The sequence below is a fragment of the Vibrio sp. 10N.261.46.A3 genome (genome assembly GCF_041472995.1).
Classification (GTDB): Bacteria; Pseudomonadota; Gammaproteobacteria; order Enterobacterales; family Vibrionaceae; genus Vibrio; species Vibrio coralliirubri.
On record NZ_JBFRRH010000046.1, the window covers coordinates 1 to 115,343 of the forward strand.

The window sequence follows — 115,343 nt, forward strand, 5'->3', positions numbered from 1 at the left end:
AACGGGTTGGAGTCACCACCCTATTTTCCAGCTTAGTTGACGTTGTTGGTTCATTTTTCGTTCCTGATTTTAATATAAACTCCTTCTTCCCAACGGCTTTATAGGAAGTCTATATGCAACACGCTAATGCCATGTGTTGCGAATCAAGATTGGAAGAGCATTTCAGCTTATGACAAGTTTTTTAGGGAGATTAAATTTTAGAGTATGTAATTCAAAGTTTACAAAAATTCTCATTGACCAAATTGTTTTTATAAAATCTAATTTTATTATTTATCGTAAACATATGAAGGGTAGGGGGTTATTAAAATCCGGTTTGTTTGAATCTATAGAATAAATTTATCTACGTTAATGTCGCTATTTGTCTGTTTTTATCTTAATTACAAATGAGTGAATAAGCGATTTTTTGGAAGTGGGGTATTATTTTTATTATCAATAGTAAACTTGTTTTAACAAAACCTTCCAGAGAAGTTATCAAGTTTTCTTCATTTGGCTTTGTTAGGCAGAACTAAACTCTAAATTTACTTGTTCAATCACCAATCAAGAGTAATAAGTTATTGTTATAAGTAAAGTAAGTCGATTAAAATAAGCGCCATAAGAACTCAACAGAAAACTCTGTATTTAAATACAGAGTTTTCTGTTTAATAGCTGTTATGTTTATTTGTTGTACATCATTCTGTATGGTGGTAAAGTTTTCAAAGTCTAGATTTTAATGGTGATGTCATGGTTTTTAGTGAAAGCGTATTTATCACGCAGTTTAATTTTAAAAAAATTATACCAAAACAGTTTCCAGATGGTATGTATAAAAGTGTTGAGGACTTAATCCAGTACACAAAGATTAAGAAGATATTTAATGATGATGAATTGCATCAATTCGTCAGATTATGGTCAATACTTGAGAACCCAGAATTTCTCGTACAGCATTATGTCAACTCAGTCGATAAGAGTCGCCCTGAGGCTTATAACAGTTATCATTCAGACAAGAGTTGTATTGAGCTCAGCAAGAGTTATCTCGACTACACGATTAACCATACTAACCGGAATGTTAGGGAGTCTGTTAGCTCAAAAATAAGGTATGCGTTTCGTGACTACACATATGGTAGTAACAGCTCTACACGGTTACGATTTGATTTTAAAGAGCAAAGAATAGTTCGCATTGATGAAGATGGTGTCGAATATACCCAAGGTTTTATTCCAACTGATTTATATAATGAAGTAACCCGTATAAATAATCAGCATGGGAATATTTTAGGGCACCTATTTGATATAATTCGTAATAGTGGGATGTTCTCCTATCAAAACCTTTCATTGGATAGCGTCGAGGCTACCATTGATGAGTTATTGGAAAGTAGTGAAAAGTTTAGAAATTCTGACGAATTCATCCAACGGAAGATAGAGAATATTACATATGCGGATATAAATACTTTGAAGCGTAAAGTGGGTGAAAAGGAAAAGGTATGGGTAGGAAGTTATAAAGAACCTCTATCTAATCTTATCCAGAATTATTATTGGATTAAGTTTAATCCTAGTTTGTCGGTCGAAAAGTCAGTGCTCGATAGCTTAGGTTTTAAATCTTGTCGCCGATGCATGCAAAACGTTGGAGCCAAAGCATAACAAGCGACTTTGGCGTCAATGACTAATTTTTGGCTGTGTTTTCATCGAACATGGAAGGGGCACGTTTCACGGAGGAAACATGACAAGCGACCAACTATTAGAAAAGGCACTTTATAGTAGTGCCAGCATCCATCAACCTCATTCTTTAAAAGCCTATTTGGCTTCGAATCACCTTAATGATTATTTCGGCATAACAGACAATGTGTGGCTTAAAACGTGTGAGCTGATAGACCAAACTGAGATTGAAGTTTTAGGTGAGTACTCTGCAACGCTGCAAGCGCCAAAGTTTACGGATTTTCGTATTCACAGGATATTGGATAATGGGGTATACCCGGCGGCGTATGCTGCTTTAATGCAGTGGCATGAGAATAAGGGCTTTCAAGATATATTCTCGCATTACGTTTCGCAGGCTTCTCAAACAAGCGAATACCTTTCCCACAATGTGACTATCTTATTGGCGCTGAATCGTGTTTACCGTGAGTTAGAGCCATCTCAAGTTCCAGCATTCCTTAACCGTTTCACTGAATTTGTCACATCGACTCGTTCTGACGGCGAACGAAGCACTGACATAAGCCAAGTCGTAGAGCTCAATAGCGTATTACAAGCATGCTTCAAACAGTTTGGTTTCTTTGGGCATAACCTAATTACGCTTACGTGGATAATGCGTTGCAAGGAAGAGTTGCCGAAAGAGCACTATGACGCAATGCTTTCTAATCTTTATCGACAGGCCAATAGCCCTTTGGAAGATCCTGACGATGAGATTGATCAAGCTATCTTAGCGCAGTGCCAAAGCTCAGATAATTCAGATGAGCTCTATGACAATATCCACCGATTGGTTTTTGGGTATACATTGAATCTACACCAGATAACGTTAGCGGATGCATTGTGTTTTCTTCACGAACGATTCCCTGAACATGCAGCAAAACTAAAATGTGTCGCAGAGTATCAGTGTCGTTTGTTAGAACAGTAAATCTAGAGATAGAGCTACTCCGTTTCGTGGGGTTCTTAGTCGATACGACAAGTTTCAGGCAACCCTAACCCAGTGAGCTTGTTCTACGTTTTTATCAGAGGTGGCCCTCAATTTATGGACATGACTAGAAACGTAGAAACCACTCTCCTGAATTTAATTTCAACAGTAAATGACACACAAACGTAGAGGTAGCGCACAGAATCGAAAACGGGGATATCGCGATTACGTAATCATTGATCTAGCCGATAGTGAGATAGTGATAAGAGGTCGATAATTCGTTGTCGGATCTAAATTAGAGCTGTAAATCTAATTTCTAAGTAGTTGTTATCTCAGGAAGAGTTTTTGTGCTATGCGCCCCTATATTAAATACATTATCCCAATTTTAATTCCTTTCATTATCCTCGTAATGCCGCTATCAGCGTTTCCATTTGAAGGCCTTACGATCATTCAACAACGCGTTATTGCGATCTTTTTATTAGCGGCATTGTGCTGGGTGTTCGAGCCTATCCCGATTTACGCGACGTCTGTTGTTATTATCGTTCTGCAATTGTTGATGTTGTCGGATAAAGGGCTGATCTTTTTAAGGTTTGAGCATGGGGAGGAACATTTTGGTGAGTTGTTAAAATACAGCGATATCATGGCGACATTCGCCAGCCCAATCATCATGCTGTTTTTGGGTGGTTTTTTCTTAGCGATGGCCGCCACTAAATATCGATTAGACGTAAACTTAGCGCGCGTGTTGTTGAAGCCGTTTGGACAAGACCCAAAGTTTGTGATGCTCGGCTTAATGTTGATCACTGGTATCTTTTCGATGTTTATGTCTAACACGGCAACAACGGCAATGATGCTCTCTATTTTAACGCCGGTATTGGCTGTGTTTGGTCCGAAAGACCCCGGTCGTGTAGCGTTTGCGCTTTGTATCCCTGTTGCCGCTAACATCGGTGGCATTGGTACCCCGATCGGCACCCCCCCGAACGCTATCGCACTTAAATATTTAGTTGGCGATAACCTCATTACGTTCGGCGAATGGATGGCATTTGGTGTGCCGTTTGTCGTTATTATGATGGCGTTAGCGTGGTTTTTAATCGGCTTTATGTACAAAGCTGACCAAAAGAAAATCGAACTAAGTATTAAAGGTAAATTCCTTAAAACGCCAAAAGCCATTGCGGTGTACGTCACTTTTGCGCTGACCATCATTCTTTGGTTAATGGGTTCAAGCCATGGCATGAACTCTTATACCGTCGCTCTGATTCCTGTCGCTGTGTTCTCACTCACAGGGATCATCAATAAAGAAGACCTGAAAAAGATTTCTTGGGACGTACTGTGGCTTGTATCAGGTGGTATCGCGCTTGGTTTAGCTCTCGATAAAACTGGCTTAGCAAGGCTCGTGGTACACAGCATTCCGTTTGATGCTTACTCACCCTATGTGGTGTTGTTCGGAGCGGCGTTCTTGTGTTTGCTAATGGCAAACTTTATGTCTCATACCGCAACGGCCAACTTGTTAATGCCAATTATGGCTGCATTGGGTTCGTCTATGGCTTCACTCACGCCACTAGGCGGTGAGATAACGTTAATTCTGGTTGTGACCTTTGCCGCTTCATTAGGTATGTCGCTGCCAATCAGTACACCACCGAATGCGTTGGCTCATGCCACGGGTCATGTGCAAAGTAATCAAATGGCCAGAATCGGTATTATTTTGGGTGTGGTTGGTGTGCTACTGAGTTTTGTTATGGTGTGGCTGCTACATTCAATTGGTCACATAGGATAACGATACGTGTATCAACATAAGTTAGAAGCACTTATCGAGCGCTATTTTAACCAAACAGAACGTCGGGTGACGTGCCGTGCCGGTAACACCATTATTGAACAATCAGCGTTAAACACACGTTTATATTATGTGTTTAGTGGAGAACTGGAAGGGTTTTATACCGATGCGAATACACCGCAAGTGCGAGTATTTAGCGCGGGTAGTGGGGCTTTTATAGGCGTTCATAGCTTCTTTTCAGGTAATTGGACAGCATCTTCAACGGTTGTTGCTAAAACCGATGTTGAGTTAGCGTGGATCGATAAAGACACGCCAGCAGAAGATGAACGTAAATTTGGTCCTCTTACCGCACAGTTCACACCTGTGATTGTCAATGAGTTGTCGCGTCGTCAACGCCGCGCAACACAAGAAGCGATAGCGAAACAAAAAGCGCTAGAGAAGTTACATACTGCTGAGCAAATGACGACTTTGGGTCAATTAGCTGCAGGGATTGCTCATGAACTTAACAACGCTATTGGTGTAGTAAATAGTAAATCTGGTCGACTTGAAACGGTCATCATGGATCTGCTTGAAGAAGTGCATCCTGAAGCCAGTCAATTTTTCGATTTTGGGTTAATGCATGGTCAGAAAACGTCGTCGTCAGAAGCACGAACACGTGGGCGACAATTTGAAAGAAAATATGGTTTAGACAAAAACATTGCTCGCTCTCTTGCAAAGGCGATTCCAATTGACGCTTTATCTGCAACAGACGTTATTTCAAAACATTGGCTGAAAAACCCAGAAGAAGCGATTCGTTTTTGGCAGATGGGCTGTGATTTACATGATTTACGTTTGGCATCTAGACACACCGTCGGCATCGTAAAATCGGTTAAGCAACTTGGCAGAACGGATATCGACACGGAAGAAGCGGTTGATATTAACGACTCCATTAACCATGCCTTATCCTTGTTACAAAGTGAGTTACGTAGAGTGTCTGTACGATTGAGCCCTGCGGATTTACCGTCTTTTAAAGGCTCGAAAACAGAGCTCGTTCAGATTTGGGTCAACATTGTAAAGAATGCTTGTGATGCAATGTCGAATTCAGACGATGCCACAATAGAAATTCAAACCAGATTAAGTAAGAAAAGAATATTAGTTACGATCACGAATAACGGCCCTGAGATAGACGAGGCGACTCGTAGAAAGATATTTCAGCCCAACTTCACCACTAAAAAAGGTGGTTTATCGTTTGGATTGGGCTTGGGTTTATCAGTAGTTAAGCGGATTGTGGCGGGTTATGGCGGAAGTATCATTGTGAAAAGTGATGCTTCTAAAACTGTATTTAGAATCAAGTTACCAATAGAGGGTGAACATGGAGAAGCTTAATTTAATCTGTGTCGATGACCAGAGAGAAGTACTGAGCGCAGTGATACAAGATTTAGAGCCGTTGGCGAGTTGGCTGAATATTGAAGATTGTGAATCAGCGCAAGAAGTGCTTGATCTCATTGATGAACTTGACGCAGAAGGTGAACACATTACCGTCATCGTGTCTGATCATGTGATGCCAGGGAAAACGGGTGTGGAGTTACTCACTGAAGTGTTCCATGACAGCCGCTTTCCGAATACAAAGAAAATTCTTCTTACGGGGCAGGCCACTCATACTGATACCATCAATGCGATTAATGCAGCAGGCATCGACCGTTACTTTGAAAAGCCTTGGCAAGCAAGCACATTGGTTGAGTGCATTCGTACTCTGGTCACTGAGTACATATTTGATCAAGGGCTTGATTACACGGACTATCAGAATGAGCTCGACCAGCAGGTTGTGTTGAGACGCTTACGCTAGTTTCTTATGTTAGCGACTTACATTATTCATTAGTGTAAGTCGCTTGAAATTCTATGCACGAAGGACGCTTTCTGAAGGGTTTTTCTTTGAAAGATGTAATCTTTCGGTGCTTATTTTACCTACCTCTTTTAGTCGTTCAGGTTTTAGTACTCAGTTATTAACACACAGGTTGCTGACTTAAGTCTAAAACTCATACGCCAACGCTAGCGGATGCATTGTGTTTTTTTCACGAACGATTCCCTGAACATGCAGCAGAACTAAAATGTGTCGCAGAGTATCAGTGTCGTTTGTTGGAAAAGTAAGTCGAAAGTATTCAAATGTGATTCCTCACCCGTGGTATGTGGAGTTCTAAGCCAGATCGGTACTTACAACGTAAAGGACTAGGCTTTTCACAGCTTACTGCGTAATAATGCATTCGCCCACAAGTGGGGGGTTATAGTCAGTAGGATTTGAAAATGAGTGAGATTGCTCGCTTTATATCTGGTGAAGCGCCAGATAAATTTGGTCGAAATATAGAACAGTTATTGGCTTACAATCATTTTTGGTTGGAGCATGACCATAAGTACATTCAAGTGTTCTTCCCAATAGGTGAGGGGACTAAGTTTAATCAACATGCCCCGTTGGTTACTCAAGAAGATAGGGCGCTTTTTGCTAATTCAGAAGCGCTTCGCACCGCTCATCTACAAGTGCTTGACCTAATGCTTGAGTTTTGGGGTATGCAGCGGAACGGGAGTGAAATATCTTCATCGTTACCACTTAGTCCGGCTAATCACGTATGGTTAAAGAATCATGACCATAACCAGCTAAGGTTAACGCGAGCCATTCGCAGTTTATACTTGTTGGGGAATGAAGAGGTCGCAGCTCGGTTATGTGAGTTTCTAGTATCAGCGGCGACCGAGACAGGCTCGGTGTCGGAGAAAACCGTTCAGTATTGGCGCAATGCCCTAGAAGGCTAGGCTTTTATGTGCAGAGCTTTCAGCACTGCACACAATTGATTCTCAATGCGCGGCATTTTCGTATGATGCCGCTTTCTCTATATTCAACATTTGAATGCAATTTGTGGAATATATCAAAATTAATTAAATTGATAGTAAGTTATTAATTTTCATTATGTTAGGGTTCTTTTCTTAAGGTCAGCGGATTAGGAAGAGGCTAATGAAAAAGGGATTTGTGATAGCGATATCAATCGGCTTTGTCGTCTTCTTCCTCGTTGGTCGTGAACTCCAGTGGTTCGGGTCCAGTAATTCCGAGTCGTTTCCTAAACTTCCTGATAGTCCCCAATTTGTTCCTTCTACCGATTTCGACGGTGAGTGGCTAGGCCGCCGTATTAACACCACTGGCAATAATATGTGTGAACGCACAACCATCACCGGAACCATTCGTGAGGGTAAGGCTACCCTAAGGCTTACCTACAACGGAACACCGTTAGAGGGCTGGGTGACGGAAAACGGCGACTTACGTTTATATGCTAAACATCGTCAATGGGATTATCGTTTTTCCGCATATGGCAGTGGCAGTAGATTTGATGGCCGATGGCACTTAACCAATGGCCCGTGCCAAGGACGTTGGTTTATAGAAAAGGTCGATGGCAAGTAGGGCTGTTACTACAAGACACCGTTTAAAATTGACCAGCATAAGGTTCTTTTAGGAGAGATAAGTGATCAGATTAATCGCCGTGTTCATTGTGGCTTTCGGGCTAGGCGCATATGCGAGCTTACATGTTTTGACAGACTATGTTGTGAGCATTAAAGACAGTCATAAAGCTGCGGTGCGGCAAGGTTTTGAAACATATAAATATGCAAATACAAAAGACCTTGCCCCATTAATTAAAACATCGAACTTGTTAGCTCGTTATAGTGCTTGTGAATTAGAGGGAGATGAAGGCGATGCGATTGCATTAGCCCTGTCTATTAATGCTATTTCCTTTGGGATGTTATCGAAGCAAGCTTCTGACCTCGATCAAGACACCTTTAGGACTGGTTTGATGATGTACGGAAAACTCAAAGACAACGAGAAAGCGTCTGCTCAGTTAACTGAAATACTTACTGCGTACTGTAAAGATAGTCTTCGCTATCTATACGACTGTGAAAAACTTTCTAATTTGTTAGGCGAAGAATGGGATAAACAATGGGAGGAAGTGAAACCAGAATGTACCTAAAAGTGATTCAACATATGCGGCATTTTGCTATGCCGTATTCAGATGTGATTTGAAAAATGGACAAAATATGGAAGTAAGGCTGGTCAAAGGTTCAGACCCTAAGTTCGCAGAGCAGATCACCAAAACGAATATGGCGAGTTACTACGATGCGCGTGGCATCGCTTGGGGTCATAGCCAGTTTTTACGTAGCTGGGATGAACTGGATAACTATGAAATTTATGTGGGGGATAGCCGTATTGGTGTTGTTCGCTTCAGTTACGCCAGTGGTACAACGTTTCTTAGGGACTTGCAGATATTAGCTGACTATCAAGGTCGAGGTTTTGGCTCTAAGTGTCTCGATTTAGCTATTAAACATGCGAACAATCAAGCATCCACTCAGTTAGTGTTGCGCGTGTTCAGTGAGAATCCCGCGATTAAGCTTTATCAATCAAAAGGTTTTACTGAGTTGTCTGAAGTGAAAGGGCTCGTTGAAATGGAGCTGCCTTTAGGGTCATCATTGAGAGAGTGTCATGGATAACCGTATCCAATTAAATTTTGTTAAATACTTATTTTCAGAGTTACTGTTTATTATTATTGCACTAGGTTTTGTCTATTGGATATCAGGCGGTGATCGTTCATCGCTGCTAACCATAGGGCTGATAATTTGTGTTCCTCCATTAATAAAAATTCTAATGTTGTGTTGGAAGCTTCGAGATAGCTCATTTGAAATCATGAACGGTCATGTACGTTTAAATGGCGTTGCTTGCGATGTGACTTTACAGCGCAGCTTTCTTCCGTTTGACATTGGATCATTCATCAAGCTTTCATACACGAAAGGTGCAATGCAGAAGCATAATATTTACCTTTCTAAAGGCTCTATGAGCCAAGAAGAGTGGCAGCGTGTGTTAGCGTGTCGAACATAGTTCCACTGCTTTAGTTTGTGTTGTGCGTCAGTTTGTATTTCGGATTTGGTTCGTGTGCTAGTATCGCCTTTTTTGTACCGAGCGATCTTATGACCAACGATCATTTCAAAGGCAAATATGAGGTTGAGCTGAAGTATCGACTTAGCTCTAAGTCTGAGTTCTTGAAAACTTTGAACCTAATTCCTCATGAAGTAATGCTGCAAGACAATCAGGAATGTGATTGGTATTTTGATAGCCCTGATAGAAGCTTACAGGCTCAGAACAAAAGCTTGTGTATTCGTACTATGGAGCCGTCGGGCATCAAATTATGGATCGTAAAAGGCCCTGAGTCTGATAGATGTGAAGCGACAAACATCACCGATGCGTCGAATGCTAAGAGCATGCTAGAAAACCTGGGATACGAAGTGATTCTTGAAGCGCAAAAAACTCGCAGTATCTATTTTGTTGGAGAGTTCCATATCACGGTTGATTCTCTTGCAGGTATCGGTGATTTTGCTGAATTTGCAATCATGACGGACGATGAGTCTAAGTTGTCTGTGTATAAAAGTGAGCTTGAGTTGTTAGCCAATAAATTCGGGCTGACTCAATCGGCACTGCAAACTCAGTCTTACAAACAGATGTTCGAGGAAATGAACGCATAGCACAGCGCTCAAGCGTCAGGGAGAGTTATGGACACCATTATCAAACAAGCCATCGAATTGCGAAAAGAAGAAAAGTACCAAGAGTCGCGTGACTTGTTGGCAACGCTACTCACTGATGAAAACTATGCAGCGAAAGCTCATTTACAGATTGCGTGGTCTTACGACAACCAAGGCAAAGAGCAACAGGCAATTGATCACTATGTGCTGTCTCTGTCTGGCGTGCTTTCTTCAGTAGAGCGCTTTGATGCGTTGTTCGGTTTGGCGAGTACTTATCGAAGCCTTGGCCTTTATGCAGAGGCTTTAGGCTATTTCGAACAGACTATGACTGAGTATCCTGACTCGATAGAAGTGAAGCCTTTCTACGCGATGTGTTTGTACAATTTAGGTCGCCATAAAGAGGCGACATCGCTGTTACTTGAGTTGCTAGTTTCTACGACCAATAGTGAGGCGATTAAAGAGTACCAACGAGCGATCTCTTTATATGCTCAAGACCTAGATAAAACCTGGTAAACAGCGCGTAAAGCTCCTTAACTCACATAACAAAAAGCCTAAGCATCGATGTGATACTTAGGCTTCAGGTCATAGTTTTTGTTCGTTAGGGAAGCGTTACGCTGAAAGCTCTTTACGAACGATCTCTGTGCCAGCACTTAGCGCATTCAGCTTAGCTGAAGCAATGTCGCGAGGTAGGGGAGCCATACCGCAATTGGTGCAAGGGTAGAGCTTGTCTGCATCAACGTACTTAAGTGTTTCACGTAGAGTGCTAGCCACTTCTTCCGGTGTTTCAATCGAGTCGGTTGCCACATCGATTGCACCGACCATCACTTTCTTACCTCGTACCAGTTCAAGTAGCTCAAGAGGTACATGAGAGTTGTGACACTCTAAAGAGATAATATCGATATTCGATTGCTGCAGCTTAGGAAATACTTCTTCGTATTGGCGCCATTCAGTGCCTAAGGTCTTTTTCCAATCCGTATTCGCTTTAATGCCGTAGCCATAACAGATATGCACTGCCGTTTCACACTTAAGCCCTTCAATGGCTCTTTCCAAACAAGCGATACCCCAATCATTCACTTCATCAAAGAACACGTTAAATGCGGGCTCATCGAACTGAATAATATCCACGCCTGCCGCTTCAAGTTCTTTGGCTTCTTCGTTGAGGATCTTGGCAAATTCCCACGCCAGTTTTTCACGGCTTTGGTAATGCGCATCGTAAAGTGTATCTATCATCGTCATAGGCCCCGGCAGAGCCCATTTAATCGGTTGATCCGTTTGCTGACGTAAGAACTTTGCATCTTCAACAAACACGGATTTTTGGCGAGAAACAGGGCCAACCACTGTAGGCACACTGGCATCGTAACGGTCGCGAATTTTAACGGTTTCACGCTTTTCAAAATCAACGCCATTCAGATGTTCAATGAAGGTCGTTACAAAGTGCTGACGTGTTTGTTCGCCATCACTCACAATATCAATGCCGGCTTGCTGTTGCTCGTGCAGAGAGACACGCAGCGCATCTTGTTTGCCGTCTGTGAGTTCATCGCCTTGCAGTTTCCATGGCGACCAAAGCGTCTCTGGTTGTGCAAGCCAAGATGGTTTCGGCAAGCTGCCCGCTGTTGAAGTCGGTAATAGTGTTTTCATAATAATACTGCCTATCCTTGGGTGGTTTGAGAGCGCAATAGACGATTAAAGTGCGTAATTTGCCGACCAGTTCTCTAGAACTGATTGGTATGGCTTAATGAACTTCTCTTCTGCGAATTTACCTTGTTCAACAGCTAGCTGGCTTCGTTCTTCACGGTCATACACGATTTGAGTCAGCGAGTGATCCAAGTTTTTCAAGTTTGGTTGGTAACAGTTGCCCGCAACCGCGTTCGCGTTGTAAATCTCAGGTCGGTAGATTTTCTGGAACGTACCCATGGTGCTGATGGTGCTGATAAGCTCTAGGTTAGAGTAATCGTTCAGCAGATCACCAAAGAAATAGAAAGCCAAAGGTGCAACACTGTTTGGCGGCATGAAATAACGAACCTGTAAGCCCATCTTCTTAAAATATTGCTCAGTTAAAGAAGACTCATTCGGTTGGTATTCAAAACCTAATACAGGGTGTTGGTTTTCAGTGCGGTAATAGGTTTTATTATCTGACACGCTTAAGCAAATAACAGGTGGTTTATTAAAGTTCTTTTTGTAAGCGTCAGAGTTAACGAAATATTTAAAAAGCTTACCGTGTAAATCACCAAAATCTTCTGGAATGCTGAATTTATCTTGGCCTTTATTATGATCCAATAGACGTACGCTAAAGTCATAATCTCGAACATAAGAAGAGAAGTTATTTCCGATAATGCCTTCAATACGCTCGTTAGTTTTACGGTCTACAATATTGGTTTTCAGCACTTCAATTGAAGGGAATGCTTCGCCGTTGCTTTCAATGTCCATATCAACAGAAATGATTTCAAGCTCAACAGAGTAACGGTCGCCCTTAGGGTTGTCCCAATGTGCTAAAGCATTGAAACTGTTGTCTATCATTTGTAGTGCATTACGTAAGTTCGCTTGGCGGCTGTCACCGCGAGCCAGGTTAGCAAAGTTGGTTGTGATGCGCGTGCTGTCTGAAGGCTGGTAGTTTTCGTCGAGGCTAATGCTCTTAATCGTAAAATTAAATTCTTTATTCATGCTGATTTGGTATCCCAATTTGTTTTCTGATTCTCTCGGTCTTTAGTATTAAAACGGCTTTTATTTTTTGCTTGTGACCGGATTAAGAATCGAAGGCTATGCTGTCTGAAATTAATTCTTAGTAGAATTAATGTCGTATAAAGTTAATCGCTTAAGGTTTTTATACGTGGATAGGTTGACCATTAACAATGGTATTACTTCACATTCAACATGAGGAATATTCATGATCTATTCTGTTTGAATATTTAAGTCGGTGTCAGTTATATTAATTAGCTTGATGGAAATATAACCACATTAATGGTGTGTTATTTAAGACGATTAATTTAATTAAGAGATGGATGAAATGAGTGAATTGCTGTTGTTGATTTTCTACTGTGCGTTACTGGGCAGTGGTGTTGGGTTTCTAGCCGGTTTGTTAGGTATTGGCGGAGGGCTGATCATTGTTCCTGTGTTAAGCAGCATTTTACTGTATTTAGAAGTTCTACCGTCTGACCAAGTTGTTGTCGCGGCGATTGCAACCTCGTTGGCATCAATACTTTTCACCTCTACTTCTTCTGCACTTGCTCACCATAAGAATGGCAACGTGCCTTGGGATCTGGCGCCTTGGATCATGCTCGGTGTTGCTCTGGGTGCATTGGTTAGTGGTTTTATGGCGGCGTTGTTACCGGAAAAAGTCGTTCGTATTGTGTTTGCCGTGAGTGTGGTTCTTATTGCGATCAAGATGTTCTTAAGCAGCAAAAATGATGCGCCTAAGGAACGAAAACTGCCTAACAAAGGTGTGCTCACTGTGCTGACAACCATTACGGGCGGCTTATCTGCCATGATAGGGATTGGTGGCGGTGCATTGCTGGTTCCGCTATTAACGTTCTTCTCTGTTGATATGAAAAAGGCCATCGGTTGTGCGTCGGCTTGTGGCATTGTGATCGCGTTGTTTGGCTCGATAGGCTACATCAGTTCAGGCAGCAGCCACTTTGCTCTATCAGACGGTTTTGCTGGCTTTGTTTATCTGCCTGCGCTGCTGGGTATTGTGTGCACCTCTTGGTTTACGGCTCCGTTGGGCGCAAAAGCCACCAACCATTTACCGGTTCCAACGATTAAGAAAATCTTCTCAATACTGCTGGTGGTTATCGCAGCAAGCATGGTGGCGCGTTAATTAAAGGCCGCCCTCTGGCCTGTAACTGATTCAGTTTCTTTATCAATTAGACATTTAGGTGCGAGAAAACGCATGTAAGTGTCTAATTGCGATCTGAGTCTATCAATCGCCGTATTAACGCCTTTTAATGCATCATGGCTCATAATAAGATTGTTCGCGTTTTATAAATATTCAAATGTGGTCAAATACTTACCTAAAGGAGCAAGTGATGGCACGAGAAATCTCATTCAAGAACAACGGCACACATTGGAACGTTGTTCTATCAATGACGATAAGTTACGTGATCGTATCTTTAGCGATTAACTTCTTTTATCACACTGAACTCCAGTTTTTCCCTTTCGTTACTTCAATCATCATCATGGTTGCTTTCTACGCTCTCGCCTCAAGATTCACTAAAAGCAATCTATCTTTAGTAGGTGAAGACGTACATCTACATGGTATTAAAGCGGACTTAGTAATCAAAAACTCTGTCTTTGCGCGACAGTATATTCAAGTTAAATCTCTGACTCAAAAGGGCTATTACAAGGTGAATGTTCGCAAAGGCCAGGTAGAGAAGTCTGATTGGGAAATGTTGTTGACCAAGGCTTCTCTGCAAAACGTTTAACGTTAACGCTTAATGGAAAGTACTCATATCAGTATCTTCTATCAACATGATTATATTGATAAAACATTGTTATTTAACCCAATTCACTGCTATAGCTAAATGTATCTTGTTTGATTCAACGGAATGCTATCAATGAGTCGCTTATGGATCCTTTAACGCAGGGCGTGTTAGGCGCTTCTTTGTCACAATCGGCCAGCAAAAAACAACATTTGGTTGTTGCTGGGGTATTAGGGCTGCTCTCTGGGTTAGCGCCAGATTTAGATGCACTGATTAAGTCTCAAAGTGACCCTTTGTTGGCTTTGGAATTTCATCGACAGTTTACCCATTCACTCTTCTTTATTCCCATTGGCAGTTTGATCTGTGCCTTGGTTCTGCATCATCTGATTGCAAAAAGACGTGGGCTTACTTTCAAACAAAGTTGGCTGTTTTGTGCTCTGGGTTATGGCACTCATGCACTGTTAGACGCTTGTACCACTTATGGTACGCAGTTACTTTGGCCTTTCACCAACGCGCGTTTTGCTTGGAACACTATATCAATCATCGATCCTGTTTATACGCTTCCCATCTTAATTTTACTTGTGTGTGCAACGTTGAAACGAGCGCCTTGGCTCGCGCGTGTCGCGTTTGCTTGGGCGCTAATTTATCCAACATTAGGGATGATTCAACGAGACAGGGCAGAGGTGGTTGGGTGGCAATTAGCGCAAGAAAGGCAACACACACCGATTCGATTAGAGGCAAAACCGAGCTTCGCTAATATCTTGGTTTGGAAAGTGGTGTACGAAACAGAGGCTCATTATCATGTAGACGCAGTACGGGTTGGTTCATCGGTAAGCACGTATCCCGGAGAGTCGATCGTTAAGCTGAACGTTGGCAGGGATTTACCTTGGCTTGACCCTGACTCTCAACAAGCCAAAGACATTGAACGTTTCCGCTGGTTTTCAAATGGTTATATTGCTCAGGACCCAACAGACGAGCTGCGTATTATCGATGTCCGATATTCAATTGTACCGAATCAAATGAAAGCACTATGGAGCATCAAGCTATCAAAAGCAGTTGATGCAAACACGCATGTAAGATACGAAACTCATAGAGACAACACACCTGAGTCGAGACAGATCTTCTTCGATATGCTTACTGGCGATAAATGAGCTAGTTTTAAACAGTAAAAAGGCTGAGTCAGATAATCTGCTCAGCCTTTTTTATTCCTTTATTTAACAGGTCGATGTTACATTGATTTACATCGCATATATTAATAAAACCCATAATGATTACATTTATAAATGTGATGTATACCTCCATTAATTTTTTGATTACTTTCTAAGCTTAGTTGGTTTTTACCCAATTAAACAGAAGGTTATATGATAAATAGAATAATAACACTAAGTGGTGTTGCATTACTTTGTTCAGCGAGTGTGCATGCGCAAATGCAAAATGGAAGTTTCGAAAACTGGGAAGGAAACGTACCATCTGGTTGGAGTGTGATTGACTCCGGCATTGCACTTTCGCTCTCTACCGACCCTGTAAATAATGGCAGTTTCTCAGCACAAGTTACAGTGAATACAAGTACTCAAAGTAATACCGACTTTCTTCAAACGATACGTGTTGAACAAGGGAAAACTTATGATTTCTCTGTCGATGTTTACCACACGGAAGGCAACGTGAAAGCTCGACTTTTTGTTGATGGCTATTTAGGTTACTCGAATAATGGTTTAACGAATCAGTGGCAAGCATTGACTCACTCGTACAGCGCTACGAGCACTAAAGATATCGTTGTGGGCGTACGATTTTATGATGATGCAGGTTTTGATGGTTCGGAAGTGGTGTATTTAGATAACTTTCAGCCTACGGAGACTCCACCAACACAAAGCTGCAGTAACACAAGTGCCGCACTCACGCTAGTGACGGATAACTATGGTTCTGAAACCAGTTGGTCTCTCAAAAACTCAGTTTCTCAAACTCTTTATTCTGGTTCAGATTATAAAAATAACACCATCAATGAAGTGGAAATGTGTTTAGCGGATGGTAGCTACACCCTAGAAGTCTCAGACTCTTATGGCGATGGAATGTGCTGCAGTGTGGGGAATGGTTCATATAGTTTGTCGGTAAACGGAACCGTTGTGGCATCTGGTAGTGATTTCCAAGCAAGTCAGAGTACAGAATTTACGATTGGTGACTCAAATACACCACCAACTGAACCACCAGTTTTAGGTGAGTATTACAAAGACGCTGAAGGCAAAGTGGGCTTTGCGTTAAAAACGGCCTTATATCAAATTATTGATAATCATAGTAGTCAGGGTTACACCGCTATTTGGACGTTGGTGTCTGAGGCTGACCTAGACGCATACTATGACACTGATGGGTCGATTCTCGATATGTATTCGGAGAAACCTTCAGGCTTAGATTCAATCCAATTTACTAAGGTGGCCGATCAATGTGGTCAATACAGAAAAGAAGGTGATTGCTACAATCGTGAGCACTCATTCCCGAAAAGCTGGTTTGGTGGGAAAGTCGAACCAATGAACTCTGACGGTCACCATTTATTTGCCACTGATGGCTACGTTAACTCGAAACGTAGTAATTGGCCATTTGGTGAGGTGAGTAGCGCGACATACACATCAAGCAATGGTTCTAAGTTAGGCAGTGCAGCGAACTCTCTTGGTTATGTGGGTACGGTGTTTGAGCCAATTGATGAGTTTAAAGGTGATTTTGCAAGAGCATATTTCTACATGGCAACACGCTATGAAAATGAAATCGCTAATTGGGAAGGGAACTCTACAAGCTCTAATGCCGTTCTGGATGGAACCAATACAACTGTTTTTGAACCTTGGCTACTTACTATGCTAAAGCGTTGGCATTCTCAAGATCCAGTAAGCCAAAAAGAAATCGACCGAAATAAGGCGGTACATGATTTTCAAGGGAATCGTAATCCGTTTATTGACCATCCAGAGTTTGTAAGCCAAATCTGGGGAAATTAATCGGAATATAACCGCCATGACAATGGTTTAATGATTATTGAACTGAGCCCAATCCTTTGTTTGGGCTTTTTTATTGATAGGCATTAGAGAGCATGATTTAAAATATTTGAAAAAGCATATTGTCATGAAGGTCACGTATACTTGTCAGTGATCTGCACCATCAATACTGGACGCTAAGTTAAGCGACTTTCCATACCTTTAGTTATCTCTGAATTGTTGATTTAGGGGAAGCTGTAGCTCATTTATGCCCCATTCCTTGCCAGAGTGTTTCTCCTACTCACTTTAAAGGCCAGATGTTTGGCCTACTTTTCCTCGTGCTTAAAATTCCCAATATATGGTCGAATGTGCTAATCCACTACGGACTAAATGTTTAATTTTTATCGAAAGGACAAATTATCTAAATAGGATGCTCGACTACAAGTCAGATAAGATGTGGTGGCTAAGTAAATTGGGCCGCTTGAACGGAGATTTGCAATATCTGTAATTATTCGTAAGAGGGTTTCGAGACAAGAATCTTCAAGACTGAAGACGACTCCCAATTTGGAAAAAGTTTTTACGAATTTATACACGAAGGCCACAGTGTTGCAACTACTACTGCTTGGGTATGAATGGCGAGTGCTTACTTCAACACCAACGGAGTTTTGGACAATTCTGCTACCACCTTCGTCATGTTTGATTGAATTAACAAATTCTTAGTAAGGGATTGAACGTTCTCAAGGATGGGCGTTCTTAATACGGTTCAAAAACAATGTCCTTGAAAGAATCAATTCTGGCAGTAATCGTTGCAAACTCAGGTGATTAGCCTCTACGGTTAAATGTCACCCACAATTAAAATGCTCATATCCATATCGTTTGATATCAATCAATCTAATATTAGGGTGTTAATGATAGTTTCCGCGTTGATATTTACGGTTGGCTTTTTTCAGGTTGGATGACAAAGGAACCTAAGGTGGAGTTAGCTCAAAAGTGAACTCTAAATTGTAATCGCGCTGTAAGGGGTAAGCCTCTTTCTTTCTAGGCGGTTATGCCAGCAGTTCTCTTATTAATTGTACGCCTGTACTGGGTACATAATCCGACCGATTCTTAACATGTAAGACTTTATTAATGAATATTACAACTCTTCGCAATGACCTAGGTGTAGCTGGCAAAGTTACTCTTTCCAAAACCGCGTACCCAATTGAAGCATTGCTAAAAGTAGCATATGACTTCACTGGCGAATTCTACGTATATATTGGTGAGAACGGTGAGAACTACGAAGTGAACATCGCTTTTGCTGATAACCGTAATCCATCTGCAGATGATGTGGTTTCTGCGTGTGGTCGCTTCATGAATGAGGTTTGCGACCAAGCAGTTCGCCAGATTGTACTAAAAGAAACTGGTGCTATTCGTGAAGCTATCGTATCCGCTGCGTTCGCTGAAGCATCTAAGGGCATCTATAACAAACCAACTCAAGTACCTGGCGTTAATGACAAGTACAAAGATGATCCGCTAAATATCTTGGCTCAGAAAGGTTAGTTATGAGTTTCACACTATCTCTGGCAACTTGCGACATGTCAGCTATCAGCGACGCACGCAAAGCCTTTAAAGAGCACACTAAGGTTGATGTTCTGAAGAACCAAGGCACTGTATCTCTTGATTTCCAAGTGAACCAGGAATACGGCCCTGAAGAAAAGCAACAAGTAATTGGCTCTTTTCTTAACTACATTCTACAAGCTACCGCTATTAAAAAGTTAAGTATCGAACATGAGTAAGTTCTTACCACTATCCGAATTCACCGATGCGGAAAGTTACCGCTTGATGCCTTTCAAGCTATCACGCTTCTCGGAAACAGAGCACCTTATAAGTAATGACTTTGGTGAATGGACGATCCTAAGCAACGAAGCGGTACAAGCATTGGTTAACAACCGACTGGCCCCAACATCAAAGCTTTACCGCGAACTGAAATCGAAGCACTTCATTTACAGCGGTGACATAACGCTAGGTATGGAAATCTTGGCATCTAAGCTAAAGACCAAGAAAGACTTTATTGTCGGTTTCAGCAAACTTCACATCTTCTGTATGACGCTACGTTGTAACCATAGCTGCTCTTACTGCCAGGTTAGCCGTAAGACAGAGAATGCGGACAAAGGTTGCTACGACATGAGTGATGAGGTTCTTGAACGCTCTATCGACATCATGCTGCAGAGTCCATCTATGTCCGTCACTATGGAATTCCAAGGCGGTGAATCTCTACTAGCTTTGAACCAGGTTAAGAAGGCTGTACTACTGGCTAAAGAAAAGAATGAGAACGTAGGTAAAGAAATCGTATTTGTTATCTGCACGAATCTTACGAACGTTACTCACGAAGACCTTGAATTCTTCAAAGAGCATAACGTAGAAATCTCTACTTCCCTTGATGGTCATGCTGCGCTACACAACCTGAACCGTCCTACGTCGGGCGGCAATAGCTACGAAAAAGTGATCCGTAGCTTTGATATGGTTCGTGAGATGTATGGTGAACTTCGCTTGTCTGCACTTATGACGACAACCAAAGAATCACTCAATTACCCGAAAGAGATTATTGACGAGTACGTTCGCCAAGGCCTACACCAAGTCTTTATCCGTGAACTTAACCCGTACGGTTTCGCGGAGAAAGCAGCGCGTAAGATCGGCTACACAACTGATGAATTCCTACAGTTCTACAAGGAAATGTTGGATTATATCATTGAAATAAATAAGAAAGGCATTCCTTTTGAAGAGTGTTTCGCTGGTCTAATTCTGCGCAAGCTTATGACACCTTGGAGCATTGGGTTTGTTGATCTGCAGAGCCCAACAGGAACCGGCTTCAACGTAACGCTGTACAACTACAACGGTAAGGTTTACCCAAGCGATGAATCCCGCATGATGGCCGAAACTGGCGATGATACTTTCTGCTTAGGCAATGTCTTGACAGATAGCTACGAGCAGTTGTTCTTTGGTGAGCCAATGCAACTAATCGCGTCAGCAGCTTTGAACGAAGCATTGCCAGCTTGTAGCGATTGTGCATACGCACCATTTTGTGGTTCGGAGCCGGTTCGTCGCCTGCAGACTCAAGGTGATGTGGTTGGCCACCGTCCAACTGATTCATATTGCTACCGTAACAAAGCTATCATCCAGCACATTATTAACTTGTGGCTGAATGGTGATGCAGAAACAAAAGCAATCATGTTGCGTTGGATGCGAGGTTAATTGTGGAAAAGTTCAAAGTAGCGCTGAAGTCGGAGACGACTGGTATCCAGGGCGAACAACTAGGTTTAGCTGTATGCTCATGGTCTGACGATTATCAGGGCAAAAACGTAATGTACTACTACAAAGGTGGTGAGCTAGAGCAAACGATGTTGGAGAAGGCTTCCCTTATTGTTACCAAACAACCAGTAGGCGAAGTTAGTTTACCAGTGGTCAAGATTGATTACGATTACTTGGTAGAAGGTTCAGTACTGCAGATCGCACCAAGTGGTAAAATCCGCGTAATGTTTAACCCAGAGTCGGACAACAATGCGCTGTTCGTTACGGACGCGTGTAATAACTATTGTGTTATGTGTCCGCAACCACCTAAGCCGGTCTCAATCGAGCACTGTACTGATTACTTGTTAGAGATTATATCTCTGATTCGTGAATGCGATGCACCAGAATCACTTGGGATCACTGGCGGTGAGCCGACAATGATTCGCGAAGGCTTGATCGAGGTGATTAGCAAAGCATCAGAGAAATTTCCTGAAACAGTTATCCAACTGCTATCAAATGGCCGTTTCTTTGCTTACCGCGACTACACGAAAGAGCTGGGCGCTACGACTAAGAAATTGTTCGTAGGTATCCCGCTGTTCGGTGCAACTTCAGATATCCACGATTACATTGTTCAAGCCAAAGGTGCATTTGAGCAAACTATCAATGGTATTTATGAGTGTAAGCGCCAAGGCATCGAAGTAGAATTGCGCGTCGTTCTTCACAAACATACTGTAGAAGAGTTGGACCTATTAGTTGAGTTTATTCATCGCAACTTACCATTCGTGAACCACGTAGCCCTAATGGGGATGGAGAACATGGGTTTTGCGAAGATGAACTACAAAGATTTGTGGATCGATCCGGTTGAGTATAAAGCAAAGCTATCCCGTGTGGTTGGGATGCTAACTCTGTTTGGTATGAACGTGTCTGTCTTCAACCTACCGTTTTGCCTTGTCGATCCATCAATTTGGAATCATTGCCGTCAAAGTATTAGTGATTTCAAAACTGCGTACCACCCATCTTGTGAGTTGTGCAGTATGAAGTCGGAATGTGCCGGTTTCTTCTCATCAACAAACGAAAAGTTCTTGTTAACAGATACCATTAATATCGTGCCAGTGGAGGCATAATGAAACTACCATCTCTGAAGAAAAGTGGTGATAAATCACCTATTCGTAAAATCAAAACTCTAGTTACCGGCGTTCTAGCAGCTACACTATCTTTCGGCGCTGCAGCAGCTCCAGCAAGTGCACCAATCAGTGACGCTAGCTCTATCCTATCTACTCTGCAAGTAGAAGGCCAAGCTCGTGTGATCAACCTAGCTCCAACGGAAGGTGAGAACCTACTAGCGGCACATTACAGCCACCGTTCTCACTCTAGCCATAGCTCACACCGTTCACACAGTTCCCATAGCTCGCACAGCAGTCACTATTCATACGTGTTATAACAACAGGAATACTGGTAGAAGGGGTTGAGGTCCAACGGAGCGGCTCTGTACGCCAAGAAAGTTAATTATCTGATATATAATAGTATTTAGATGGTGAGAATAAGGACTAAAACGGTGTCTATTTAATCGTACATAAGTAATTGATTGGCGCCTTTGTGTATTAATCGACTTATTGGACGCTTCTTTTAGGGCTTAGCGTACATTTTCGTTCCATTGGACCTCAAATCCCGTAGATAGATCTTCCCGTTTTTAGAAAACTGCGTAATTAGGAACCTAATTACGCAGTTTTAGCTTTTTATACATAAATTTCTGTAAGCAAAAACATCAGGCAACAGCCTGATGATAAGAGGGCTCTGCCATGTCTTTATCAGAATTTGCGACAGGACTGTTAGACAGATATTTTGAATACAAGTGATTTAAGTATACTTAAATCAAAGTGACATTGTGAGTTATGCTTGGTTTAACATAATGGGCGTTGTCCGCACCTAACGTAAGCTAACCCTTTTAGCTAGCGCTATTTCTCCTTAACTCAAGTTGCCATGCAAAAAGTAATTTATGAACTGCTAATTTAAGTAGATGCTCTAAATGATTTTTGTCCAATTTCGTGCTAGTAGATACCAGAATCTTCCGTGATTGCTAAGTTCGATGAAGGGATAAAGCCTTCAAATCAACCTAAGTATGTTTTGAAATGTGATTAAAAAGGCTGAATCAATCAACTGATCAGCCTCTATCGATTTATTCCATTAAAGGTAGCGGCTTCTTAAATGATCTTTGAAGTATTGCGCATTCAAGGTTTCGCCCGTTGCGCCTTTCACCAAGTCATCGGTGGTCAGCAGGCTGCCTTTACTCCAAATATTCGATTCCAACCAAGTGAAGATAGGGGATAGGTCGCCACTTTCAATCACAGAGTTCACATCGACAGTTTTCTTCATTGAAGCCATGAACTGAGCCGCGTACATCGCACCTAATGTGTAAGATGGGAAGTAACCGAATGCGCCATCTGTCCAGTGGATATCTTGCATACAACCGTTTGTGAAGTTGCCTTGAGTGCTTAAGCCAAGGTATGACTGCATCTTGGTATTCCATAACTCTGGAACGTCGGTGTGTTTGATCTTTCCGTTGATCAAGTCACGCTCAATTTCGTAACGTAAGATAACGTGTGCAGGGTAGGTGAGTTCATCAGCGTCGACACGGATGAAGTCTTTCTTCACACGCGTGTAGATCTTCTGGAAGTTCTCTTTCTCAAACTCTGAGCCTGAGAATTGCTGACCCGCCAAGTTTGCCAAGTGCCCGATGAACGGGTCGCTGCGGCCAACTTGCATCTCGAAGAACAAAGATTGAGATTCATGAATGCCCATAGAACGAGCTTCGCCCGCTGGTTGTCCTGCTAGGTGTTTTGGTAAGCCTTGTTCGTAACGTGCGTGGCCTGTTTCATGCACAATTCCCATTAAGCTTTGAACGAATTCTGCTTCGTCATAGCGCGTTGTGATACGTACGTCTGAAGGTACGCCACCACAGAATGGGTGAACACTTTCATCCAATCGGCCGTGTTCGAAATCGAACTGAAGCAACTTCATGACTTCTAAACCAAGTGTTTTCTGTTTCTCGGTCGAATAGATGCCAGATGGTGCGTTAAATTGCTCGCTCGATTGCTTTTCGATGACTTCGTCAATCAGGTTTGGTAGCCAGGTTTTAACGTCTGCAAACAAGATATCAAGCGAAGCAGAGCTGGTACCCGGTTCATAGATATCCAGCATGGCATCATAAGGCGTTAGGTTCGCTGCATCGGCGCGGATCTGCGCTTCTTCACGAGACAGCTCAACCACTTCACGCCAGTTCTTTTCGAATCCAACCCAGTCGTTGTTACCACGTTGGCTGCGCCATGCATGTTCACATTTTGAACCCGCTAGAGATTTCGCTTCCACCAGTTTTTCTGGAAGTAGGTTAGCTTGTTGCCATTGGCGTTTAATTTCACGTAGAGACGATTGTTGATCGTTGCTCAGTGCTTCGTTTTCGGCGTCTGCAATCCAGTCACCAAGCTGTGGTTGCGTCATCAACCCGTGAATATGAACCGAAAGCTCGGCCATCGCTTCACTACGCGCTTGGTTACCACCGGCAGGCATCATTGAAGCTTGGTCCCAACCACAAATAGAGGCTAGGTGTTGAAAGCGTGAACATTTTTGAGAGTGTTCGACTAGTTTTTTGAATGCGCTCATTTGACTACTCTTAATTTGGTTTCTTTAAATGATCCTTAGCGCTGCGTCAGCGTTAAGGTTCATCTCTCGTGTACTTTGATTATGGCTCTGCTTTTTAAAGACGCTGACTTTCGGAGTCGAAGATATAGCGAGAAAAGCATGAGGCGGTACGATGCCTTGAATTTACTATTTCTTAACAAATTAAACTGTTCTATTGTGCACAAAATCAGTGAGTTGTATAGCTGGTAGCAATTGTTGCTTGCGAATTGTTCAGATACACGGTATTGATAATAGATCGCTGAACAAGAATGACAATGATATGGATATTTTGAACTTTGAGGCATTTCTAATTGCCATCACTATTTTAACGCTAACGCCGGGCTTAGATACGGCTTTGGTGATTCGTAATACTAGCCGCTCTGGCTTAGCTGACGGTTGTATGACGAGCTTTGGTATTTGTAGCGGCTTGTATGTACACGCGTTTTTCTCTGCTGTGGGTATTTCTGCAATCCTCGCCCAATCCGCTGAACTCTTTCAAGCCGTTAAGATGGTGGGTGCGGTTTACCTCATCTGGCTTGGCTTAAGCAGTTTACGAGCTTTGATGAAAAACGGTGGCGGTTTGAAGGTCGGAGAACAAGCTCAGCAGGCTTACAGTGCAAAGCGTTCTTTGCGTGAAGGCTTTCTGTCTAACGTTCTTAACCCCAAAACGGCAGTTTTCTATCTGGCCTTTCTACCTCAATTTGTAAACCCTGAAGGTTCACCTTTATTGCAATCTATGTTGATGGCTTCGGTCCACTTTATGATTGCGATGGTATGGCAATGTGGTTTGGCTGGCGCTCTTAATTCCGCTAAAAACTTGCTCAAGAACGCGAGTTTTATGAAGTGGATGGAAGGCGTGACGGGCATGGTGCTGGTGGGACTGGGTGTTAAGCTTCTGATGGAAGAGCCTGTGTAGTTCACCGTTTCCAGTTGAACATGAATATATGAAAGCCCACGATGTGTCGTGGGCTTTGTGCTTTATTACTGGTAGATCTTTGCACCGATCTTATTCAACAGCGCAGTTATTCAACGACGCTAATGTTCATCTCTGCACCTTCGAAACCTAAGTCACTCAACTCATCAGCATTGAAGTTGGTGGTAACTTCGATGTCGCCAATGCGCTCAGTAGATTCGTTGACGGAATCAGTACTTCTTTTGCTGCGTAGATTGTTGGCAATCGGTGTTGCTTGGCCAATTTCAATGGTGCCTGCAAATTGAGAGTCTGCGTAGAAATCACCCGATACGTAAGAGTGGAAGGGACGTAAGCTTCCACCTGTTGCGTATTGCATGCTAGATAAGCCCGCTTCTTTAATTGCCCAGCCCCAGTCCCACCATTTGGTTTCACCTGGAATGTATCGGTGATCCCATTGGTAGCGAATGTCAGCAGATTTATCACTGCCGCGACCCATAGTGAAGGTGTGGGTTTTGTAAGGGCGATTGTCTGGATGTGTATGCCATGCGTTGCCACCCCAACGTAGGAAGCCGTTAAACTCAACATCGTAGCTAATGTCGGCGTTGAATCGATACGGGTAGGAGATGCTTGAACGATACAGCTCGACTCGAATCGGAAGCTCTGAGTTTGCTGGAACCATTGGGCGCGCTTGAAGTGTTACTTGCTCGCTAGTGGAGCCACCATTGGATTTAGAGAAGCTTTGGTTGGCTTCGAACTTAATGGTGAGCTTAGTTTCGCCAACAAGAGGCCACTTAAACGTATTCTCTGTTTGAACACTTTGTGAGAATCCGTAGCTGTTCGTTTTCGACCAGTTTGTTGATTCATCTACTTTCAGGTCGACAACCACTTGTTGCGCGATATTACTGTTGTTTCTTGCTGTCGCGTAAACGGTCTTCACTAGTTGACGGTCAGATTCAACAACATCGCCATGCCAAAAATTGTCGTCGTTAACGGTGTAGGCAAAGTTGTCGACGGTGATTTTGGTTTTCTCCCCACAGCGATAACCACTACAAGAACCACCATTGTTTCCTTGTATCACCCAGCTGTCGCCAGAGCGGTTGATCGTCATGTCTTCACCCACGTACTGACTATTATTGCCGCCAACCCATGCGTAACCAAGGTTGTGAGCTAAATAGCTTAACGGACGAACAAAGTCGTTACGGTTATTGACCAACTCGTATTGAACATCCAACTCGCTGCCTTCTGGAACCGATTTAGCAGAGTAGTTTGGAATTTCAGACTGGTCATTGTTCGGATAGCAGAACGTTTTGCCGTTGGTTGTGTCTTGTTTAATAAGGCCGTTGTATCCCGGGCCCATTATCACCCAGTTTCCTTTTAAGCCTGTGATCTGCCAAGTGCCCATTCTAGCCAGTAAAGCACTCTTTTGCTCTTCCGCTTCAAAACGGTCTAACGGGCGATAGCCAGAGCGACATACATCGTCACCAAGTTGGTCATGGACTATTTGGTCTGGGTAAATTTTTGCGTTTACGCCAGTAGATAGAACAGACAACACTGCGGTTGCTAAGAGACTTCTGTTTATTCGGATCATTAACAATTCCCTCATTTGTAGTTTTTCTATTTTGATAATGTTTTTTGTGCCGTGCAGTTAACAAGACAAGTTCACTTTTTCATGTTGATAAATAGATAGATACTGAAAAGGGTTGAATTAAATTACCTCGTAAATTCAATGGTTTGTATTGTCATTAGTGTTTTTACGGTGAAAGAGTATGCAACTAAACGTAAATTGTTTGATGGGGCTCAAACCGTTTTTAGAAAAATGAAGGCCTATTATTCTGGCTTAGACGTCAAAATTATTTGACGTTATTTTTTAGCACTTGTATGAATGGTTAATTAGAAGAACAGATATAACCATTCACAATGCTCGTGGTTTTAAGGTGGGCAGGTAGTGAGTGACCAAGAGTAAAAATCTAACTTGAATATCTTGATTTGCTATCTGGTTTAAAATGCAAACACTTAAAGTAAGGAAGATGGTAATAATTTCATTACTGATAGAATAATGAAAATAACCATCCGTTTTTTATGTGTAATATAGGAAAAACTTGCTACTTGATAATAGGGCACTTGTTGCTAGTGGTTAAACTATCTCTAATTATCGTTTGGCCAGAAGTTGCGTTCGGCCTGTATTACACGTTTTAATGATGGCGAATAAATCATTCGAACTTAAGATATCAATCTTTACCGTTAATGGGTCATTGTTGATTAACAGGTAAGGCGACAATCGGCTGTCATTCATTGTTTTATTTATTTTTTGCACAGAGACTAAGTCGATGGTGCCAGAAATAGAAAAGAAAAGTGATTGAGAAGGGCGGGCTGTTCCCCTGAATCGCAGAACAAGTGGGTCGGGCATGTTGTCATCTTGAACGGACATCAAGTGCAGCACCTTGTTGTTACTTATTTTCGTTAATCCGTCGGTACGTAATACATTGTCATTCACTATTAGGTCCACCACGCTATGTTGGTAGCGATGCTCTTCTTTTGGTTGGGGCGACGGGGTACTCCATATGCCAACCAATAAAACGAATGCAGAAATGAGCGCAACGATTGGCATCATAATTGACCTCTTTCTAGGAATAACGCCAGTTCGGTACTGGCTTGATCTAGTTGGGTTGGCGCGTAAAAGATGTTGACGGACTGGCGTGTGGCTTTGTTGAGAATAGAGAGCTCTGAATATTCCGCTTCTTCGCTAATGTACGCCACACAATCACATTGATATTGATAGAGAATGCTTTCTAGCTCTGGCGTCATCGCCATTTCAGGGGCTTGGAAAACTTGTATTTGACCTATCCATTGCTCACTGAGCCGGTTAACGGGGTTGATATCGCTGAGGTTTCTTTCATTAACCTTAGTAAAAGCCAATAACGCTGATGCCAACAGCAAGCAGCCAGTGGTGAAGTAGCACAACTTGTTTCGGTTTTCAGCAGTAGGAAAGTAAGCCGACGAACTTTGTTTAGGGTTAAGCTTAGATTCGACTGCAACTGCTGCACCGATAGCAATACCGTTATTGCCGACGGGTATTAGGTTACTCGCAGCAGCAAGGGGAGTTGTGGCTGCATTATTGATGGGCGAGTCGATCACCACGCACTCATCGATAAGGCGATAGCCCACCTTAGGAACGGTGACGATTGGGGTTTCTTTGATGCCTAATCTAACGAACCCTTGGCGCAGTAAACTTATACTTTTCGCTAATGACGTATCCCCTATGAACTCGTTTCCCCAAGCGAAGCTAATAATATCTTGTTTGTTAACAATATCGGGGGAGTTCTTGTGTAATAACTCCAGGACCCGAGTTTCACGGTATCCTACTTTAATAGAACGTTCGTCGTTATAAATACGGTTTTTAATCGGGTCGAATCTGATCATATAGCCAACGTTTTATTTTTATTATAATTCTCTCTACAATGTAGATGACTATAAACTGACTAATATATGAATTAAAGTCACATGTTTTATTCTTCGGTTTTTTTGTGTTGTTGAAACAAGAAGAAATTTAATATGTTTGTGACAAAGTACCTGACACCAACGCACAATCTGTTAAATATAAGTAATATCTAATTAAGTGTTGGTTTTATTAGTGTCCTTTTTAGTACTCTTCTATTCGCTTTATTAAATCGCATAGTAGTCGATTTAATATTCTTGTTATTTATAAGGGCATATGTTCTGCATAATAATTGAAGACGTTTCGCTATGTGATGAAAATAAAAAAGCCCGCAGTTGAGTGCGGGCTTGGTATTCAATCAATTCAGGTTACGCTTTAACTGCTTCACAATCTTTTGAAGAAGTTAACGGTTTGAAGAATAGCTTGGTTTCTTCGATAACAACGTGGCGCAGCAAGATAAGCCCGATTAGGTTCGGAATTGCCATTAGGCCGTTTACGATGTCGGCTATTATCCAGATCATGTCGAGCTTTAAGAATGCACCAGAAGCCACCAAGGCGATGAAGATGATCTTGTAAGGTAATACTGCTTTGGTACCTAGCAAGAACACAACACAGCGCTCACCGTAGTAGTTCCAACCTAAAATTGTTGTAAACGCAAAGAAGATTAAGCCAACAGAAACCAACATAGGGCCAAGGGTGTCTGCATTCAAACCAACGGCGAATGCATGAGTGGTCATCGCAGCACCTGAAAGGTCAGTCTGCCAAGCACCCGTTAAGATAAGCGCCAAGCCTGTCATCGTACAGATGATGATGGTGTCAAAGAAGGTACCTGTCATAGAGACAAGTCCTTGTTTCACACATGAGTCTGTTTTAGCCGCTGCTGCAGCCATTGGTGCACTACCTAGGCCAGATTCGTTCGAGAACACACCACGAGCGATACCTGATTGGATAGCAAGCATGATGCTCGCGCCAAAGAAACCACCGGTTGCTGCTGTGTTGGTAAACGCAGAAGTCACAACAAGGGTGATGGCATTCAGTAGTTGGTCTGCATTTGAAATCAGAACGCTTAAACACGCGACGACGTACATAACCGCCATAGTAGGAACAACTTTACCTGCGACTTTAGCGATAGATTGGATACCACCAAGGGTTACCACCGCCACTAATATCGTAAGAACGACAGCAGACATCTCACGAGAAGCGCCAAATGAGATTTGAGTTGCGTCTAAGATAGCGTTGACTTGTGGGAAGGTACCGATACCGAAGCAAGCAACGCCGAGCGCGAAGACAGCGAACATTACCGCCAAGATTCGTGAGCCGACACCGTATTGCAGGTAGTACATTGGGCCGCCAACCATTTCGCCATTGCTATCGGTTCTGCGGTATTTAACGGAGAGTAGACATTCTGCGTATTTGGTCGCCATACCAAATACAGCGGCAAGCCACATCCAGAATAGGGCACCAGGGCCACCAATCTTGATTGCGGTCGCTACACCAACGATGTTACCTGTACCAATGGTTGCTGAAAGTGCAGTACACAAAGCGGCGAAACTCGATATGTCACCCGTACCAGATTTGTCTTTGCTGAACACCATTTTCAGTGCAGTTGGGAGGTGTCTAAACTGGAGTAAGCCTAAGCGAAAAGTAAAGTAGATACCTGTCCCCACTAGCAGAATAAGCAGTGGTGGTCCCCAAACGAATTGGTTGATGGTTTGTAGTGTAGCTTGTAGGTGGTTCATAGATTCCCCTTAATAAATATAAAATTTAAGGAGAAGAGGGAAGGCAGTGCAGATCTCAGGGATCGGGAGCACTACTTAATACATACGGATTTCTAGATAGAATTCTTTTGTTAATTAAGGCTGTTGCTTTCCACTCCTCTGTCCTTTTGCCTGAGAGTTTCACTTAGCGAATCACTTATAGATAAGTAACGGGCACTAAGCTTGCTCCTTCGGCGACCGATCTAACGGTTCTCTCCAGAGGTTCCTCCAACGACAGTCCTCACTTTTCTGGATTTCTCCAGCATAAAGCACCTGAAAGATTTACTTCTTCGGCGGGTCAATCTAACTAAATGTTAATATTTAGTTAAAAACCACTCTCCTGCAGTCTTCATCGGAACAATTACCTAAATAATTAGGTAATCTGTAGGCGTATCCTAGATCATATAAAATGTGATGTCAGCTACAAAATATCTGTTTGCACAAATGTTGTTCAACTAAATGATCAAACAACGAGTCTCTGACGTAACTTGCTTATTTAAATGGTATAAAATAGAGAAACAAGGAGGAGTTATGACTCGACTAATAGCGATTGTTTTTTTATTGGCTTTGGCATTTGTACTATTTCGTTACCGGACAAACGAAAAACTGCAAAAATGGGTAGTGATAGTTATCGTTAGCAGCTTCCTTTTGTATACTGCCAGCTTGATGATTTCGGAGTTAACTCGTTAAACCTGCCTGTAAACAGGTGGGATGAATGTGTTAGCAGAGCTTAAGTGCTTCTGGCTTGAGCGATAGGTTTAACTGAGCCTGCACTATCAGTATTGGCATTCGTGCCAGTGACCGCGTAACGTTAAACAAATTTTTGGGAGTACCCGCTAGTGAACCAGCAATCTGGACAAAGCGAACAAGATGAAGTGGTTGTTATTGAAGAACGCGATAAGCGCAGTCAGCTCTATATCGGCATCGCTGCGGTTATAGGTTTAGCACTGGGTGGCTTAATTGGTTCTACAGTTACTGCTTCTAAGTGGGAGTCCACTTATCAGGTACTCGAAACTCGTTATCAAGAACTGCATGACAGCAGAGCACAGTTGATGACATCCGTTGAAACTAAAGTGGCAAAAGTTGATACCGAAATCGATGCGAAAGTAGAAGCCGCTCTAGTGAAACAAACGGAAGAGCATCAAAAAGAGCTCCAGGAATTAGCGAAGCAGTCTTCGGTTTTAGAGAAGGCGAACTACTCGTTAGAGCAACAGCTAAATGAACAGAAGCAAACGTTAGAGCAAACTCAGCAAGACAACCAGAAACTTAATCGTCAAGCTGACATGCAATCGACGTTGTTTGAGCGTTCGCGTGAAGTTTTCCGAAAAGAATTACAGATTTCTCAAGAACTTGAAAAACTTGAGAAAGAAAGAGATCAACTCGAGCAGAACCTTGGCTCTCTTAAGAAAGCGTGTGATGTTTACTTAGATGGCACATCATGGGATGCGAAATCTGACGCGTGTGAGAAGCAAGATAACGCTAACTCTCGACTGAGCGATATCAGACAAATGATTGAAGTGCACACCATGGACCTCAAGCAGATCAAAACGCTCACTGAAGAGATGGGGTTATAAGCTACAGGCTCTAACCAACCCAAAGGTAGTTTTACAGTAAATATTGAAACGCCCACATCACACACGTGATGTGGGCGTTTTGCGTTTTCTCGGGAGCATAGATCCGGTGCTTTCTCATTATTGATTATTTAAGTGTTTTCATTGTTTACTTAGATATTTGTGAATAGTTACGTATATCCACAATGATATGTCACTTGTTGTCTATTAAATGACTTTGCATACATATTTTCAGATCAGAGTCGCTGCATAATAGTGTTGTTCAGGATGAACACGCAGTCGATTGCTCACTCGCATTTGGCTGCTTTGACGACAAGGGATGGAGTGATGCCAGAGTATCTTTGTGAGAACTGCACCATAGCTTATTGTTTCGATGATTGTCGCTCTCCATTAGCGCAAAAAGAGATGATCGAAGTAGAGGAGTTGGTTCGTCGTGTCGAGGTTGAACACGATGATGAAAAGAGTGAAAAGGGCGAAAATAGTGAGCAGGGCATTGAAGATAGCAACTTGCCTAATCATTCAGACATAAAAAATCCCCACAAGCCAAGCTGGTAGGGATTTTGGAAAAGTTGCAATCCTGTTCTCGCTTTCTCACGCAAAGGGTCTTACAAAAATTTTTAGAACAGTTTCGTTTTTAGAGCTGTATCGTTTCTTAGAATCCAGTTAGCTATTAGAGCAAAACCTCATTCCACTCAACGTTATTTCTCATACGTTTTGATTTCGCCTGATTTCACACGAGCAACAAACGATTGGAGTTCTTTCTTCACAACTGGCATCAAGAAGTACAGACCAAGAATGTTGAAGATAGACATCGCAAAGATAGCTGCATCAGAGAAGTCGATTACCGCACCAAATTGAATCGTGGCACCAATAACAACAAACACACAGAACATCACTTTGAAAATCAGCTCCGTTGTTTTGCCTTCACCAAATAGGTAAGTCCAAGCTTTAAGACCGTAGTACGACCAAGAGATCATGGTAGAAAACGCAAACATGATTACCGCGAGAGCGAGTGTGTATTTGAATACTTCTGCCGTTTCAGTAAAAGATGCTGCCGTTAGCGTTACACCCGTTAAACCAGAACCATCGAATGGACCTACGTTTAAACCAGCGATAGTGATAACCAATGCGGTCATTGTACAAATGATTACCGTATCAACGAACGGTTCTAATAGTGATACTAGACCTTCGGTGATTGGCTCTTTTGTTTTAACCGCTGAGTGAGCAATAGCTGCTGAACCTACACCTGCTTCGTTCGAGAACGTTGCACGTTTCAAGCCTTGAATTAACGCACCAATAAATCCACCAACAACACCTTCACCAGTAAATGCACCTGTAAAGATTGCGCTGAACGCAGGGCCAACTTGATCAAGGTTAGAACCGATAACAATCAGAGCCATACCGATATACAGAGCAGCCATCCAAGGAACAACTTTTTCCGTTACCGATGCGATAGAAGGCATACCACCAACAATCACAGAGAAAACTAAAGAGGCAAGTACAAGGCCAGTGATCACACCGTATTCACTTGGTACATCAAATGCGTAAGTTAACATGGCGTGTGCTTGGTTAGCTTGGAACATGTTACCGCCGCCCAATGCGCCCAAAATACACATTAATGCGAAACCAATAGCGAGCACTTTGCCTAGTCCGCCTAAACCTCTTTCACCCAGACCTTGGCTTAGGTAGTACATTGGACCACCCGAAACAACACCTGAAGGTAGGATAGTTCGGTATTTCACACCTAAAGTACACTCACAGAACTTAGAAGCCATACCCAGAAGGCCACACAAGATCATCCAGAATGTCGCGCCAGGGCCACCAATCGCAAGTGCCGCACCCACACCGGCAATGTTACCAAGCCCGACAGTACCAGAAAGCGCTGTTGTTAACGCTTGAAAGTGAGAAACCTCGCCGTCCTCTTTAGAGTTAGGATCGGTATACTTACCTTTGATAATGTCTATCGCCATGCCGACACGTTTAAATTGAACAAAGCCAAAATAAACAGTGAAGATGATCGCAGCGAGCAAGAGCCAGCCAACAATCACGGGGAAGTTAGCTTCACCAATCGGTACACTTTTAAATATCAGCCCAACGAACCAACCTGTGTATTCGTTGAAAAACCCATCAACACTTTGACTTAAGTTGCTGATAGTTTGGTTAAATGATCCTTCTTCTGCAAATGCACTGGAACTAAACAATAATATAAACCCAAAAAATAATTCACGTATGTTTTTCATGGTTTTCCCTGTCTTTTTAATAAATTATGTTTGTTGCTGTTGTGTTTGTTTTCTATTTGATTTGTATATTTCAGCGGTATATCTACTTCATTCGACGGCAACATAAACGGCTGTAGCTAGGTCGAAAAACGAAATAAATATAAGTACTGATCTTGCTTTATATGGATATCCTTTTGGTATGTGCACCAATAAGACTATGGTATTCGGGATGCCAAGCCCTACTGATAATCCTATACATAAAAATAATGCCAACAAAGAAATTTTTACAATAAATTTACAATTGTTCGGGTTTTGTCATCATTTGGGAATAAGTCGATGCTTTTTTTGCTGAGAAAAGCATATGCAGCAGCTGTTATAGAGGCGAATGAAGGAGAATTCAGAGTGATGGGCTGTCGGGACATAGGGGGGACATAGAGGGAACGTAGGAGAATTCGAGTATTCGATATGTTTTGGCGGTGTTTAAACATTCGAAGGCTAAAGGTGTGTTCGGATCTGAGGATATTAAAAAAGCCCTTTATCAGAGCTTTTTTTGATGACCGGAAAGCATGAATACTTTCCGCTAGAACATAAAACTAAACGGCTCGATGACTATTGCTATTGCCAACTGTGCCTTTACTGGATTTGTGGTAGAGCTTAAGTGCCAATAACGAACCCCACAATAAAACCTGTCCCCATAGTAATGTCCATTGAGACGCCACCTCTTGCCAAGATGCACCCATCTGATTAAGTGCTAAGAAACCTTGGATAGCCGGTGTGCTTGGGAACAGCTGTGATAATAGAACTAACCATTCAGGTATCATTTCAACTGGCCAGATAAAACCTGAAGAGAAGATCAGTGGCATTGAACTGATTAACACTACAACCGTGACTAGCTCTCTTCGTGGCACTAACTCACCAATAAAAATCCCGATCAAACAGCTGGCCAGTAAGAAGGGCAGAAGTAAGGTTAAGATCTGTGTTGTTGAGGCGAGCTGGTTTATCCCATACATCGAAAAGCTAGCGCCGAAGTAGTACATCGACAACAAGTAATAAATGCCGACTAAGGTACAACAGCGGGCAAGCATCAGTTTCGCTGGAGAGGTCTTACTCCAGTAGCCAAATGTCGATTGAGCGTTTTGGGTTGCACCTACTAAACCAGAAGCCATGGCTAAGGTTTGTTGCAGGATCAACACAAAGACGGCTGGAACCACGTAATCGATGTATCCCATGCGACTATTAAACGTTGGTTTCAGGTTCAAGCTGAATGCACTGTAGCCTTTGGCTGCCGATTCTAAAGGCACACCTTCGACTAACAAATGGCTGACCTTAACTTGCGCAGCTAACGTACCACCGGCCTTGGCAAGCCCTTCAATAATGGTTCCGTAGACCAAGAAGTAAGAAGCATCACCAGCGTAAGAAAGTGTCGGGCTCTTACCGAGCAGCAAGTCTTTATAGAAGTCTTCTGGAATGACAAGGAAGCCGCCAATCTCTTGGTTAAGCACGGCTTGTTTTGCATCGGCGATGGTGGAGTCTCGACGGACCAATTCGATTTGAGAGGTGGCATCCACCATTCGCTCTAATTGGTAGCTGCTTTGACTCTTATCCAAGTTCACAACCGAAGCTTTCAGTTGTTGAGGAACTTGGTTCGCGTAAGGCAATGGATACAAGAATGAATAGAAGACCACACCACCAAATACTGTAAGAAGCACGACAGGGTTGCGCAGTACCGCTAAGAGTTCTTGCTTGAGCAGTTGAGTAAAGCTCATCGTTTTACTCCTTGTTCTGCTTCTTGTGCATCTTGTGCTTTAGCTGAGAGTGATGCTTGCGCTAGATGTTTCTTAATTAACAACATAACCACCAATGCAGGAACCGCATACCACAACATAGAAGAGAGGCTGATCAGCGACTGTGCTGCGTTCACACCATAACTAGACTGCGCCGTTTGTACTTCGATGTAATGACTCACGGGCAATAAGCTTCTCCAAATTTGAGCTGCCGTGTTCATGTCTGTTACTGGAAAGGTAATACCCATGAACGCAAAACTTGGTGCCGTAAATGCGCCAGCGAAACTCATCGCCCTTGCAGGATCAAGTGTTAAGAAGAAAAACAAACAACCCATGATGATACAGCTGATGACGGTAAGCAGTTGGGCAATGGTCAATGTCACAAAGCTGCCGTTAAATGGCCAGTCTAAGAGCACATAGAACCAAAAGCTAAACGCGATACCAAACATCAAAAACAAGACAAGGTAGGGCGTTAATGTTGATGCGAGTGACTTCATAGGGGCATTGGATAACCAAGCGTGAAGGCCACGAGCTCTGACGTTTGCCGTCAAAACCAATATCGTGCCCACCACAATCATGATTTGCCATAGTGCAGGAATAACCGCAGACACCAAGAACTGAGCATAACTGGTGTTCTTGTTGAACAGCGGCGTGATCTGGCTTTGCACTGTTACTGCTTGGCCTAATGCGGATTGCACCGTGGTATCACCGTGTGACAGCTGTTTCACGACTTCAAGTTGCGCGTTAAAAGTCCCTTGAGCCTGCAGCAACGCAGAGTTCACCAGCTTACCGATTAAGATAAATTGGCTGTTATAGAATACAGACACTTGCGGATTCAAGCCGAGCAGAAGGTCTCGGTCGAAGTGTCTTGGTATCACAACATAACCATAGATATCGCGTTCGATCATCGCTTTCGCCGCATCACTCGCAGAGCTGTATTTCTGAGTGACTTGCAGCGTTGGTGATGCATCAACAAGACGTGTGAACTGTTGCGAGATTTGACTGTGCTCAAGGTCAACCACTGCGACCGGTAAGTCACGAGCGATCCCTTGTGAAAAAATCAGCCAGATACTGGCAGCAAGCAGCAAAGGAATCCAAGTTAGGCAAGACAACAACCATTTGTCTTTGCGGACAATCGCCCACTGCCTAAGCAAGGTATTCTTCGTTCTATGATGCTCAGTTGATTGCGCGCCTCTAGATTGCGAGCCAGTATATTGAGAGTTAGCAGACATAAGTCACCTAAAGCTCAACCACTAGGCTCATGCCCATACGCAGTGTTTCGCTCGTATCGACAGGGTGCGCTTCTACTTCAAAAGTACGTAAGTCAAAGCCTTGTGCTGCGTCTGTTGAGCGCCAAGTTGCGAAATCACCCATTACGGCGATGTGAGTCACTTGGAAAGTTAATGATTTATCCAGAGCCGGTAGGTACGCCTCAAACTGGCTGCCTTTCTCGAAATGCTTAAGCATGTCTTCACGAACATTGAGCACAGCCCAAGCATCCTTGGTGTCGATAACAGTTACAACAGGGAAGCCTTGTGGTGCCAGTTCACCGCTGCTTAATAGCACCTGAGAGACTTCGCCATTAAACCAGCTGTGGATCTGTGTGTCTTTTGCGTAAGCTTCAACTTCCGCTACCGCACCCGCTGCCATTAACGCTTTTTGAGCGGCGGCCACTTTGGTTTCGTCACGAGCACCTTCTTGCGCTAATTGATACATTTGGAACGCAGCGCTTTCGGTGTACTTCGCCGCTTGCCACTGTGTTTTGGCTTCATCACGCTTCTGTTCGGCAACCACACCATCGTTGTAAAGGTTGTTTACACGTTGGTAGGTTTTGTCCATCAGGTCGGCAGCTGCTTTGGCTTTTAACCACTGGTCTTTAGCGGCTTGGATCTGTTGAGTACGCGCGCCATTTTCTGCTTCTTGTGCTAATGCACCAGCGGCTTTCTGACCAGCTTTTGCTTGTTCTAGCTTCGCATCAATCTCAGGGCTTAGTAGAGAGAAGATCAATTCGCCTTTTTCAACTGAGTCACCTTTACGCACGAATATTTCATCAATTCTGCCAGGTACTTTCGATGAGATGCTGTATTGCTGCGCATCGATTTGACCTTGAAGCTTAACCGGCTGAGGTTGATAAGCTTGATAGAAACTGTATCCGACCCAGGCAATAACGCCGATACCAACTAAAGATAGAAGAAGGGGCTTAATAGGTTTCATGAATTATCCTTTTGACTGGCTAACGGTGTCTGTTTTTGAGTCGAAATCAGACGGAACAGAAGAGGTTAAGTAACTTGAGTAAGCATTCATTTCGCTGGTTAGCGCTAACAGCTTGTTGAGAGAGATTAGGTATTTGAAGCGAGCAGCAGATTGCTGGGTTTTAATGCTCGCAAGATAAAGCTCTGCATCAACCACTTCTAATGAGTTAGAGAGCCCTTGTGTGAAGGCTTTTTTACGAAGTAATAGATTTTCCTGAGCCAAAGACAAGCTTGAGTTTAGGCCTTGAACCTCTTCAATCGCTTGGTTTGCTTCAAGGTAAGTTTTTTGTACCAATACGGTTAAGTCTTGCTTGGCTTGTGACTTAAGGAATTGAACCTGTGATACGGCACTGTGAGCGGCGGCGACTTTGTCTGAACGGCCTGAAGTGTCAAGCAGTGGCACATTCACACCGATGCCAACCAGCCAATCGGGTTTCATTTCACTGGCTAAAGAGTCATCTTCATACAGGCTGTAATCACCATAAAGATAAACTTCTGGGTAGTATTTACCTTTCTCGGCTTTAATTAAGCTGCTTGCTTGTTTCTCTTTTGCATCAAGAATCTTAAGGCCGGGATAGGTCATGAGTGTCTGGTCAATGAACACGTCCATATGAGGCAGGTTCTTATTGATAAACAGTTGTTCAGAGGGTTCTACACTTTCACTTTGACCAAGGATCTGAGTCAGCGCCAATTGAGCAATTTTAAGATCGTTCTGAGCTTTCGCGCGTTCAACAATGGCTTTATCTAAGGAAGCATCGGCTTGTAGACGTTCTACTCGGGCGATTTGTCCTTGCTGTTCAAGCTTGATGGCGAAATCACGGTGCTGAGTTAAGCCTGCTTCAACGGCTTGACGCGTTCTCACGACGTCTTCCGCTAAGATCACCGAGAAGTAATACTTACTTAAGTCTTCGTAGCGAGCTTGTTTCTCCATCAACAGTTGGCTTTGCGCTTCTTCGCTTTTACCTTCAGCTGCTGTTTGTGCTGCGGTAATTCGACCACCTGTAAAAATGGGCCACACTGCGCGAATGGAAGAGCTGAAGATATCTTGTTCGGTAATGGTAGAGGTAACGCCACCTAATATGGGCTGAAGAATCCCGCCAATAGCCCCCAAATTTGGTACGCCACTCAAACTGTTTGAAAACTGTTCACCATTGATGGTTACGTCACTATCAAGATGCGTGTAGTTAGCCCCTAGGGTAATAGAAGGAAGGTTGAGGCTACTTGTTGAGTTCTGAAGGTGTTGATAACGTTCAACGTTGGCTTGTTGAGCCGCAAGTGAGTTGTTGTTTTCTTGCAATATTTGCCACGCTTCAGAAAAAGTGAGCGGAGCTGCATAGCCTGGCGAAGCCATAGTGCCGAGAAGCATACTGGCGATCGCAAGGTATCGGAATTTTGGTTTGGTCATCTGCATTAAATACCAATTAGAGTATTAACTCTAATGTTAACAGGGCGATAGTCATTTGTCTTGAATAGATTGTCTCATATGAATAGAAATTCTCATAACTCGTTAATCAAGTGTAAATAAGATTGAGTGACGTGAATATCAAAGATAAATGAAACTTAAAAAGCACGCATAAGCGTGCTCTTTAAGTTCAGTATAGAAGTGTTTTTACAAAATGAAGTGGCTTATTTAAAGCTAGGACAATGGTGATCGGCGCGCCATACCAATTGTCTTGAACCTTGCATTGTTTGTAATAAATCTCTACCTGACATTTGCGGGAATGCTAACAATACCTTGAGATCGAGAGGGGAGGTGCCATCTTTCTCATAGGCTCTTACGTGAGTAAAAGTCGATTGTAAGTGTTTGAACAGCATAGTCTTAGTAAGACAAATTCCAAAGTTATCGCGTTTCATTGCCTTGTTTCCTTTTCAACAATGTTTATACGTTATGTTTGTTATCCTGTTTCTATTGGACGTTGCCACTGATCGATACTTCCTGCTCATCAATGTTTTATTATTGGGCGCTGATTTGATCAGGCGCCTCTGAGTTGTCATGTTGGCCGATAGTGTAAATAAGGATGTGTGAATGAGGTTAGATAGATAACCTGTTTGTTCAGCAACCGTAGCGGCGAGCGTGCAACTTTTAGTTATAGATACGTCCAGCGAACGAAGGGTTGTTGCCATTTTGTTAATCGAAATTTCGATTTAAAGCACGGTCTGAAAATCATGACTATGGCTTAGCAACAATAAACTTCTTCATATGCAACTATTATAATTGTATTTATTTTAAACAACCTAAAAAACACCTAAAAGCTTAGTGATCTAGCTCAATATTTATTCGTTTATTTTGGTTTTTAAGCTAATCCGTTCTAAAAATGAACGATTAATCGAAATGAACAACGTAAAGGATTATCAATTAACAATCTGCTCAATTATTTAGTTGAGTAGCAGTCACAAATTCACGTCCCTAGAAAGGTCATGCGATTAACTTGGTGTTAACATTGATCGTCTAACACTAGGGACGGTGGAATATGAAATGGAGCAGTATCAGTTTCCGTAAAAGGTTACTGATTATCATGACGGTCACTGGCCTCGTCGAACTTTTGATTCTTGCAGCGGCTGGTTTTTACTACATCAAACAATCTCAAGAACAAGAGATGGGTTTGAAAGCGTTAGGTGTTGCTGAATTTCTATCTGAATCGCCACTTGTCACCAGCATTATTCAAGAAAATGGAACGTTGGACCCTAATGGCGTTCCCTACGTTTTGTCTGAAGAAACCCAAGTTAAGTTTCGTAACCTTACCCAGCTCATTGGCGCGGCGTTTATCGTTGTGGGAGATGATAAAGGTATCCGCCTGATTCACCCTTATGATGACAGGCTCGGTAAACCCATGCGTGGTGGCGATAACCAAAAAGCATTGGTATTGGGCGAGTCTTATGTGTCGACGGCCAAAGGGTCGCTTGGTTTCTCAGTTCGTGGTAAATCCGCGGTAAAAGACACCCAAGGGACCATTATTGGGGTGGTGTCAGTTGGTTACTTATTGGATTCTTTACAAGATCGAATCGAACCTTACTTAGCCTTTTTGATTGTGATGGCGTTGCTGGTGGTTGCGGTCAACGCTTTGATTTCGAGTTATGTATCCCGTCGTTTTCAACGCGCTATTTTAGGCTTTGAGCCTGAAGAGATAGGCCGGTTGTATGTTGAGTTAGACGTAACTATGAGTACCGTGAAAGAGGGCATTCTGAGCATTGATAAGCACGGTATTTTACGTTCTATTAATAAGAGTGCCTGCGATATTTTATCGATAGACAGGGATAAAGCACTCAATCAACAGCGCCTTTCTGATGTATTGCCAGGCAGTGATTTAGAACAACTACTATCAACCGGCGACACAGACCACGATGTTGAGTTGTATTTAAACAATAAGCGAATCATTGCTAACCGAAGCCCGATTATAGTGGCAGGTGAAGTGGTCGGGGCGGTATCGAGTTTCCGATTACGCGATGAAATCAACGATTTAACCGACCAGCTCTCACAAACCAAAGAGTATGCAGATCTACTGCGTTCACAAACCCATGAGCATCAAAACAAGCTCAACACCATTAGCGGCTTGATCCAGATGGGCGAGCTGGATTCAGTCCAGCAACTGATTGGTCAAGAAACCGCGCACTATCAAAGCTTGATCGAGTTCTTGCGTGAAACCGTTAAAGACCCACTCATTGCAGGTATGCTCCTTGGGAAAACGGAGCGCGCGCGAGAAATTGGTTTAGAGCTTAAAGTTGAAGAAGGCTCAAGGCTTGAAGCACTGCCTAGCTGGTTAAACGCGGATGACGTTGTCACAATTCTTGGCAACCTGATTGATAACGCCTTTGATGCCACGATGACGGCGATTAAGCACGAGGGTAAAATTGCGCCAGCGCGTCGGGTTATTGAAGTTTCAATCAGTGATTTTGGTAATGAAATTATCGTAGAAGTAGAAGACAAAGGGTGCGGTTTGCCGAAAGAGTTGGCGACCAAAGCGCTCACCGAAAAAGGCGTATCGAGCAAAGCGAAGCAAAATCGTGGTGTGGGTTTGTATCTGATAAAGCAGCTGGCAGACCGATATCAAGGGCAGCTTGAAATGGTCGACAACCACGATTTTGGCACGCGAATGACGGTTTATCTGCCAAAAGAAGAACAATAATAATTAAGCACGAATCGATCTTGCGAAGATCATCGTGACGGAAAAAGCATGGTTAAAGGAAGAACATAAATGAACGCAATCACGAGAGTCATGGTCATTGAAGATGATATTGCGATTGCAGAGCTACACCATCGTTATTTAGAACAGATGGGTGGCTTTGACGTGGTCGGTATTGCCACAACACAGTCTGAAGCGCTCTTGCAATTGGACATCTTAAAACCGGATTTGGTGTTATTGGATGTGTATTTGCCGGACGGGTGTGGGCTCGATATTCTTAATCACGTAAGAGGGAGCAATCAAGGCTGCGACGTTATCTTGATTACTGCTGCTCGGGATGTGGATACGCTGCAGCAGGCGATGCGCGGTGGAGTGGTCGATTATCTATTGAAACCAGTAATGTTCCCTCGTTTGGAAGCGGCCCTGAAAAAGTATCAATCTCAACAGCAAGAGTTTGAAAGTGTGTCGGATTTGAATCAAGGTTTGGTTGATAAGATGCTGCAAGCCAATGCCAAAGCGGACTCTGGAAAAGTATCAACCTTACCCAAAGGCATTGATGGCGTAACGTTGGATAAGATCAGAGCCATTTTTCAGCAAGCTGATGCCGTTAATATTACCGCCGATGAAGCCGGAGAACGAATTGGTGCTAGCCGAACCACCGCCAGACGCTATTTAGAATTTTTGATTACCACTGGTGAGTTAGTCGCGGACTTAAATTACGGTACCGTGGGTCGCCCGGAGCGCTGTTACAACAAAGCGCAAAGATAAACACGACACCATCAAAATAATTATAAAGCCAGTTGAATAAGCTGGTTTTACCTTTTTCTCCCTTTCCTATTGCTCACTCCACCGACCAGATACCGTTCTTTCTTGACTACACTGTTTGAGAATGCCGATTTGCTTCTCCCTCGGGTCAAATGAATGGAGCTATCGATTAGAAATTGTTCGAAATGAGTCAATATTTAATCGATTGCTTTCACAGTGGTTGATGTAAATCAAATAGTCATAGACAATACTGTCCCGAATAGAGGTGATAGCTTTCACCCTCGTTTACCAAACGCATTCTCAAATTTAATAGGCGCTTACTATTGATGTAATAGTTAAGACCTATTATCTATTTTCGTATGTCGCTGATACCTTTGGCGAATACTAAAAACCTTGTTTTTATAGGAAAGATGATGGTAATACCTGAAAACAGCAGCATCGTTATTTTTGGTGCGTCGGGAGATCTAACTTACCGCAAGTTAATTCCTGCTCTATACCACCTGTATGCTAGCAATCAACTACCAGAATCCTTTGCGATTCTTGGAGTGAGCCGTACTGAGTACAGCGATGAGTCTTACCGTGAGAAGCTGAAGAAGTCTCTTCAGGAAATGGAAAAAACTGAACCAGAGACGCTGAATGCATTTATTGAACATCTGCATTACCAAGCGATCAACACTTCAGATGTAGACGACTACGCTCGTTTAGCACAACGTCTAGACAAGCTTGAGCAAGACTACCAATTCGAAAACCATAACACACTGTTCTACTTGGCAACCCCGCCAAGCCTATACGGTGTGATTCCAGCAAACCTTGCTGCGCATGGCCTTAACGATGAATCGAACGGCTGGCGTCGTCTGATCATCGAGAAACCATTTGGTTACGACTTAGCATCAGCTCAAGCGTTGGATGAAGAGATCCATCATCACTTCCAAGAACACCAGATTTACCGTATCGACCATTACCTTGGTAAAGAGACGGTTCAAAACCTTCTAGTGCTTCGTTTCTCAAACGCGATGTTTGAACCACTGTGGAACCGTAACTTCATTGATTACGTTGAAATCACAGGTGCTGAGTTCCTTGGCGTTGAAGAGCGTGGCGGATACTACGACGGTTCTGGCGCAGTTCGCGACATGTTCCAAAACCACCTGCTGCAAGTGCTAGCGATGGTAGGTATGGAGCCGCCTGCACAAATTAACGCTGATTCTATTCGTGATGAAGTGGTTAAAGTGCTTCAGTGTCTGAAACCATTAGAAGAAGATGATCTGCGTAAAGACTTAGTATTAGGTCAGTACACAGCATCAGATGTTCGTGGTCAGCACCTACTAGGTTACCGTGAAGAGCATGGTGTAGCGGATGATTCTCGTACCGAGACTTACATTGGCTTGAAAGCTCACATCAATAACTGGCGTTGGAATGGTGTTCCTTTCTACGTACGTACAGGTAAACGCTTACCAACACGTGTGACTGAAATCGTGATTCACTTTAAGAACACGCCACACCCAGTATTTGGTCAAGATGCACCAGAGAACAAGCTGATTATCCGCATCCAACCGGATGAAGGTATTCAGATGAGCTTTGGTTTGAAAGAGCCAGGCGCAGGCTTCAAAGCAAAAGAAGTGAAAATGAACTTCTCTTACTCTGACTTGCCTGAAACTCAGATGCTGACGGCTTATGAGCGTCTTCTTCTTGATGCACTGAACGGTGATGCGACTCTGTTTGCACGTACCGATGCGGTAGAAGCATGTTGGAAGTACGTTCAACCAATCTTAGACTTCAAGCAAGATCCTCAAGCACTGTTTGGCTATGCTTGTGGTACTTGGGGCCCACAGGAAGCAGATGAACTTCTGCAACGTGATGGCCGCGCATGGCGTTTCCCATGCAAAAACTTAACAGACACGGATTACTGCGAACTATGATCAATCACAAGATCTTTGCAACGCCTGAATTGGTTGTTGAAAACCTAGCAAATGAAATGAAAGCATACAGCGAGCAGGGCACACCTGTTCACATTTCACTGTCTGGTGGCAGCACGCCAAAAATGCTTTTCAAGCTTTTAGCACAGGCGCCTTACGCCGAAGGTATTCAATGGAATAACCTTCACTTCTGGTGGGGCGACGAACGTTGCGTTGCACCAGACGATGCTGAAAGCAACTTCGGTGAAGCGAATGCATTGTTGTTTACTCAAGTAAACCTTCCTGCTGAAAACATCCACCGCATCCGTGGTGAAGATGAACCAAAAGCAGAAGCAGAGCGTTTCGCAAAAGAGATGGCAGACGTAATCCCAACAGAAAACGGCACGCCTGTATTCGATTGGATTCTGCTTGGTGTTGGCGCAGACGGCCACACAGCTTCACTATTCCCGGGTGCAACCAACTACCAAGATGAGAACCTATCTGTATTAGCTTCTCACCCTGAGTCTGGTCAAATCCGTGTTTCTAAAACAGCGAAAGTTTTAGAAGCAGCAAAACGAATCAGCTACCTAGTACTGGGTGCAGGTAAAGTTGAGATCGTTAAAGAAATTCATACAACTCCTGCTTCAGAACTGCCTTACCCGGCAGCGAAAATCCAGTCTAAAACTGGCGAAACAGAGTGGTTCCTAGATTCAAATGCAGCAAGTGCTATCGCATAAGTGCGAATAGCCGCAAGGAGATAAAATAATGAAAGGTGATATCGGTGTAATTGGCCTAGCAGTAATGGGTCAGAACCTTATCCTAAACATGAACGACCACGGCTTCAAAGTTGTGGCTCATAACCGTACTGCTGCTAAAGTAGACGAGTTCCTAGAAGGCCCAGCTAAAGGTACTAACATTGTTGGTGCTTACTCTCTAGAAGAGCTAGTTGAGAAGCTAGAAGCGCCACGTAAAGTGATGCTTATGGTTCGTGCTGGTGACGTTGTAGACACGTTCATCGAAAACCTAATCCCACTTCTAGACGAAGGCGACATCATCATTGATGGTGGTAACACTAACTACCCAGACACTAACCGTCGTGTAGCGCATTGTCGTGAGAAAGGCATCCACTTCATCGGTACTGGTGTATCTGGTGGTGAAGAAGGTGCTCGTTTCGGTCCTTCAATCATGCCAGGCGGCGCGGCTGAAGCTTGGGAAGCGGTTAAGCCAATCTTCCAAGGTATCTCTGCAAAAACTGACGCTGGTGAGCCTTGTTGTGACTGGGTTGGTAACGACGGTGCTGGTCACTTCGTTAAGATGGTACATAACGGCATCGAATACGGTGACATGCAGCTTATCACTGAAGCTTACCAGTTCATGAAAGATGGCCTAGGTATGTCTGCTGACGAGATGCAAGCAGTATTCGCTGACTGGAACAAGACTGAGCTAGACAGCTACCTAGTTGAAATCACTGCTGACATCCTTGGCTACAAAGATGAGGACGGTGAAGCGCTAGTTGAGAAGATCCTAGACACTGCAGGCCAAAAAGGTACAGGTAAGTGGACGGGTATCAACGCACTAGACCTAGGTATCCCACTGACTCTAATCTCTGAGTCTGTATTCTCTCGTTGCCTGTCTGCACTTAAAGACCAACGTGTTGAAGCTGAAGCTTTGTTTGAGAAGACAATCACTCCAGTTGAAGGCGACAAGCAAGAGTGGGTTGATGCATTACGTCAAGCTCTACTGGCTTCTAAGATCATTTCTTACGCTCAAGGTTTCATGCTAATGCGTGAAGCGTCGAACGAAAACGGCTGGGACCTAAACTACGGTAACGTAGCGCTAATGTGGCGTGGTGGTTGTATCATCCGTTCTGCATTCCTAGGCAACATCCGTGATGCGTACGAAGCAAACCCAGACATCGCGTTCCTAGGTTCTGACGAGTACTTCAAAAACATCCTACAAGGCAGCCTAGTGGCATGGCGTAAAGTAGCAGCGAAATCTCTAGAGTCTGGTATCCCAATGCCATGTACGATTTCTGCGCTATCTTTCCTAGACGGTTACACAACTGCACGTCTACCAGCGAACCTGCTTCAAGCTCAACGTGACTACTTCGGTGCTCACACTTACGAGCGTACTGACCGTCCACGTGGTGAATTCTTCCACACAAACTGGACTGGTACAGGCGGCGACACTGCTTCTACAACTTACGACGTATAATCGTTAGTTAGAATCAGTTAAGAACCTTGTTGTTCTTATCAGCTGTAGACTAGAAAACAAAAGGATGCCGATTGGCATCCTTTTTTGTTGGTTCTGCAAGAGAGTCACGTAAAGTAAATTTAATACAACCCGTTAAGCGAGCGCAGCTTGTGGACTTTGCACATCACTGTATTGCTCTCGTATCGACATGAAGTAATCAAGGTTTTGCTTCAGCGCAGACACACACTCTGGATCAAACATCAGCCCAGTATGCGCTTCAATGTAGTCCATTACCTTAGATGCTGACCATGCGTGTTTGTAAGCTCGTTTACTCAGTAAAGCATCGAACACATCCGCTAGTGTGACAATTCTTGCCTCCAGTGGAATCGCTTCTCCAATGAGCGCATCTGGCAATCCCGAGCCATCAAACCGTTCATGATGGTGACGTACAATATTCTTGATGAACTGAACTTCTTCGCTACACATTGAGCTGTGGTGGGAAAGGGCAACCACGTCATCAATCATCTCTTCGCCATATATCGTGTGATTGTTCATGATGTTTCTTTCTTCTTCCGAAAAACGCTCAGTACTGAAGAGCACTTTGTCTGGGATTCGGTACTTACCAATATCGTGAAACGGGGCATACAAGCGAATGCGGTGAACGAATTGGTGGGTAATCTCATTGTTACTATGCGAAAGCGTACGTGCCAGCTGCTCGCTGTATTTTCCCATGCGAATCAGGTGCTCTTTGGTTTCAGGATCACGTGCGTGCCCCATGTTTAGGGCGATTGCTAATGAGGACTGAAAATGTCGCTGACGTTCGAAGAGTTGCACAAACAGGTTCGAAATAGCTTGAGTGAGGTACGCGATGTCGCTTTGTATTGTCTGTTTAGCAAAAAAGTCAGTGCATGATGCGTTGATGAAAACGAACCCGAGGTTACTCTCTTGGTAGTGGATTGGAGTGGTGTAGCTACTTTGGTGACCAAGCTCGAGTAGATGAGAGATTTGCTTAGTCGGATTCATCAAAGAGAGGTCATCAACAATTCTTGTTTCCAATGATTCAGCCAGACGACTCAAAGCAGAGTTGGGTTTGATCTCCTGTTCGATGTAGTGATGCTTGGCGTTTTGACACAGTGAATCTGAAACAAAATAATTCGATGCTTTATTTTCACTGCATAGCACCACGGATAGCCGAGATAATATGGGGTAGTGTTCACGAGCTAGCTGGAAGAGATCATCGACTATGGCGACGATGTCTTTGTCTTGGGCCGCTGCTCTACTGAAATTGGAGTAGTCAAACATGTGGCAAGCCAACCTTTAATTATAATTATGTCATTGTTTAATCGGGTTTTTTACCGTTTCGATATTCAATAAAACCATAGCACTGTGTTATTAAATTGTAATACTGCGTACTGAAAAACTTTAATGTCATCACTAAATATATGGTTTTTGCATACGGTTACCGTAGGTTTTGTTAAGTTGAACCAGTTTCATAACCTTTGGGGTGAAGGTTTGTTTGCAGAATGTGCTTAGTCTGTATAGCGAGCTAAGGTAGGGTGTTAAGTGACCAATTCGAAATTAATTTCAAAGATAAATAGGATAACGAGTATGCTTTATGCCATCATAAAGGCATAAATAAGGGCAATGGATGTAATGCCCAAGTGATTGAGCTAGAAATGGTCAGTGATGACGGTGTTCTAGAGTAAATTCAAGGCCTTTAGTTGCCTTGAAAAAGGTAATGTTATGACTGAAGAAGAAAGAATCGAACTGCAACAAAATAACCCGCTACACGGCTTAAAGCTTGAAACCATGATCACTGAATTAGTGGATCACTATGGTTGGGAAATTTTAGATGCGGCAATGCGTATGAACTGCTTTAACACTAAACCTACAGTGGCAAGCGCAGTTAAATACCTGAAGAAAACCGAATGGGCTCGTGAGAAGGTTGAAAACTTCTACCTTTACCGTTTCAAGCGCATGCCTAAAGCATCGGACATTGAATACCAGATGCCTCCGCGTTCACGTACATTCCGCCATGGGCTAGAGCCTCGTGAGCCAATGGAACTAACGGTTGAGTCTATCCACGCTTCTCAAGCTAAAGCTGCGTCTGCATTTAAAGAGCGCCGCGGCGGTAACGGTCGTAACTTTCGTCGTTAATAAGAAGGCGTCGTTAATAAGAAGGCGTCGTTAACAAGAAGGCGTCGACGATTAGTACGCCTAATTAGATAAGCGAAAAACACAAAAGGAGCCTATAAGCTCCTTTTTTAGTTTGTTCGATTTAAACCGTAAATGGCTAAGCTTCGCGGTTCTTTCTTTGATTCTTCCAAAGATCGGTGACATAAACGATCGCACTGACCAGTAAGAATAGCGCTGACACAGAAAACAGAGCGGGCATTTTTAGGATCCACGCGAATGTGGCAGCAAGAAAAGCGACAAAGCAAATGAGTCGACTTGATGACATGACATGACCGAGTTTAGTGTTCATAACGCCTCCTAATGAAGTCTCACTTTCGACAGAAGAATTATCCCACCTTTGGCAAAATAAAGGCTAAAAAACAGTCTAAATTGTTATCAAATTTGCTAATTGAAGGACTCGTCTCACACATTTTGGTCTGGCTATTTTATAAGCAATAAAATAGCGAAATCGATATGAGAAGGGTGGAGTCTTTTTGCTTTATCTTTCCAGTTACAAGCCTTGTTGACCGAATGTCTGGTTAGCTTAAAACCGAGTTGGCACAGAACTCACTTAACAGAGAATCTAGTTGGTATAAAACCTAGCTAGCATAGAAAAAATAAGCGGTGATCAAAAAGCTCGCGATGATCACTGTGGTACGAACATAGTGTTGAGGGATGCGGCGCGAGATTTTTGCTGAATAATAACCACCAACCAATGTACCCAATAATACAGCCATGCCAGACGGCCAATCAATCGAACCATTGACGATAAAAAACACGATCGCTGCGAGGGAAGCACACGCTGACACGAGCAGTTTGATGCCATTCATCACGTTGATGTTGGTGTAACCAGCCAGCGCCAGATAGCTCAATGTCACAATGCCCAAACCGGCATTAAAATACCCACCGTAGATACAGACAATCAAAAGCAATAAAGCGGAAAAGAATGCGCCTGCGCTGGTGGCGTGCTTATGTTTTGCTGTAGCTTGTTTAAGCCATTTATTAAGCGTGCCACCAAACGTGAATAGCCAAGCTGCAAACAGCAGCAGCCAAGGAACGGATTGAGTGAACAGAGCTTCTGGTGTGTGAAGTAGCAAGAAAGCCCCGATACCACCGCCAATGACACATAAAGCAATGGTCAGTTTTAGCTGCTTAGTACCAGATTGAATTTCGTGGCGCAGAGCGTAGGCTCCGCTAATGTATCCGGCACACGAAGCAAAGGTATTGGTCGCGTTGGCTGCTATTGGTGGAACGCCAGCAAACAATAGAGCAGGGAAGGTGATGAAGCTGCCGCCACCCGCAATGGAGTTAAGCACACCGCCAATCACCCCTGATAAGAATAGAATCAACCAATCCATAGTTTTAGAATCCAATACGTTAACTAACTGGTTACCTTACTTGAATTTGTTATGAATATCAGCGCCATGTGTGTTGTAAAGATAGGTTTGTGAGTTTGCTACCATCTTTAACCGCTGGTTTGAATTGAGGCTCTAAATGAAAAAAGGAGCCAATGGCTCCTTTCGTTGAGGTTTAGTGGATTCGGTAAAGCTTTACACTTCTACTGGCTTCGCTCTAAAACTCTTAAATAGTTTCACTAGAATCGGGCTAGACAGCACCAGTACCGCCAGAATAGTGAAGGTCATCGTAATAGGGCGTTCCCATAAGAAGTTCAACTCACCATCGCTGATCATCAATGCACGCCTTAAGTTCTCTTCCATCAAGCCACCCAATATGAAGCCTAACAGTAATGGTGCCAATGGGAAGTTGGCTAGCCTTAATGCTATCGCTGCCATCGCTACTAGTAGCATCACAAATACGTCCATCGTGTTGAATGACACCAAGTACACGCCAGTGATTGAGAAGAAGATAATCATTGGTAGTAGAACTGTTCTAGGTACCGCTAGCAGTTTAGAAATATAAGGGATTAAAGGCAGGTTCAAGATAACCAGTACGATGTTGCCAAAGTACATAGAGATGATGACTGACCAAAATACATCTGGGTGTTCAACGAACAAGCGAGGGCCTGGCTGAATACCGTAGGCAATCAATGCACCAAGCATAATCGCGGTTGTACCAGAGCCCGGAATACCCAGCGTTAGTAACGGAACGAATGAGCCACTTGAAGCTGCGTTGTTTGCTGATTCAGGAGCAACAAGACCACGAATGCTGCCTTTACCGAACTCTTTCTGTTTGTCTTTTGGCGCTAGGCTACGCTCCATACCGTAACTTAGGAATGCCGCAATAGTGGCTCCTGCGCCCGGTAGAACACCGGTAAAGAAACCGAGAATAGAAGAGCGGATCGAAACTGGCGCCACTTCTTTGAACTCTTCTTTGGTCACTTTCATGCTACCAATATCAGACATCTTTTGGCTTTCTTCTGCGCTGGTATCTTGCTCTGGCTTAAGAATACCCATCAAGGTTTCACCCAGTGCGAATGTTGCCATCGCTAATAATAGGAAGCTGAAGCCATCCATCAGATCCGTTAAACCAAAAGTGAAACGTTCAACACCAACCCCTTTGTCGATACCTACTGTTGATAGCATCAAACCAAGAATAGTCATCATCCACGCTTTAATTACCTGACCTGGGCCTGCAAACGCCGCTACAGCGGACAAACCTAATAGCATCAATGCAAAGTAGTCTGAAGACTGGAAGCTCAGTGACACGCTTGCCAGAGCCGGAGCTGCAATCAAAAGCATGATTGCTGAAAGCGTACCGCCAGTGAAAGAAGAGTAAGCCGCGAGAGCAAGTGCTTTACCTGCTTGACCTTTTTGAGCCATTGGGTAGCCGTCAAACGCGGTTACTACCGTTGAAGAACAACCCGGAGCATTGATTAAGATGGATGACGTTGAGCCACCAAATACAGCGCCGTAATACACACCAGCCATCAAGATTAGGCCAGAAGAAGGGTCTAGGCCGTATGTAATAGGGATCATCAACGCGATTGCTGAAATTGGACCTAACCCCGGTAGCATACCGATGAAGGTGCCAACGAAACAGCCCACGATTACCATCATGATGTTCATTGGCATCACAGCGGTAGAAAGTCCTTGTAAAATTCCGTCTAACATAATGTTATCCCTACCAAAGAGTGAAGATTAAACCAGGCTCTAGGTAGATATCTAAGCCTTGAGTTAATAAAAGAAAGAACGCGATAACGAAAGGGAACGACGCGCCAAATAAAACCGCTTTACGACGCTCACCCAGTAGGTAAAAGCCTGCAAGTAAGAAGAAGCTGGTTGCTAAAACAAAGCCAAGATAAGTCAGCCCAACACCGTACAGTGCCATTAACACCAAGAAGCCAATCAGCAGTTTCCAGTTCAGCGGCGTTGTGTCACATGTGACTTTCTTATCCGGTTGTCCCGTTATTAGCAGGATCAACGAAAGGCCAATGCCGATAAACGTCAACAGGGTAGGTAAGGTTCTTGCTGTGAAGGGTTCGTACTCGTCACCGGGAAACAAAGGAATCAGCGTGGTTTGGTAGCCGTAGCACAAGCACGCCAGCATAAAGATCATGGCTCCGATGCGATCCTTCGAAAGCAAAGATTCCTTACTCAGAAATTTGGTTGGTAAGTCCGACATATCCAACTCCATTTGGGGTGGTATAAAAAGTAAAAAAGCCGTACATGAGCGAGTTAATGAAGAATGTCTGGGATCACTAACCAAAGGTGAGCGAATTACATGACTTGGTTAAGCCACTTGCCTCTACAACGAATCAGCAAGCTTTAGCAATACACTACGAATAAACAAAGGAGTTTTAGTTAACTCATGTACGGCGAAACAGGAAAGAGTAAGAGGGCACAAAGACCCTCTCTGGTTGTTGGTTACTTCAAGAAGCCAAGCTCACGCATTAGATCGCCCATCTGTTTTTCTTGGTCTTCTAGGAAGGCGTAAAAATCTTTGTCAGCTTTGTAGTTGTCGATCCAACCGTTACGGTCACGAACCACTTGCCACTCATCGGTTTTGTACATTTTGCCAAGAGCTTCGTTCCACTCGTCGATTTTTGCTTGGCTTGTACCCGGTGCCGCGAAGAAACCACGCCAGTTAGCAAATACTGTCTCGTTGCCGTATTCAGTCAGTGTTGGGATGTTAGGCGCAGCGTCAAGACGCTTTGGAGCCGTAACAGCAAGCACTTTTACTTGGCCAGACTTAGACATCTCTAGTACTTCACCAAGGCCCGTTGAAAGTAGCTGTGTTTCGCCAGAAAGCAGTGCCGCCATCGCTTTACCGCCAGCATCGTAGGCAATGTAACGCACTTTCTTCGCATCAAAACCTTCGCCTTTGAACGCTGCCGCAACCACAAGATGGTCCATGCTGCCACGAGCTGAACCGCCAGCAATTTTCACTTTACGTGGGTTGGTTTCGAACTCTTTAACGACGTCTTCCCAAGTGTCGTACTTAGAATCCGCAGACGCGACAATTGCACCGTAATCGGCAATGGTTGCTGCTACCGGAGTTAGGTCACGGAAAGATTGTGGGAAGATACCTGTTAGTGAACGAACAACGATAGGCGTTGAGTTCACCATTAGCGTGTCTTCTTGGCGTTGTGCCGTTTCGATTAGGTGAGCAATCGCTTTACCGCCACCGCCACCAGACAGGTTTTGGAAAGAGACATTTTCTACGATGTCTGATTTCACCAATACATCACCCGTACCACGAGCTGTCATATCCCAACCGCCACCAGCGCCGCCAGGGATTAGGAAGTGGATTTTTTCTACGTCAGCAGCAAAAGTGTTGAAAGAAAAGGTTGCTGCGATGATAGAAGCCGCAAGAGTAGGTTTCAGTGCCTTGAACATGGTTCACGTTCCTTATGTAGGGGATCTCTTCAATGGAGAGAAACTTATGTTTTATTTCCAGCTACTAAACAGATGAGTAGGATATTGCTTAGCAGATGAAGCTAAAGTTAACGGTGTGTTAATGAAATGTCTGTAATGCGGCGATATTGAGAATAAAGAACATTGGATTAATATTGTTCATAAAGTTCACGGTGACGTGTTGTGCGAAGGTGAAAAAAAGAGAGCCATGACAGGCTCTCTATAAAATTTGGAATGTTTGTAACGAATTCCTTTACTTGTCAGACGGTTAATCAGATAAGGTCGATCCTTTTAAGATCTCAGTTGCCTTGTCAAAATCAAACTCTTCCAACGAAACTTCGAGTCGTTTGAATTCTGAAGGGGGTAACCCAATCTTAGCGCCATCTTCAATGTTAAGAATTATGGTGAGTGCATCGGTGTCATCATTAGCCGTCGCCTCCAATAATTGGAGGTAGAGTTGCTGATCAGTAGTCGATTGTTGCTGCTGTTCAGAGCTCTCTTCCGACTTGGTAGAATTGGTCGCTACTGAATCTTTCGATACTTCAATTTGAGACAAGGCTTGGCTTACTGATTTGCTTAGTTTAAGCGATGTGTCGATCACACTGTCTTTCAAATCGGTATCATCTGGCTGTGCTTCTAGGTTTTCACACAACGTGTGCAGTTGTTTAGCCCCCAAATTGCCAGCCACCCCTTTCAGTGTGTGAAGATAGCGTGGTGCGCTGCCGCCTGTTAGTTCGCTTTCAAGCTTATTTTTGTCAGAGTAGGCCTCGACAAATCGATGCAATAGCTTGTTATACAGTTGGTGATTATTGTTGGCTCTGATTAAGCCAAGCGTAATGTCTAGACCTTCAACTTTGGAGAGTGCTGTATTAAAGGCACTGCTGTTTGCTGACTCGTCAGAGATAGAGTTCACTGATTCTGCTTGGTGTGATATTGGATCAACAAACGCAGCAGGACGGGAAAGTGATACCCAATTCGCAAGAGTGGCAAACATTGAACCGACATCGATAGGTTTAGCAATAATGTCACTCATACCACAACCGAGCGCCTTTTCTTTGTCTCGCTCCATGACATTAGCTGTCATCGCGATGATAGGTATGTCTTGATCGTTGATCTGCTGACGGATGTACTCTGTTGCTTCATAGCCGTCCATTACTGGCATTTGGCAATCCATCAAAATACCATCGAACGGCTGTCCGTCTGCAATGGCTTGTTGGTAGAGCTCGATCGCGAGCTTGCCATTTTCAGCGACCGAAACCTGAATTTGCTGTCCTTCTAATAGCTCAGTCGCGAGTTCTTGGTTGATCTCATTGTCTTCAACTAAGAGTAACTTAGCTCCGGCTAGTTGCTGGACGTTAGCTAACTGAGTTTGTTGCTCAAGTTCACTGCGTGAGACACGATCTGAGTCGAGCCCATAGAGTGAGACAATAGAGTCATAAAGGTGAGAGGAGGTGATTGGTTTGTCTAGAATACTCGGTACTTTAAAGTTTCTTTGTTCAATCGCTTCAGCAAGCTCTTCTCGATCGTAAGCGGTCAGCATCATGATCTTAGGCATTGTGTTTAGCTGCTGCTCATTGTTGAGCTCTGCGAGTAAGTCTACGCCGTCTCGCTTAGGCATCTTCCAATCGGAGATAACCAAATCAAATGGTTTGTTCTGAGCGTCAGCGTTATGTAACTCAACAAGAGCGTCATCGACTGATGAACTTAGTGTTGGTGTTAGCTTCAACGACTCTAGAATATCACCCATGATCAAGCGTGCGCTGGAGTTGTCATCGACGACCAACACTTTCAAATCGTTAATTGATGCAGGCACCACAACTCGATGTTGCTGGATAGAATGACTGACGCGAGTGGCAATCGTAAATGAAAAGGTCGAGCCTTTGCCAAGTTCCGTTGAGACATGAATATCGCCGCCCATCAGTTGGCTCAATTCTTTACTGATGGCGAGGCCTAAGCCCGTGCCACCGTATTTTCGTGTGGTTGAGCTATCAGCCTGAGTGAACTTGTTGAATAACTTGGCGGCTTGCTCTTGCGTCATACCAATCCCACTGTCTGAGACGGCAAAGTTCAACTTGATGTCATCGCCTTGTCTTTCTGCAACCGAGATAGCGATCTTCACTTCGCCTTTCTCTGTGAATTTGACAGCATTGTTACTTAGATTAATCAATATTTGCCCAATTCTTAACGGATCCCCAATCAGGTTAGTCGGCACGTCTCTGTCGACTTGAATGAGCAGCTCTAGGTCGCGTTCTGAGGCTCGTAAGCCAACCAAGTTAGTAATATTGTCGAGTACATTCTCAAGTTGGAAGTCCACTTTCTCAATATCGAGTTTACCAGCTTCAATTTTCGAGAAATCGAGAATGTCATTGATTAGGCCGAGTAGGGTATCGGAAGAGAGCTTCACTTTATGGATGTAGTTACGCTGCGCCTTGGTTAAATCGGTTTTTAATGCCAGATAACTCATACCAATGATGGCATTCATTGGTGTACGAATTTCGTGGCTCATGTTAGCGAGGAAGTCAGATTTTGCTTGGTTTGCGGCATCGGCTTCATCTCTTGCTGTGGCTAGACTGTGTGCGAAAGTTTCTAAAGCAGAATGCGCTTTGTTAGCCAGCAAGCCCATCAACAAAATAATGACGAAGAAAATCACACCACCGATGGCTAAATGGAACGTCACGCTAGAAGAGTCTTTTACATTGACGCTTTCTGAAAGGTGACGTTGAGAGACGAAATCTCGAAACTCTAAGAAGCTCTCATCCATTGCCGTGAGTAGTTGGTGACCTCGCATTTGTGAACTGACTAACTCCATAAATTGCGATTCATAAATGCTGATATGCTCGTCAAAGGCAGTAATTTTTACGTTTGGTGCATATAAAGTAATAAGTCGTTGTGCATTGCTAGATTTGGATTGCATCTCATTAATCACATGCGACACTTTGTCGGCAATGAGCTTCTGTTCCTTTGAATTTGCGAGCAGAAAATCTCGGTTGAATCGATTTGAACGACTTAGTAGCGTGCGAATCGCCAGTAGGTCTTGCCCTATGAGCAATTGGGAAGAGAGTTCTGCTTGAGATTGAGAAACGAGATGACTCAGATCCGCGACTTGGCTCTGTTTGGTTTGATAGAGCAAGCTAACTGATCGTGAGAATTCAGAGCCACTTAGGGTGACTTGATTGATAAGGGATGCTCTTAACTTTTTCGAAGACGCCGGTATGCCTTGCAGCTGAACTAAGTTGGTGTAATAGCGATTTTTTGCCTTATCTACAACCTCTAAAAGTTGTTGTCCTTTGTCATCCAAAACCTGTTCTTGCAACTCTGAAATGAGCCGTGAAGCCTTTTGCATCTCAAGTTTGACTAACGAGTGAGTCTTTAGGTTGCCGTCGAGTAAATACTCTTTTTCAAGATTTTGTATGTTAACGGCAAGAGTGGCAAGTTGACTGGTTTCTAGTGCGACGTTGGTCAGTTCTTCGCTGTTTAGTCGTAGACCGCGAATTTTCTGATTGTTTTGATTGATCGCTTGATTATGTAGATCCCTCATCTCTCGCAATAAGTCTGTTGCGGCATTAGAGCGCTCGTCCATAAGCGTTCGAGTTGATTGGTTCAACTCAACAATGTCGACATATTGCTTGAATTGAACCAAATATTCCGTGAGAAAATTGATAGGAAGGGACGTTGCATACTGGTCGGCGTAATCATTGGCTAGACCCACGGTTTGTTCTGCTTCTTGATCAAAGTTAGAGATGACTTGTTCGCTGTAGTCGTTACTAAAAGACAACTCATAAACGCGAAGCTTATCGAGTGAGGTCAATAAGCGAGTACTGGAAGCGTATTGTTCAACGCCGATGAAGCGATCGTTGAGATTGATCCAAGCACCTACCGCGACAGAAAACACCACGATGGCTGCGACCAGAAAGGAGGTTAAGATTAATTTCGAATCAGTAGCAAATCTTGAAACAGTATTCATAAAGTGCCTGTATTGATAAAGTACCAGCGAACTTAGTGTTTTTGTTCATCAGTAAAAGAGTCTTTGATAGTGAGCATTTCATCGAGCTTACTAATGAAAATAGGAACCAAGTTAGGATCAAAGTGATGGCCAGCTTGCTCTTGTATTAACTCAATCGCTTTTTCAATCGGCCAAGCTTTCTTGTATGGGCGTTCGCTGGTAAGGGCATCGAATACATCTGCTATTGCAACAATACGTGCACTTAGAGGGATGTCTTCGCCTGATAGCTTATGAGGGTAGCCGCTGCCATCCCATTTCTCATGGTGGTAAAGAGCGATCTCTTGGGCGAGTTTTAGCAATTTAGAGTCGTTGTCTCCGATAATATCCCCGCCAATCGTTACGTGTGTTTGCATGATTGCCCATTCATCCGCATCAAGCTTGCCAGGTTTACCTAATATGCAGTCAGGAATACCGATTTTGCCAATATCGTGCATCGGAGCTGCTTGGAATAACAACTCCACCCACTCTTCACTGACGTCTAACTGCTGAGCCAGAATCTTTGAGTAGTAACTCATTCTTACAACGTGCATTCCGGTTTCATTATCCTTGTATTCAGCGGCGCGGCCGAGCTTGCGGATTATCTCCAATCGACTCATGGCGAGAGCTTCCGTTCTCTGTCTTACCTTGCGAGACAGTGCCAAGTTTTGGTCATACAAGGAGATATGTGTGACAACGCGAGCTTTCACGATAGGGGGGCTGACTGGTTTAGTTATGTAATCAACAGCACCGAGTTCAAAGCCTTTCTGTTCGTCTACTACATCCGTCTTAGCTGTCACAAAGATAACGGGGATGTCAGAAGTGACAGGGTTACTTTTAAGTCGACGGCATACTTCATAACCATCCATCACAGGCATCATGATATCGAGAAGAATGAGATGAGGCTTTGGGTGAGTAGAAGCAATTTTTAGCGCTTTTTCTCCGGATGTCGCAGCCTTAATTTTAAAGTCGTCGTTCAGGATCCCTGAGAGGGTATGAATGTTGTCCGGGATGTCATCAACAACCAGAATGATCGGTTTATCTGTCGTAATTTGATTCATTTTTCGTCCCTAAAAAATTTAATCAGATTGCTATGTTTTATATTAATAAAGCGTAGTGGAATTTAGCGGAAATGCATGATTTTAGGAGGGTTAATTGTTGATTCTGGAACTTAACAAAATAATGGTACGCCTTTTTATTAATAGATATTTTATATATTAACCGTTATTTAACAAAGAATAACCAAATGGATTGTGTCGTAGTGCGATCAAGGTTGAATAGTTCAGGTTCTCGTTTGCTAACACTGAATCATTCAGAGTTACTTAGTCGTTCAAGTTACTTCCTAAATCTATCGTGGGCTTGTTATAGGGGAAAGCATGCGATGCCGAATGTCGGGCTTATCTATGATGTTTCAGTAGAACCTGATACCGACTGGGCAGATTCGCTTCATCTAACCGTTCTTCCAACATGACTGCAAGCGCGAACCAATCGTCTAGCTTGTTTGTTACTGAATCAAGCATCGCGTATCGACGTGTGTAGCTTTCAAAGCGAAGCGCAGCACGTTCAGTCCCTATTTTAGTGATGGAGCCAAAGTCGATGAGTTGGGCTTGTCCTTGTGGGTTGAGCACGATATTGGATGGCTTAAGATCTCCATGAACAAAACCAAGAGTATGGATTCGGTTGATGGCTGATTCTAAAGTGCTAAGCCATTGAGAGGGCATATCGGCATTGATATTTGAGTTGCTTTGAATTTCCAGTAGTGTGTTACCACTTAAGTGAGAAAGCACCAGGCAGTCAGTCTGATGACTATAAAAGTAATCACAATAGTTCGGCCAGGTATCTTTTTTATTAGAGTCGGAATTAGTATTTGAATACAGAAACTCAGCCTCTTGTTTTAGAAAGTGACGGTGCTTTAGCTCTTGAGCATATTTGATGGTCACCAGTCCCCAGCTAGGATGTTGGGCTCTGAAAACTCGTGGACTTAAGCGAGTGAGATTAGTGTAGCTATGAGCCTTAAACGCTTTTAGAAGCTTTTCATCTTTTACATCTCCTTTCACGTATTCTCTGTTTGAAGAGACATTATCTTCAGAAAGTTGAGCTCGCCTTGATAGGCAAGACGAGCTCGTTGGTAAAGCGTTATTAGATCCCACTTGGCAGAGAGAATCCAGAGAAGAAGCCAGGGACAAACGGGTTCGATTGGCCTTGAGTCTTGATTGTTAATTTCACCTTGCTGTCACCGTAAACAAACTCCACCTGAGTGTCTTGTGCAGACGTAAAGTTCACGTTTGGTTCGAATAAGCGGAACCAACTCCATGTGCCTTTTACGGTGTTCTGGCCAATTGTAGAGTCCTGTGCACTAAGCTGAATACCTAGCTTTTCGATAAACTTCGCATCACCTTGCCACGATTGCTGGCTCCATAACGTCGGCCCATGACGATAGGTAAAGATTGGCTTATCCGAAATGATCGAAAACTCCGTGATGTTTGGCGTCATATCGACTGCTTTTAATTGGAAATTGATCAGGATGTTCGATGGGTCGGCTAAGAATAGGGCGCTCTTTATATCGCCAGCTTTGTCCATCATTGTCCAAACCTCTGGCGTAATCGATAAGCCTGTACCCGGCAGTAATCCCGGTAAATAAGGCGCTTCGTCACTGTCTTTAACGAATCCATTTAGGCGAGTTTGAGAGAACTTGTCGACTATGCCATTCGTAACGAAGAAGGCTTTGACATCCGCCACACTGACATCCGTTTTAGACTTTCGATTGAACGGATAAAAAGAGGCCAAGCGCTGTTGATAAGGCTGATAAATTTCGTTCGACCACGCTGTGTTTAAGTAGTCGTGAGCCAGTGACATCACCGTTTCATTACTTTGGTGTACCACCTTGTTAACCAGCTCTTCAGCGACCGCTAAATGACTGTTGGATAGGCTCGATAGGGACGCAATAGGGTTACCGGCTTGCAAAGTGACGGACAGCGTATCAAAGGCAACCTTTTGCGGCTCTTTGGTTTCGTAAAACTTGTCTCCCCACTTTTTAGCGTTGATAAACGCAGTAAGCAGGTTGTCGATTGGCTTCTTACCTTGGTCGTTAGGGGATACCTGTTTTTTGTAAGCTTGGAAGCTGAGTGATATCTGGCGAGCGGATTCTTTTTTGTCAGGGTCTTGAATCGGCATACTCGCAGGATCTTGTTTCTTGTCATCCTCTACAGGGATCTCAAGCTCAACATAGGTATATTTAGCAATCGTCGAGTACAAGCTGACTAACGGGTTATTGCTTGCTTCTGACAAGCTCGTTAACGCACTTTTTAGTTGCGTAGGGTTAGCCACTTCTTTGACTTCGACATTACGAACCAAATCACGCCAATAGTTGATGTAATCATTCTGGTAAGTTTGCTTCAATTCACGACTGATTCGATGCAATTCCAGTGCGCTAGGGTAAGCCCCTGCGACGCCTTCATAAGACTGTAAAGCGGACTTCAGAGTCGGGGAATTCACCGATAAATCGAGTTGGTTAAACCCCGTCGGGGTAAAGATATACGGAACCAAGTAGCCAGCGTAACTCGGTGAAAACTGAAGCACCGAGCCGAAATTGTCACCGAGCTCACCGCGAATATCGACACGCTTAGCATAGGCCGTAGAACTCTGAATGTGTTCGTACAGCAGGGTTTCAATGCCCGTTTGCGTGATGACTTTCTTCGCGAGACTTTCTAAATCATGATTCGATTTTACTGGCGTCAGGTTACGAGCGAAGATGTCATTGAGTAGTACGTCAAGCTGAGCGATGTTGACGCTATCGGCTTCGCCTTGGTCTTGGAGCGTACGAATGTAGTAGTTCTTGAGCTCTTGGACGTTGGTTCTGTCTTTACTAAACAACAGACGATAGTTGTTTAACAGAGATAGCGTCTGAGATTGATCCTCAAGGTTTACGTACACAAACAGGTCTTTCTCTAGCGTATTCTCCATTGAAGGAATCAGGACTTGCTGTAACTCAGTGAAATAGGCCTCTTCGACTTCTTCCTTGATGCTCGGATTTGGCATAAACGGCAGGCTGTACCAAGGCTCTGGCTGCTTGTAGAGGTTATAGATACGCTGTAGTGAGAATAGGTTGGGGATATTGTCAGCCATATTCTCGATGTCATAAGGCGATGCCGATATCGCCTCTTTATAGCGCTCAAGCATGATGTCCGCTCTGGTTTCTCGTTGATTCTGGAAATCAAAATCAAACTTAATCACCAGCAACACGGCGGCGAGCAAGGCAATCCAAGATAGGGTGAAAACGACTTGGTTAACGAGCAGAGTATTCTCTTTGCGTTTGTTTACGCCGACCAGCTCATGTTCCGATAGGATCACGTGGGTCATTAGGTATTGAGCAAATAAGGTTTGGTTAACCGGGATTTGCTCGTTTTGTTGATAATGCTCGTGACCTACCGAATAAGAGACAGCACTTGCCAGTAAATCTGACTGCGCTGAACTTTGCCCATCATGCGTGAAGTAAAAACCGCGGAATTGCAGAGCATCACTAAGCTGCTCTCCTCGGTATAAACGATTGAGGAACAACCAAAGATTCTGCTTTAATAATCCAAACTGGAAAGGGGCACTGGCTATCGAGTTGCGATAATCTTGATTGAGTTGTCCGGCAAGCGCATTGCTCATATTAGCAATCAGCTCGCTGATCAAGTGATCATACTCATCGTTAAACCAGTCTGCATCGATCCCACCATGTTTAGAGTAAGGCGCAGTGGCACCAAACACTTCGTCTCTTTTGGATTCATCAAACGCTGAGAAGAACTGACAAAAGTCGCTGATGCTACCCATATTCGAGACAACATTATAAATCGGTAAGCTGACCCCAAATGCTTGATTAAAAGTCTTAATGGTCGATTTAAGCTCATCAGCTTGCTGTGTAATTTGCTCATTGTTTTCTAATAACGAGGAAACATCGGTGGTAAGCAATAAGCCATTGGCGGCTTGTCTTGGTCGCCACGCAGTTAACGACTGACATAGCGTTTTCAGGTACTCAGGGTGTTGGTCTTCTCCCATACTGATAGAAACCAAAATCGAGTGCTCGCTGACCCAAAACAGGATTGGGAATTCAATATCATTGCCGAAGTCATCGAGCTTATACGCTTCATAGCCCATTTGGGTGATGATGCTTTTGTCTTTATTCGGGTTCTGACTTAGCAGTAGATAGATTGGTTGGTCGTAACGGCTGGTTAGGCGAGTTTTACGTTTCTGCCCACTGATCATTCGCTTGAAATGACTGGCTAGTTGCTTTTGTCGCTTTTGAATCAATTCTTTATCTAATGACTCTTCTTGTGATTTTGCGCTGCGTTTGATCAGCACCCAGTAACAAATGAAGCCGATAAGCGTGGATATAATGGCGATAGTGGCCAGAGCCCACACCAAATAAGCGTTGAGAGGTGTAAGCAGAATGACGCTAGAAGCGACGGTAAAAAAGGCGACAGAGGCTAGGGCAGAAATGCCTACTGTTTTTTTTACATTGCCTGATTTGTTTGATTTGGCATCCGGCATAATCAGTTAGACTCTTCCTTGTTTAACTCGTGTGCAGAAGTGCGAACGATAATGGCGTTTATTTGGTCATTTTCGACATACCACGCCTTGGTGCTTCTCGCTTCTTCTGAGGTGTTTGTTCTTAGTATCACTCGGTAGTACTTCTTGTAAGGAGAGATAATCGGCTCATAAGCTGAAGGTGATAGGTTCTTGATGAAAGCTTCGGCGTTTTTCTTACTTGAGAAGGTAGCGAGTTGAACCAACCAATTTGCTGTACTTGGCGTAAAGTCGTTGGTTTGTGATGCTTCTATTGCGTCCACTTTGCTGGCGTGACGAGGTGGATTTACTAAGTCTTTATCATCGCTGATGAATACGATGTCTTTGATTTCGCCTGATAAGACGTAACGTTCGCTAAAGCTTGGCAAGAATGTGAAATCACGCGCTCTTTGCTCGTGGGTCTTGGTGTACCAAAACTCAGTTAAGCCAATGCTGGTGGCGATTAAACAGAAGAAAAACAGGCTAGTGATGAAGTAACGTTTACGCCTAGTCGGTTTCCTTACTTCTGGGAGTTTTACTTTAGTACGACAATGCACGCCGCTAGCCGAGCGATATTGGCTGATGGTTTGTTCTAACTGATGAACAAACGCTTTTAACTGTTCAGCGCCGCCTTCACGATATTGGCCTTTGAATCCAATATTGATAAATAGGTAGATGATCTCTAAAAGGTCTATCAGCTTGTGGGGCTGTCTTGCGGCTTTTTCTGCAACGGAGAAGAACAGTTCGCCACCGTTACGCATGCCAAACAATTCGCTCAGCAGGGTCTTATTTTCCCAACCGCGTTTTTCTCCCCATTCGGTGTAGATGATGAATTCATCAATGACTACAGCGTATAAAAAGCACAGTTTATCGATCACCGCGATAGGGTAAGTGAGCTCGGTTGCTTGAGCTTTTATGTCGTTGATGCCTTGAATAAATTGTTCACGAAAGACCGTGAGATCTTCGGGTTCAGACAGTGTGGATATCTTGAGTGTTTTAGTCAGTAAATCACTGCTGATGTTGATCAGTTGATTCTCTGCCTTATCAAAATGACGCAGAAACTCTTCTTGAGTGCTGGTGGAGTGTACAGCAATCAATTTAGAGAATGCCTGATCAGACTCTGTGTTAGCAGAGCCTTTTGATGCTTTATCGATGACCAGTGTTTCTTCGTCTAAATAATCCATAGCCATTATCTCAACGCGTATAGAACGACTTCGAGAGCAGGAATGCGCGCATCGACGTGTAGGGCAATCGCGTCACGTGTGTCTAGCATGTCTAACCAATTGCGATCCTTAGTATCCACTTCGAAATAAGCGACGCCTTGCATCGGCTTAAGCTCGCTTGGTGCAATCGGAAGCGGTGTCAATGAGATACCAGAAAGCGAGCTTCTCACTAGCTCTACGATCTTATTGTTACTGCTTAACTTGGCCGAGATTGGGAACAACTCATTAAGCTCTGTACTGCTGATGTCGGATTTAACACTTAGAACGAAGCGACGGTTATAAACGCTGCTTGGGTCTTTGATTAAGGTGCGAAGTAGACGGCGTTTCTCAAACAGTGAGATATCCCATTTGAATTCGATGACTGAATCTTGTTGAACCAGTGTGAGTAGGTTTCGTAGGCTCGAAAACAGCGGGTTAAAGTTGTCATAGAGCTTGTCATATTTTAGAGGCTGACACTCATCTGGAATTGCTGGTGTTAACGCCATGACTTGAGCTTCAAATTGTTTTAGTTTTGAATACAGTTCATGGGTCGGGTATTTGGTGTTGCTGATGGTCAACTCAAACCATGGTAGCCAGGTGTTGAGAGTTTGCAGCCATAGAAAATCTTGCATCATAGACTGAGGGCTTTTTTGACCTTGGCCAGCTTCAATGCGTTTTAAAAGGTTTTGAGCTCGGTTGCTTACCAGCGCGTGGATCTCTTTGACTCGTTCGCTGAGTAGGTTTGAAGCGCCGTAATGCAAGCAAGCAGGGATGAAGGCTCTATCAAGCATGACTTCGTCTGAGTCGCTGATTTCTAAAATCTTAGCCACTGGAATGAGGGTAAAACCAGAGGTGTCTTCTCCTGCGAATTTGAGCCCGATATTCAGTTGAGCTACATCGACTTCTACACTGGCGTTTTCGGAGGTAGAAGTATCGAATACATTGATTGAACGGGTGATGTAACGACTCTGTTCTTGACCATCTTCGCTGTAGTCATTATTGCCTTGCAAAGAGATTGGCAGAGCAAGGTAGACGATGGTTTCAATGGTGCCTTGCGGAATATCGACAACAATCTCTTGTTTGATGTTGAATTGGGTTCCATCGGGGAACACACCTGAACAGCTCGGTATAGATAGCTTACCGATCTTTAAGAGATCGTGGTTAAGCACTAGCTCAGTGATGCCAAAGAAAGGGGCAAAACCAGCCAGTGTTTCAATGTTCTGACGAATGTAGTTTTGCACATAGCGATCTTGCTGCTGAAAGTGCTGAGGGGCAATAAACATCCCTTCTTGCCACACTACTTTTTTGAAAGCGTCCACGTAAAATCCTTTTCTATTATTTTTATATATTGGCTTTTTTATTAAAAGATTTGCCACCAGCTGGAGTCAGGCTGTATCACGGCTAACTCTGCTTTCTTCCCTGTAATCGTTAACTCTAAGGTTTGCTCTGGATCGGAAGGCATAATCAAAACGGTCTTGGTTGTGCCATTCTGGTAATCCGCGAATTCGACCAGAGCTGCAATGTATTGCGTGTTTTTGTTGATGTCTAACGTCAGCTTTTGCTCTGAGTTAGGTAGTACAATCGGTAATACCTGTTTTGAAACTAAGTTTGCCGCTAATAACTGCAGGTCATTGTTGTACAAATCAATAAACGGCAGTTGTTTGAACAGCTGTTGATCCGTGAGTTGGTAAAGCCTAACCACAACTGGGTTCGCTTGGTCATCATTGTATTGGTTGACGGTCGCATCAGCTTTAACGGTCAACGAATATTGAGTGACAACAGGAGCTGGATCTGATGAAGAACATGCTGTGATCAGTAAACAAAGCGATAAGAGTATGAGCCGTTTCATTCTCTTTTCTCACTTTGCTTTTGCATGTTCTCCATAAACAACGCTTTGAATTGGCGTCTGAAATCTCCGTTGTCTTGACGGTGTTGAAAATGCTTTCGGTAAATCTTCCAATACTTTTTATCTTTATTGGTAAAAATGCCGCTACTGACATACTCACTAAATTGGCTCTCAAGCTGCTTTGGTGCGAACTCATTTAAGAACTGATCAACGGTTTGTTCTAGGGCGTCGAACAGCGCTTTTTGTTGAAGCTGAGGATTCTGTAAGTATTGTTGGTTCTTTTCGGTCAGCGTGATGAGCTTGTCGATTGACTCTTCTATACGCGTATTGTTCTCAACATTGACGGGTAGATACTCTAACTCTGCAGAAGAGAGAGTGTTGTTATCGGCGTGAGAGATTTCGTCTACTTCAATGTTCGGTATGACTTTGTCATCGTCCAAATCTTCAAACGGATCAGATGAGAAGGGGTCGTCACTCAGAACATTCTTTGAAGAGAAATTCGAGGTCTTCTGAAGGGTAGCAACTTCTGGTGAGTCATCTAAAAAGTCAGTATCGCTGTCATCAAGCTTTAAGTTAAAAGGTTCTATAAAAGTTTCATCCTGTGTGGTGTTATTGGCCGCGTTGACTTTTGGGTCACTCAATAAGCTAACCAGCAGTGTATAGCCACCAAGTTTGATGATGTCGCCGTCGGTAATGACGTACTCTTTCTCTTTTGCCAGAGACTTGTCGTTTAGTGATACGCCGTTATTACTGATGTCTTTAATCACGTAACCTCGATCTGTCGGGTAGAGCTGACAGTGAGTTCTCGAGATCCATTTTGATTGATCTGGCAGCGCAATATCACATGACGGAGAACGACCTAAGCTTCCGCCACTTTCGGGCAGATACGTCACTCTAGAGGAAACAACCTCTTCAGCAGGTACAGAAATCATGTGGACACTGATGGACAATGGCTACTCCTTGCACTTGGATATGGCTGAATTAAAACTGCCTAAGAAACCCGAATAGGTTTTAAGGAATCGATTCGAAAAATAGACCCCCATATCCTTGGTATCTAAATTCGTCGAATTGAAGTAATCGAGTGGTAAAGAGGCTTTGTTCAACTCTCTTTTAAAGACCAACTCATCTTCTAAAACAACATCAATTTCCCTTTGTTTTAAAAGTCTTAGTAATACTTTAGCATCTCGTGGCTGCTTAACGACGTTAAATCCATTACGTTTTAGCCAAAACCATTTGTTTGAGCCAAATTTGGCAGAAAAGTTAAGGTTTAACTTTGACAATTCATCAACCTTCGGCTCCACTCCTGGGCCAAAATACCAATTCAACGTCTGTTTTGCGATGGGCGCCGAGAGCGTAGCGTATTCATCACGCTCAGAAGTTTTAGTGGCGACGAAAAAGCCGTGTTGGCTACCGCTATGCACGCGCAATTGTGCGTCCGACCAAGTTGTCATAGTGAGTTGGTAAGGCTGTCCCATCATACCTAAGGCACATTTAACCTTGTCCAAAGCAATTCCTTGCATTGTCGCGTTTTCGTAGCTTTGGTAAGGCGGCCAATCTTGTGTGGTCAGCATTAGGCGAGATGGCCCAATTTTTACTTGAGCAGAGACACTCATCGACCAAAGCGTCGAGATGAGTAGGGTGACTAACGATAGTCTGATGGTAGAGGCTCTAGTTAACGTCATTAGAGTGTCCTATCACTTCAGAAATCTTCAAAATAGACACTGGCGGGTAATAGTCGAGCTTGTGTGCAGCCTCGATATTAACAATATAGGAATATTGGCTTAGTGATTCTATTGGGATGTCTGAAGCTTTTTGAGTTCCTTTCAATATGTTCTTCGCTTTGTATCCAGCGAATTGACCAACATTGTAGTAACGGCTGACAATGCCAAACAGGGCCTTATGTTTTCTTATCGGACTCTCGGTCGCCGAAAAAGTAGGTATACCTGCAGAATGTAGCCCCGATACGACTTCCCCGCCTTGGGTGATAATGTATGAATCCGGGGGTAAATAAGCCATATCGATACCATCACGTTTCATATTGTTTATCGTGATGTTAATTAAGTCGCTGTTTGACTTGGTTTTATCAATGTTTAATGGATACAACATAACACGCTTGTTATGAATTTCCGACAACTCCATCATTTTATTTGCGGTGATAATCGAATTATTTTCGTCAGCGTTATATATAACCCCAAGGCTTGAAATGTTATTGAGCTTCTCTATCGCTTTAAACTGTATTTCATGGGGTACGATGTGCGATACACCAGTGAAATTTCTGTCTGTTGAAGATAAATCGGTGATTAACTTAGAACCCACAGGGTCGGTCACGATACTGAATACAACCGGCGTCGTGTTGTTTATTCTAAACTCGCTAGGTTCTGTATAAGTTCCTAATAAATTCAATGTGATAGTGGTACCAAATGAATAAATTAGGTCGGCTTCTTTATATTCTAGAACTCGAATATGTTGTTTGAGCTGAGCTTTATCTCGGTTTGCATCAAGAACGGTAAATCTCACATCAATATGTTGGGATAAATAATCCATGAAGCCTTGTTCGGCGTCCGTTACTCCCCGCCATAATAAAAGAATGACGTGTTTTTCATCACTCTTAGCAAATGAAGATGGGGACATTAAAATAAAGCTGAGAACGAACACTATAAATCTCATGATTGAACCCCTAGCTTCTGTTTATCAGACTTCAGGAATATCGAGAAAAACACAATTAAACTAAAGGAACTCGCGAGAAGCGACGCGCCAAATATAAGAATAGTCTGGTCGTAACCGAAGATACTCAAACAAACCCCAGCCAGCATTGGCCCCGCGATATTGCCGATACGCTCTGTAAGTCTGAATATACCGATGATTTTTCCCTTCTCGATGCCCTGACCAGACAGGAGGTCGATGACCAAAGGTATTTGTGGAGAAACACAGATGCCGTGTGCGATACCAATAATGATTACGATAAGTAGCAACCCTAATGTGCCTTGGAAGAAGTAGAAGTTGAGCAACGCAAGGGATGAAAGCAAACCACCAATAAAAATGAAGGCCATTTTGTTTTTAAGCTTATCCACTAAGATCGCGCTTAATGGTGAAATTAATATGATCGCGAGGCCATACGCCATAATCACCCGTCCAGAAACAGAGCTGCTTTCGCCTAGGAATTGCAGATAGACGGGGCAGATGTAGTAGAGGAAGCCTGTCAGTACGATCTTCGCCGGTATCGCACTGAATATCGTAATTAATGCAAAATACTTATTACTTAATAGCAGCTTAAAGTCTTTCAGCTTAACGGGTTTACTCGCGTTGCTGGTAGTCGACTTTTCAAAGAACACATAGACCAGCAAGACACTCAATGTTGCCAACAGTCCTGCGAGCATAAATGTTTCTGAGTATCCAAGTTTCTCGGCGAGGATCCCGCCAATAGCGGCGCCACATAAAGAGCCAGAGAAGAATGATGATAAGAAAGTCGCCATTCCTTTGGTGCGATTAGAGTCGTTAGTGGTATCTGATACATAACCTTGTGCTGAAATAAATACGATACCGTAGCCTACAGCGGTAAAAGCTCTAGCTACCAACAAGAGTTCGAGAGATTGAATGAAAGCAGTAGCAACTAAGCCAATACAAGTGATGAGTCCACCTGTCATCAATGAATGCCTTCTGCCTACTTTATCTGACCAGTAACCTGCAAATGGCAGTGAGATAGCCCAGCACAACATGAACAGAGAAATGGGTAAGCTCGTGACTAGGTTTTCAGGGATCCAACCGGTTGTGTTTTCCAGTGAAGAGACGAACCTAGGAAAAAAGGCGAGTGAAGATGCTTCTGAGAACACCAATAAAAACAGCGGTAAACGAATGAATCGAAAGTCTTGCTTATCGATGTCTTGTGATGGTTGAGTCGGGTTTAGCTTGGTAATGGCTTGATTAGTCAGGTTGAGCAGTTTGCCAATTTCGTCGCGCGTAGAGATCTTGGCTAAGTGATTCACGATGTCGCGGTTGACCAGCATGAACACTTTCTTTACCTGATTCCAAGGCGAAATAATCATGAAGTTACACATGAACAGAATGATTTCTGCAACCACGAGGCAAGAGGCGACCAACACGGTAATCATGTCCATGACGCTTTCTTTAAGCAGGTTAATGATCAAGTTGTTGTCGGTAGTGACATTCAGTTGAATTGTGTGGCTGTTGTTGAGTGAGAATGTCGATTCGCGGATAGAAGGGTGATCGACCTGTTCTGCAGGATAACGATAGGAAGTGCCCGATTGTCCTTCAAAGTTAATCGATAGAATCTCGCTATGATGATCAACAAAGAACGCAAATTCGTTTTCTAGACCATGCAGCTTATCGGCAGGAACGCCTTTATCGAGTAGCTCTTTAATCATTTGATTTAAAGAGTCGCCAATCAGGTTGGACTTCTGTTCGAGCTTAACCTCGTAAATCTGTGAAAACTTGTCTAGAGATTGATACGAAACCCCTAGGTTAGCAATGATCGTCAACAGGATAGCAAGAGAGATGATAAACACTGGAAAGTGTTTGTTTTTCAACTTCTCAAACTTAGACAATGAGTTTGGGGATTGCAGTGCCTTGTGAGCTTGGGTGATCGTTGGCAGTAATTCATCCGAATCGGTCGCGGACTCAAATATTGCAGTTGCGCCTTTTACTCGACCGACAATGCCTTTCAATAGGTACTTCAAGGCGACAAAGGCAAACAGGCAAGAGAGTAGTATCCAAATTGCCGAATAGAGGAACTGGAGCTTGAGCAAGAAGGTTTTTTGTTGTTCTAACAGAGTTGTGGAGTAGTAGAGCTTTACTTGCCCCTCAACTAATCCAAAAGAGTTGGTGATATCGAGCGATAGCTGACGGTTATTCTCGTTGTTTTGTTCTCCGGTACCAAACAGTCGTTCTCCAGAGCTTGAGACGACAACTAAGGCGGTAATACCGTCAACGATTTTCAATCGACGATCCAGCATGCCTTGTATGTTCGATATTGCTGAGAGCGGCAAGCCTAAACTGATCGCTTGATTGATATCGTTATGTGTTTCTTCTAATACAATTTCATAGATGGAGTCGGAGGTTTCAGTGAGCCTTTTCTCGAAATTAAAGTAGTTTAGCGTTGCATTTAAGGTGATGGAAAACAGCAAAACCGCCATGATAGCAAGCATCAACTTAACCCTAAGTGACAGGTTAAGTAATGAAGGTTTGGTCAATGTTTGGCTGGCTTTGCTGTTCATAGTTAAAACCTACTTAATCGATAAATCGAAGTCAGCACTATTGTTGGTTGCGCTAACGGTGACTTGAGTAATAGGTTCGCTTCGGCTTAGCCTTCCAATACACTCTTCAGCTAATCTCGGCATCAATGAGCGGTTAATGATTTGCTCGACTGCACGGCCGCCTGTTGTTGGATCGGTGTTACGGTCAACCACGAATTGAATGAAGTCTGCGTCCCAAGTAAAGGAAGCTTGATACTGTTCAGCCAGCTTTTTCTTGATTCGATTTAGCGAGATCTCAGTGATTTTCGCTAACTCTTCATCGTTAAGTGGGTAGTAAGGGACAATGGTGGTTCGTCCTAAGAAAGCGGGTTTGAAATATTGCTGCAGATCTGGACGAATCGATTCAAGTAGCTCGTCGTTGTCGATACGGTCTGTTGTCTTCGCACACACATCACAGATAGCTTGGTCAGCTGCGTTCGACGTCATGATGATGATGGTGTTTTTGAAATCGACAGTTCGGCCTTCACTGTCTTTGATATGGCCTTTATCGAAGATTTGATAGAACAAGTCGTGTACGCCAGGGTGTGCTTTTTCCATCTCATCCAACAGTAGTACTGAGTATGGGTTACGTCGGATAGCTTCCGTCAACACACCGCCTTCACCAAAGCCGACATAGCCAGCAGGTGAGCCGAGTAGCATCGAAATCTTATGTTCCTCTTTAAACTCGGTCATGTTAATCACGGTAAGGTCGTTGCTACCTCCGTACAGTTGCTCCGCAAGTGCCATGGCGGTTTCAGTTTTACCCACACCACTCGGACCACACATCAGGAACACACCAATCGGTTTACGATTATCGGTTAACCCAGCGCGTGATATGCGAATCGCTTTTGCGAGCTCGTTTTTCGCGACATCTTGCCCAATAACTCGAGTATTAAGCTCGTCTTCTAAGGTCAGCAGCTTGGCGATTTCATCACTCATCATGTTACCAACAGGAATACCGGTCCAATTTGCAATCACTTGAGCAATGGTGTTGTCATCTACCATGGCGTAAACAAGAGGTTCTTCACCTTGCAGGTCGGCCAACTCAGTACGCAGGGTGTCGAGCTGTTTTCGCTTGTTAGCGTCGACAGCATCTTGCTCTTGTTCTTCGGTGATCTCCTGTTGAACGGATTTGATTTGGTCAACTAACTCAATCTCTTTTTCCCAACGTGTGTAATACGCTGCCAATGCTTGTTGGTTTTCTTCGATTGATTGTGTGAGCTCTTTGATCAATTCAGCGCTATTTGAGAACAACGCATCTTCTTTTTCTAACGCCGACTTCTCATTTTCTTGGTAACGAATAGTTTGCTCTAACGTTTCCAATACTTCTGGTTTCGCACCTTGTGTCAGTGCGATTCGCGCACTCGCAGTATCAAGCAGGCTAATGGCTTTGTCTGGCAGTTGGCGACTTGGCAGGTAACGGATCGATAAGTTGACCGCCGCTTCAATCGCGGATTCAGCAATAAAAGCGCCATGGTGAGCTTGTAGTGAGGCCGCTACACCACGCAGCATTTGCATTGCATCTTCTGCGTTAGGCTCTTCAATCGTCACGACTTGGAATCGACGTGTCAGGGCAGGATCTTTTTCGAAGTACTTTTTGTATTCCGCCCATGTTGTCGCGGCGATGGTTTTGAACTCACCACGTGCCAAGGCTGGTTTTAGAAGGTTGGCCGCGTCGTTTTGTCCGGCAGCGCCGCCTGCACCAATAAGGGTGTGAGCTTCATCGATAAATACAATGATGGGTACTTCTGAGCTTTTTACTTCGTTGATGACGTCTTTTAAGCGGTTTTCAAACTCACCTTTAACGCTCGCACCAGCTTGCAGTAAGCCAAGATCTAAAGAGTGGATTTGTACGCCTTGTAGAGCACTAGGGACTTCGTCGGCTGCAATTCTTAACGCTAAGCCTTCAACTACGGCGGTTTTACCTACGCCGGGTTCACCGACCATAATCGGGTTGTTTTGGCGTTTACGACACAAGATATCAATCGCTTTTCTTACTTCGGCATTACGGCCAGAAATAGGATCGATATTGCCGTCAATCGCTTGCTGAGTCAGATTCACCGTGTACTTGCTCAGTGCGTCGTTTCCTGCGGGTGTGGTATCGACAGAGCCACCGGCTGAAGGCGTTGCAGAATTACGGGCAATAGGGGTTTTCTTTATCAGGCCTTGAAGAGATTCGAGTGAAACACTGCTCAGTGTTTCTAGCTGCAGGGTGCTGACGCCTAACACGTTCTGTTGCATCAGCGCTTGAATAAGATGCAAGCTGACGATTTCGCCATGACCATAGTTTACCGATGCAATCATCCAAGCATCTTTGATTAATTCAGTTAAGCCATGGCTTAGTGTCGGCTGACCTTCGCTGCCTTTTGGAAGCATAGATATTTTTTTGGAAAGCTCATTCACTAAGGCGTCTAATGACAGCTTTTGAGATTCGCACAACGCCATTAGCTTCGGATCTTTTTGGGAAATAAGCTGAAGGATCCAGTGTTCTGTTTCTATCGCTCCAACACCTTGGTTCATCGCCGCGCCCGCAGACGCTTCCAACGCTTGCTTCAGTTCGGGAGATAGCTTTCCTACTAAGTTAGTGAGAGTTACTTGTGTCATAGTCAATTCCTTGTATCTCTATAATCTACACATTCCGTATTTATGAACTACAAAAGCAAAATCTTTACGGTTTCATTGGGGTTACGCTCAGGTGCAAGGTAGTCAATTTCACCTAAACGAGCGGCTATAGAAACCTTGCTTGATAAACGGGGTTTGGTTAAATATGAACGTTTGACGTTCAGATAAATGGCAACAGGCGTACTGTCTTTTAAATAGTGCTGAGTCAAAGACAACACAGCTTTTGCAAATTGGTCATCTTGTTGAATCTCGAGGAACTCATTTCTGTTCTTTGGGGTAACAAAAATACTCAAGTTGTTGAAATGGGCTAAACAAGTTTTGCCGACCAAAAAACCTTGCCCTAAGCGACTGTTAAAATCTCGATTAACACCGATGCGAGTTAACGAGTCGGTCGGTAATAGACGTTGTTCAAATGCCTTGCACTCCACCTCGATGGAGTAAGGGAAGAAGTCATTTAAAATCTTTTTCAGAGTCGTCAGGTTTCGGCTTTGTTGGCTTAGCAGTAGTGAATATTGGAGATACTCTTTGTGCTCTTTTCCAAGCGCAGCAAAGTGATTCAATAATGCTGTTTTCTTTGGGTTTTGCTCACTTTCAACGAGTAGCCAACGTCGAGCATTGGTTCGATAGGTGATTTCAAAGTGTCGTTGATTAAATACGTCCAGAAAATCTTGCAGCGAATGATCTTCATTGTGGATCGCGGCTAACAACTCTTCGTAAATGTAATTAGGTATCACGCCTTTAACGCCCGAAAGCGCTTGTTTTGCTAATCTGAGTTTGGCTTTGTTTCCCTTTAACGAGAAGTATTGGATCTCTTGAGGGTTGCCAGTCGGCATCGCCTCCGATTTCAATTGGATCTGTATCGGCGCGCTACTTTGGGACTGAAGCTGCTCCAATAGCCTCATTGCTTGAGAGAAGTCGTACTTTTCAGGCTGAGCGGCTAGGTCTTCGATGAAAGGCTTCATATATCCCCCTTGCAGTCTAAGCTCTGGTTATTTCCCGTTCGCAGGATTGCCGATATTCGCTGAGTTATAAGCACAATTGACTACCGTGAATCTTAGGGTACTTTTTAACGACACCATCTCGTCCGTAGATTCGGATCTTGAGTTGTATATATCGATCAAAACTACAAAACTGTTGGAAGAAGCGATTTAACACGTCGGCAAACGCCAAGTAGGGCGAGGTTGCATCGAGTGTGAGTTCAATCTCGGTTCCTGGAGAGAATACATTTTTGCCTAGAACGCGAATCGCAGACACTTGAGAGTTAAACGTGATCGAGTGAATCATTTGAATTTCAGCGCTCGATACTTGTTCTCGACTGCACAAACTCAACATATGCTTGAGGTCAGCAACCGGATTACTAGACTGTACCAGTGATGAAAAGTTGGTGTTCAGTAAGCTAATGAATTCCCAATGGATATTTTGGTCGACTTCCTTTGTAATGGGTGCCGAAGGAGGATAAATAGGCGAAAAATCGCCGGGCAAATCAATACTCTCCAGGCATTCCAAAGTACCGCTTACGCCACACGCTTGCTTGCCATTTGTACACAACAAGTGAGTACCAAGTAGCTTACTAAATTCAGCCTCTGGCGCTTCAGATAGCGAGATTGCGATGCTCATTTCACCAAAGTGATTGTGTTTACTTTGCCAGTAGTCATATTGCTGATTGTGGGTGTATTTCTCTTTAAAAAGAGGAACTAACGGTATTTCACCGTTAGGTGTGATTTCGTACACCTTCTGAATTTCGATGATTTCAATATTATTGTCACTATGCGCGTCGGCATTCACAGGAACTGAAAGGGTTCTGTGATCGTACGCAATAGGTTCGCCTGTCTGCTCAAACAAGTTAATCGCTGGCATTACGTTTAACTTGAAAACATCTTTATTGAATAGGCGGATAAATTCGGATGGCAATGACGACATGAACAAGTTAATGATGATCTCCGATTCATCAAATTGGCCTGCGTAATCTGCAAAGTTCTTAAGCCTAAAGAACTGTCGCTTCTCTTTGAAAAAGAAAAACTCGTTAATCAGTTGGTAGCCCGTGAATTGATTACCATGCTCAGGTAAAAACTTAAACTCGAGATCGCTGATTCGATTTTTAAGCTGGTGGCTATCAATGGTGACATGTCGAGCGCATTCGTTGTCTGAGATAGAAATCGCTAAGGTGTTATTGAGAAGAAGTTCGACTAGAGAGTCCGCATTGTTTTCAAACCCTTTGACGAAAAAGTCGAGGTCATTCAGTTCTAAGTGGCTGAAATGCACTTCGGGGTCGCCGGTGTTCAGTGAGATCTGAACGACCGCTGAGCTTTGATTCGCCGATTTGGGTCTATTGAAGCTAAACGGGGCGCTTAGCGCTTTGATGTTACCTAAGCTAAACGGCGCTATTTTGAGTTCATCAACCGTTCTAAATAGACATTCGTTTTTGGTGTTTGTACTTGAGAAAAGCGAACCCTTTGGCAAAGTACTTGATTCAATCGGGCCTTCTTCTGCGAGTAACTCAAGATAAGCAACGCTAGGAACGGTTTGTATATAAGAAGGATAGAGCACTCCTAGTATACCTTCGATGACTTCAGGTAACTGCTCTGATAGTTTCTTTTCTACCTTAGCATTCAATAGTGCGACGCCATCTAATAGACGAGCCATGCTAGGGTCTTCAATCTTCCCCTGATGAATATTGAGCTTCTCAGCGTGCGTCGGGTACTCCTGACCGAACTGACCTAATGAACGGCGCACAAAAGCCAGCTCTTGCTCGAAGTAACGCATAATAGGTTCAGTCATAGTTATCTTCTTCTAATGAGGTGGTTAGGTCACTTAATGCTATTTTGGAGTCAAAGATAAGGTCTTGTTCACCATGACTTGTCTTAACCTTAGCGATGATGTTGAACGACAGTGAGTTGTCACCCTCTTTGCGCTCTCCAAGCTCTACCGAGATGTCATGGAGTCGTGGCTCAAAGCTTTTTATCCACGTTTCAATACGCAGAGTCAGTTGTGTTTTTTCTAGAGTGGCACTTAGTAATTGAATATCTTCGATACCAAACTTTAAGTTCGAGCGATTGACTTCTATCAGTCGGTTATCGATATCTGTCAATGATGCCTCTGCTTCAAGTAGCTTGGTGAGATGAAACTTGATGTCTTCAATCTCCGCATCCTGATAGGGCTTTGAATCACTGATAAAGGTCTTCCAAAAACTCATTACGCCACCTCATTTAGGTCGGTGGTCAGCACAACTTCACCACTGAAGTAATCAAATTGGTATTGAGGAACAATGCGCAGAGTACAAGCGAAGCTGCCAGCTTGAGAACTCGATTCCGTCACGCTCACTTTGGCGAAGCTGAGTGGGTATTTGGATAAGGTTTCCTCATTGGCAAATGAAACGTTACTCGAGAACTTTTCAATCCAATGGGTCAAAAACAGTTCACACTCGGTAGCGTTGTTGAAGCTGCCGATCATCTCTCTTACTTGAACTTTTAGGTAATGAGCAATTCGGCAAGACATCAGTGTGGTTTGAATCTGCGTGAGCACTTTGTCATTGTCGTTTTGTCCGCACTGCCAAATTGAGTTGTTACCATTGAAGTAAAACTTATCGGTTAACGGGCTCTTCGCTAATGGGATAAAGCCGCTTTGAGCGTAGAAGTTCGACAGTTGGCCGAACAAGCTGATATCCGTCACCGGTTTTTGCAGATGGCTGTCGAAATAGTGATTGGTTGGTAGGTTAACGACGGCACCTTGCAGCTTGTCGTTCCAACGGGATTTTAGGAAGCCAAACCAGTTCACGCGGTGAAACTCTCGCATGATAGTGGTAGCCAGTACCATATTGGCTAACCCCCAAGCTCCTTGACCTTGCTCGTTGTAAATGAAGCCAGCGCGTCGATTCTTGTATGCGTCTCTCAGGCGGATTTGTGGTAGCGCCATGCCAATAAAGCGAGAGCTCGGCTTACTGCGTAAATCCTGCCACGCTTTAAAGTCGGGGCCGGAAAGGATCTTATTGATACGTTCGATATCAGATAACCAATCGGCACCGCTTTCACCAAAGAAGGTTGCTACGGGTGAAAACAACATAGGGCAGAGTGTTGCTTCGCCTAATTTGCCTAACAGTTCTACGGTAAACAGATCGTCGTAGTCGGCATCAAAATCGATGTCCATCGAGATAGGATGACTAAAGGTGATGCAACCAAAAGGGTGACCACCTAAGGTATTCAGTTCGTTATTACCGATCTTGTTATACAAGTCGCTGGATTTGGTGGAATAGGCTTGATTGACGTCGCTAGAGATCTCCGTCCAGTTCATATCGAGCAGTTTTACATGCGCTCTTTGGTAACTGACGGGTAGGGAAACAAGCTGCTGAAGGCTTAACCAGTTGCGTTCCAGTTTTTGAAACTCTGGTTCATGGAGGACTTCATCAAGCTGTAAACTGAGTTTGGAATCGATTGTTGATATAAGTGTAGATATCAATGAAATTAGTGAGGATTTAGAGCTTAAGGAGTGTTTGTCTAGCTCAGATAACAGAGATAAAGCCTCTTTCATAAAGGTATTATCTGTGTCATCTAATTGATTGAATCTGTTTTGCCATTCTGTATTTAACTTCATACAAAATTTTTGGCCGGATTGCTCCGGCCAAATCCATATTAGCCTGGAATCTTAGCAACCATTCGAACTGAGGTCGTCAATTCTTCAAGTTGTAACCAAGGTCTTAGATGAGCGACAGCTGAGTACGCGCCTGGCTTACCCGGTTGCTCGACCACTTCAATGCGAGATTCACAAAGAGGGGTTTTTGCACGTTGCTCATTACCAATGGCACCCGCGTTGGTGTATTGGTCGATCCATAGTTGTAGCTCTCGTTTGATATCCGGAGCTTCAAGATTCGAGCCTAACTTGTCGCGACCCATTACTTTCAGGTAGTGGGCGATACGGCTACTTGCCATGATGTAAGGCAAACGAGCTGAAATTGCCGCGTTTGCTGTTGCATCTGGGTCAGTGAAGGTTTTAGGCTTCTGAGTTGTTTGACCGCCGATGAACACAGCGTAGTTCGAGCTTTTGTAGTGAACCAAAGGAAGGAAACCAAGGTCAGAAAGCTCTTTCTCACGCTCATCTGTTAGGTTAACTTCTGTTGGACACTGCTGAAGTAGGTCACCCGCTTCAGACTTGTACGTTAGGTTTGGTAGGTTCTCGACCTTACCGCCGTTATCCAGACCGCGAATAGACGTACACCAACCTGAAGCCGTGTAAGCTTGAGTCATTTTAAGACCCAGATCGTACGCAGCATTAGACCAAACTAACTGATCATTGCTGGTTGGCTTAGGGTTACCATCCATATCAGTACCAAGCTCTTCATAAGCGAAGACATCAGTACTCAAACCTTTGTCACCATAAGGTAGGCGAGCAAGAGTTCGTGGTAGTGTTAGGGTTACGTAGCGAGCATCATCACTCTCACGGAATGAATTCCACGCAGCGTAAGCCGGAGAGTCGAAACCTGCAGCAACAGGCTTACCTTCAGAGAATGTTTGGAAGTCATTAAACTCGAACATCTCAGCATTGGCAGCGGCAACGAATGGTGCGTGACACGCTGCAGCAACTTCACCCATGTAGCGAAGTAGAGCAACATCTTCATCTTTCGCGCTGAACTCGTAATCACCGATGAATGTGCCGTAAGGTTCACCACCCGCGGTACCAAACTCACCTTGGTAAACCGCATTGAATAACGGGCTACGGTCAATCGCTGGTGCATCTTCAAATTGATCAAGTAGCTCTTCTTGAGTGTAATCGACCATTTTGATCTTTAGATCACGACCAAGTTCGCTCTCTTTAACAAGTTTTTGTAGACCACGCCAAGAGCCTTCAAGTTTCTGTAAATCTTTTTGTTGCATGACTTCAGATAACTGTTGAGATAGCTTTTTATCTATCTCTGAGATTGCGTTTTCAATTGTTTTTGTAACGTTCTTATCCCACGTCACGGTGCCAGAAAGAGCTTGCTCTGTAAGTACAGAAAACAGTTCTTTTGTCGTGTCTGCAGGAGTTTGAGTGGTTGCTTCAATCGCACGGTCTAGGAAGCTCAGTGAGCCTTCCGCTGCTTCCGGTTGCGCTTGATTCTCAGTTTCAGTACTCATTACTCAGCTCCTTCTTCTTTAATGCCAAGCTCATCAGAAAGAGCATTAATCGTATCTGCACTTTGTAGAACTTCTTTAAGCAGCTTTTCTAGATCGCGGGAACGATCGGCTTTAGAAAGAAGTACCTTCAGTTGATTACGGGTTTCGACGAGTTTTTTCAGCGGTTCAACCTGTTCGATAATTGCTTCAGGTTCGAAATCTTTCATCGAGTCAAACTTAAGGCTCGCTTCAAACTGGCTGTCATCACCGGCAAGTACATTGTCTACTTTTAGGGATAATTCAGGGCCAACACGCTTCATTACAGTGTCGAAGTTGTCTTTATCAACGTTATAGAAGGTACGATCTTCCACTTCTTCTTTGTCTTGCTTATGGCCTGAGTAGTCACCAATAACCCCAACAACAAAAGGGAGCTCTTTGGTTTCTACAGCGCCATTAGTCTCAACGTCATAGGTAATACTTACGCGGTTCTTACTTACGCGTTTATGTTGGGAATTTAGTGCCACGGTAACTCTCCTTGTTTAATTACTTAGCAGTTGAAGTAACTTTAGCTGTAGTCGCATCGAAGCCAACCTCAGGGCCTTTCTCGATCTTACCGCCGTCTGCTTCAATGTAGTAAGCCTTAGAAATTTCTGTGTAGGTTAGGCTGAAAGATTCGCTTGGAAGTGAACCGTCTGTGCCAGACATGTTGTAGCTAGACATACGAGCCATCTTAAGCGTTAGAATCAGATATGGATCAGCACCAGAACCTTCACGGTTTGGTTTTGTCATAACGATTTCAACAGTGCGACCTTCTGGACCCGGAGCATATAAGAAAGTGGTTAGATGAGGTGTTGCACCATCACAGCCACGAGTCATGTTGACTTCACCAAGAGCAACCATACCTTGGTCCGCATTGTTTGCATTACCTACATCGATACCAACACCACGTACTGCACTCCAAGAAACGCTATCAAGTGCAAAGAATCCATCTTTACCCCCGATCTTTTCTACCGTTGCTGCACCTTTTGGTGTCGTACCATCAATTCTCATAAAAATAGAAGCCATTACTTTCTCCTTGCTCAACGCATTAATGTGCTTTACCACTCAAAATCTTGCAGGCTGCTCGATGATGAGTTGGAAGTCGGTTCAGATGTTTGGTTTGTATCTGTCGTACTATTTGAACTATCAGGAACTGGCGATACTGCCGCTGGCTCTTCAATAGTCGGTGTTGCTACCGGAGTTCTCTCCGGAGCGGAAGTCATTACTGGAACGGACTTTCCTGACAAATCGGTTTTGTCTAGGTTGTCCATTCCTGTCATTTGATTGATTTGGGCGATGACACTTTCATTGCCAACCATTTCTTGGAGTAACTCTGGGAAGCTCATGTAGCCCCAACGAATTGAACGCTCGAGTAAGAATGCAATAGGGCTATGAGGTTCTGTTTCTTTAAAGTACTCTGCGATTTTTCTAATTTCTTGAAACGCATGATCGCGATTAACAAAGCCGTTGATGCTCGAGACGTTTTGAACAATCGTTTGAGTTTGGTTTTGAGAGGCAAGGCTGTTTAGTGCTTGGGCTTGCCCGTGACTAGCCACGCTTCCGCTACCTTTGTTTACCGGATTAATAGCCCCTGAATTTTGGCTTGTTTCAGTGGCTGGGCTCGAGTCATTTTGGGGGGCACTAGCTTGCTGTAGTGCCGAGTGTGCCGAATCGTCTTGTTGAGGTGCTTCTGTTGAATTTTGGATAACGTGGAAGTTGTCATCCAAAGGCCAAGGAGCGAATTTTTCTCCAACAAGGAAATGTATCGCTTTAATTAAGTCACGTACGTTTGTCTTAATGAAGTTGAAGCTGATTACGGTCGCACCAACAGCTTGGCATTTTTCAGCTAAGTTTTTCTCTGCAATCTCTAATTCATTAAAAATACTCGCTAGTAGATAGAGTGTTTCTGAAACACTTCCATCAAATGAGCCTAATGCTGATTCTTTTAGCTCTGCGATATTGCCTTTACGCTCTGCAGTGAGGTAATCACCAAAAGTAACGCCTGCGCAAAAATCAAGCATTTGAAAAGGAATATAAACGGAGCTTGAATCAACAGACTCACCAACGAGTTGAAGTAGGGGTTTAGTTTTAAATTCAGTGATTTCCTTTGCTTTCCCTGCATCGTCAGAAGCTTTGAGTTTAGCTTCCGGAAGCATAGGGTTTAGCGTATCCCAGAATTGGTCGATGAAAAGGTTTAAAGCCGGGATAGCATTAGCAAGGTTATGAAATGGTTGAGAAGTAAAAAGTTGGCTTGTGATGTACCAACCTAATATCTCTAAGTCTTTGGACTGTGAGGTCAGCGTTTCTTCTGAAATCTTTCTTAATTCAGCCCAGTTGTCTGTATTGGCATCGACGATTGCGGGATCAGACGATGCATCAGGCGTTTCAACCAACTGTCGAAATGAGGATTGAGCGCTATTATAAACGTTTCTCAAACTGCGATAGGCACTTCGATCTAACTTCAAATAAGAGCCTGAAGGCTCTTCATCCGAGATTGGAACAAGTAGGCGAGCGATTTCTGTCATATACATCCTGTAAAAATCTATTGTTATCCTGATCGCACCAAAGTGTCATATTTGATACATAATCCTTATATTTCGTAAATACTTGTTAACATTTATTAATTCTAGAGCTTTTTCGTGAAAAGTCTCATGCAAAATATATATTTACTCAAAACTTTGAACTTCATCTAAGAAAGTGGACCGATGTCACGGTTTTTTTGAAACCCTATGAAAAGTAAGGTATTTAGCCTCCAATCATCACAGTTGGCATACCTAGAACAATTGTACCGCCGTGGCTGGTTGTATCTCCCATGCGTGCTGCTGGTTTACTCATTATGAGCACAGTGGCACTGCCTTTGATGATGCTATCTGGAGGCCCGACACATACGCACATGTCCCCAAGCGTCGCGGCTGGCATATTGCCAATGAGAACGGTTGGTACTCCGGGCCCACTGATTGGCCCACCTACGTGAGGGATCGGCGGAACAGCGGGTGTCTGCATTGGGCAAACGTGCATGTCAGTTAATCGTGCAGCTAACGTCATCAGTAACTCCTATGCCTTACTGCCTTTGGCAAGCTCAAGGGCAATTCCAATAGATTTCTTATAGTACTCGCCGGTTTTATCCCAATTGGGCAGTGCTGCGGAGTGGTTTATCGCGCCTGCTACCGCTTTCGAATACAGAAAAGGGTCTGGGAGTACATTGGGTAAATCAGGTGCCACAATGCTGCCAGAACCATTCCAAAATACGGCTTGGGCTAACCAAGAAGGCCCGCAATTTAATTTGAGCTTATTAGAGAATAGTTCACTCTTGCGCCGTTGCTCTTCTGATGGCGATTTGACCCACGCTTTAGCTGTGGAAATACATTGCTTTTGCATTGCAGACCAGACGTCATTTCTTGCATCGAGCGTGTGCGCGCCCCACCAAATGGCCTCTCGAACCGGTAGCCCGTGAGCCAGAAACTGAACTAAATCGAAATAGAGCTCGTTTTCCAACAACGCTTCAATGGAGTCATCAATATTGAGTTCTTCATCGATCAGCGCTTGAGCTTCATCAGAGCTTGAGAACCTATCGAGTAACTGTCGGCCTGTCTGATACGGAATCTTTTTATACATGTTTTCGTTCTACCTAAATTTGTACTGCGGCGTGGTTTAAGTGCTGGCGATTTAAATTCGCTAATTCACCTTAACAATCGCACCTTTTAATTCACCCATCACGCCACCATCGAAAGTGCCTTTTAGGCCGGATTTAAACTCGGCACTTAGTGAACCTTCAGCTGAGAGGGTGGTATCGGCTTTAATCGCGACACTGAGCCCTTTAATGCTATTGGAGCTCGTTGCTTCTAGAGCCGTGGTAACGCCTGAAATCTTGTTTGCAGATGTAGCCTTGCTGGTCACGTTCATCCCTTCGAGATTGAGCGCACTGCTGGCTTTGATATCAATATTGCTAGCTTCGATACTGATTGAAGATGAAGACATGGTGATCTTACTTGAGCCAACGGTCAGCTCTATCTTGTCATCAGCTTCAAGTGAAATGGATTTGCCTTTCTCACTGATCGCTTTATCCGAGCTAAGTGTGTAGTTATCTTCTGTTGAGACGGTCACTTGCTTGGTGGTTTTCTGAATCAGCTCACCTTTGATCGTCTCCGTCAGGTTGTTCTCGACCTCTTTGGTGAAGTCTTTGGTCGCGTGCATGTACAACAGCTCATTATCTTTCTTGTCATCGAAATAGATCTCATTCGCTAAGCCACTTAATTTGGTGCTAATCCCTGTTTTTGTGGCGTTCGCCTCTTTGTAAGGTGGCGGGTTTTTACTGTTATAAACACTTCCTGTGATAATCGGTTGGTCAGGGTCGCCATCAATGAAGCTGACTAATACCTCTTGTCCGACTCTCGGAATAAACTGAGCACCGTAACCACTGCCTGCCATCATTTGAGCGACACGCACATAGCAACTTGTTTTGTCACCAGAGGCTTCGGTATCCCAATGAAATTTAATACGTACACGGCCTTGATCGTCTTGATTGATTTCACCTGCCGTACTGCCTGCGACAATCGCGCTTTGCAAACCGTGGATTTTGGCTTTGTCTCTCGGTGACGGGTAATTCGGAATTGATGTATCGAGTAGGGTAAGTTTGGTCTCACAGTGATTATCTGTGTTGTATCGAATGTGAAGTTCTGTGACCAGATAATCGCCGAGTTGAGACTTATCTAAATGGGAAGATAATGAGAACCAAGTGCCTAATTCAAATGAATCGTGTTGAGCTTCGGCTTCAACGGTTTGATAACTTTGTTCGAGCTGTTCTATTCGCCTTTTGACTAGGTTGCTAGCGAGATCTTCCATGCCACCAGTGATACCAAGGTTAGGGTAAAACTGCTTGGTCAACTTGGTGTTGTTGGCGATCTTATGGCTGGACTTCTTCTCCTTACTGCTCACCAATTTGGTTTGTGAGTAGTCGTAGCTGGTTAGCTCAATACTAGCACCATGAAATTGACCCTGTGGCATCCATTTGTTGATTAATGGATTGCTGCCTGATGGGACCTCAATCATGTCGAGTTTGCTAGCATCCGACTTTTGAAAGGGGCTCTGCGCATCTTGCAGCATCATTAGATGATCGGAATCGCTGTGTTGAAAAAAGTAGTGAACGCCTTCTTCTGCGAGCAATCGGGTTACGAAATCAAAGTCGCTTTCATCGTATTGAACGCAATATTCACGTTTAGACGAAGGCATGGTGCCCGTCTTATAAGAGCCACTGAAGCCTGCTTGGGTCAACACGTCTGAAACGATGTCTTTCGTTGATTGGTTTTGGTAAACGCGGAAAGAGTGGGTGTGCTTCAATAACCAGAACCAAGGCCTTAGAGTGACGCGGTAACTAGAGTACTGCAGGTTACCGTCCATACCCAGTAATTGAACCTGCGTAACAATACCGTTGAATACTCGCGTAGCGGTCAAATTATCGGTGTCATTAACGAAGCGGGTAATAGAGAGCTTTTGCCCCAATTGCTCATCGATGACAAAGTTTTTTGAGATAATGGTTAGTTCGATTTTAAAAGGCTTCGATAAGTACTCAGAAATAGCAAAATCGCTGACTGCATGCTCGTTGCTTTTAGAATCTTTTGCCACAATAGTGCTGGCAGAAGGGGAGAAATTATCCGTCATAGGCTCGCCTGATAATGCTCGAAGATGTTCTGACATAAGGTTATGTCGATACTAACGAACTGACTTAATGTTAAAATTTTATATCTAAATTTATAGCATAAAGTAAATAATATAATAAGCCTGACAACAAAGGCGTGAGGTGTTTCCATTTTATGAAAACTAATACCATTAAATTAATTATGGTAATTGGCAGCTGATTTATATTGTTAAATGTCATTTAAATACAATGATATTGCGACGTAGAAGGGGATATAGGGAGATCTTGAATAATATATAGAATAATGTGTTGCTAGAGATAGTATGCCGTAGTAATAATATAAATATTGCTAGCATGTTACATTTCTGGGCTAGTGGTTATTCAAGGATAGAATAATGGCAAACACAAAAATCTCGTTGCGGTTTACCGTTGGAGGGATGTTTTTACTTGCGACAGTGCTGACGGCGATCGTCGCGGTTTCACTTCAATACTACTTCAGTAAGAAAATGGCGACCGAGCATACCTTGTCGAAGTTGACCATGGTATCTCAGGATTTAAGCGATCATATCGGCAACGTCGATTCAGATGCGATAAATACCGCTCGCTTACTCTCTTCAGTACATCGCTCTATTAGTCATCAAATCTCTCGAGAAGAGTCGCGCGGGATCCTCTCAGAAGCGATAAAAGATAACCCTCTTTTTTACAGTATTTATATAGGTTCTTCTAACGAACGCTTCTTCCAAATTATCAATCTGGAATCTTCTCCTTTTGTTAGAGAAAAAATTGGTGCTGATCGCTCAGATCGCTGGGTGGTGATCGAGATAAGCGACAGGGAAGAAGGGCGGATTCGTACGACTAAGTATTACGACCTTGAATTTAACCTTAGAGACTCAAAGACTGAACCGAGCAATTACTTTCCTACGACACGGCCTTGGTATGTTTCCGCAAATACAGAGACGGTTGAGAAAACACAGCCTTATCTTTTCCAGCATCTTCAGATCACGGGACAAACTTATTCCTTAGCTTTTGAATCAAAGGCCGTTGGTGACACGCAACATGTAATTGGCATTGATATCGTGTTGTCTTCGTTAGCGAGTAAGCTATCTGCGAGCGCGTTAGGTTTAGATGAAGACAGTCAGGTTGAGTCCTTTTTGTACTCCAAATCGGGCAATATCATTGCGTCTAATCGAGACACTGAAACGAAACATGCACTCCCTCAGGCAAGTAAAATCGATTGGTCTGCTCAGCAACAAGCCGTCATTGAGAACACACCTCCTTTGTTACTCTCTAATCAAAGCGATTGGGGGCCAATGGATTTCGCGGTATCTGGACAACCACACGGTTATGCGATTGATCTTTTGAAAATGGTCAGTGAAGTGAGTGGTGTTAAGTTCGAGTTTGTTAATGGCTTTTCGTGGGCAGAGCTAACGGGCAAGTTTCATGAGGGAAGCATCGATGGTTTGCACTCTATTCAGAATTACGAAAGCAACGGAGTAAAAGGCTTATACACGGATGCAATCTACGAGTTACCTTTCTCTGTTGTGACGCGAGAAAACGCACAGATGGTCTCAAACTATGGAGATCTCAGCGGAAAAAAGGTGGCGATTTTATCTGGGTGGTCGGTTATTCCTCAACTCAGAAATGACTTCCCAAATATTGAGCTCGTAGAGTTTCCTAGTATGGAATTGGCATTTGATGCTGTTGATCGTGGTGAGAGCTTTGCAGTACTCGACGCTAAGCCTGTGTTGGAATTCTCATTGGATAAGTTTTTCCATGCAAGGCTGAAAGTTAATGAAGTACTGTTGGATCTCAAAGCTAATTACCCAAACCAATTCCACATTGTGCTGCAGAACAAACATCAACAGCTATTACCAATCCTAAATCAAGCCATTCGCGCACTCACTGATGAACAAAAAGCAGTGTTGTCACAAAAATGGTTCCATCATCATGCTCTCAACACAGGTACAACCATTCCTTACACTGAGCTTTATGAACGTACTGCAACGGCTACTACCGAAGGCGAAATGGTTAAGATTGTGCTCAATGGAGAACCTAAGCGTCTTTATCTGAAAAAGATTGAAACGGGCGAGCACTATTCTGAATATTTTGCCGTTGCGATACCGGAAGCAGAAATCTACAGCGCGGTAAACAAACGAGTTGCTACGTCTATTGGTGTGACGGTGCTTCTTATGAGCCTAACCTTGCCAGTAGCTTGGATCTTTGGTGCGCCTATTGTTCGACCGATCCGTCAACTCAAAGCTGAAACGCAAAAAATTAGGCAGCGTGATTACGACAATGTGTCTGTGCTTAATACGCGAATTAAAGAGGTATGGGAGCTGTCTGTGGCAGTGAAAGGCATGGCGGCAGAGATTAAGCAGCATGAACAGACACAAGAGGCGTTTGTGGAGTCGTTTATCAAGCTTATCGCCCAAGCTATCGATGATAAATCCGCTTATACGGCAGGGCACTGTAATCGTGTACCAGAACTAGGCTTGATGTTGGCTGACGCGGCTGAGAAATCACAGTCCGATCATTTCAAAGATTTTGAGTTTAAAAATGATGACGAACGTCGTGAGTTCAGAATTGCGGCTTGGCTTCACGATTGTGGCAAGATCACGACACCTGAACACATCGTCGATAAAGGTACGAAGCTAGAAGCGAACTACAACCGAATTCACGAGGTGAGAACTCGATTTGAAGTACTTTGGCGTGATGCGGAAATCACCGCTTTGAGAAAGCAACTTGAAGGTACGCTATCAACGCAACAGATAACCGATGAGCTTGTGGCAACCAAACAACAGCTGCAAGATGACTTTACTTTTATCGCGACATCGAACGTTGGTGGTGAATTCATGAGTGATGACAAAGTCGCTCGTATTCGCTCGATAGCTGAGACGACTTGGACACGTAACTTTGATGATCAACTTGGTTTATCGCCGGTAGAGGCGTTGAACCGAGAACCGAGTGCAAGCTTACCTGCGACAGAGCCACTGTTAAGTGATAAAGCAGAGCATATAGTGAAAAGAGATAGACCGTTAGAGTTTGACCCGAAACATCAAATCAAAATGGATGTACCTGAGCATTTATACAACCTAGGCGAAGTCTACAATCTGAGTATTGCACGCGGCACGTTGACTGCTGAAGACAGATTCAAGATAAACGAGCACATGCTTGCTACGATTAAGATGCTAGAGAACTTACCATTCCCGAAAGAACTAAGCCGTGTTCCTCAATATGCTTCGACGCATCATGAAACACTCAAAGGTACGGGATATCCAAGGAAGCTGACAGGTGATGACCTATCAATCCCAGAACGTATTCTGGTGATCTCCGATATTTTTGAGGCGTTGACCGCTGCGGATAGGCCTTATAAGAAGGCGAAGCCAATCAGTGTTGCTGTCGACATCATGTATAAAATGGCGTTGGACGAGCATCTCGATATCGAACTGTTTAGATTGTTCTTAACCAGCGGTACTCACCTGCGTTATGCAGAAGAGTATCTCAAACCGGAACAAGTTGATTTCGTTGATATCAACAAATACCTCGAACTTACTCGTCAGATAGCTTGATTAAAGGTTGGCTTGTTAGAACGGGTTCGATGAATGAAAGGCGCACATGAGTGCGCCTTTTTTATATCTGTTTATTGGTGAGCAGGTGGATAGACAAAGAGGGAGCTGCGATTGACAAGTTTGGCGATAAGTTGTCGACACATTGATTCCAAATAATTTTAGAGTAGATAAGGATTTAGTGGCTCTTACTCTGATTAAATCTATAAATAACAGATGGTTGAGTTGTTTTTAGTGTCCTTTTGGATAAGTTTTTATCGTCTATAAAAAATACTACCTTAGTCTAAATTGTCGACAATTAGCTTGATTGTCGACAATTTGATCGTGTATTTTATGTTCATGTTATGGAATTGTTGACAATTAAGGTTCGGCAATTAGAAGTGAGCAGCGTGAATATGAATACTGCGATAAAAGATCTCAGCTTAAGTACAAACACGAAAACACGTGTGAACGATAAAGAGAACACTAAATCAGAAAACCTCACTGAGTATCTCGTTGAGGCGATTGTTAACGGTGAATTACCACCGGGTAGTAAGATCTCGGAACCTGAACTGGCTAAACGCTTTGAGGTAAGCCGAGGTCCACTACGTGAAGCGATAATGCGTGTTGAAGGGCTTGGCTTGATTGAACGCATTCCTCATGTAGGGGCTCGAGTTATTACCTTTTCGGCAGACAAACTACTCGAGTTGTACGCGGTGCGAGAGGCATTGGAAGGCATGGCGGCTCGCTTAGCAGCGCGACATATCACACAAGAAGAGCTTGTCGGGCTTGAAGGGTTATTGTCGACACACTCAAAACACATCGATGAAGTCGAAGGTTCTTCTTACTTTCATCAACATGGGGATTTTGATTTTCATTACCGCATTATTAAAGCGAGTCGTAACAGCAAACTCATTTCGTTGTTGTGTGACGAGCTTTATCACTTATTACGCATGTATCGCTATCAATCGCCAAGAGCACAATCTCGACCAAAAGAGGCGCTCGACGAACACAAATACATCCTGCAAGCGATTCGTAACCGTGATGAAGAGCTGGCAGAAATGCTAATGCGAAGACACATCTCGGGAAGCCGATTGCTTATAGAACAACAAATTCAATCCAAAGATCTTGATTAACTGACGACTGGTATTTGCCAGCGGTTCTTCGCAGACGAGAGCTAAACATCAGTAGTTATAAAAGTTAGATAGAAATAAACAATTAACAGGGAGCGTCATTATGAAGTTATCAGCAGGAGCTAAGTTCCGACAAGCTGTGCAAGACAACGACCCATTGCAGATCGTCGGTACGGTGAATCCGTATTGCGCGATGATGGCAAAGAACTTGGGGCATCAGGCGATCTATTTGTCTGGTGGAGGTATCGCCAATGCGTCTTATGGGTTGCCTGATTTAGGCATCACCACATTGAACGATGTGTTGGTCGATGTTGAACGTATTACTAACGCATGTAATCTGCCATTGCTGGTGGATATCGATACGGGTTTTGGGGGCGCATTTAATATTGCACGGACCATTCGAGCTATGGAAAAAGCGGGTGCAGCTGCGATTCATATGGAAGACCAAGTTGCGCAAAAACGCTGTGGTCATCGACCAAATAAAGCGATTGTGAGCCAGCAAGAGATGGTCGATAGAGTCAAAGCGGCAACCGATGCCAGAGCCGATGACAGCTTTGTGATTATGGCGCGTACCGATGCATTAGCAGTTGAAGGCATTGATAGCGCGATTGAGCGAGCGATAGCTTGTGTTGAAGCGGGCGCGGACATGATCTTCCCTGAGGCCATGAATCAGCTCGATCAATACGTGAAGTTCTCGGCAGCGCTGAAATCAGCAACGGGTAAGCACGTGCCTATTCTTGCGAACATCACTGAATTTGGCCAAACACCACTCTACAACTGTAACGAGTTGGCCCAATCAAGTGTGGACATGGTGCTCTATCCGTTGAGTGCGTTCCGTGCGATGAACAAAGCGGCGGAGAATGTTTACAAGCACTTGCTAGTTGAAGGCAATCAAGAAGCTCTGTTGGATTCAATGCAAACCCGTAAGGAGCTTTACGAACACTTGAATTACCACGACTACGAGAACAAGCTTGATCAGTTGTTTTCAAGCGAAGGGTAACCTAGTTTCAATTAATCAAAAATCAACTTAATCCAATAACGTGAAATGGTTAGTCGCCATATCCAGTACCGATGATAAAGATCACCGGACACATAAACAGGCAGCACCAAAGAGTGCAGGCGGCTAACACAGAAAAGGAGTTCACCATGTCTGTATCTTTGAGTGATAAAGCAGCTGTCGAAAAGGCTTCAACAGAAAACCAACAACAAAGCGAAAAAACAGCCAGCGCACCTGCCATCGGTGGTGCTGGTCTACGTGGCCAGAGTGCGGGAACCACGGCGCTATGTACGGTCGGAAAATCAGGAACCGGCTTAACCTACCGTGGTTATGATATTACCGATCTTGCTAATCATGCTCAGTTCGAAGAAGTGGCGCATCTGTTACTAAGAGGTCATTTACCCAGTGAAAAAGAGTTAGACGATTACAAAACATTGTTGATTGGTTTGCGAGGCTTGCCTGAACCTTTGAAAGCAGCACTAGAGCTTATCCCTGCAGACGCTCATCCTATGGATGTGATGAGAACGGGGTGTTCAATGCTAGGTAATCTAGAGCAAGAGTCTGATTTTTCTGGCCAATTGTCCGCGACCGAACGAATGCTTGCGCTTTTCCCTGCGATTATTTGTTACTGGTACCGCTTTAGCCATGATGGCGTGCGCATTGATACTGAAGATCAAAGTGAAGCGTATTTGGGTGGCTACTTCTTGAAAATGCTAACGGATAAAGCACCGAGTGAACTTCATAAGAAGGTGATGCACTGCTCGCTAACCCTGTACGCCGAACATGAGTTTAATGCCTCTACTTTTGCTGCTCGTGTGTGTGCATCAACTCTGTCTGATATCCATTCGTGCGTTACAGCAGCGATTGGTACGTTGAGAGGTCCTTTACATGGCGGTGCAAATGAAGCGGCGATGGAAATGATTCAAGATTGGCAAACCGCCGATGAAGCTGAAACTAACATCATGCAGATGCTTGCTAACAAAGACAAAATCATGGGCTTCGGTCATGCCATTTATCGTGAAAGTGACCCACGAAATGCTTTAATCAAGCGTTGGTCAAAAGAGCTTGCTCAAGAGGTGGGAGATAAACAGCTTTACGCCGTTTCAGAGCGTGTTGAAGCTGTAATGAAGCGCGAGAAAGGGCTGTTCTGTAATGCGGACTTCTTCCATGCATCGGCTTACCACTTCATGGACATCCCAACCAAATTGTTTACTCCTATCTTCGTGATGAGCCGCCTTACGGGTTGGACGGCACACGTATTCGAGCAAAGAGAAAACAATCGAATTATTCGTCCAAGTGCAGACTACACCGGGCCAGAGCATCAAGACTGGCTACCAATCCATTTACGTTAGTCCTCTATATCGAGCCGACTTATATCTCGAGGTGACTTTTCTCTTCATGTGATAAGGCCTCGAGAGCCAACGAATAGCATTTAACAGATAATGGTGGATGTATGTCTGATGTAAAACTTGAAAGAAACCAAGAGCTTGATGAAAGCAAGTATCGAAAGGTTCTACTGGGAACGGGCTTAGAATATTTCGACGCTTGCGAAGCGATAGAAGCAATATCCCCAGGCGCTTACAAAACCTTGCCTTATACGTCGCGAGTGTTGGCGGAACAATTGGTAAGACGCTGTGATCCTGAAACCCTTGAAGACAGCTTAAAACAGATCATTGACCGTAAGAGCGACTTAGATTTCCCTTGGTATCCTGCTCGCGTGGTGTGTCATGACATTCTTGGTCAAACCGCTTTGGTTGATTTGGCTGGATTAAGAGACGCGATTGCCGACCAAGGCGGAGACCCTGCCAAGGTTAATCCAGTGGTCGAAACCCAGCTGATTGTTGACCACTCGTTAGCCGTGGAACATGCAGGCTTTGATAACCAAGCGTTTGATAAAAACCGAGCGATTGAAGAGCGCAGAAACGAAGACCGTTTTCACTTTATAGAATGGTGTAAAACTGCGTTTAAGAACGTGAGTGTGATTCCTGCAGGGAACGGGATCATGCACCAGATCAACTTGGAGAAGATGTCTCCGGTGATTCAATCCAAAGAGGGCATCGCGTTTCCTGATACTTGTGTCGGCACAGACAGCCATACACCGCACGTTGATGCTCTGGGCGTTATTGCGATTGGTGTGGGCGGCTTGGAAGCTGAAACTGTGATGCTCGGTCGTCCGTCAATGATGCGTTTGCCTGATATTGTCGGCGTTAAACTGACGGGTCAACGACAAGAAGGGATAACCGCAACGGATATTGTGCTTGCGATTACTGAGTTCCTTCGAAATGAGAGAGTGGTCTCAAGCTATTTGGAATTCTTCGGTGAAGGGGCTCGTGCACTGACCATTGGTGACCGCGCAACCATCTCCAACATGACGCCAGAATACGGCGCGACAGCGGGTATGTTTTACATCGATGAGCAGACCATTCAATACCTCAAGCTTACAGGGCGAGAGCCAGAACAGGTTGAATTAGTTGAACGCTACGCTAAGCAAACTGGGCTATGGGCTGACGATTTAGATTCAGCTCAATATGAGCGCGTACTTGAGTTTGATCTGTCGAAGGTTGAGCGTAATCTTGCAGGACCTTCGAACCCTCATCGTCGTTTGCCAACCAGAGAGCTGGCTGAACAAGGCATCAGTCAAACATCTTGGAAAGAGCAGCATGCTAAGCAGTACAGCGACGAGCAAATGCCCGATGGTGCCGTAATCATCGCAGCAATTACCTCTTGTACCAACACCAGCAATCCAAGAAACGTAGTCGCCGCAGCATTGGTGGCTAAGAAAGCCAATCAGCTTGGATTAGTTCGTAAGCCGTGGGTGAAAACGTCATTTGCGCCGGGTTCTAAAGTTGCCAAGCTCTATCTTGAGTCGGCAGGTTTGCTTCCTGAACTTGAACAATTAGGCTTTGGTATCGTCGGCTATGCGTGTACGACATGTAACGGAATGAGTGGGGCGTTGGATCCTAAAATCCAACAAGAGGTCATCGACCGCGACCTGTATTCAACCGCGGTGTTATCAGGGAATCGAAACTTCGATGGTCGAATCCATCCCTATGCAAAACAAGCGTTTTTAGCCTCACCGCCATTGGTGGTTGCTTACGCGTTGGCTGGCACGATTCGCTTTGATATCGAGAAAGACAGCTTAGGCACTGACAACAATGGCAAGCCAATCTACTTAAGTGATTTATGGCCGAGTGATGCCGAGATCGATGCTGTTGTCGGTGAGCATGTTAAGCCTCAGCAATTCCAACAAATCTACGTAAAAATGTTCCAGCCAGGTGATGATCAGGTAACGACTGAACCGCTTTATGACTGGCGACCTCAAAGTACCTATATTCGCAGGCCACCTTATTGGGAAGGAGCTCTTGCGGGAGAGCGAAGCCTATCTGGTATGAGGCCTTTGGCTATTCTGGGTGACAACATCACCACAGATCACTTATCTCCATCAAATGCGATTCTCGCTTCGAGCGCGGCGGGGGAATACCTCACCAAAATGGAAGTGCCGGAAGAGGATTTTAACTCTTACGCGACCCATCGAGGTGATCACTTAACCGCGCAACGAGCAACATTCGCCAACCCTAAGCTGTTTAACGAAATGGTGAAGGACGCTGGAGAAGTCGTCCAAGGTTCATTGGCAAGAGTTGAACCCGAGGGTCAAGTTACGCGAATGTGGGAAGCGATAGAAACCTACATGAACCGAAAACAGCCTTTGATTGTCGTGGCGGGTGCGGATTATGGACAAGGTTCATCGCGTGACTGGGCAGCCAAAGGTGTGCGCTTAGCGGGTGTTGAAGTGATTGTGGCTGAAGGGTTTGAACGAATTCACAGAACCAACTTGGTTGGCATGGGTGTGCTGCCTCTGCAATTCAAAGCGGGGACCAATCGCAACACCTTAGAGCTGGATGGCACTGAGCTTTACGACGTGTACGGTGACATCCAAGCAGGTTCTGATTTGGCTTTAGTGATCACTCGTAAAAACGGTGAAAAGCTTGATGTGCCAGTAACCTGCCGACTAGATACCGCAGACGAAGTGAACGTGTATAGCGCTGGTGGCGTGTTGCAACGTTTCGCCAAAGACTTTCTCGCCCAGTAGGAGCTGGTTATGAACATCAAACAGATAAAAGTACCTGCTACCTACATGCGGGGCGGAACAAGCAAAGGTGTCTTTTTCAATTTAGAAGAGTTACCTGAAGCTGCGCAAGTCGCCGGAGAAGCACGAGACGCATTGCTTCTGCGTGTGATTGGCAGCCCGGATCCTTATGGCAAGCAAACCGATGGCATGGGGGGGGCAACATCCAGTACCAGTAAAACCGTTATTGTTTCGAAAAGCAGAAAAGCCGATCACGATGTTGATTACCTCTTTGGTCAAGTGGCAATAGATAAGCCGTTCGTTGATTGGAGCGGTAACTGCGGAAACTTATCTGCAGCGGTTGGCCCATTTGCTATTTATAGTGGCCTAGTCGATTCAAACCGTATTCCAGAAAACGGAGTGGTCGAGGTGCGAGTATGGCAAGTAAACATAGAGAAAACCATCATTGTTCACGTGCCTATCGTTAATGGTGAAGTCCAAGAGTTAGGTAACTTTGAACTCGACGGTGTGACTTTCCCCGCCGCTGAGATTCAAGTCGATTTTCTAGACCCAGCCGATGCGAGTGGGTCGATGTTTCCAACAGGGAATGTTGTCGATTTCTTAGATGTTCCTGAGCTGGGTTGTATCAAAGCGACTTACATCAATGCCGGGATACCAACCATTTTTGTTGATGCTGAATCGGTTGGTTATCAAGGTACAGAGCTTCAATCGGATATTAACAGTGATTCAAAAGCCTTGGCTCTGTTTGAATCCATCCGAGCACATGGTGCAGTTGCGATGGGACTTATTGATTCCCTAGAGCAAGCTGAATCACGCCAACACACTCCTAAAGTCGCGTTTGTTGCTAAGCCTCAAGCTTACCAAGCCTCAAGTGGTAAAGCGGTTGCTGTTGAAGATACTGACCTTCTGGTGCGTGCTTTGTCTATGGGGCAATTGCACCATGCCATGATGGGTACGGCTGCGGTCGCCATTGCTTCAGCGGCCAGTGTTCCGGGTACGTTAGTTAACTTGGCAGTCGGTGAGGGTTATCGAGATTTTGTGACCTTTGGACACCCGTCAGGAACCTTAAAGGTAGGTGCGAAAGCGCTGCAGACCGAAAGTGGGTGGAGAATTGAGAGGGCGATTATGAGTCGTAGTGCCCGAGTGATCATGGAAGGTGCCATTCGTGTGCCTTTTCCCAAGTAAAGCGATTGTCGTGAACGGTTAAATGTTCACGAACACTACGCTGAGAAAAGAGTGCACCCAAGTGACACTGCTAAAAGCTAGTTGCTTGGACAAATGGATAAATCATGGAGGAGGCACTATGTCTGCTACGAATCGAATGACTAGAAAAACAGATTACATCACCGAGTATCAATGGGCGAGGGAAGACCCAAATTCGTTCTGGGAAACACAAGCACAAGCGATAGATTGGTTTGAACCACCTAAAACGATATTACAAACTGATGATAACGGAATTGAGCGTTGGTTTCCTGATGGGGTGATGAACACCTGCTGGCTCGCGCTGGATTATCATTGTGAAAATGGGCGAGGTGACAATACCGCACTGATTTACGACTCTCCAGTTACAGGAACTCAATCCTCGTACACTTACAATCAATTGCGTAACCAAGTGGCTAAAGTCGCTGGTATGTTAGCCACGCAAGGCGTTACCAAAGGCGATCGTGTGGTGATCTACATGCCGATGATTCCTGAAGCGGCAATGGCAATGTTGGCCTGTGCACGACTTGGCGCGGTGCATTCGGTGGTGTTTGGCGGATTCGCCCCTCATGAGCTTGCTGTTCGAATTGAAGATGCCGAGCCCAAGGTGTTGATTACTGCCTCCTGCGGTGTCGAGATAAACAAAGTCTTGCCATATAAGCCGATGGTTGATCGCGCGATCATGGACAGCCGATGGAAGCCTGAAAAAGTAGTGGTATTCCAAAGAGAGCAGTCTCTAGCCGAATTGAACAACGAACGCGATGTACTTTGGCAACAAGCGGTTAACGATGCTTTGCCTCACGTGTGTGTGCCCGTTCTAGCAACTGACCCACTATATATCTTGTATACATCAGGAACGACGGGTAAGCCAAAAGGCGTGGTGCGCGATAATGGTGGTCATGCGGTCGCCATGAAATACTCGATGAGCACTATCTACGATATGCCGCAAGATGGCGTGTTTTGGGCGGCTTCTGATGTCGGATGGGTAGTGGGGCATTCCTATATTGTGTATGCGCCATTGATTCATGGCTGTACGACCATTTTGTTTGAAGGCAAGCCAGTCAGAACGCCAGATCCCGGCGCATTCTGGCGTGTGTGTGAAGAATACAAGGTCGATGTATTGTTTTCTGCTCCAACGGCATTTAGAGCCATTAAGAAAGAAGATCCTGAAGGCGAGTTGCTCACCAAGTATGACTTATCATCGCTCAAGTCGATTTTTATGGCGGGAGAGCGTTTGGATCCGCCAACATTAGACTGGGTTGAATCTCATACGAGCAAACCGGTTATCGACCACTGGTGGCAAACGGAGACTGGTTGGGCTATCTCTGCGAATCCTACAGGGCTAGAGTCTTTACCTGTAAAAGCGGGTTCTTCAACCAAACCTGTTCCGGGTTACCAAGTCGAGATCCTCAATGAGTTGGGTGAAATCGCACAAACGAATCAACAAGGTTTTGTGGCTCTTAAACGCCCGTTGCCACCCGGTTGTCTACCAACAGTTTGGCGTAATCATGATCGATTTGAATCTGGCTATCTGAGCCAATTCCCGGGCTATTATGTTTCTGGGGACGGTGGCTATCTTGATGAAGATGGGTATCTATTTATCATGGGCCGTATCGACGATGTGATAAACGTAGCGGGACACCGTCTGTCGACGGGAGAAATGGAAGAAATCGTTGGCGGTCACCCTGCTATTGCAGAATGTGCGGTAGTCGGGATTCATGATGACTTAAAAGGGCAGTTACCTCTGGGTTTAGTTGTGCTGAAAGATGGCGTAAAAGTGGATGGTACAGAGTTACAAGCTGAACTTGTAGGTAAGGTTCGTAATGAGATCGGCGCTGTAGCCTGTTTTAAGCAAGCCTTGGTTGTTGAGAGACTACCTAAGACACGCTCAGGCAAAATTTTACGCAGAACCATCCGGCAGATCGCAGAAGGTGAACAATATGTGGTGCCTTCGACGATTGACGATCCTACCAGCTTAACGGAAATTGCTGAAAAGCTCGGTAAATAAGTTTTTTGCTTAGGTAATCTGATCTTCGGCTTGTTGATCTATACATAAGCCAGCGTGATGGTTTACCTAAACTCTACTTTATTCATCCGCTTATCCATTGCGTTTACTATGACCTCATTATGAATCCCACATATTGAGGTCTTTTTATGCGAGCTTACTTTTTGTTGATTGCTTTATTGGTCAGTGGTGCTGCTAGTGCCAGTATTTCAAAGGATGAAGCGAGTAGAGCGTTGTTAGAACCTTTGAGTCATCCCAAGGTATTTAAATGTGTGTCCAAGACTGGCGTCGATCTCTATCAAGCGGTTTTTGATATTGGTGTGGGATATGAAGCCGACCCGATCAACTCGAAGATGATCGTTAATTCAAGGAAAGGCCGCTACGAATATCAAATCTTAGGCGCGGTAAGGTCTGAAAGAGCCGGTGAAATTGTCGTGTTGACTCGTCATGTGGGAGACGGTGTTAAAGTTGCCGCGATGATTGATGACGAAAATGGCAAGATACTGGGGATAGGCGATAAAAATCATTATCGAGATTGCGGTGTTAGACCACCACCTAGCGCAGCAAACATGCAAAACTTTTGGTCTAAAGGCTAAGAGAGATATGTGAAAGACAAGAATTATTGAGAAAGCTCGATTGAGGCGACCTTATTGGTCGCCTTTTTTGTTGGTGAGGATAAAGCGAGCTCAAAGCTATATATCATTAATCAGTTATGTGATGGCTGAATAATACATAGCTGAACATGATGTATCGTCTAAACGTGGCTTTATTTATCTCATTAACGGTTCTGCTTAAGATGGCTCTACTCCAAACGAAGAACTAAGCGAGACTCCTATGAAATTCACTAAACCTTTTCTTTTAGCGACACTGATTGTGACTCTTTCTGGTTGCGCATCACCAGCAATGGATAACGAAAATGAGAATGCAGCACGTAATCGTGGTGCTGTAGGTGGTGCTTTACTAGGAGCAACAGCAGGCGCTCTAACTGGAGATGCGAGTTTAGCCGTGAAGGGCGCTGCATTAGGTGGCGTGACCGGTGGCGTTGCGGGTTCAATGAAAGATACGGACGATGCAAGAAACGCACAACGAACCCAAGTTACTGCTGATGGTCTAGCGAAAGACAATCGCACCGATGCAGAAAAGCGAGTTGCTGAAGTAGAGGCGGAAATTAAGCTAATTGAACTAGAACAACAACTTGCTGATCTCAAAGAAGAGAAAGAAGATAACGGTGCATAAAGCTGAAGCTACAGCAAAAGCCAGAGCAAAAACCATAGCTTCGATATTCGTTTAATTCAAAATCATTCAAACAGAATGGCCACGTAATGTGGCCGTTTTTGTATCTAAAATACACACTTCAAACAATGAATTAATTCAATAACTTGTATAGATACTCACGCCAAGTAAACTAGACTCAGTTTAGATATTAATTTGGTTTGAGAAGCGCAATAGTCATGAATGTCACCTTAAGGGCCGCAAAGCACGCGGATTTGGAACAACTTAACGAGTTAATGTTCGATCTCCACCATCACCACCACCTTGCTAGCCCAGAGCACTTTAAAACGGCAGAAGAGATTGAGCAGGAAAAAAGCATTGCACGATACTTGGATGACCCTGAATGTTTGGTTTATGTGGCATTAAAAGGTGAGCTCATTGTTGGCTTTATCTCTGGGCATTTTTGTGAGCTTATCTCAACGGTGAGTAAACCAGTGCCGATGGGAAGTGTCGATGAACTGTTTGTCTTGCCTGATTATCGAAAAGAATCGATTGCAGAAAAGTTGTTTAACAAAGTTGAAAGTACTTTTGATGATTATGGGGTTGAACAAGTCTTTGTAGAAGTTTGGGACTTTAACTCACCTGCCAAGGACTTCTATCAAAAAATGGGGTTCACACCTCACATTCAATGGATGAGGAAGGCTTTGCACAAAACGTAGACAGCGATTTTGTGCGGCTTTGATTACAATAGTTCAACTGCAACAGCAGTCTTAAATTTCTTCTATTATTTTTTAGGTAAACTCGTTGGTTATTAGATATTTATTAGTTTTCATACTGTCTCTTTTGAGTACTACTTCCGCTTGGGCAAACAACACTTTGCCCGATCATATCGCGGGCGCCTTGTGTGTAGTACGTGCAGATAACCAAATCGTGTTGGTTGATGAGTTGATCACAGGTCAATTGTCTCTACCGGGAGGCACTGTTGTTTCAGGTGAGCCGCCAGCCGTCGCTGCGCAACGTGAAACGTGGGAAGAGGCGGGTTTGTCGGTAACGGTTGGTGATGTACTGGGTTATACCGACAGTGCCGTCGTGTTTGATTGTATTTCTGACTCTGAAGTGATCAGTTACAAGGCTCGAAATGAGTTAGGCGGCTTTGAGCTGCCGATTTGGTTTGCGCCTCATTACGGCGTGGAAGTCAGCCGAGCGATGTTACTTCCTCCTACTGAGTTGCAAGATCACCAATACCGCTATCCAGAACAGTGGTCTGAGATTAACGAGCTGTTTTTATCTGCGACAGATCAACCGGTAACGTATGTGACCGAGCTGGTGGGCGCAGCACCCAAAGTCCATCAAGTTGAATTAAATTGGATTGTGTCACTTCAAAACGCGTTCGATAAGATGCCAAGCGTGTTTGCGAATACTGTGCTTTTGACTGACTTGTTGGCGAAGCCGTGGGTTTTCATTTTGATATTGCCGCTAATTGCTTGGTACTTTGGCCGTAACTTCGCGTTGAAGTTTGGCTTCACTTTGATCTCGGTTACTTTGCTTACTTTGATCGCACATCAAGGTTTTGGTTTTCCACGTCCACACGCTTACTTGCCAACATTGAAACTGGTGATGAGCAGTGGGTATAGCTTCCCAAGTCTACTGGCTGCCTTGTGGGTTAGTTTAACCTTGTTAGTCTTTTGGAAACTAAAGCGCCTCTTGGAGCAAAAAGCTATTCTGATAGTGCTCGCTGGCCTGCTGTGGATCATGCTATTTAAGTCTTATTCAGGCAGTGCGTTCTTTAGTGATGTATTAATGGGCGGTGTATTAGGCGCGTTAACGACGTGGCATATCGTGAGATTAGACGCGAAACCGGATGTTGATATTAGTGCTTTATTGAGTTCTAAAGGTGTTTGGTGGGCATTGTGCTTACTGTCGATTGTTCTCACGGTTATATGGCCACTGCCAACATTCTCATTCTGGGTGGCGATTTTGATGACGATTGCATGCCTGGTGACGTTAACAGACTCGAAACCTTTGGTTGGTCAGTTCTCATTCAAGATCGTTCTTGGAGTGATGGCGATGTTGTTAGCGGGAAATCTGCTGATTAGCTGGGCTGGAAGCTTTATCTCTTTCAGTGGTATTGCTTCATTTATTATTGAAACGTTACGTTTCCCAATATTGATTCTGTTTGGTGTGGTGGCATTTCGTCTGCCATGGAAAAGAGAGTAATCGACTCGACTAACACAAAATCAAAAAGGCTGTGCAGTGCACAGCCTTTGCCATTTCTGCAACAAGCAAAAAGTAATTCTCATTAGAACCTGCTGAGCGTTTATGAGTTGAAAATAAACTTCTCAATCGCGACTGCGACACCATGGTCGTCGTTGCTCGCTGTGATGTGATCCGCCAGTTTCTTGGTTTCTTCCATTGCGTTTTCCATTGCAATGCCAAGGCCTGCGTATTCAAGCATATGGTGATCGTTTTCAGCATCACCCATGCAGATGACTTCTTCGGCTTTAATGCCTAAGTGTTTCGCTATCGCTTCAATACCGACACCCTTGTTTGATTTCGGGTTTAGGAACTCTAAGAAGAATGGTGCACTTTGTACGATAGTAAACTGAGTCTTAAGCTCTTGTGGCAACTTGCCGATGATTTCAGTCAGCTTGCTTGGTTCAGCGACAATCATGGTCTTGATGATTTCGTGGTCATCTTCTAGTTGAGAAAAGTCGAACTCGGTTATATCTAAGCCATTAATACGCGCTTCAATACCAGTGTACTCATTGTTCTCAGGTGTGATTAAGCCGTGGATCTTGCTGAAAGCATGTACATAACCACCAAGCTGTTCAGCGAGGGCAGCAATCTCTTTTGCGGCTTTACCGTTGCTGATCTCACTGTGAATGATCTCTTTTGTCGATACGTTCTGAACCATAGAACCGTTGTAGAAGAGTACAAAGTCATCTTCACCGTTAATTGATAGCTCATCTAATTTGCTTTGCATGCCTTCTAAAGGGCGACCAGAAGCGAGAACCACTTTCACGCCTGCAGCGCGTGCTTTGGCGATCGCGTCTTTGTTCTCTTGAGATATCACTTTTTCACTGTTGAGTAATGTGCCATCCATATCAAGAGCAATCAGTTTGTACATGTTGTTCCTTACTAAAAAATTAAAAGCTAACGAAATCTATGGGCGAAAGGATAAGGGAACTTGAAAGTTCAGGCTAGGGCTTTGATCAACTCATTTATCAGTACTCATTTGTTTGACCAAAAGGGGGAAGTGCTTTAAGGTCTGCGGTTGATTAATTTCATCAAATGATTGAGCTGAGGGAAAGTTGTACAAGATTAATGAAATGTTTGAAACCATTCAGGGTGAGGGCGTGTTTACTGGCGTTCCCGCTGTTTTTGTTCGTCTGCAAATTTGCCCAGTGGGCTGTTCTTGGTGTGATACCAAGCAGACCTGGGAAGCGTTGCCAGAAGATGAAACCAGCCTTGGCGATATTATGGTTAAGACAGAAGATTCACCTACTTGGTCAGCAATCGATGCTCAAGGAATCGTGAATGAATATATCAAGCAAGGTTACACTGCTAAGCACATTGTGATTACTGGTGGTGAGCCATGCATTTATGATCTTGTTCCTCTTACTGAAGCATTTGAGCAGCACGGTTGTCGCTGTCAGATTGAGACTAGCGGAACATCAGAAGTTAAAGCCACACCGGACACGTGGGTTACGGTGTCACCGAAAGTGGCGATGAAAGCGAAACTGGAAATCTTAGATAGCGCCTTGCAACGTGCTAACGAAATTAAGCATCCAGTAGGTACAAGCAAAGACATCGAACAACTTGACGGTTTATTGGAGCGAGCAGCAGTTCCTAACGACACTGTTATCGCTCTGCAACCAATCAGCCAAAAAGACCGCGCTACTCAGCTTTGTATTGATACCTGCATTGAGCGCAATTGGCGCTTATCAATACAAACTCACAAATATTTGAGCATCGCATAGGTTGTATTTTTACTGGGCAAGATAAGTCGCTAGTAGAAGGTTCTCGTAAGGATTTAAGATGAAAAAAGCAGTGGTAGTATTCAGTGGTGGTCAAGACTCAACAACGTGTCTTGTTCAAGCATTAAAAGAGTATGATGAAGTTCATGCGATTACGTTTGATTATGGTCAGCGCCATAGACTCGAGATTGAAGTTGCAGAGTCATTGTCGAAAGAGCTTGGTGTGAAAGCGCACAAAGTGATGGATGTGACTCTGTTGAATGAACTGGCTATCAGCTCTTTGACTCGTGACGATATTCCTGTGTCTCATGAGCTGCAAGAGAATGGGCTGCCGAATTCATTCGTTCCTGGTCGTAATATTCTATTTCTGACTCTAGCGGGTATTTACGCTTACCAAATCGGTGCTGAAACCGTGATTACAGGTGTGTGTGAAACAGACTTTTCTGGTTACCCTGATTGCCGTAATGACTTTGTGAAGGCGATGAACTCTGCACTTGTACAAGGTATGGATAAGCAGCTTGATATCAAAACACCGCTAATGTGGTTAAACAAGGCTGAGACATGGGCGCTAGCAGACCAGTACTCAGCACTTGAACTTGTTAGAAACAAAACACTGACTTGTTACAACGGCATTGTTGGTGATGGCTGTGGCGATTGTCCGGCATGTGAACTACGTAAAGTTGGCCTTAACGATTACCTCGGTGATCGCGAAAGCATTATGGCTGAGTTGGTTCGCAAACAGGCTGAGAATAAATAATCTCAGGTAAATCAATCGGTTCGTTATATGCATCAATAATACAGTTTCGACCGTTGCTTTTGGCTTGATAGAGCGCTTGGTCAAGCTCTGAATACAAGTCATCAAAGTCACTTAATGCGTTTGAGGTTGCTAGATAAGCAAAACTCGCGGTCACATTAAGTGACTTTTTGCTTTCTGATAAGAAAACAGTGCTTGAAATGGCGTAGTGCAACTCTTCAACGCGTTCTCGTACCTCTGCTGGTTTAGTATCGGTTAACATGAGGACAAATTCTTCGCCGCCTAAGCGACCAAACAATTCACCATTCACTAAGTGTTTTCTAATTTGATCACTAATATGGACCAGTGCTCGATCACCAGTAGGGTGCCCATGCTCATCATTAATCTTCTTAAACTTATCGAGATCGAGCAGCACGATCACATGCTGTTTGTCCATCCCTTTACAGCGTTTCACTCTTTTGATTCTTCGAATTATCTCAGTTCGGCTATATGCTTTCGTTAAGCCATCAATTGCTGCTTTTGCGCGAACCGTTTTGTTTATCAATACCGTGAAGCTTGCAGCGCAAAGCAACAGAATAACAACGATGTTGTACATCCATCTTTGATGTTCCATTTTTTCAATTTGAACGCGGTCGAGTTTCGCCTGATGTGTCAGGAAAGAGCTTTCTAGTTCTTGTTCATATTTGGCGTGCGTTAGGCCGAGCGCTTCGAGTGCGAGTCGATTATCGATGTCTCTAGCTTCCATTTGTATTGACGAGTATCGCTGGTAGAAATAGAAAGCTTGTTGGTAATCGCCGAGTGATTGATGAATATCAGAAAGCTGCAGAAGTGACTGCGCGATGTATTTGTGCCTTGTGACCTGTTCTGCTAATTCTAGCGCTTGTTGAGCATAGTTGAGCGCTTCAGTTGGCAGTTTCTGTTCTTCGAACATATCGCTGATCGCCAAGTAAGCATTGATGCGAATGACATCATTGCTCAGTTCGCTCGAAGCTGAAAGAGACTCGATTAGGTAGGCTCTCGCCACATCATAGCTTTTTGTTTGAGTGTACGCTTTTCCTAAGCCAAGATTTGTTAGTGCGATACCGTAGCTATGCGACGTTGCGCTCAGCAGTGTTATTGCTGTCTGAAAGTGGTGAATTGCTAGGTCACTTTGGTCTTGGTTAAGGTAGAGATCCGCAAGGCTGTGATGCACTTGTGCTTTCATTAAATCTGAAGCGTTTGCTCTGAGAATGAGAGCTTGCTCTAGATACTCCGCCGATTTTTCATATTGCTTTAATTCTTTGAGCAAGTTACCCACATCGTTGTAAACCCCTGAAATATCATGTCCTTGTGGAAACACATTTATTAGTGATAGGTAGGTATCTAGTGCTGCTTGATAGTCACTGCGGAAATGGTGATTGTTCGCGATGACTCGATAAGTCCCGAATTTTGGTAATACAGGGTCAGCGATGTCATGTAAATCTGACTGAAGCGCAGAGCAGTAATAGTTCGCTTGATGGTATTTAGCTTGCTCGTTAAGCGATCGGCATAGCTGGTATTTTAGTAAGGCTTTTCCAGTTAAATCACCACGAGATTGCATTTTCGCTAAAAGTGTTAGAAAACCTTGTTGTGCTTGTTCATATTGGCTTTTACCGTCTTTCATCAGAGCAGAAATAAACGCTGTTTCTATCGCTTGGTAGTCGCTGTCGTTTGAAGCGATTCCGTAAAACGGCTGATCTCGGTGGCTCATGTATTGATACAGAAGAGACGCAAGGTAAAGCTTATCTCCGTAAACCGTTGACCCGATGTAGCGTGTTTGCAGCATGTTTAATGCGCGCTCAGGAGAGTGGTTTAAAGTAGAGAGGTAAAGCGAGTTCCAATCAGCATTTGGAGTCGAGCTTAAATTGGAGGTATAGACCGGTGAATTGTGGTCACGATCTGATGTTGATACTTGGCTATAAGAACAAAAGCTAGTGAATAGTAGAAAGGTAACAAAAACGAAGTGATTCACAAGAGACGATCAATCAGATAAAGAACGATATTCTATTATTAGTTTGATGTTGCTTCAAATTTTGAATGGTGCGGCTACGAGGTTATGCGAGGTAGGTCTCTAATTTATTGATACTAATCAGGGGTATATCGGTCACACGATTCGCGCGACCGATATCGGAAATTAGATGTATAATTTCGCTAGGTCAGAAGGCTCAAGTTCTTTGCCTTCTAATGTTGCATTCCAGTTAGTACCAACAAGAACGCCGTCTTCAGCAAGAGTCAGTAACCAATCTTCTACAAAGATATCTAGTGGAATTTCTAATACTTCGAAGTCAGCCCACTCTTCAACGTTGTGAGTTTGAGCATCTTCTTTTGAAGACCAGAATGGCATCACTTCGCTGTTTTCGAATTCACTTGAGTCACATGCTAGCCAACCTTCTTCGTTGCGAAGGCCCCATACCAGTTTAGTTTCTTGTGTTTCAGAAACGAAAAGTTCTAGATTTGCTTGAGTATCAGCTGTTAGTTTGCTCATGGATTAATTCTCTATGTTGATAACGTGGCAAGATTAACATTATAGACGGCTTAGGTATATGCTATTCAAGGAATTATCACCATACTGAAACGTTAACTTAAGATAACGTTTCAGTACGGTATAAGCAGGGTACGCCTACTTTTTAATTTTGGTGAAGATGTGCCATTCTTCTTTGATATTACCCTTAAATCCAACAACGGAAGCAACAACTTTTCGATGCAGTGCGTGATTGATTTGAGTGTCATCGCTGCTGAATTCAGAATCACCATGACCGACGATGTTGACTCTAGATGGCTGAATACCGTTGCTGATTAGCGCACGTCTTACATGCGACGCACGTTCCTTCGAAAGCTTTAGGTTGTGTGCCGCGTTACCTACTTTACTGGCATAACCTTGCAATTCAATGCTGGTACTCTCGTAGCGTTTCAAAAACGCAGCCATTTGGCGTATCTGCCCTAGGAAGACAGGGTTTATTTCCGTGGAATTATTAGCGAAGAGTATATGCAGCTCTTTCTTTTCCGATGACTCGAAATATGAGCCACAACCGTCATTATCGATCTCGGCACCAATTTGTGTATCGGGACATAAATCTCGCGCGTTGATTACACCGTCATTGTCATCATCTTGAAGATCGTAAATTTGAGTGACCGGCGGAAGAGCGCGATATTCGAATTCATCTTCGCTGTTTTCAGCTAAAGCATTGGCAGATACAACCATGAAGCAAAGCGATAATACTGTGTTGGTAAGCTTCATTAATATTCCACCTTTTCATTCCATTCTTCTGGGATCTCAACTCGTAAACCGATGAGTAGGTTACCAGTTGCGTTCATTACGCGATATTTTGCGTATTGCTCGTCATACTTAGCATCCAAATAGCCTTTACGAGCTTCGAATAATTCATTCTCGGTGTTAAGCAAGTCGAGAAGGGTACGTTTACCGATGCGGTATTGTTTCTCATATGAGATAACCGTGTCTGATGCCGAGTCTACGTGGTCAGATAGAAACTCTTTTTGCTGAACCGTTAAATCAAGTGCGCTCCATGAAAGACGCAGGCTCTCCTCAACATTGCGATAAGTGCTTTCGCGAAGGTCTTTGGCTTTGTTGAGTTGGTAGGCTGCACTTTCTGCACGGTCTTGATCCGAACCACCATTGTAAAGGTTGTATCTTAAACGAACCATGGCAGAAAACTCATCGCTGCTGCCTTCTGTACCACCAGCGTCATCACGCCAAGTTTGAGCGGCTTCAAAAGAAACAGTCGGGTAGTTAGTGCTTTTGGATTGCTTGTATTGGAACTTCGCTGAGTCAACATCGGCTTGTGCAATCTTAATGACTGGGTGCTGGTTAAACGCTTTTGCCAACGCACCATCAACGGTATAAGGAATCGCGCCCACATCTGCGCGAGGGAAGGTTAACCCTAACGGAGATTGACCAACAATTCTTTTAAACTGTGTATGTGTATCAAACAGGTTGTTTTGAGCAGCTAGCAAGTTCCCGTGCGCTTTCGCAATACGAGCTTCAACTTGTGACATATCTGCGGTTGAACCAATACCTGATTCCACGCGCTTACGAATATCGCTATATATCTCTTTGTGCGTCGCTAAGTTACTTTCCGAAAGAGAAAGCACTTCATAGGCTTTCACTGCATCAAGATAAACCTTTGTGACTTCTAAAGCGATGTCTTGCGCGTTAGATAGTAGCTGATAGCGCACAGACTCTGCATCAGCGGCAGTACGGTCGATATCATTGGATGTATTAGCACCATCCCATATCAACTGGGTCAAGGTGATCGTTGCTTCTTTTCTCGTCAGATCGGTTGTGTCTTGGTTGGTTACAAGATCAGTATGTTCATAACCAATCCCACCATCTAAGTCTATACTTGGTCGATAAGCACCACCAGAAGCGTCGTTAAGATAACGCTTACTGATATATTCGTTATAAGCACTTTTGATTTCAGGGTTACTTTCTAAAGTAAACGCAACGGCTTGCTCTAAGGTTTGTGCTGTTGTCGGCAAACTTAGCGCTATAGCTAACCCTAATGTTGTCGTTTGAATGTAATTCAATTTCCATCTCTCCAAATTGGACTGCATCTAAACCTACGCTTTTTAATGTGCTAGATACGAAATTTAGATGAACCGCCAAAAATATAACGTTCGCTCGAGAAGCTACCGTAAATGGTTGTAAGGTTGTTAACAGCTTACTGTGCGCTTTATGATGATTTTAAGAGCGTCAATTTTACGTTTTTAGCTGTATTATTTTTCGCAAACACAATAACTTATATTGATAGTGTGAGCACTTTCATTATTGTGTGATGTGATCAGCGTCATTACCTTGGCACTCGGTTTGTTAAATACTAGATTCATAACTAGGAATGATGTGACGTTAAATGTTATATTTTAAAGAATTATATAAATAAAATGTCACAAAATTGACGTGGCAAGCGAAAATTGGTTTTAGGGGTTGATATGGACATTACAGCATTGAATTTGACTGGTGCACTTGCATTGGGTCAGCGCATTGTTATTTCAGTGGATGGCACGGTTAGAGTACTTGAAGACGGAGAGCCTCTTCAGGCTGGAGATGTAACTCTTGAATCTCAAAATACACCTAATGAACCTCAGGTAACAGTTAAGCGTTTTTCACCTGAAGATGGTGAAGTTGAACTAGACCAAGATATCGCAAATATCTTTGCCGCATTAGAAGAAGGCCAAGACCCTACAGAGTTAGGAGATGAGTTCGCTACCGCTGCTGGTCAAAATGGTTCTAGCTTAGCAACTAGTGGGACTGTAGAACGAGACGGTGAAGAAACGACCCCAGGAACCGAATTTATAACAACGGGATTTGAAGCGCTGGGCATGTCTCGTACTCAAAGCTTAAGCCTGCTAGAGCAATTCCGATTCGCACAACAAGAGCCAATTTTTGTAGACCTTTCTTTTAGCGCGCTTGAAGATGCAGTAAGTGCATCTGTTCCAGAAGATACTTTGTTAAACGGACAGTTAACTGCGACCGATGCAAATAATGACCTTCTTACCTTCTTAGTTGAATCAGGCCCTTCTAACGGTAGCCTCACCCTAAATGAAGATGGATCTTGGCAATACACTCCAGATGCAAACTATAACGGCCAAGATAGCTTCCAAGTTATCGTGACAGACGAAACTGGTCTGACAGACACGCTAACTGTCACAATTGATGTTACGCCAGTGAATGATGCGCCAGTAGCAGAGCCTGAGGACCGTTCCTTATTAGAAGACCAGGTTATTAGCGGTAGCATCAATGCTACGGATGTAGATCAACCTGTAGGTGAACCACTAGTGTTTACTACGGACACCTTAGTTGAAGGTCTAACTTTAAACGAAGACGGTAGTTATGAATTCGATGCGTCTTCTTATGGTTATCTATCCGAAGGTGAAGAACTGAAGATTGAAGTACCAGTCACAGTAACTGATGACCAAGGTGCAACTGATACAACAACGCTAACTATCACAGTCACAGGCACTAATGACCTTCCAATCGCAAACGCCGACACTGGTGCAGTGGAAGAGAACAGCACCGTAACCGTTGATGTACTGGCTAACGACACCGATTTAGATGATGGTGCGACCTTTACCTTAGACAGTGTGAGCTCAGATAAAGGTCTGGTGACCATCGTCGATAACAAACTTGTGTTTGAAGCGACTGGCGAAGATTTTGATCACCTGCCAGCCGGTGTAACAGAGCAAGTCGTGGTGACGTACACGATGAGCGATGAAAGTGGCGAGCCGATCACATCGACCGCGACTATTACTGTCACCGGTACTAATGACAAAGCGGTCATCACTGTGAGTGATCCGCAGAATGCTGACATTGTTGAGTTGGGTATTGATGCTCAAGGTGATGAGATTGGTAATAGTTATGCAGAAGGTCAGCTGAGCGTTGTAGATGCCGATCAAGGTCAAGAGAGCTTTAACGAGGTAGATAGCGGAAAATTGCAAGGTAAGTACGGCATATTTACCTTTGATGAATCAACTGGCGATTGGAGTTACACGCTGAATGATTCTAAAGCTAATAAGTTAGACCAAGGTGACACGTACACAGAAACTTTAGTGGTTAAATCTGCGGATGGTCAGACGAAGCATGAAATCATGGTTGAAGTAAAAGGCAGCAACGATGCGCCAACCGTGGGTGATGCACTGACGAAGACCACCCATGAAGATGCACCAGAGCAAACCTTGAACCTGCTTAAAGGCGCAGACGACGTGGACGCGGATGCGACCTTGTCGATTGCTGACCTAGACACCTTGCCAACAGGATTGTCGTTGGCTGCGGATGGTTACACGCTTGTGATTGACCCCAGTGCCTTTAACTATCTGGCCGAGGGTGAGAGCGAACAGATTGTTCTCAATTACAACGTCGTGGATGGCTTAGGCGGCGTCACACCACAAACGGCGACCATTACAGTGAATGGCCGTAACGACGGTCCAGTAGCGATTGATGACACATATGAAACTCATAGTGAGACGCTGCTCTTCTCTGAGTCCTTTGAAAACATGACAAACACAGGTCGTTGGACTGTAGTAACTGGCGACGAACTAGATGATTGGGAAGCAACAAATGGTTTAGAGATTCAGCGTGACGGTCTCATAGCTGAAGCGACAGACGGTGATTACCTCGCTGAGCTTGATGCTCATCAAAATACCGCGATCACAACAAGTATTAATACGTCAGACCAAGATAGCGTGCGTGTTGAATTTGATTACAACCCTCGACGAGACGGTAATTCATCTTCTGACATGACGTTTAAAGTCGGTGACACGTTAGTTACTGTTCACGCCGATGGAACTCTATCGGGTGTCGACGGACTTAATGTCCAAATAGGGCAACCTGACGCAAATGGTTGGTATAAGATCACGGCTGAGTTCGAAGTCCAAGGGGACGTTACGGACCTTACATTTGCAGGTGCTGGAGCTTCAGATAGCTATGGTGCGTTGTTAGATAACATTACAGTGACAGGTATTAATCAATCTAAACTTGTTACTGCTGAAGACACGTCTATCACGATTTCTTTTGATGAGTTGTTGGCGAATGATACTGACATTGATGGTGATGAGCTCTCAATTGTTGTCGGTTCAATTACCTCCGCGGCTAATGGTGAACTGTTTGTCGACTACACAGACAATACAATTACATTCACACCGGATACCGACTATAACGGTGAGGCAACTTTTAAATATAAAGTGACCGATGGGAACGGTGGGGAAGATGAAGCAGAAGTTACGCTTAATATCACTCCTGTGAACGATGCACCAGTGCTGACAGGCGATCTGTTGGGTGAAGTGGATGAAGAAGGCAGCTATACCATTACGGCTGAGGATCTGGGCTACACGGACGTTGATGATACTGTCACAGGTGTGAACTTCACTGTCGGCAACGCGAGCAACGGCACAATTTTAGTCGGCGGTGTTCCGTCGAACCATTTCACTGTGGCGCAGTTGGCGGCGGGTGAAGTGACGTTCAAACATGACGGCAGCGAAACCAAGTCGGCGTCGTTCGATGTGAATGTTGAAGACGGCAACGAAGATGGTAGCACACCGGTAGACAGCACTTTCAACTTGACGGTGACGCCAGTCAACGACACGTTCGTTGATGCTGATGAAAGCATCAGTGTTACAGAAGACAGCATTGACAACACAGGCAATGTACTCACGGGCACCTCAAGCCCAGATGGAGAGGTGACGGTGACGACGTTCAGCGTGGCTGGTCAGACTGTGAACGCAGGTGAAAACATCACGGTTGATGGCAAAGGCACCATCCGTATTGACAGCGATGGGACTTACACCTTCACGCCAGAGGGGAATTACAACGGCGAGTTCCCAACGGTGACGTACACCATGACCGACGGTCTGGAAGTGGATGGCACGCCATTAGAAACATCGACGTTGGATTTGACGGTAACGCCAGTCAACGACACGTTCGTTGATGCGGATGAAAGCGTCAGCGTTACAGAAGACAGCGTTGACAACACAGGCAATGTACTCACGGGCACCTCAAGCCCAGATGGCGAGGTGAAGGTGATGACGTTCAGCGTGGCCGGTCAGACTGCGAACGCGGGTGAAAGCATCACGGTTGACGGTAAAGGCACCATCCGCATCGACAGCGATGGGACTTACACCTTTACTCCAGAGGGGAATTACGACGGCGCCTTCCCAACGGTGACTTACACCATGACCGACGGTCTGGAAGTGGACGGCACGCCATTAGAAACATCGACGTTGGATCTGACGGTGACGCCAGTCAACGACACGTTCGTTGATGCGAATGAAAGCGTCAGCGTTACAGAAGATAGCGTTGACAACACAGGCAATGTACTCACGGGCACCTCAAGCCCAGATGGCGAGGTGACGGTGACGACGTTCAGCGTGGCCGGTCAGACTGCGAACGCGGGTGAAAGCATCACGGTTGACGGCAAAGGCACCATCCGCATCGACAGCGATGGGACTTACACCTTTACTCCAGAGGGGAATTACGACGGCGCGTTCCCAACGGTGACGTACACCATGACTGACGGTCTGGAAGTGGACGGCACGCCATTAGAAACATCGACGTTGGATCTGACAGTGACGCCAGTCAACGATGCGCCTGTAGCCATCAGCGATTCTTACAAAAACGTTCAAGAAACCATATTGCTTACCGAGTCATTTGAAAATATGGCAAACCCAGCGGGTTGGACGGTTGTTTCTAAAGACCCATCAGAGGTATGGAACTTTACTAATGGTATAGAGATTGAGCGAGACGGCTTAATTGTTGATGCTACCGACGGTGATTTTTACGCAGAGCTAGACCCACATAAAAACACGGTGATGACGACATCAATTGATACGTCGGATCAAGACTCTTTGAGGGTAGAGTTCGATTATAACCCTCGCCAAGACGGCAACTCGTCGTCTAATATGACTTTTACTGTTGGGAATACAACTATTACGCTGCATGCGGATGGAACAGTGACTGCTCCAGAAGGCATTTCTGTAACACTAGATGGTCCGGATAACAAAGGTTGGTATCAAGTAAATGCTGAGTTTGATGTTAGTAGTGGTGCTACTTTAATCGCTTTTGCTGGTGCGGGTAAATCTGATTCGCTTGGTGCGTTCATCGATAACATTACAGTTACCGGAATAGATGCACCCAAACTCATAACGGAAGAAGATCAGGCTCTTACTATTAGTGGTAGTGAGCTGCTAGCCAATGATTTCGATATTGATGGGGATGACATAACCATTTTTTCTGTCAACGCAACCGATGCTACAAACGGTTCTGTTCAGCTGATAGATGGCAATGTCGTGTTTGAACCTAACCAAGACTTCAATGGTGAAGCGACTTTCGAATACACCATTGTTGATACTCATGGTGAAAAAAGCACTACGACAGTGACCGTTAATGTCACACCAGTAAATGATGACCCTATCGCGAACGATGATTCAAGAGCATTAGGTGATAACCTCATCGTCAATGGTAGCTTTGAAGACTATGAATCAGTATCAAATGCCGGTTGGGGTTCTCGAATCGACCAACTAGATGGTTGGTCCTACGATGCAAGAACTGGTGCTTTAGATTCAGTTCAAGAAGGCTATGCTGTTAATGAAACAGACGGCGATCGTATGATTGATATGGAAGGTAACGGTGACA

The 115,343-nt window shown here is 44.0% G+C and carries 91 protein-coding genes and 1 riboswitch (1 of these 92 running past the window's edge); of the genes, 44 read left to right on the forward strand and 47 right to left on the reverse strand.

The features are described 5' to 3' along the window. Positions 1-720 precede the first annotated feature (720 nt). From AB4484_RS12030 to AB4484_RS12085, 12 genes are all read left to right on the forward strand, one after another. Positions 721-1,611, forward strand: coding sequence for a hypothetical protein (locus tag AB4484_RS12030; protein WP_372078360.1), 891 nt, complete (start codon positions 721-723; stop codon positions 1,609-1,611). Positions 1,612-1,690: 79 nt separating this feature from the next. Next, a complete protein-coding gene (locus AB4484_RS12035; RefSeq protein WP_372078361.1) occupies positions 1,691-2,581 on the forward strand; it encodes a hypothetical protein in 891 nt (296 codons plus the stop codon). 349 nt (positions 2,582-2,930) lie between these two features. Then, complete coding sequence (locus AB4484_RS12040; protein ID WP_048613999.1) at positions 2,931-4,349, forward strand: DASS family sodium-coupled anion symporter; 1,419 nt, start codon at positions 2,931-2,933, stop codon at positions 4,347-4,349. A 6-nt stretch (positions 4,350-4,355) separates the two neighbouring features. Further along, positions 4,356-5,711 (forward strand): ATP-binding protein, encoded by a 1,356-nt coding sequence (locus AB4484_RS12045; RefSeq protein ID WP_372078363.1) that lies wholly within the window; start codon positions 4,356-4,358, stop codon positions 5,709-5,711. Further along, positions 5,698-6,171: a response regulator gene (locus tag AB4484_RS12050; RefSeq protein WP_017070648.1), complete on the forward strand. Its 474-nt coding sequence runs from the start codon at positions 5,698-5,700 to the stop codon at positions 6,169-6,171. Before AB4484_RS12045 ends, AB4484_RS12050 begins: the two co-directional genes overlap by 14 nt. 455 nt (positions 6,172-6,626) lie before the next feature. After that, positions 6,627-7,127, forward strand: coding sequence for an opioid growth factor receptor-related protein (locus tag AB4484_RS12055; protein WP_372078365.1), 501 nt, complete (start codon positions 6,627-6,629; stop codon positions 7,125-7,127). A gap of 199 nt (positions 7,128-7,326) precedes the next feature. Further along, a complete protein-coding gene (locus AB4484_RS12060) occupies positions 7,327-7,767 on the forward strand; it encodes a hypothetical protein (protein ID WP_372078367.1) in 441 nt (146 codons plus the stop codon). Between the two features lie 61 nt (positions 7,768-7,828). Next, positions 7,829-8,329 carry a hypothetical protein gene (locus tag AB4484_RS12065; protein ID WP_372078370.1) on the forward strand — a complete coding sequence of 167 codons (501 nt, stop codon included), beginning with the start codon at positions 7,829-7,831 and terminating at the stop codon, positions 8,327-8,329. 67 nt (positions 8,330-8,396) lie between these two features. Continuing rightward, a complete protein-coding gene (locus AB4484_RS12070) occupies positions 8,397-8,846 on the forward strand; it encodes a GNAT family N-acetyltransferase (protein ID WP_372078371.1) in 450 nt (149 codons plus the stop codon). Then, on the forward strand, positions 8,839-9,231 hold the full coding sequence (locus tag AB4484_RS12075) for a hypothetical protein (protein WP_372078373.1): 393 nt from the start codon (positions 8,839-8,841) through the stop codon (positions 9,229-9,231). Before AB4484_RS12070 ends, AB4484_RS12075 begins: the two co-directional genes overlap by 8 nt. Before the next feature lie 89 nt (positions 9,232-9,320). Next, positions 9,321-9,872 carry a class IV adenylate cyclase gene (gene cyaB, locus AB4484_RS12080; protein ID WP_372078374.1) on the forward strand — a complete coding sequence of 184 codons (552 nt, stop codon included), beginning with the start codon at positions 9,321-9,323 and terminating at the stop codon, positions 9,870-9,872. 27 nt (positions 9,873-9,899) lie between these two features. Beyond that, positions 9,900-10,382 carry a tetratricopeptide repeat protein gene (locus AB4484_RS12085; RefSeq protein ID WP_248639815.1) on the forward strand — a complete coding sequence of 161 codons (483 nt, stop codon included), beginning with the start codon at positions 9,900-9,902 and terminating at the stop codon, positions 10,380-10,382. A gap of 96 nt (positions 10,383-10,478) precedes the next feature. Here the strand turns inward: AB4484_RS12085 and AB4484_RS12090 are convergent, their stop codons facing one another. Beyond that, a complete protein-coding gene (locus tag AB4484_RS12090) occupies positions 10,479-11,507 on the reverse strand; it encodes a methionine synthase (RefSeq protein ID WP_248639824.1) in 1,029 nt (342 codons plus the stop codon). A gap of 45 nt (positions 11,508-11,552) precedes the next feature. Beyond that, on the reverse strand, positions 11,553-12,530 hold the full coding sequence (locus tag AB4484_RS12095; protein WP_248639826.1) for a DUF1852 domain-containing protein: 978 nt from the start codon (positions 12,528-12,530) through the stop codon (positions 11,553-11,555). A gap of 343 nt (positions 12,531-12,873) precedes the next feature. Here AB4484_RS12095 and AB4484_RS12100 point away from each other — a divergent pair, with 343 nt between their 5' ends. The 9 genes from AB4484_RS12100 to AB4484_RS12140 all read left to right on the forward strand — a co-directional run bounded on the left by AB4484_RS12100 (position 12,874) and on the right by AB4484_RS12140 (position 21,946). Then, positions 12,874-13,683 (forward strand): sulfite exporter TauE/SafE family protein, encoded by an 810-nt coding sequence (locus AB4484_RS12100; RefSeq protein WP_248639829.1) that lies wholly within the window; start codon positions 12,874-12,876, stop codon positions 13,681-13,683. Positions 13,684-13,858: 175 nt separating this feature from the next. Then, on the forward strand, positions 13,859-14,287 hold the full coding sequence (locus AB4484_RS12105; protein ID WP_349237799.1) for a hypothetical protein: 429 nt from the start codon (positions 13,859-13,861) through the stop codon (positions 14,285-14,287). 143 nt (positions 14,288-14,430) lie between these two features. Beyond that, entirely contained in the window at positions 14,431-15,435 is a 1,005-nt protein-coding gene (locus AB4484_RS12110) for a metal-dependent hydrolase (protein WP_248639835.1), read from the forward strand. Between the two features lie 210 nt (positions 15,436-15,645). Then, positions 15,646-17,262 carry an endonuclease gene (locus AB4484_RS12115; protein ID WP_372078378.1) on the forward strand — a complete coding sequence of 539 codons (1,617 nt, stop codon included), beginning with the start codon at positions 15,646-15,648 and terminating at the stop codon, positions 17,260-17,262. Positions 17,263-18,366: 1,104 nt separating this feature from the next. Beyond that, on the forward strand, positions 18,367-18,777 hold the full coding sequence (gene hxsD / locus AB4484_RS12120) for a His-Xaa-Ser system protein HxsD (protein ID WP_372078380.1): 411 nt from the start codon (positions 18,367-18,369) through the stop codon (positions 18,775-18,777). A gap of 2 nt (positions 18,778-18,779) precedes the next feature. Further along, positions 18,780-19,013, forward strand: coding sequence for a hypothetical protein (locus AB4484_RS12125; RefSeq protein ID WP_081229376.1), 234 nt, complete (start codon positions 18,780-18,782; stop codon positions 19,011-19,013). Next, on the forward strand, positions 19,006-20,469 hold the full coding sequence (hxsB, locus tag AB4484_RS12130) for a His-Xaa-Ser system radical SAM maturase HxsB (protein ID WP_081229377.1): 1,464 nt from the start codon (positions 19,006-19,008) through the stop codon (positions 20,467-20,469). The genes AB4484_RS12125 and hxsB overlap by 8 nt, the downstream gene beginning before the upstream one ends. Positions 20,470-20,471: 2 nt before the next feature. Then, positions 20,472-21,629 (forward strand): His-Xaa-Ser system radical SAM maturase HxsC, encoded by a 1,158-nt coding sequence (gene hxsC / locus AB4484_RS12135; RefSeq protein ID WP_372078381.1) that lies wholly within the window; start codon positions 20,472-20,474, stop codon positions 21,627-21,629. Continuing rightward, positions 21,629-21,946 carry a hypothetical protein gene (locus AB4484_RS12140; RefSeq protein WP_081229379.1) on the forward strand — a complete coding sequence of 106 codons (318 nt, stop codon included), beginning with the start codon at positions 21,629-21,631 and terminating at the stop codon, positions 21,944-21,946. Before hxsC ends, AB4484_RS12140 begins: the two co-directional genes overlap by 1 nt. Before the next feature lie 743 nt (positions 21,947-22,689). Here AB4484_RS12140 and AB4484_RS12145 read toward each other — a convergent pair. Next, positions 22,690-24,162 (reverse strand): carboxypeptidase M32, encoded by a 1,473-nt coding sequence (locus tag AB4484_RS12145; RefSeq protein ID WP_372078383.1) that lies wholly within the window; start codon positions 24,160-24,162, stop codon positions 22,690-22,692. A 298-nt stretch (positions 24,163-24,460) separates the two neighbouring features. On the opposite strand from AB4484_RS12145, the gene AB4484_RS12150 reads away from it, so the two are divergent. Beyond that, a complete protein-coding gene (locus AB4484_RS12150) occupies positions 24,461-25,096 on the forward strand; it encodes a LysE family translocator (protein ID WP_017058961.1) in 636 nt (211 codons plus the stop codon). 106 nt (positions 25,097-25,202) lie between these two features. Here the strand turns inward: AB4484_RS12150 and AB4484_RS12155 are convergent, their stop codons facing one another. The 4 genes from AB4484_RS12155 to AB4484_RS12170 all read right to left on the reverse strand — a co-directional run bounded on the left by AB4484_RS12155 (position 25,203) and on the right by AB4484_RS12170 (position 30,268). Continuing rightward, entirely contained in the window at positions 25,203-26,681 is a 1,479-nt protein-coding gene (locus AB4484_RS12155) for an aerolysin family beta-barrel pore-forming toxin (protein WP_372078385.1), read from the reverse strand. A gap of 561 nt (positions 26,682-27,242) precedes the next feature. Next, complete coding sequence (locus tag AB4484_RS12160) at positions 27,243-27,704, reverse strand: hypothetical protein (RefSeq protein WP_372078387.1); 462 nt, start codon at positions 27,702-27,704, stop codon at positions 27,243-27,245. Continuing rightward, on the reverse strand, positions 27,701-28,513 hold the full coding sequence (locus tag AB4484_RS12165; protein WP_372078389.1) for a transcriptional regulator: 813 nt from the start codon (positions 28,511-28,513) through the stop codon (positions 27,701-27,703). Before AB4484_RS12165 ends, AB4484_RS12160 begins: the two co-directional genes overlap by 4 nt. Before the next feature lie 384 nt (positions 28,514-28,897). Continuing rightward, the gene (locus AB4484_RS12170) at positions 28,898-30,268 is read right to left on the reverse strand and encodes an alanine/glycine:cation symporter family protein (protein ID WP_372078391.1); all 1,371 of its coding nucleotides are present in this window, start codon (positions 30,266-30,268) and stop codon (positions 28,898-28,900) included. A gap of 128 nt (positions 30,269-30,396) precedes the next feature. Next, a riboswitch (glycine riboswitch) is annotated at positions 30,397-30,516 on the reverse strand. A 609-nt stretch (positions 30,517-31,125) separates the two neighbouring features. Here AB4484_RS12170 and AB4484_RS12175 point away from each other — a divergent pair. Both AB4484_RS12175 and AB4484_RS12180 read left to right on the forward strand, forming a co-directional pair. Further along, positions 31,126-31,860, forward strand: coding sequence for a chromosome partitioning protein ParA (locus AB4484_RS12175; protein WP_048606944.1), 735 nt, complete (start codon positions 31,126-31,128; stop codon positions 31,858-31,860). A gap of 324 nt (positions 31,861-32,184) precedes the next feature. Further along, on the forward strand, positions 32,185-32,412 hold the full coding sequence (locus tag AB4484_RS12180) for a hypothetical protein (protein ID WP_372078393.1): 228 nt from the start codon (positions 32,185-32,187) through the stop codon (positions 32,410-32,412). A gap of 143 nt (positions 32,413-32,555) precedes the next feature. Here the strand turns inward: AB4484_RS12180 and AB4484_RS12185 are convergent, their stop codons facing one another. The 6 genes from AB4484_RS12185 to AB4484_RS12210 all read right to left on the reverse strand — a co-directional run bounded on the left by AB4484_RS12185 (position 32,556) and on the right by AB4484_RS12210 (position 39,966). After that, the gene (locus tag AB4484_RS12185) at positions 32,556-34,097 is read right to left on the reverse strand and encodes an alanine/glycine:cation symporter family protein (RefSeq protein ID WP_333912790.1); all 1,542 of its coding nucleotides are present in this window, start codon (positions 34,095-34,097) and stop codon (positions 32,556-32,558) included. Between the two features lie 572 nt (positions 34,098-34,669). Continuing rightward, a complete protein-coding gene (locus AB4484_RS12190; protein WP_372078395.1) occupies positions 34,670-35,842 on the reverse strand; it encodes an ABC transporter permease in 1,173 nt (390 codons plus the stop codon). Beyond that, positions 35,839-37,092, reverse strand: coding sequence for an ABC transporter permease (locus tag AB4484_RS12195; protein ID WP_372078397.1), 1,254 nt, complete (start codon positions 37,090-37,092; stop codon positions 35,839-35,841). Before AB4484_RS12195 ends, AB4484_RS12190 begins: the two co-directional genes overlap by 4 nt. Positions 37,093-37,099: 7 nt before the next feature. Further along, positions 37,100-38,074, reverse strand: a complete 975-nt coding sequence (locus tag AB4484_RS12200) for an HlyD family secretion protein (RefSeq protein WP_372078399.1) — start codon at positions 38,072-38,074, stop codon at positions 37,100-37,102. Between the two features lie 3 nt (positions 38,075-38,077). Next, positions 38,078-39,523, reverse strand: coding sequence for a TolC family protein (locus AB4484_RS12205; RefSeq protein ID WP_372078401.1), 1,446 nt, complete (start codon positions 39,521-39,523; stop codon positions 38,078-38,080). A 215-nt stretch (positions 39,524-39,738) separates the two neighbouring features. Continuing rightward, the gene (locus AB4484_RS12210) at positions 39,739-39,966 is read right to left on the reverse strand and encodes a hypothetical protein (protein WP_009846577.1); all 228 of its coding nucleotides are present in this window, start codon (positions 39,964-39,966) and stop codon (positions 39,739-39,741) included. Positions 39,967-40,583: 617 nt separating this feature from the next. On the opposite strand from AB4484_RS12210, the gene AB4484_RS12215 reads away from it, so the two are divergent. The 5 genes from AB4484_RS12215 to gnd all read left to right on the forward strand — a co-directional run bounded on the left by AB4484_RS12215 (position 40,584) and on the right by gnd (position 47,104). Further along, positions 40,584-42,236 carry an ATP-binding protein gene (locus tag AB4484_RS12215; RefSeq protein ID WP_372078403.1) on the forward strand — a complete coding sequence of 551 codons (1,653 nt, stop codon included), beginning with the start codon at positions 40,584-40,586 and terminating at the stop codon, positions 42,234-42,236. 69 nt (positions 42,237-42,305) lie between these two features. Further along, positions 42,306-43,001, forward strand: coding sequence for a response regulator (locus AB4484_RS12220; protein ID WP_372078405.1), 696 nt, complete (start codon positions 42,306-42,308; stop codon positions 42,999-43,001). 410 nt (positions 43,002-43,411) lie between these two features. Beyond that, positions 43,412-44,914 (forward strand): glucose-6-phosphate dehydrogenase, encoded by a 1,503-nt coding sequence (gene zwf / locus AB4484_RS12225; RefSeq protein WP_048606938.1) that lies wholly within the window; start codon positions 43,412-43,414, stop codon positions 44,912-44,914. Then, positions 44,911-45,627: a 6-phosphogluconolactonase gene (gene pgl, locus AB4484_RS12230; RefSeq protein ID WP_048606936.1), complete on the forward strand. Its 717-nt coding sequence runs from the start codon at positions 44,911-44,913 to the stop codon at positions 45,625-45,627. The genes zwf and pgl overlap by 4 nt, the downstream gene beginning before the upstream one ends. A gap of 28 nt (positions 45,628-45,655) precedes the next feature. Beyond that, on the forward strand, positions 45,656-47,104 hold the full coding sequence (gene gnd / locus AB4484_RS12235) for a decarboxylating NADP(+)-dependent phosphogluconate dehydrogenase (protein WP_017059712.1): 1,449 nt from the start codon (positions 45,656-45,658) through the stop codon (positions 47,102-47,104). 132 nt (positions 47,105-47,236) lie between these two features. Here the strand turns inward: gnd and AB4484_RS12240 are convergent, their stop codons facing one another. Beyond that, the gene (locus AB4484_RS12240; RefSeq protein ID WP_372078407.1) at positions 47,237-48,397 is read right to left on the reverse strand and encodes an HD-GYP domain-containing protein; all 1,161 of its coding nucleotides are present in this window, start codon (positions 48,395-48,397) and stop codon (positions 47,237-47,239) included. A gap of 429 nt (positions 48,398-48,826) precedes the next feature. Between AB4484_RS12240 and AB4484_RS12245 the strand changes: the two genes are divergently transcribed. Further along, complete coding sequence (locus tag AB4484_RS12245) at positions 48,827-49,240, forward strand: VF530 family DNA-binding protein (RefSeq protein ID WP_010438513.1); 414 nt, start codon at positions 48,827-48,829, stop codon at positions 49,238-49,240. 136 nt (positions 49,241-49,376) lie between these two features. Here the strand turns inward: AB4484_RS12245 and AB4484_RS12250 are convergent, their stop codons facing one another. The 28 genes from AB4484_RS12250 to AB4484_RS12385 all read right to left on the reverse strand — a co-directional run bounded on the left by AB4484_RS12250 (position 49,377) and on the right by AB4484_RS12385 (position 86,297). Further along, on the reverse strand, positions 49,377-49,568 hold the full coding sequence (locus AB4484_RS12250; RefSeq protein ID WP_017059711.1) for a hypothetical protein: 192 nt from the start codon (positions 49,566-49,568) through the stop codon (positions 49,377-49,379). Positions 49,569-49,857: 289 nt separating this feature from the next. Then, on the reverse strand, positions 49,858-50,616 hold the full coding sequence (locus AB4484_RS12255) for a sulfite exporter TauE/SafE family protein (RefSeq protein WP_372078409.1): 759 nt from the start codon (positions 50,614-50,616) through the stop codon (positions 49,858-49,860). 192 nt (positions 50,617-50,808) lie between these two features. Further along, positions 50,809-52,329, reverse strand: coding sequence for a tripartite tricarboxylate transporter permease (locus tag AB4484_RS12260; protein WP_012603793.1), 1,521 nt, complete (start codon positions 52,327-52,329; stop codon positions 50,809-50,811). A 10-nt stretch (positions 52,330-52,339) separates the two neighbouring features. After that, positions 52,340-52,840, reverse strand: a complete 501-nt coding sequence (locus AB4484_RS12265) for a tripartite tricarboxylate transporter TctB family protein (RefSeq protein WP_041472791.1) — start codon at positions 52,838-52,840, stop codon at positions 52,340-52,342. A 242-nt stretch (positions 52,841-53,082) separates the two neighbouring features. Then, on the reverse strand, positions 53,083-54,054 hold the full coding sequence (locus AB4484_RS12270; RefSeq protein WP_048615086.1) for a tripartite tricarboxylate transporter substrate binding protein: 972 nt from the start codon (positions 54,052-54,054) through the stop codon (positions 53,083-53,085). Positions 54,055-54,340: 286 nt separating this feature from the next. Beyond that, a complete protein-coding gene (locus tag AB4484_RS12275) occupies positions 54,341-58,036 on the reverse strand; it encodes a response regulator (protein WP_372078411.1) in 3,696 nt (1,231 codons plus the stop codon). A 32-nt stretch (positions 58,037-58,068) separates the two neighbouring features. Then, on the reverse strand, positions 58,069-59,112 hold the full coding sequence (locus AB4484_RS12280; RefSeq protein WP_372078412.1) for an HD domain-containing phosphohydrolase: 1,044 nt from the start codon (positions 59,110-59,112) through the stop codon (positions 58,069-58,071). A gap of 336 nt (positions 59,113-59,448) precedes the next feature. After that, positions 59,449-60,108 (reverse strand): protein kinase domain-containing protein, encoded by a 660-nt coding sequence (locus AB4484_RS12285; protein WP_372078413.1) that lies wholly within the window; start codon positions 60,106-60,108, stop codon positions 59,449-59,451. An 82-nt stretch (positions 60,109-60,190) separates the two neighbouring features. Further along, positions 60,191-63,583: a type VI secretion system membrane subunit TssM gene (gene tssM, locus AB4484_RS12290; protein WP_372078414.1), complete on the reverse strand. Its 3,393-nt coding sequence runs from the start codon at positions 63,581-63,583 to the stop codon at positions 60,191-60,193. A 2-nt stretch (positions 63,584-63,585) separates the two neighbouring features. After that, positions 63,586-64,782: a type IVB secretion system protein IcmH/DotU gene (gene icmH, locus AB4484_RS12295; RefSeq protein WP_372078416.1), complete on the reverse strand. Its 1,197-nt coding sequence runs from the start codon at positions 64,780-64,782 to the stop codon at positions 63,586-63,588. Positions 64,783-64,787: 5 nt separating this feature from the next. Further along, positions 64,788-66,119 carry a type VI secretion system baseplate subunit TssK gene (tssK, locus tag AB4484_RS12300; protein WP_372078419.1) on the reverse strand — a complete coding sequence of 444 codons (1,332 nt, stop codon included), beginning with the start codon at positions 66,117-66,119 and terminating at the stop codon, positions 64,788-64,790. A gap of 41 nt (positions 66,120-66,160) precedes the next feature. After that, complete coding sequence (tssJ, locus tag AB4484_RS12305) at positions 66,161-66,649, reverse strand: type VI secretion system lipoprotein TssJ (RefSeq protein WP_050621123.1); 489 nt, start codon at positions 66,647-66,649, stop codon at positions 66,161-66,163. Further along, positions 66,646-67,596, reverse strand: coding sequence for an FHA domain-containing protein (locus AB4484_RS12310; RefSeq protein ID WP_372078421.1), 951 nt, complete (start codon positions 67,594-67,596; stop codon positions 66,646-66,648). The genes tssJ and AB4484_RS12310 overlap by 4 nt, the downstream gene beginning before the upstream one ends. Before the next feature lie 3 nt (positions 67,597-67,599). Further along, positions 67,600-68,328 (reverse strand): ABC transporter substrate-binding protein, encoded by a 729-nt coding sequence (locus tag AB4484_RS12315; RefSeq protein ID WP_372078423.1) that lies wholly within the window; start codon positions 68,326-68,328, stop codon positions 67,600-67,602. Beyond that, positions 68,315-69,313 (reverse strand): ABC transporter substrate-binding protein, encoded by a 999-nt coding sequence (locus AB4484_RS12320; protein WP_372078426.1) that lies wholly within the window; start codon positions 69,311-69,313, stop codon positions 68,315-68,317. The genes AB4484_RS12315 and AB4484_RS12320 overlap by 14 nt, the downstream gene beginning before the upstream one ends. Continuing rightward, positions 69,310-71,877 (reverse strand): MFS transporter, encoded by a 2,568-nt coding sequence (locus AB4484_RS12325; RefSeq protein ID WP_372078429.1) that lies wholly within the window; start codon positions 71,875-71,877, stop codon positions 69,310-69,312. Before AB4484_RS12325 ends, AB4484_RS12320 begins: the two co-directional genes overlap by 4 nt. Positions 71,878-71,886: 9 nt before the next feature. Beyond that, positions 71,887-74,499 carry a type VI secretion system ATPase TssH gene (gene tssH / locus AB4484_RS12330; RefSeq protein ID WP_172379597.1) on the reverse strand — a complete coding sequence of 871 codons (2,613 nt, stop codon included), beginning with the start codon at positions 74,497-74,499 and terminating at the stop codon, positions 71,887-71,889. 47 nt (positions 74,500-74,546) lie between these two features. Beyond that, on the reverse strand, positions 74,547-75,479 hold the full coding sequence (locus AB4484_RS12335) for a type VI secretion system baseplate subunit TssG (protein ID WP_372078431.1): 933 nt from the start codon (positions 75,477-75,479) through the stop codon (positions 74,547-74,549). 64 nt (positions 75,480-75,543) lie between these two features. Next, complete coding sequence (gene tssF / locus AB4484_RS12340) at positions 75,544-77,295, reverse strand: type VI secretion system baseplate subunit TssF (RefSeq protein ID WP_050650600.1); 1,752 nt, start codon at positions 77,293-77,295, stop codon at positions 75,544-75,546. Next, entirely contained in the window at positions 77,288-77,710 is a 423-nt protein-coding gene (gene tssE, locus AB4484_RS12345) for a type VI secretion system baseplate subunit TssE (protein WP_048606902.1), read from the reverse strand. Before tssE ends, tssF begins: the two co-directional genes overlap by 8 nt. Beyond that, entirely contained in the window at positions 77,710-79,104 is a 1,395-nt protein-coding gene (locus tag AB4484_RS12350) for a type VI secretion system contractile sheath domain-containing protein (protein ID WP_372078434.1), read from the reverse strand. Before AB4484_RS12350 ends, tssE begins: the two co-directional genes overlap by 1 nt. A 38-nt stretch (positions 79,105-79,142) precedes the next feature. After that, positions 79,143-80,621 carry a type VI secretion system contractile sheath large subunit gene (tssC, locus tag AB4484_RS12355; RefSeq protein WP_048606898.1) on the reverse strand — a complete coding sequence of 493 codons (1,479 nt, stop codon included), beginning with the start codon at positions 80,619-80,621 and terminating at the stop codon, positions 79,143-79,145. Continuing rightward, entirely contained in the window at positions 80,621-81,124 is a 504-nt protein-coding gene (tssB, locus tag AB4484_RS12360; RefSeq protein ID WP_009846607.1) for a type VI secretion system contractile sheath small subunit, read from the reverse strand. Before tssB ends, tssC begins: the two co-directional genes overlap by 1 nt. Positions 81,125-81,143: 19 nt before the next feature. After that, the gene (locus tag AB4484_RS12365) at positions 81,144-81,665 is read right to left on the reverse strand and encodes a type VI secretion system tube protein Hcp (RefSeq protein WP_017110736.1); all 522 of its coding nucleotides are present in this window, start codon (positions 81,663-81,665) and stop codon (positions 81,144-81,146) included. Between the two features lie 32 nt (positions 81,666-81,697). Beyond that, on the reverse strand, positions 81,698-83,164 hold the full coding sequence (locus AB4484_RS12370) for an ImpA family type VI secretion system protein (RefSeq protein WP_372078437.1): 1,467 nt from the start codon (positions 83,162-83,164) through the stop codon (positions 81,698-81,700). 220 nt (positions 83,165-83,384) lie between these two features. Continuing rightward, positions 83,385-83,684 carry a PAAR domain-containing protein gene (locus tag AB4484_RS12375; RefSeq protein ID WP_017110734.1) on the reverse strand — a complete coding sequence of 100 codons (300 nt, stop codon included), beginning with the start codon at positions 83,682-83,684 and terminating at the stop codon, positions 83,385-83,387. Between the two features lie 9 nt (positions 83,685-83,693). Then, a complete protein-coding gene (locus AB4484_RS12380) occupies positions 83,694-84,254 on the reverse strand; it encodes a DUF6931 family protein (RefSeq protein ID WP_372078440.1) in 561 nt (186 codons plus the stop codon). A gap of 60 nt (positions 84,255-84,314) precedes the next feature. Continuing rightward, positions 84,315-86,297 (reverse strand): type VI secretion system Vgr family protein, encoded by a 1,983-nt coding sequence (locus AB4484_RS12385; RefSeq protein ID WP_372078442.1) that lies wholly within the window; start codon positions 86,295-86,297, stop codon positions 84,315-84,317. Between the two features lie 372 nt (positions 86,298-86,669). Here AB4484_RS12385 and AB4484_RS12390 point away from each other — a divergent pair, with 372 nt between their 5' ends. The 11 genes from AB4484_RS12390 to AB4484_RS12440 all read left to right on the forward strand — a co-directional run bounded on the left by AB4484_RS12390 (position 86,670) and on the right by AB4484_RS12440 (position 102,670). Continuing rightward, positions 86,670-89,843 (forward strand): HD domain-containing phosphohydrolase, encoded by a 3,174-nt coding sequence (locus AB4484_RS12390; RefSeq protein WP_372078444.1) that lies wholly within the window; start codon positions 86,670-86,672, stop codon positions 89,841-89,843. A 392-nt stretch (positions 89,844-90,235) separates the two neighbouring features. Further along, entirely contained in the window at positions 90,236-90,955 is a 720-nt protein-coding gene (locus tag AB4484_RS12395) for a GntR family transcriptional regulator (protein ID WP_372078446.1), read from the forward strand. A gap of 100 nt (positions 90,956-91,055) precedes the next feature. Then, the gene (gene prpB, locus AB4484_RS12400) at positions 91,056-91,952 is read left to right on the forward strand and encodes a methylisocitrate lyase (RefSeq protein WP_372078448.1); all 897 of its coding nucleotides are present in this window, start codon (positions 91,056-91,058) and stop codon (positions 91,950-91,952) included. Positions 91,953-92,098: 146 nt separating this feature from the next. Continuing rightward, positions 92,099-93,301, forward strand: a complete 1,203-nt coding sequence (gene prpC / locus AB4484_RS12405; RefSeq protein WP_372078450.1) for a 2-methylcitrate synthase — start codon at positions 92,099-92,101, stop codon at positions 93,299-93,301. Positions 93,302-93,402: 101 nt separating this feature from the next. Continuing rightward, positions 93,403-96,039, forward strand: a complete 2,637-nt coding sequence (gene acnD / locus AB4484_RS12410) for a Fe/S-dependent 2-methylisocitrate dehydratase AcnD (RefSeq protein ID WP_372078452.1) — start codon at positions 93,403-93,405, stop codon at positions 96,037-96,039. A 9-nt stretch (positions 96,040-96,048) separates the two neighbouring features. Continuing rightward, positions 96,049-97,221, forward strand: coding sequence for a 2-methylaconitate cis-trans isomerase PrpF (gene prpF, locus AB4484_RS12415; protein ID WP_372078454.1), 1,173 nt, complete (start codon positions 96,049-96,051; stop codon positions 97,219-97,221). A gap of 118 nt (positions 97,222-97,339) precedes the next feature. Continuing rightward, complete coding sequence (locus tag AB4484_RS12420; RefSeq protein ID WP_372078456.1) at positions 97,340-99,244, forward strand: propionyl-CoA synthetase; 1,905 nt, start codon at positions 97,340-97,342, stop codon at positions 99,242-99,244. Positions 99,245-99,390: 146 nt separating this feature from the next. Further along, entirely contained in the window at positions 99,391-99,837 is a 447-nt protein-coding gene (locus AB4484_RS12425; protein ID WP_048616354.1) for a hypothetical protein, read from the forward strand. 238 nt (positions 99,838-100,075) lie between these two features. Further along, positions 100,076-100,477 carry a glycine zipper domain-containing protein gene (locus AB4484_RS12430; protein WP_059020357.1) on the forward strand — a complete coding sequence of 134 codons (402 nt, stop codon included), beginning with the start codon at positions 100,076-100,078 and terminating at the stop codon, positions 100,475-100,477. 215 nt (positions 100,478-100,692) lie between these two features. After that, entirely contained in the window at positions 100,693-101,172 is a 480-nt protein-coding gene (locus AB4484_RS12435; protein WP_009846623.1) for a GNAT family N-acetyltransferase, read from the forward strand. Between the two features lie 85 nt (positions 101,173-101,257). Continuing rightward, positions 101,258-102,670, forward strand: a complete 1,413-nt coding sequence (locus tag AB4484_RS12440; protein WP_372078458.1) for an NUDIX domain-containing protein — start codon at positions 101,258-101,260, stop codon at positions 102,668-102,670. 100 nt (positions 102,671-102,770) lie between these two features. On the opposite strand, the gene AB4484_RS12445 is transcribed toward AB4484_RS12440, so the two are convergent. After that, positions 102,771-103,580, reverse strand: a complete 810-nt coding sequence (locus AB4484_RS12445; protein WP_372078460.1) for a Cof-type HAD-IIB family hydrolase — start codon at positions 103,578-103,580, stop codon at positions 102,771-102,773. Between the two features lie 184 nt (positions 103,581-103,764). On the opposite strand from AB4484_RS12445, the gene queE reads away from it, so the two are divergent. Together queE and queC are read left to right on the forward strand one after the other, a co-directional pair. After that, entirely contained in the window at positions 103,765-104,433 is a 669-nt protein-coding gene (gene queE, locus AB4484_RS12450; RefSeq protein WP_338107884.1) for a 7-carboxy-7-deazaguanine synthase QueE, read from the forward strand. A 58-nt stretch (positions 104,434-104,491) separates the two neighbouring features. Further along, the gene (queC, locus tag AB4484_RS12455) at positions 104,492-105,187 is read left to right on the forward strand and encodes a 7-cyano-7-deazaguanine synthase QueC (protein WP_017063822.1); all 696 of its coding nucleotides are present in this window, start codon (positions 104,492-104,494) and stop codon (positions 105,185-105,187) included. Here queC and AB4484_RS12460 read toward each other — a convergent pair. From AB4484_RS12460 to AB4484_RS12475, 4 genes are all read right to left on the reverse strand, one after another. Beyond that, a complete protein-coding gene (locus AB4484_RS12460; protein ID WP_372078462.1) occupies positions 105,147-107,174 on the reverse strand; it encodes a diguanylate cyclase in 2,028 nt (675 codons plus the stop codon). The two genes, queC and AB4484_RS12460, sit on opposite strands and share 41 nt — an antisense overlap. 162 nt (positions 107,175-107,336) lie before the next feature. Beyond that, the gene (locus tag AB4484_RS12465) at positions 107,337-107,687 is read right to left on the reverse strand and encodes a DUF2750 domain-containing protein (RefSeq protein ID WP_017062305.1); all 351 of its coding nucleotides are present in this window, start codon (positions 107,685-107,687) and stop codon (positions 107,337-107,339) included. 135 nt (positions 107,688-107,822) lie between these two features. Further along, positions 107,823-108,440, reverse strand: a complete 618-nt coding sequence (locus tag AB4484_RS12470) for an OmpA family protein (RefSeq protein WP_059020346.1) — start codon at positions 108,438-108,440, stop codon at positions 107,823-107,825. After that, on the reverse strand, positions 108,440-109,747 hold the full coding sequence (locus tag AB4484_RS12475) for a TolC family outer membrane protein (protein WP_333912757.1): 1,308 nt from the start codon (positions 109,745-109,747) through the stop codon (positions 108,440-108,442). The genes AB4484_RS12470 and AB4484_RS12475 overlap by 1 nt, the downstream gene beginning before the upstream one ends. A 402-nt stretch (positions 109,748-110,149) precedes the next feature. On the opposite strand from AB4484_RS12475, the gene AB4484_RS12480 reads away from it, so the two are divergent. Further along, positions 110,150-115,343 carry the start of a tandem-95 repeat protein gene (locus AB4484_RS12480; RefSeq protein ID WP_372078464.1) on the forward strand. The gene runs 8,552 nt beyond the window's last position, so 5,194 of the gene's 13,746 nt are visible here — the first part of the coding sequence; the start codon lies at positions 110,150-110,152; its stop codon lies off the right edge, out of view.

Excerpts from the sequence above, each read along its gene's own strand:
- tssJ (WP_050621123.1), bottom strand. The coding sequence starts at position 66,649 with ATGAAACGGCTCATACTCTTATCGCTTTGTTTACTGATCACAGCATGT.
- AB4484_RS12370 (WP_372078437.1), bottom strand. The coding sequence starts at position 83,164 with ATGACAGAAATCGCTCGCCTACTTGTTCCAATCTCGGATGAAGAGCCT.
- tssM (WP_372078414.1), bottom strand. The coding sequence starts at position 63,583 with ATGCCGGATGCCAAATCAAACAAATCAGGCAATGTAAAAAAAACAGTA.
- AB4484_RS12445 (WP_372078460.1), bottom strand. The coding sequence starts at position 103,580 with ATGTACAAACTGATTGCTCTTGATATGGATGGCACATTACTCAACAGT.
- AB4484_RS12040 (WP_048613999.1), top strand. The coding sequence starts at position 2,931 with ATGCGCCCCTATATTAAATACATTATCCCAATTTTAATTCCTTTCATT.
- AB4484_RS12165 (WP_372078389.1), bottom strand. The coding sequence starts at position 28,513 with ATGATCAGATTCGACCCGATTAAAAACCGTATTTATAACGACGAACGT.
- AB4484_RS12205 (WP_372078401.1), bottom strand. The coding sequence starts at position 39,523 with ATGCAGATGACCAAACCAAAATTCCGATACCTTGCGATCGCCAGTATG.
- AB4484_RS12255 (WP_372078409.1), bottom strand. The coding sequence starts at position 50,616 with ATGGATTGGTTGATTCTATTCTTATCAGGGGTGATTGGCGGTGTGCTT.
- AB4484_RS12245 (WP_010438513.1), top strand. The coding sequence starts at position 48,827 with ATGACTGAAGAAGAAAGAATCGAACTGCAACAAAATAACCCGCTACAC.
- AB4484_RS12055 (WP_372078365.1), top strand. The coding sequence starts at position 6,627 with ATGAGTGAGATTGCTCGCTTTATATCTGGTGAAGCGCCAGATAAATTT.
- AB4484_RS12315 (WP_372078423.1), bottom strand. The coding sequence starts at position 68,328 with ATGACGTTAACTAGAGCCTCTACCATCAGACTATCGTTAGTCACCCTA.
- pgl (WP_048606936.1), top strand. The coding sequence starts at position 44,911 with ATGATCAATCACAAGATCTTTGCAACGCCTGAATTGGTTGTTGAAAAC.
- AB4484_RS12470 (WP_059020346.1), bottom strand. The coding sequence starts at position 108,440 with ATGAAGCTTACCAACACAGTATTATCGCTTTGCTTCATGGTTGTATCT.
- AB4484_RS12375 (WP_017110734.1), bottom strand. The coding sequence starts at position 83,684 with ATGACGTTAGCTGCACGATTAACTGACATGCACGTTTGCCCAATGCAG.
- tssF (WP_050650600.1), bottom strand. The coding sequence starts at position 77,295 with ATGACTGAACCTATTATGCGTTACTTCGAGCAAGAGCTGGCTTTTGTG.
- AB4484_RS12180 (WP_372078393.1), top strand. The coding sequence starts at position 32,185 with ATGCCAGAGTATCTTTGTGAGAACTGCACCATAGCTTATTGTTTCGAT.
- AB4484_RS12465 (WP_017062305.1), bottom strand. The coding sequence starts at position 107,687 with ATGAGCAAACTAACAGCTGATACTCAAGCAAATCTAGAACTTTTCGTT.
- AB4484_RS12110 (WP_248639835.1), top strand. The coding sequence starts at position 14,431 with ATGGATCCTTTAACGCAGGGCGTGTTAGGCGCTTCTTTGTCACAATCG.
- AB4484_RS12085 (WP_248639815.1), top strand. The coding sequence starts at position 9,900 with ATGGACACCATTATCAAACAAGCCATCGAATTGCGAAAAGAAGAAAAG.
- AB4484_RS12140 (WP_081229379.1), top strand. The coding sequence starts at position 21,629 with ATGAAACTACCATCTCTGAAGAAAAGTGGTGATAAATCACCTATTCGT.
- AB4484_RS12325 (WP_372078429.1), bottom strand. The coding sequence starts at position 71,877 with ATGAACAGCAAAGCCAGCCAAACATTGACCAAACCTTCATTACTTAAC.
- AB4484_RS12115 (WP_372078378.1), top strand. The coding sequence starts at position 15,646 with ATGATAAATAGAATAATAACACTAAGTGGTGTTGCATTACTTTGTTCA.
- AB4484_RS12070 (WP_372078371.1), top strand. The coding sequence starts at position 8,397 with ATGGAAGTAAGGCTGGTCAAAGGTTCAGACCCTAAGTTCGCAGAGCAG.
- prpB (WP_372078448.1), top strand. The coding sequence starts at position 91,056 with ATGAAGTTATCAGCAGGAGCTAAGTTCCGACAAGCTGTGCAAGACAAC.
- cyaB (WP_372078374.1), top strand. The coding sequence starts at position 9,321 with ATGACCAACGATCATTTCAAAGGCAAATATGAGGTTGAGCTGAAGTAT.
- AB4484_RS12090 (WP_248639824.1), bottom strand. The coding sequence starts at position 11,507 with ATGAAAACACTATTACCGACTTCAACAGCGGGCAGCTTGCCGAAACCA.
- AB4484_RS12380 (WP_372078440.1), bottom strand. The coding sequence starts at position 84,254 with ATGTATAAAAAGATTCCGTATCAGACAGGCCGACAGTTACTCGATAGG.
- AB4484_RS12435 (WP_009846623.1), top strand. The coding sequence starts at position 100,693 with ATGAATGTCACCTTAAGGGCCGCAAAGCACGCGGATTTGGAACAACTT.
- AB4484_RS12155 (WP_372078385.1), bottom strand. The coding sequence starts at position 26,681 with ATGATCCGAATAAACAGAAGTCTCTTAGCAACCGCAGTGTTGTCTGTT.
- AB4484_RS12200 (WP_372078399.1), bottom strand. The coding sequence starts at position 38,074 with ATGAAACCTATTAAGCCCCTTCTTCTATCTTTAGTTGGTATCGGCGTT.
- AB4484_RS12260 (WP_012603793.1), bottom strand. The coding sequence starts at position 52,329 with ATGTTAGACGGAATTTTACAAGGACTTTCTACCGCTGTGATGCCAATG.
- AB4484_RS12150 (WP_017058961.1), top strand. The coding sequence starts at position 24,461 with ATGGATATTTTGAACTTTGAGGCATTTCTAATTGCCATCACTATTTTA.
- prpC (WP_372078450.1), top strand. The coding sequence starts at position 92,099 with ATGTCTGTATCTTTGAGTGATAAAGCAGCTGTCGAAAAGGCTTCAACA.
- AB4484_RS12275 (WP_372078411.1), bottom strand. The coding sequence starts at position 58,036 with ATGAATACTGTTTCAAGATTTGCTACTGATTCGAAATTAATCTTAACC.
- AB4484_RS12280 (WP_372078412.1), bottom strand. The coding sequence starts at position 59,112 with ATGAATCAAATTACGACAGATAAACCGATCATTCTGGTTGTTGATGAC.
- AB4484_RS12395 (WP_372078446.1), top strand. The coding sequence starts at position 90,236 with ATGAATACTGCGATAAAAGATCTCAGCTTAAGTACAAACACGAAAACA.
- gnd (WP_017059712.1), top strand. The coding sequence starts at position 45,656 with ATGAAAGGTGATATCGGTGTAATTGGCCTAGCAGTAATGGGTCAGAAC.
- AB4484_RS12270 (WP_048615086.1), bottom strand. The coding sequence starts at position 54,054 with ATGTTCAAGGCACTGAAACCTACTCTTGCGGCTTCTATCATCGCAGCA.
- AB4484_RS12030 (WP_372078360.1), top strand. The coding sequence starts at position 721 with ATGGTTTTTAGTGAAAGCGTATTTATCACGCAGTTTAATTTTAAAAAA.
- AB4484_RS12390 (WP_372078444.1), top strand. The coding sequence starts at position 86,670 with ATGGCAAACACAAAAATCTCGTTGCGGTTTACCGTTGGAGGGATGTTT.
- AB4484_RS12425 (WP_048616354.1), top strand. The coding sequence starts at position 99,391 with ATGCGAGCTTACTTTTTGTTGATTGCTTTATTGGTCAGTGGTGCTGCT.
- prpF (WP_372078454.1), top strand. The coding sequence starts at position 96,049 with ATGAACATCAAACAGATAAAAGTACCTGCTACCTACATGCGGGGCGGA.
- AB4484_RS12430 (WP_059020357.1), top strand. The coding sequence starts at position 100,076 with ATGAAATTCACTAAACCTTTTCTTTTAGCGACACTGATTGTGACTCTT.
- AB4484_RS12220 (WP_372078405.1), top strand. The coding sequence starts at position 42,306 with ATGAACGCAATCACGAGAGTCATGGTCATTGAAGATGATATTGCGATT.
- AB4484_RS12335 (WP_372078431.1), bottom strand. The coding sequence starts at position 75,479 with ATGAAGCCTTTCATCGAAGACCTAGCCGCTCAGCCTGAAAAGTACGAC.
- AB4484_RS12265 (WP_041472791.1), bottom strand. The coding sequence starts at position 52,840 with ATGTCGGACTTACCAACCAAATTTCTGAGTAAGGAATCTTTGCTTTCG.
- AB4484_RS12095 (WP_248639826.1), bottom strand. The coding sequence starts at position 12,530 with ATGAATAAAGAATTTAATTTTACGATTAAGAGCATTAGCCTCGACGAA.
- hxsD (WP_372078380.1), top strand. The coding sequence starts at position 18,367 with ATGAATATTACAACTCTTCGCAATGACCTAGGTGTAGCTGGCAAAGTT.
- AB4484_RS12420 (WP_372078456.1), top strand. The coding sequence starts at position 97,340 with ATGTCTGCTACGAATCGAATGACTAGAAAAACAGATTACATCACCGAG.
- AB4484_RS12075 (WP_372078373.1), top strand. The coding sequence starts at position 8,839 with ATGGATAACCGTATCCAATTAAATTTTGTTAAATACTTATTTTCAGAG.
- AB4484_RS12050 (WP_017070648.1), top strand. The coding sequence starts at position 5,698 with ATGGAGAAGCTTAATTTAATCTGTGTCGATGACCAGAGAGAAGTACTG.
- AB4484_RS12125 (WP_081229376.1), top strand. The coding sequence starts at position 18,780 with ATGAGTTTCACACTATCTCTGGCAACTTGCGACATGTCAGCTATCAGC.
- tssE (WP_048606902.1), bottom strand. The coding sequence starts at position 77,710 with ATGAGTTTTTGGAAGACCTTTATCAGTGATTCAAAGCCCTATCAGGAT.
- tssH (WP_172379597.1), bottom strand. The coding sequence starts at position 74,499 with ATGACACAAGTAACTCTCACTAACTTAGTAGGAAAGCTATCTCCCGAA.
- AB4484_RS12215 (WP_372078403.1), top strand. The coding sequence starts at position 40,584 with ATGAAATGGAGCAGTATCAGTTTCCGTAAAAGGTTACTGATTATCATG.
- AB4484_RS12035 (WP_372078361.1), top strand. The coding sequence starts at position 1,691 with ATGACAAGCGACCAACTATTAGAAAAGGCACTTTATAGTAGTGCCAGC.
- AB4484_RS12170 (WP_372078391.1), bottom strand. The coding sequence starts at position 30,268 with ATGAACCACCTACAAGCTACACTACAAACCATCAACCAATTCGTTTGG.
- zwf (WP_048606938.1), top strand. The coding sequence starts at position 43,412 with ATGGTAATACCTGAAAACAGCAGCATCGTTATTTTTGGTGCGTCGGGA.
- AB4484_RS12320 (WP_372078426.1), bottom strand. The coding sequence starts at position 69,313 with ATGAGATTTATAGTGTTCGTTCTCAGCTTTATTTTAATGTCCCCATCT.
- AB4484_RS12385 (WP_372078442.1), bottom strand. The coding sequence starts at position 86,297 with ATGACGGATAATTTCTCCCCTTCTGCCAGCACTATTGTGGCAAAAGAT.
- AB4484_RS12190 (WP_372078395.1), bottom strand. The coding sequence starts at position 35,842 with ATGAGCTTTACTCAACTGCTCAAGCAAGAACTCTTAGCGGTACTGCGC.
- icmH (WP_372078416.1), bottom strand. The coding sequence starts at position 64,782 with ATGGATTATTTAGACGAAGAAACACTGGTCATCGATAAAGCATCAAAA.
- AB4484_RS12365 (WP_017110736.1), bottom strand. The coding sequence starts at position 81,665 with ATGGCTTCTATTTTTATGAGAATTGATGGTACGACACCAAAAGGTGCA.
- AB4484_RS12100 (WP_248639829.1), top strand. The coding sequence starts at position 12,874 with ATGAGTGAATTGCTGTTGTTGATTTTCTACTGTGCGTTACTGGGCAGT.
- AB4484_RS12105 (WP_349237799.1), top strand. The coding sequence starts at position 13,859 with ATGTGGTCAAATACTTACCTAAAGGAGCAAGTGATGGCACGAGAAATC.
- AB4484_RS12060 (WP_372078367.1), top strand. The coding sequence starts at position 7,327 with ATGAAAAAGGGATTTGTGATAGCGATATCAATCGGCTTTGTCGTCTTC.
- AB4484_RS12250 (WP_017059711.1), bottom strand. The coding sequence starts at position 49,568 with ATGAACACTAAACTCGGTCATGTCATGTCATCAAGTCGACTCATTTGC.
- AB4484_RS12185 (WP_333912790.1), bottom strand. The coding sequence starts at position 34,097 with ATGAAAAACATACGTGAATTATTTTTTGGGTTTATATTATTGTTTAGT.
- tssC (WP_048606898.1), bottom strand. The coding sequence starts at position 80,621 with ATGAGTACTGAAACTGAGAATCAAGCGCAACCGGAAGCAGCGGAAGGC.
- acnD (WP_372078452.1), top strand. The coding sequence starts at position 93,403 with ATGTCTGATGTAAAACTTGAAAGAAACCAAGAGCTTGATGAAAGCAAG.
- queC (WP_017063822.1), top strand. The coding sequence starts at position 104,492 with ATGAAAAAAGCAGTGGTAGTATTCAGTGGTGGTCAAGACTCAACAACG.
- AB4484_RS12160 (WP_372078387.1), bottom strand. The coding sequence starts at position 27,704 with ATGATGCCAATCGTTGCGCTCATTTCTGCATTCGTTTTATTGGTTGGC.
- hxsB (WP_081229377.1), top strand. The coding sequence starts at position 19,006 with ATGAGTAAGTTCTTACCACTATCCGAATTCACCGATGCGGAAAGTTAC.
- AB4484_RS12350 (WP_372078434.1), bottom strand. The coding sequence starts at position 79,104 with ATGAAGTTAAATACAGAATGGCAAAACAGATTCAATCAATTAGATGAC.
- AB4484_RS12210 (WP_009846577.1), bottom strand. The coding sequence starts at position 39,966 with ATGAAACGCGATAACTTTGGAATTTGTCTTACTAAGACTATGCTGTTC.
- AB4484_RS12195 (WP_372078397.1), bottom strand. The coding sequence starts at position 37,092 with ATGTCTGCTAACTCTCAATATACTGGCTCGCAATCTAGAGGCGCGCAA.
- AB4484_RS12145 (WP_372078383.1), bottom strand. The coding sequence starts at position 24,162 with ATGAGCGCATTCAAAAAACTAGTCGAACACTCTCAAAAATGTTCACGC.